The 115,343-nt window shown below is 71.7% G+C and carries 96 protein-coding genes (1 of these 96 only partly in view); 61 read left to right on the top strand and 35 right to left on the bottom strand.

What is annotated here, in order from left to right; all coding sequences use genetic code 11:
- A protein-coding gene (gene katG / locus HNR40_RS18520; RefSeq protein WP_184962782.1) for a catalase/peroxidase HPI crosses the window boundary here: on the top strand, positions 1-1,926 show its 3' portion. 294 nt of this gene lie to the left of the window's left edge; only the last 1,926 of its 2,220 coding nucleotides appear in the window; the start codon falls outside the window, past its left edge; the stop codon is at positions 1,924-1,926.
- Positions 1,927-1,994: 68 nt separating this feature from the next.
- Here the strand turns inward: katG and HNR40_RS18515 are convergent, their stop codons facing one another.
- Entirely contained in the window at positions 1,995-2,744 is a 750-nt protein-coding gene (locus HNR40_RS18515) for an SDR family NAD(P)-dependent oxidoreductase (RefSeq protein WP_184962780.1), read from the bottom strand.
- 70 nt (positions 2,745-2,814) lie between these two features.
- Here HNR40_RS18515 and HNR40_RS18510 point away from each other — a divergent pair, with 70 nt between their 5' ends.
- Both HNR40_RS18510 and HNR40_RS18505 read left to right on the top strand, forming a co-directional pair.
- Complete coding sequence (locus HNR40_RS18510; RefSeq protein WP_312896409.1) at positions 2,815-3,975, top strand: PQQ-dependent sugar dehydrogenase; 1,161 nt, start codon at positions 2,815-2,817, stop codon at positions 3,973-3,975.
- Positions 3,972-4,430 (top strand): flavodoxin family protein, encoded by a 459-nt coding sequence (locus HNR40_RS18505; protein ID WP_184962778.1) that lies wholly within the window; start codon positions 3,972-3,974, stop codon positions 4,428-4,430. Before HNR40_RS18510 ends, HNR40_RS18505 begins: the two co-directional genes overlap by 4 nt.
- Before the next feature lie 49 nt (positions 4,431-4,479).
- Here the strand turns inward: HNR40_RS18505 and HNR40_RS18500 are convergent, their stop codons facing one another.
- Together HNR40_RS18500 and HNR40_RS18495 are read right to left on the bottom strand one after the other, a co-directional pair.
- The gene (locus tag HNR40_RS18500) at positions 4,480-5,688 is read right to left on the bottom strand and encodes a lipopolysaccharide biosynthesis protein (RefSeq protein ID WP_184962776.1); all 1,209 of its coding nucleotides are present in this window, start codon (positions 5,686-5,688) and stop codon (positions 4,480-4,482) included.
- A 93-nt stretch (positions 5,689-5,781) separates the two neighbouring features.
- Entirely contained in the window at positions 5,782-6,048 is a 267-nt protein-coding gene (locus HNR40_RS18495; protein WP_184962774.1) for a carboxymuconolactone decarboxylase family protein, read from the bottom strand.
- 103 nt (positions 6,049-6,151) lie between these two features.
- Here HNR40_RS18495 and HNR40_RS18490 point away from each other — a divergent pair, with 103 nt between their 5' ends.
- From HNR40_RS18490 to glnII, 14 genes are all read left to right on the top strand, one after another.
- The gene (locus tag HNR40_RS18490; RefSeq protein WP_184962773.1) at positions 6,152-6,559 is read left to right on the top strand and encodes a hypothetical protein; all 408 of its coding nucleotides are present in this window, start codon (positions 6,152-6,154) and stop codon (positions 6,557-6,559) included.
- Between the two features lie 128 nt (positions 6,560-6,687).
- Entirely contained in the window at positions 6,688-7,365 is a 678-nt protein-coding gene (locus HNR40_RS18485; protein ID WP_184962771.1) for a hypothetical protein, read from the top strand.
- 10 nt (positions 7,366-7,375) lie between these two features.
- A complete protein-coding gene (locus HNR40_RS18480; RefSeq protein WP_312896408.1) occupies positions 7,376-10,315 on the top strand; it encodes an AAA family ATPase in 2,940 nt (979 codons plus the stop codon).
- Between the two features lie 69 nt (positions 10,316-10,384).
- A complete protein-coding gene (locus HNR40_RS18475; RefSeq protein ID WP_184962769.1) occupies positions 10,385-11,863 on the top strand; it encodes an MFS transporter in 1,479 nt (492 codons plus the stop codon).
- Between the two features lie 31 nt (positions 11,864-11,894).
- Positions 11,895-12,335 (top strand): hypothetical protein, encoded by a 441-nt coding sequence (locus HNR40_RS18470; protein WP_184962767.1) that lies wholly within the window; start codon positions 11,895-11,897, stop codon positions 12,333-12,335.
- 79 nt (positions 12,336-12,414) lie between these two features.
- Complete coding sequence (locus HNR40_RS18465) at positions 12,415-13,764, top strand: cytochrome P450 (protein ID WP_184962765.1); 1,350 nt, start codon at positions 12,415-12,417, stop codon at positions 13,762-13,764.
- A 35-nt stretch (positions 13,765-13,799) separates the two neighbouring features.
- A complete protein-coding gene (locus tag HNR40_RS18460; RefSeq protein ID WP_184962763.1) occupies positions 13,800-14,135 on the top strand; it encodes a hypothetical protein in 336 nt (111 codons plus the stop codon).
- Positions 14,129-15,313 carry an adenosylhomocysteinase gene (locus HNR40_RS18455; protein WP_184962761.1) on the top strand — a complete coding sequence of 395 codons (1,185 nt, stop codon included), beginning with the start codon at positions 14,129-14,131 and terminating at the stop codon, positions 15,311-15,313. The genes HNR40_RS18460 and HNR40_RS18455 overlap by 7 nt, the downstream gene beginning before the upstream one ends.
- Positions 15,310-16,944, top strand: a complete 1,635-nt coding sequence (locus HNR40_RS18450) for an ABC transporter ATP-binding protein (RefSeq protein WP_184962758.1) — start codon at positions 15,310-15,312, stop codon at positions 16,942-16,944. Before HNR40_RS18455 ends, HNR40_RS18450 begins: the two co-directional genes overlap by 4 nt.
- Complete coding sequence (locus HNR40_RS18445) at positions 16,941-17,519, top strand: ECF transporter S component (protein ID WP_184962756.1); 579 nt, start codon at positions 16,941-16,943, stop codon at positions 17,517-17,519. The genes HNR40_RS18450 and HNR40_RS18445 overlap by 4 nt, the downstream gene beginning before the upstream one ends.
- Positions 17,520-17,523: 4 nt before the next feature.
- Positions 17,524-18,345, top strand: a complete 822-nt coding sequence (locus HNR40_RS18440; protein ID WP_184962754.1) for an energy-coupling factor transporter transmembrane component T family protein — start codon at positions 17,524-17,526, stop codon at positions 18,343-18,345.
- Positions 18,333-19,568 (top strand): amidohydrolase family protein, encoded by a 1,236-nt coding sequence (locus HNR40_RS18435; RefSeq protein WP_184962752.1) that lies wholly within the window; start codon positions 18,333-18,335, stop codon positions 19,566-19,568. The genes HNR40_RS18440 and HNR40_RS18435 overlap by 13 nt, the downstream gene beginning before the upstream one ends.
- A gap of 33 nt (positions 19,569-19,601) precedes the next feature.
- On the top strand, positions 19,602-21,542 hold the full coding sequence (locus HNR40_RS18430) for a sensor histidine kinase (RefSeq protein WP_184962750.1): 1,941 nt from the start codon (positions 19,602-19,604) through the stop codon (positions 21,540-21,542).
- Between the two features lie 22 nt (positions 21,543-21,564).
- The gene (glnII, locus tag HNR40_RS18425) at positions 21,565-22,584 is read left to right on the top strand and encodes a glutamine synthetase (RefSeq protein ID WP_184962748.1); all 1,020 of its coding nucleotides are present in this window, start codon (positions 21,565-21,567) and stop codon (positions 22,582-22,584) included.
- Between the two features lie 59 nt (positions 22,585-22,643).
- Here the strand turns inward: glnII and HNR40_RS18420 are convergent, their stop codons facing one another.
- The 6 genes from HNR40_RS18420 to HNR40_RS18395 form a co-directional block, all read right to left on the bottom strand.
- Positions 22,644-23,921, bottom strand: coding sequence for a CehA/McbA family metallohydrolase (locus HNR40_RS18420; protein ID WP_184962745.1), 1,278 nt, complete (start codon positions 23,919-23,921; stop codon positions 22,644-22,646).
- A gap of 108 nt (positions 23,922-24,029) precedes the next feature.
- Positions 24,030-27,545, bottom strand: coding sequence for a tetratricopeptide repeat protein (locus HNR40_RS56365; RefSeq protein WP_184962743.1), 3,516 nt, complete (start codon positions 27,543-27,545; stop codon positions 24,030-24,032).
- Positions 27,542-28,927, bottom strand: a complete 1,386-nt coding sequence (locus tag HNR40_RS18410) for a hypothetical protein (protein WP_184962740.1) — start codon at positions 28,925-28,927, stop codon at positions 27,542-27,544. The genes HNR40_RS56365 and HNR40_RS18410 overlap by 4 nt, the downstream gene beginning before the upstream one ends.
- 1 nt (position 28,928) lies before the next feature.
- Positions 28,929-29,942 carry a hypothetical protein gene (locus HNR40_RS18405; RefSeq protein WP_184962738.1) on the bottom strand — a complete coding sequence of 338 codons (1,014 nt, stop codon included), beginning with the start codon at positions 29,940-29,942 and terminating at the stop codon, positions 28,929-28,931.
- On the bottom strand, positions 29,939-31,054 hold the full coding sequence (locus HNR40_RS18400) for a hypothetical protein (RefSeq protein ID WP_184962736.1): 1,116 nt from the start codon (positions 31,052-31,054) through the stop codon (positions 29,939-29,941). Before HNR40_RS18400 ends, HNR40_RS18405 begins: the two co-directional genes overlap by 4 nt.
- 48 nt (positions 31,055-31,102) lie before the next feature.
- Positions 31,103-32,641: an aldehyde dehydrogenase family protein gene (locus HNR40_RS18395; RefSeq protein ID WP_184962734.1), complete on the bottom strand. Its 1,539-nt coding sequence runs from the start codon at positions 32,639-32,641 to the stop codon at positions 31,103-31,105.
- A 207-nt stretch (positions 32,642-32,848) separates the two neighbouring features.
- On the opposite strand from HNR40_RS18395, the gene HNR40_RS18390 reads away from it, so the two are divergent.
- Positions 32,849-34,327, top strand: coding sequence for a class I adenylate-forming enzyme family protein (locus HNR40_RS18390; protein WP_221340509.1), 1,479 nt, complete (start codon positions 32,849-32,851; stop codon positions 34,325-34,327).
- Here the strand turns inward: HNR40_RS18390 and HNR40_RS18385 are convergent.
- Together HNR40_RS18385 and HNR40_RS18380 are read right to left on the bottom strand one after the other, a co-directional pair.
- Positions 34,296-35,228 (bottom strand): hypothetical protein, encoded by a 933-nt coding sequence (locus HNR40_RS18385; protein ID WP_184962731.1) that lies wholly within the window; start codon positions 35,226-35,228, stop codon positions 34,296-34,298. The genes HNR40_RS18390 and HNR40_RS18385 overlap by 32 nt on opposite strands.
- On the bottom strand, positions 35,194-36,471 hold the full coding sequence (locus HNR40_RS18380; RefSeq protein ID WP_221340508.1) for a cytochrome P450: 1,278 nt from the start codon (positions 36,469-36,471) through the stop codon (positions 35,194-35,196). The genes HNR40_RS18385 and HNR40_RS18380 overlap by 35 nt, the downstream gene beginning before the upstream one ends.
- A gap of 57 nt (positions 36,472-36,528) precedes the next feature.
- On the opposite strand from HNR40_RS18380, the gene HNR40_RS18375 reads away from it, so the two are divergent.
- Entirely contained in the window at positions 36,529-37,605 is a 1,077-nt protein-coding gene (locus tag HNR40_RS18375; protein WP_221340507.1) for an alpha-hydroxy acid oxidase, read from the top strand.
- Complete coding sequence (locus HNR40_RS18370; protein ID WP_184962729.1) at positions 37,602-38,270, top strand: sulfotransferase family protein; 669 nt, start codon at positions 37,602-37,604, stop codon at positions 38,268-38,270. The genes HNR40_RS18375 and HNR40_RS18370 overlap by 4 nt, the downstream gene beginning before the upstream one ends.
- 8 nt (positions 38,271-38,278) lie before the next feature.
- Here HNR40_RS18370 and HNR40_RS18365 read toward each other — a convergent pair whose 3' ends face one another.
- The 9 genes from HNR40_RS18365 to HNR40_RS18325 all read right to left on the bottom strand — a co-directional run bounded on the left by HNR40_RS18365 (position 38,279) and on the right by HNR40_RS18325 (position 45,455).
- A complete protein-coding gene (locus HNR40_RS18365; RefSeq protein WP_221340506.1) occupies positions 38,279-39,043 on the bottom strand; it encodes an SAM-dependent methyltransferase in 765 nt (254 codons plus the stop codon).
- A complete protein-coding gene (locus tag HNR40_RS18360) occupies positions 39,040-39,201 on the bottom strand; it encodes a hypothetical protein (RefSeq protein WP_184962727.1) in 162 nt (53 codons plus the stop codon). The genes HNR40_RS18365 and HNR40_RS18360 overlap by 4 nt, the downstream gene beginning before the upstream one ends.
- Before the next feature lie 89 nt (positions 39,202-39,290).
- A complete protein-coding gene (locus HNR40_RS18355; protein ID WP_184963037.1) occupies positions 39,291-39,779 on the bottom strand; it encodes an RNA polymerase sigma factor in 489 nt (162 codons plus the stop codon).
- Between the two features lie 86 nt (positions 39,780-39,865).
- Entirely contained in the window at positions 39,866-40,411 is a 546-nt protein-coding gene (locus HNR40_RS18350) for a cupin domain-containing protein (protein WP_312896407.1), read from the bottom strand.
- A gap of 10 nt (positions 40,412-40,421) precedes the next feature.
- The gene (locus tag HNR40_RS18345; protein WP_184962725.1) at positions 40,422-40,883 is read right to left on the bottom strand and encodes a leucine-rich repeat domain-containing protein; all 462 of its coding nucleotides are present in this window, start codon (positions 40,881-40,883) and stop codon (positions 40,422-40,424) included.
- A complete protein-coding gene (locus HNR40_RS18340; protein WP_184962723.1) occupies positions 40,849-42,459 on the bottom strand; it encodes an NACHT N-terminal Helical domain 1-containing protein in 1,611 nt (536 codons plus the stop codon). Before HNR40_RS18340 ends, HNR40_RS18345 begins: the two co-directional genes overlap by 35 nt.
- 22 nt (positions 42,460-42,481) lie before the next feature.
- Positions 42,482-43,288 carry a carbohydrate ABC transporter permease gene (locus tag HNR40_RS18335; protein WP_184962721.1) on the bottom strand — a complete coding sequence of 269 codons (807 nt, stop codon included), beginning with the start codon at positions 43,286-43,288 and terminating at the stop codon, positions 42,482-42,484.
- Positions 43,285-44,163: a carbohydrate ABC transporter permease gene (locus tag HNR40_RS18330; RefSeq protein ID WP_221340504.1), complete on the bottom strand. Its 879-nt coding sequence runs from the start codon at positions 44,161-44,163 to the stop codon at positions 43,285-43,287. The genes HNR40_RS18335 and HNR40_RS18330 overlap by 4 nt, the downstream gene beginning before the upstream one ends.
- Complete coding sequence (locus HNR40_RS18325; protein ID WP_184962719.1) at positions 44,160-45,455, bottom strand: ABC transporter substrate-binding protein; 1,296 nt, start codon at positions 45,453-45,455, stop codon at positions 44,160-44,162. The genes HNR40_RS18330 and HNR40_RS18325 overlap by 4 nt, the downstream gene beginning before the upstream one ends.
- Before the next feature lie 123 nt (positions 45,456-45,578).
- On the opposite strand from HNR40_RS18325, the gene HNR40_RS18320 reads away from it, so the two are divergent.
- Genes HNR40_RS18320 through HNR40_RS18300 form a run of 5 tightly spaced genes read left to right on the top strand, consistent with a single transcriptional unit; the run spans position 45,579 to position 52,371 of the window.
- Complete coding sequence (locus tag HNR40_RS18320; protein ID WP_184962717.1) at positions 45,579-46,565, top strand: SWIM zinc finger family protein; 987 nt, start codon at positions 45,579-45,581, stop codon at positions 46,563-46,565.
- A gap of 20 nt (positions 46,566-46,585) precedes the next feature.
- Entirely contained in the window at positions 46,586-47,995 is a 1,410-nt protein-coding gene (locus HNR40_RS18315) for a DUF5691 domain-containing protein (RefSeq protein ID WP_184962715.1), read from the top strand.
- Positions 47,992-49,056, top strand: a complete 1,065-nt coding sequence (locus tag HNR40_RS18310; RefSeq protein ID WP_184962713.1) for an ATP-binding protein — start codon at positions 47,992-47,994, stop codon at positions 49,054-49,056. The genes HNR40_RS18315 and HNR40_RS18310 overlap by 4 nt, the downstream gene beginning before the upstream one ends.
- Complete coding sequence (locus tag HNR40_RS18305) at positions 49,053-51,269, top strand: DUF5682 family protein (RefSeq protein WP_184962711.1); 2,217 nt, start codon at positions 49,053-49,055, stop codon at positions 51,267-51,269. Before HNR40_RS18310 ends, HNR40_RS18305 begins: the two co-directional genes overlap by 4 nt.
- Positions 51,262-52,371, top strand: coding sequence for a vWA domain-containing protein (locus tag HNR40_RS18300; RefSeq protein WP_184962709.1), 1,110 nt, complete (start codon positions 51,262-51,264; stop codon positions 52,369-52,371). Before HNR40_RS18305 ends, HNR40_RS18300 begins: the two co-directional genes overlap by 8 nt.
- On the opposite strand, the gene HNR40_RS18295 is transcribed toward HNR40_RS18300, so the two are convergent.
- Positions 52,353-53,822: an MFS transporter gene (locus HNR40_RS18295; protein ID WP_184962707.1), complete on the bottom strand. Its 1,470-nt coding sequence runs from the start codon at positions 53,820-53,822 to the stop codon at positions 52,353-52,355. The genes HNR40_RS18300 and HNR40_RS18295 overlap by 19 nt on opposite strands.
- Positions 53,823-53,907: 85 nt before the next feature.
- Here HNR40_RS18295 and HNR40_RS18290 point away from each other — a divergent pair, with 85 nt between their 5' ends.
- From HNR40_RS18290 to HNR40_RS18280, 3 genes are all read left to right on the top strand, one after another.
- Complete coding sequence (locus tag HNR40_RS18290) at positions 53,908-54,864, top strand: Lrp/AsnC family transcriptional regulator (protein ID WP_221340503.1); 957 nt, start codon at positions 53,908-53,910, stop codon at positions 54,862-54,864.
- 62 nt (positions 54,865-54,926) lie between these two features.
- Positions 54,927-56,306 carry an MFS transporter gene (locus tag HNR40_RS18285; RefSeq protein ID WP_221340502.1) on the top strand — a complete coding sequence of 460 codons (1,380 nt, stop codon included), beginning with the start codon at positions 54,927-54,929 and terminating at the stop codon, positions 56,304-56,306.
- An 11-nt stretch (positions 56,307-56,317) separates the two neighbouring features.
- Entirely contained in the window at positions 56,318-57,322 is a 1,005-nt protein-coding gene (locus HNR40_RS18280) for an enolase C-terminal domain-like protein (protein ID WP_184962703.1), read from the top strand.
- 299 nt (positions 57,323-57,621) lie between these two features.
- Here HNR40_RS18280 and HNR40_RS18275 read toward each other — a convergent pair whose 3' ends face one another.
- The gene (locus HNR40_RS18275; RefSeq protein WP_184962701.1) at positions 57,622-58,587 is read right to left on the bottom strand and encodes a ketopantoate reductase family protein; all 966 of its coding nucleotides are present in this window, start codon (positions 58,585-58,587) and stop codon (positions 57,622-57,624) included.
- A 93-nt stretch (positions 58,588-58,680) separates the two neighbouring features.
- Here HNR40_RS18275 and HNR40_RS18270 point away from each other — a divergent pair, with 93 nt between their 5' ends.
- From HNR40_RS18270 to HNR40_RS18260, 3 genes are all read left to right on the top strand, one after another.
- Positions 58,681-59,247 carry a TetR/AcrR family transcriptional regulator gene (locus HNR40_RS18270; RefSeq protein WP_184962699.1) on the top strand — a complete coding sequence of 189 codons (567 nt, stop codon included), beginning with the start codon at positions 58,681-58,683 and terminating at the stop codon, positions 59,245-59,247.
- A 260-nt stretch (positions 59,248-59,507) separates the two neighbouring features.
- Positions 59,508-60,002, top strand: a complete 495-nt coding sequence (locus HNR40_RS18265; protein WP_184962697.1) for a hypothetical protein — start codon at positions 59,508-59,510, stop codon at positions 60,000-60,002.
- Between the two features lie 115 nt (positions 60,003-60,117).
- Complete coding sequence (locus tag HNR40_RS18260; protein WP_184962695.1) at positions 60,118-60,414, top strand: hypothetical protein; 297 nt, start codon at positions 60,118-60,120, stop codon at positions 60,412-60,414.
- A gap of 9 nt (positions 60,415-60,423) precedes the next feature.
- On the opposite strand, the gene HNR40_RS18255 is transcribed toward HNR40_RS18260, so the two are convergent.
- A complete protein-coding gene (locus tag HNR40_RS18255) occupies positions 60,424-62,346 on the bottom strand; it encodes a serine/threonine-protein kinase (RefSeq protein ID WP_184962693.1) in 1,923 nt (640 codons plus the stop codon).
- A gap of 62 nt (positions 62,347-62,408) precedes the next feature.
- On the bottom strand, positions 62,409-62,813 hold the full coding sequence (locus HNR40_RS18250) for a hypothetical protein (protein ID WP_184962691.1): 405 nt from the start codon (positions 62,811-62,813) through the stop codon (positions 62,409-62,411).
- A gap of 147 nt (positions 62,814-62,960) precedes the next feature.
- Between HNR40_RS18250 and HNR40_RS18245 the strand changes: the two genes are divergently transcribed.
- Genes HNR40_RS18245 through HNR40_RS57230 form a run of 3 tightly spaced genes read left to right on the top strand, consistent with a single transcriptional unit; the run spans position 62,961 to position 65,851 of the window.
- On the top strand, positions 62,961-63,473 hold the full coding sequence (locus HNR40_RS18245; protein WP_184962689.1) for a hypothetical protein: 513 nt from the start codon (positions 62,961-62,963) through the stop codon (positions 63,471-63,473).
- Entirely contained in the window at positions 63,470-63,925 is a 456-nt protein-coding gene (locus tag HNR40_RS18240; protein ID WP_184962688.1) for a GNAT family N-acetyltransferase, read from the top strand. Before HNR40_RS18245 ends, HNR40_RS18240 begins: the two co-directional genes overlap by 4 nt.
- A 30-nt stretch (positions 63,926-63,955) precedes the next feature.
- Positions 63,956-65,851, top strand: coding sequence for a methyltransferase domain-containing protein (locus HNR40_RS57230; protein ID WP_221340501.1), 1,896 nt, complete (start codon positions 63,956-63,958; stop codon positions 65,849-65,851).
- Between the two features lie 143 nt (positions 65,852-65,994).
- Here the strand turns inward: HNR40_RS57230 and HNR40_RS18230 are convergent, their stop codons facing one another.
- Positions 65,995-67,407, bottom strand: coding sequence for an LCP family protein (locus HNR40_RS18230; RefSeq protein WP_184962686.1), 1,413 nt, complete (start codon positions 67,405-67,407; stop codon positions 65,995-65,997).
- Between the two features lie 142 nt (positions 67,408-67,549).
- On the opposite strand from HNR40_RS18230, the gene HNR40_RS18225 reads away from it, so the two are divergent.
- Together HNR40_RS18225 and HNR40_RS18220 are read left to right on the top strand one after the other, a co-directional pair.
- Complete coding sequence (locus HNR40_RS18225) at positions 67,550-68,407, top strand: crotonase/enoyl-CoA hydratase family protein (protein ID WP_184962684.1); 858 nt, start codon at positions 67,550-67,552, stop codon at positions 68,405-68,407.
- A complete protein-coding gene (locus HNR40_RS18220; protein WP_246509172.1) occupies positions 68,400-69,308 on the top strand; it encodes an alpha/beta hydrolase in 909 nt (302 codons plus the stop codon). Before HNR40_RS18225 ends, HNR40_RS18220 begins: the two co-directional genes overlap by 8 nt.
- Positions 69,309-69,312: 4 nt before the next feature.
- On the opposite strand, the gene HNR40_RS18215 is transcribed toward HNR40_RS18220, so the two are convergent.
- Positions 69,313-70,698 (bottom strand): alpha/beta hydrolase family protein, encoded by a 1,386-nt coding sequence (locus HNR40_RS18215; protein WP_312896406.1) that lies wholly within the window; start codon positions 70,696-70,698, stop codon positions 69,313-69,315.
- Positions 70,699-70,913: 215 nt separating this feature from the next.
- Between HNR40_RS18215 and HNR40_RS18210 the strand changes: the two genes are divergently transcribed.
- Together HNR40_RS18210 and HNR40_RS18205 are read left to right on the top strand one after the other, a co-directional pair.
- Positions 70,914-72,023, top strand: coding sequence for an exonuclease SbcCD subunit D (locus tag HNR40_RS18210; protein WP_184962678.1), 1,110 nt, complete (start codon positions 70,914-70,916; stop codon positions 72,021-72,023).
- Positions 72,024-76,367 (top strand): AAA family ATPase, encoded by a 4,344-nt coding sequence (locus HNR40_RS18205; RefSeq protein ID WP_184962676.1) that lies wholly within the window; start codon positions 72,024-72,026, stop codon positions 76,365-76,367. It begins immediately after the preceding gene.
- Here the strand turns inward: HNR40_RS18205 and HNR40_RS56360 are convergent.
- The gene (locus HNR40_RS56360) at positions 76,357-76,479 is read right to left on the bottom strand and encodes a hypothetical protein (protein WP_281395374.1); all 123 of its coding nucleotides are present in this window, start codon (positions 76,477-76,479) and stop codon (positions 76,357-76,359) included. The genes HNR40_RS18205 and HNR40_RS56360 overlap by 11 nt on opposite strands.
- Positions 76,480-76,513: 34 nt before the next feature.
- Here HNR40_RS56360 and HNR40_RS18200 point away from each other — a divergent pair, with 34 nt between their 5' ends.
- The 3 genes from HNR40_RS18200 (at position 76,514) to HNR40_RS18190 (ending at position 80,218) form a co-directional block, all read left to right on the top strand.
- A complete protein-coding gene (locus HNR40_RS18200) occupies positions 76,514-77,785 on the top strand; it encodes an MFS transporter (protein ID WP_312896405.1) in 1,272 nt (423 codons plus the stop codon).
- A 163-nt stretch (positions 77,786-77,948) separates the two neighbouring features.
- The gene (gene surE, locus HNR40_RS18195; RefSeq protein WP_184962672.1) at positions 77,949-78,806 is read left to right on the top strand and encodes a 5'/3'-nucleotidase SurE; all 858 of its coding nucleotides are present in this window, start codon (positions 77,949-77,951) and stop codon (positions 78,804-78,806) included.
- 89 nt (positions 78,807-78,895) lie between these two features.
- Complete coding sequence (locus HNR40_RS18190) at positions 78,896-80,218, top strand: NAD(P)/FAD-dependent oxidoreductase (RefSeq protein ID WP_184962670.1); 1,323 nt, start codon at positions 78,896-78,898, stop codon at positions 80,216-80,218.
- Between the two features lie 3 nt (positions 80,219-80,221).
- Here HNR40_RS18190 and HNR40_RS18185 read toward each other — a convergent pair whose 3' ends face one another.
- Positions 80,222-81,442, bottom strand: coding sequence for a LeuA family protein (locus HNR40_RS18185; protein ID WP_184962668.1), 1,221 nt, complete (start codon positions 81,440-81,442; stop codon positions 80,222-80,224).
- A gap of 71 nt (positions 81,443-81,513) precedes the next feature.
- On the opposite strand from HNR40_RS18185, the gene HNR40_RS18180 reads away from it, so the two are divergent.
- On the top strand, positions 81,514-82,920 hold the full coding sequence (locus HNR40_RS18180) for a citrate synthase (RefSeq protein WP_184962666.1): 1,407 nt from the start codon (positions 81,514-81,516) through the stop codon (positions 82,918-82,920).
- Between the two features lie 368 nt (positions 82,921-83,288).
- Here the strand turns inward: HNR40_RS18180 and HNR40_RS18175 are convergent, their stop codons facing one another.
- From HNR40_RS18175 to HNR40_RS18145, 7 genes are all read right to left on the bottom strand, one after another.
- Positions 83,289-84,584 carry a threonine/serine exporter family protein gene (locus HNR40_RS18175; RefSeq protein ID WP_184962664.1) on the bottom strand — a complete coding sequence of 432 codons (1,296 nt, stop codon included), beginning with the start codon at positions 84,582-84,584 and terminating at the stop codon, positions 83,289-83,291.
- Between the two features lie 66 nt (positions 84,585-84,650).
- Positions 84,651-87,692 (bottom strand): coiled-coil domain-containing protein, encoded by a 3,042-nt coding sequence (locus HNR40_RS18170; protein ID WP_184963028.1) that lies wholly within the window; start codon positions 87,690-87,692, stop codon positions 84,651-84,653.
- Between the two features lie 274 nt (positions 87,693-87,966).
- A complete protein-coding gene (locus tag HNR40_RS54670) occupies positions 87,967-89,229 on the bottom strand; it encodes a hypothetical protein (RefSeq protein WP_246509171.1) in 1,263 nt (420 codons plus the stop codon).
- A 332-nt stretch (positions 89,230-89,561) separates the two neighbouring features.
- Complete coding sequence (locus tag HNR40_RS18160) at positions 89,562-90,761, bottom strand: hypothetical protein (RefSeq protein WP_184962662.1); 1,200 nt, start codon at positions 90,759-90,761, stop codon at positions 89,562-89,564.
- A gap of 125 nt (positions 90,762-90,886) precedes the next feature.
- The gene (locus HNR40_RS18155) at positions 90,887-92,071 is read right to left on the bottom strand and encodes a PucR family transcriptional regulator (protein WP_184962660.1); all 1,185 of its coding nucleotides are present in this window, start codon (positions 92,069-92,071) and stop codon (positions 90,887-90,889) included.
- Positions 92,072-92,175: 104 nt separating this feature from the next.
- Complete coding sequence (locus HNR40_RS18150) at positions 92,176-92,934, bottom strand: hypothetical protein (protein WP_184962657.1); 759 nt, start codon at positions 92,932-92,934, stop codon at positions 92,176-92,178.
- A 26-nt stretch (positions 92,935-92,960) separates the two neighbouring features.
- The gene (locus HNR40_RS18145) at positions 92,961-93,716 is read right to left on the bottom strand and encodes a hypothetical protein (RefSeq protein ID WP_184962655.1); all 756 of its coding nucleotides are present in this window, start codon (positions 93,714-93,716) and stop codon (positions 92,961-92,963) included.
- Positions 93,717-93,975: 259 nt separating this feature from the next.
- Here HNR40_RS18145 and HNR40_RS18140 point away from each other — a divergent pair, with 259 nt between their 5' ends.
- From HNR40_RS18140 to HNR40_RS18050, 19 genes are all read left to right on the top strand, one after another.
- A complete protein-coding gene (locus HNR40_RS18140; protein ID WP_184962654.1) occupies positions 93,976-95,370 on the top strand; it encodes a hypothetical protein in 1,395 nt (464 codons plus the stop codon).
- 260 nt (positions 95,371-95,630) lie between these two features.
- Positions 95,631-96,596, top strand: coding sequence for an ABC transporter ATP-binding protein (locus tag HNR40_RS18135; RefSeq protein WP_184962652.1), 966 nt, complete (start codon positions 95,631-95,633; stop codon positions 96,594-96,596).
- A 3-nt stretch (positions 96,597-96,599) separates the two neighbouring features.
- Positions 96,600-97,370, top strand: coding sequence for an MlaE family ABC transporter permease (locus tag HNR40_RS18130; protein ID WP_184962650.1), 771 nt, complete (start codon positions 96,600-96,602; stop codon positions 97,368-97,370).
- Complete coding sequence (locus HNR40_RS18125) at positions 97,370-98,179, top strand: MlaE family ABC transporter permease (RefSeq protein ID WP_184962648.1); 810 nt, start codon at positions 97,370-97,372, stop codon at positions 98,177-98,179. The genes HNR40_RS18130 and HNR40_RS18125 overlap by 1 nt, the downstream gene beginning before the upstream one ends.
- 11 nt (positions 98,180-98,190) lie before the next feature.
- Positions 98,191-99,543 carry an MCE family protein gene (locus tag HNR40_RS18120; protein WP_246509170.1) on the top strand — a complete coding sequence of 451 codons (1,353 nt, stop codon included), beginning with the start codon at positions 98,191-98,193 and terminating at the stop codon, positions 99,541-99,543.
- Entirely contained in the window at positions 99,540-100,565 is a 1,026-nt protein-coding gene (locus tag HNR40_RS18115) for an MCE family protein (RefSeq protein ID WP_184962645.1), read from the top strand. Before HNR40_RS18120 ends, HNR40_RS18115 begins: the two co-directional genes overlap by 4 nt.
- Positions 100,562-101,650 (top strand): MCE family protein, encoded by a 1,089-nt coding sequence (locus tag HNR40_RS18110; RefSeq protein ID WP_312896403.1) that lies wholly within the window; start codon positions 100,562-100,564, stop codon positions 101,648-101,650. Before HNR40_RS18115 ends, HNR40_RS18110 begins: the two co-directional genes overlap by 4 nt.
- Entirely contained in the window at positions 101,647-102,819 is a 1,173-nt protein-coding gene (locus tag HNR40_RS18105; RefSeq protein WP_184962641.1) for an MCE family protein, read from the top strand. Before HNR40_RS18110 ends, HNR40_RS18105 begins: the two co-directional genes overlap by 4 nt.
- Positions 102,819-104,120, top strand: a complete 1,302-nt coding sequence (locus HNR40_RS18100; RefSeq protein WP_246509169.1) for an MCE family protein — start codon at positions 102,819-102,821, stop codon at positions 104,118-104,120. Before HNR40_RS18105 ends, HNR40_RS18100 begins: the two co-directional genes overlap by 1 nt.
- Positions 104,121-105,359, top strand: a complete 1,239-nt coding sequence (locus HNR40_RS18095; RefSeq protein ID WP_184962638.1) for an MlaD family protein — start codon at positions 104,121-104,123, stop codon at positions 105,357-105,359.
- 140 nt (positions 105,360-105,499) lie between these two features.
- Positions 105,500-106,006, top strand: coding sequence for a hypothetical protein (locus HNR40_RS18090; protein WP_184962636.1), 507 nt, complete (start codon positions 105,500-105,502; stop codon positions 106,004-106,006).
- 13 nt (positions 106,007-106,019) lie between these two features.
- The gene (locus HNR40_RS18085; protein ID WP_312896402.1) at positions 106,020-106,613 is read left to right on the top strand and encodes a hypothetical protein; all 594 of its coding nucleotides are present in this window, start codon (positions 106,020-106,022) and stop codon (positions 106,611-106,613) included.
- Complete coding sequence (locus tag HNR40_RS18080) at positions 106,610-107,197, top strand: hypothetical protein (RefSeq protein WP_221340498.1); 588 nt, start codon at positions 106,610-106,612, stop codon at positions 107,195-107,197. Before HNR40_RS18085 ends, HNR40_RS18080 begins: the two co-directional genes overlap by 4 nt.
- 23 nt (positions 107,198-107,220) lie before the next feature.
- The gene (locus HNR40_RS18075; protein ID WP_184962635.1) at positions 107,221-107,694 is read left to right on the top strand and encodes a hypothetical protein; all 474 of its coding nucleotides are present in this window, start codon (positions 107,221-107,223) and stop codon (positions 107,692-107,694) included.
- Positions 107,691-108,212, top strand: coding sequence for a hypothetical protein (locus HNR40_RS18070; protein ID WP_184962633.1), 522 nt, complete (start codon positions 107,691-107,693; stop codon positions 108,210-108,212). Before HNR40_RS18075 ends, HNR40_RS18070 begins: the two co-directional genes overlap by 4 nt.
- A 95-nt stretch (positions 108,213-108,307) precedes the next feature.
- Complete coding sequence (locus tag HNR40_RS18065; RefSeq protein ID WP_184962631.1) at positions 108,308-110,467, top strand: fibronectin type III domain-containing protein; 2,160 nt, start codon at positions 108,308-108,310, stop codon at positions 110,465-110,467.
- A 16-nt stretch (positions 110,468-110,483) separates the two neighbouring features.
- A complete protein-coding gene (locus tag HNR40_RS18060; RefSeq protein WP_221340497.1) occupies positions 110,484-111,479 on the top strand; it encodes an AAA family ATPase in 996 nt (331 codons plus the stop codon).
- Between the two features lies 1 nt (position 111,480).
- Entirely contained in the window at positions 111,481-112,560 is a 1,080-nt protein-coding gene (locus HNR40_RS18055) for a DUF58 domain-containing protein (protein WP_184962629.1), read from the top strand.
- Between the two features lie 428 nt (positions 112,561-112,988).
- A complete protein-coding gene (locus HNR40_RS18050) occupies positions 112,989-115,028 on the top strand; it encodes a transglutaminase TgpA family protein (protein ID WP_184962627.1) in 2,040 nt (679 codons plus the stop codon).
- Positions 115,029-115,343 lie beyond the last annotated feature (315 nt).

Genomic DNA, 115,343 nt, shown 5'->3' with positions numbered 1-115,343 from the left:
TACGGCCCGTTCATGATCCGGATGGCCTGGCACAGCGCGGGCACGTACCGGATCAGTGACGGCCGCGGCGGCGCGGGGGCCGGCCAGCAGCGCTTCGCCCCCCTCAACAGCTGGCCGGACAACGGCAACCTCGACAAGGCCCGCCGTCTGCTGTGGCCGGTCAAGAAGAAGTACGGCAAGAGCCTGTCGTGGGCCGACCTCATGATCCTCACCGGCAACGTCGCGCTGGAGTCGATGGGCTTCAAGACCTTCGGGTTCGCCGGCGGCCGCGAGGACGTGTGGGAGCCCGACGAGGACGTCTACTGGGGCCCGGAGTCCACCTGGCTCGACGACCAGCGCTACACCGGCGACCGCGAGCTGGAGAACCCGCTCGCCGCCGTCCAGATGGGCCTCATCTACGTCAACCCGGAGGGCCCGAACGGCAACCCGGACCCGCTGGCCGCCGCGCGCGACATCCGCGAGACGTTCCGCCGCATGGCGATGAACGACGAGGAGACCGCGGCCCTGATCGTGGGCGGTCACACCTTCGGCAAGACCCACGGCGCGGGCCCGGCCGACCACGTCGGCGACGACCCCGAGGCCGCCCCGATCGAGGCGCAGGGCCTGGGCTGGCACAACACGTTCGGCACCGGCAAGGGCGGCGACACGATCACCAGCGGCCTTGAGGGCATCTGGACGAACACCCCGATCACCTGGGACAACAGCTTCCTGGAGATCCTCTACGGCTACGAGTGGGAGCAGTTCAAGAGCCCGGCGGGCGCGCACCAGTGGCGTCCCAAGGACGGCGCCGGCGCGGACACCGTGCCCGACGCCCACGACCCGTCGAAGCGCCACGCCCCGACGATGCTGACGACCGACCTGTCGCTGCGCGTCGACCCGATCTACGAGCAGATCACCCGGCGCTGGCTGGCGAACCCCGACGAGCTCGCGGACGCCTTCGCCCGCGCCTGGTACAAGCTGACCCACCGCGACATGGGCCCGATCGTGCGCTACCTCGGCGCCGAGGTGCCGGCCGAGACGCTGCTCTGGCAGGACCCGCTGCCCGCGCGGACGCACGACCTGCTCGACGCCGCCGACGCCGCCGCGCTCAAGGCCCAGGTCCTCGCCTCGGGTCTGCCGGTGTCGCAGCTCGTGTCCACCGCGTGGGCTTCGGCCGCGTCCTTCCGCGGCAGCGACAAGCGCGGCGGCGCCAACGGCGCGCGGGTACGCCTGCAGCCGCAGAGCGGCTGGGAGGTCAACGACCCCGACCAGCTCGCGACCGTGCTGCGCACGCTGGAGGGCATCCAGCAGGCGTTCAACGCGGGCGGCAAGCACGTCTCGCTGGCCGACCTGATCGTGCTCGCCGGCAACGCGGGCGTCGAGAAGGCCGCCAGTGACGCCGGGTTCGACGTCGAGGTCCCCTTCGCGCCGGGCCGCGTGGACGCAGCCCAGGAGCAGACGGACGTCGAGTCGTTCGCCGCGCTTGAGCCGACCGCCGACGGCTTCCGCAACTACCTCGGCAAGGGCAACCGCCTGCCCGCCGAGTACCTGCTGCTCGACCGGGCGAACCTGCTCACGCTGAGCGCCCCCGAGCTGACAGTCCTCGTCGGCGGCCTGCGCGTCCTGGGCGCGAACCACCAGCAGTCGTCGCTGGGCGTCCTCACCACGGCGCCGGGGACGCTGACCAACGACTTCTTCGTCAACCTGCTCGACCTGGGCACGACGTGGAAGGCGACCTCCGGGGACGCCAACACCTTCGAGGGCCGTGACGCCTCGGGCCAGGTCAAGTGGACCGGCACCCGGGCCGACCTGGTGTTCGGCTCGAACTCCGAGCTGCGCGCGCTCGCCGAGGTCTACGCGAGCGACGACGCGAAGGAGAAGTTCGTGAACGACTTCGTCGCGGCGTGGAACAAGGTCATGAACCTGGACCGGTTCGACCTGCGCTGATCACCCTCGCGCGACTGGAAGCCCCCGCCCTCCCGCACTGCAGGAGGACGGGGGCTTTCGCGTGTCACTCAGCGGCCGACTCTGGTGGAGATCTGGGCTGCCAGGTTGCGGGGGACGAGCCTGCCCACCGCGACGATCGCCTTGTAGCGCAGGTCCGGGATGCTGATCACGCGGCCCAGGGCCAGGTCACGCATGGCTTCATTGACCACGTTGTCGGCCTTCAGCCAGAGGAAGCCGGGGAAGCCGGAGGTGTCCATGCCGGCGCGTTCGTGGAACTCGGTGCGGACGAGTCCGGGGCACAGCGCCATGATCTTCACCCGCGGGTGGCCCACCTCGGTGGCGGCGGCCGTGCTGAAGTTGACCACCCAGGCCTTCGACGCGCTGTAGGTGCCGCGGGTGAAGAAGGCGGCCACCGATGCGACGTTGATGACGGCGCCGCGGCCCCGGGACTTCATGCCGGGCAGTGCGGCCAGCGTCAGCCGCAGGACGGCCTCGCAGTGCACCTTCAGCATGCGCTGCTCGTCCGCGACCGGGGTCTGCAGGAAGCCGCCGGGGTGGGCGAAGCCGGCGTTGTTCACCAGGAGGTCCACGCCGTCGCGGACGCGGGATTCGACCGCGGTGAGACCGTCCTCCGTGGACAGGTCGGCGGGCAGGGTCTCGACGGCGCCGCCGTACCGGAGCTTGAGCTGCTCGGCGCTCTCGGCCAGGCGCTGTTCGTCGCGGGCGACGAGGACCAGCGTGAAACCGTCGGCGGCCAGGCGGCGGGCGAAGGCGGCGCCGATGCCGGCGGTCGCGCCCGTGATCAGTGCGGTAGGCATGTTCGCAGATTAGCCCGCCGGGCGCGCCGGGCCGCCGTTGCGTGCGCGGGTGGCGTGAGAGGATCGGGGCGTGCGATCGGCTCTTCTCACGCCGCCGGCCGTCGTGGTGGTGCTCGCCGCGACGGTGCTGGCCTGCGCACCCTCCCCTCCCGTGGCCGGTACGCCCACCGCTCAGACCAGCGCGCCATCGGTCACGACGCCTGCCCCCGAGACGCCGGCCAAGCCGGGCAAGCTGGTGTTCAGCGAGGTGGCCACGATGGACAAGCCCGTGGCCTTCGCCGTACGCAAGGACGACGACCGCGTCTACGTCGCCGAGCAGGGCGGCAAGCTCCGCACGCTGGACGGCGCGACCGTGATCGACCTGTCCGCCGAGGTCAGCACCGGCAACGAGCAGGGGCTGCTCGGGGTGGCCTTCCATCCGGGCGGCCGCTGGCTCTACCTGAACTGGACCGACCGGGACGGCCACACCCACGTGACCGAGTGGGCCTTCGACGGGAGCAAGGCCACGGGGCGCCGGGACGTTCTGCGGCAGGACCAGCCGTTCCCCAACCACAACGGCGGGCAGCTGGCGTTCGGCCCTGACGGGTATCTGTACATCGCGCTGGGCGACGGGGGCAGCGGCGGCGATCCGCAGGGAAACGGGCAGGATCTCGGCACCTGGCTGGGCAAGATCCTGCGCATCGACCCGCGCGGCACGCCGTACAAGGTGCCGGAGGACAACCCCTTCACCGGGAAGGAAGGCGCCAAGCCGGAGATCTGGGCCTATGGGCTGAGGAATCCCTGGCGGTTCACCTTCGACAAGGAGAGCGGCGACCTCTGGATCGGGGACGTCGGCCAGAACGCCTGGGAGGAGGTCGACTTCCAGCCGGCCGGTTCCGAGGGCGGCGAGAACTACGGGTGGAACCTGCGCGAAGGCGACCAGCCGTTCAACGGCGGCAAGGGGAAGGACCTCACCGATCCGGTGATCACCTATCCGCTGGGCGAGGGCGGCAACTGCTCGGTCATCGCCGGGTTCGTCTACCGGGGCGAGAAGATCCCGTGGTTGCGGGGGCGGTTCCTGTACGGGGACTTCTGCGCGGGATGGGTGAAGGCGGCGCAGGCCGACGAGCTGGAGGACGTCCTGGACGTGGGCAAGGTGGAGCAGCTGTCGTCGTTCGGGCAGGCGGCCGACGGGGAGCTGTACGCGCTCAGCCTCCAGGGACCCGTCTACAAGATCGAGGCGGCGTCGTGAGCCGCCTGCTGATCGTGCACCACACGGTTTCACCGGCCACGCACGAGCTGTTCGAGCAGGTGCTCAAGGGGGCGACCACGGACGAGGTCGAGGGGGTCGAGGTGGTGACGGAACCGGCCCTGGGCGCCACGGCGGCCGACCTGCTGGCCGCCGACGGGCTGCTCATGGGGACGAGTGCCAACATCGGCTACATGTCGGGCGCGCTCAAGCACTTCCTGGACACCGTCTACTACCCGTGCCTGGCCGAGACGCGGCGGTTGCCGTACGGGCTGTGGGTGCACGGCGACAACGACACCACCGGGGCGGTGCGCGCGGTGGAGTCGATCGCGGGCGGGCTGGGCTGGGAGCGCGCGGCCGCGCCCGTCACCGTCACCGGCCGTCCCGCCAAGACCGACCTGGAAGCCTGCTGGGAGCTCGGCGCCACCCTGGCCGCCGTCATCAGCCCAGCCGCGTGAAACCGGCCTCCTCGCGGAGGCAGTGCAGCACAGAGCCTGACGTAGGGCTTCAGTCCGGTGATCTGACGAACCAGGTGATCATCAGGGCCGCCGTCACCGCGTGCGTGATGCTGGAGGCCACGCCCGCGCCCGTCGCGCCCCAGGCGGGGATCAAGGCGGTGTCCAGGCCGAGGTTGAGCGCCAGGGCCGACAGCGTGATCATGGTCATCGGGCGGGGTCTGGCCAGCCGGGCCAGGTGCTGCTCGACGGGTTTGATGAGCGCCGCCATCACGGCCGCGGGCGCGAGGGCGAAGAGCGGGGCCACGCTCGCGGCGTACGGCGGGCCGTACACGAAGGGCAGCGCGCACGCGGCCCCGGCGGCGATCAGCGCGACGCACCCCAGCGAGATCACCAGGTTGAGCGCGAGCATGTGGGTGGTGACGGCGCGTGAGCCGGAGTCGGTGCCGCCCGCCTGGCCCGGCAGGCACACGTGGGCCACCGCCTCGGTCGGGATCTTCACCAGCATCAGGACCCCGGCGGCGACGGTGTAGAAGCCCGCCTCGCGGGGCGAGTGCAGGAATCCGAGCAGCAGCGTGTCGGCCGCGGGCAGCAGGTGGAAGGCGACGAGGCCGAGGTGGTAGCGGCCGGACAGGGCGAGCTGGCGGACGGCCAGGGCCCTGGCGGGGCGCAACGCGCGCGCCCCGAGCGCGCCGGTGAAGCGCAGCACGGCGGGTACGCTGGCCGCCGCCCAGCACGCGACCACGGCGGTGAGCGTGAGCAGGTCGAACGCGGCCAGCGCCAGGATCGGGAGATACTGCGCGAACCCCGAGGCCAGCTGCGCCTGGTTGACCAGCCGGGTGCGCCCGCGCAAAAGCAGCACACCGCGCAGGTTGAGCCAGCAGACGGTGAACGGCACCGACGCCAGCGCGATCGCCAGCGCGGGTGTGGCGGAGCGCGGATCGCAGGCGGCGGCCGCGGCGAAGGCGAGCAGGGCGGTGATCGTGCCCATGCCGAAGCCGATGACGACCGCGTTGCCCGCCAGCCGCGCCCGCAGCACCCGGTGTGGCCAGAAGGCGATCTGTGAGGTGTTCAGCGACCAGTGCCCGATGAGGACGGCGGTCGTGGCGATGCTGACGATCGCCGCGTAGAGGCCGCGGCCCTCCGGGTGGAGGGCTCGGGCCAGGGCGGCGCCGGCGACGATGCCGAGCGCCGTCTTCACGCCTTCGGCGGCCATCATCGGAAAGGCCGCACGGATGGTCGTTCTCAGCGCCCGGCCCATGGGGCAGATCCTATGGACCACTCCCGTCGCGGATTATGTGGCGTGGTTTTCCGTGAAGTCGGGAGATCGTCTGCATTTGCCAAGGAGGGGAATTCAGCCGGAAATCTGGTCGATGAGATCCTCCACCTGGGCGTTGAGCCGGGCGCCGCGTGCCCAGCCGGCGTAGTGGGTGAGGAAGGCCACGACCTCCCGCAACTCCTCCACGCTCAGCTCTCTGGCCCGCACCGCCGCGTCCAGCTGGATCAGCAGTTCATCGTCCAGACCGCCCTGGCCGACGAGCAGGCCGAGCAGCAGGAGCCGGCGTTCTCGGAAAGAGAGCGCGTCTCGTGACCACAGATCGGCGAATGTCATCTCTGCCATGCAAACCGCGCTCCCTATCCGGGTGATCCTCATATCTTTCGCTACTTCGGGAGATGGACCAATGGGGGTTGCGGGAACGTTGCGGCGGAGTGACCGTGAAGGCATGCGTGCCTTAGGTTTACTCGCCGCCGCGTTGCTCTTCGTCACGGCCTGCGGGGCCGAGCAGGGGGAGGCGCCGGGCGCGGCGCTGCCCCGCAACGACGGCGGGAACGCCAGCCAGCGGGGCGTGCACGTGCGCAACGCCTACCTGCTGAAAGGCGGTTCGCTGCACGCGGTGCTGATCAACTCGGGCACACGGGCGGACCGGCTGGTCCAGCTCACGATCAGCTCCGGGCAGCTCGCCCTGCCGGCCCCGATCGAGCTGCCGCCCGCCGAGCCGGTCGGCGGGGACCGGGCGATCGCCACCGCCACCGGGCTGGAGGCGCGGGTGGGCTCGTGGGTTCCGGCGACCTTCCAGTTCCAGGAGGCGGGCACGGTCACCGTGCAGGTTCCGGTCAAGGAGTACCCCTAGACTTCCGTAACAAGTAAAGCCAAGGGACGGCCAAGATTTGGTCAAGATTTGTCACCGGTCATGACGCTCATTCCGCATGAAAAAGGGCACAACAACACCGTTGGTCCGTTAAGCGGAGGTAAGCCCCGGTGATATCGGTACGGACCTGGGCCGCGGTCATGATCGTGGTCCTGCTGGCATCGGCCTGCGGCCGGCCGGCCTTCCATTACGTACGCGACAAGGGCGGCACGACCTACTTCAAGGTCCCCTCCTCCTTCGCCCAGCTCGACGCCTACCCGATCGAGCTGTATCTGAGCAGGCTCCACCCCGACTCCGAGGCCGCCCGGCTGCGCAAGGAGCGGGTGTGGTCCACCGCCTTCGACCGGGCGGGCGAGCCGACACTCCAGCACCTGCTCGGCTCCGGCGACCCGTTCGTGTACTCCACCGTCCACCGGCTCACCACGCGCGAGCGCGACCGAGTCTCGCTCGACGGGCTGCGCGACTTCGTCTTCCCGGTGACGGAGCCCGCCAGGACCGCCTACCTCACCGACCGGCTCGGCAGCGGGCAGATGCCCCTCTATCTCAGGTTCGAGCCGCTGCTCGACCGGGTCCTGACCCTGGACGGCGGCGCCCGGGGCGTACGGCTCCGCTTCAACTACCAGATCGGCCCCGGCGTCCAGACCTTCGACCAGACCGCGATCCTCGACGAGAAGGGCGCCACGGTCTCGGTGCTGATCGTCAGCTGCCGGTCGCTCTGCTTCAGCGAACGCGGCGGCGAGATCGACCAGATCGCGCAGTCCTTCAAGCTGCTCCGGCTGCCCGGATGAGGGAGCTCCAGTGACCACAACCATCGCCCGCGGGGGCGGAGTCAGGACGAAGATGCGGCTCTGGGATCGTGGCAGGTTCCTGATCGGGCTGCTGGCCGCCTTCCTCGTCCTGACCTGGAAGGCGATGGCGGACTTCGAAGGCATCATCTCCTTCGGGGAGGCCGTGCAGTACGTCGGGGCGGCCCATCCGTGGATCTTCTGGCTGATGGCCGCCGAGACGGTACGGCAGGCGCACTTCCTGGCCGGCGAGCGTTCCTCCGGCTATCACCGGTTCTGGAGCCAGAAGGTCTTCGGCGGCCTCGAACGCTGGTCGCACCGCCGCTTCGGCGACTGGACCCGCTTCCGGATCGCCGGAGCCGTCAAGATCGCCTTCTGGGTGTCGCTGGCCGCGCTGGTGCTCGGGGCGGTGCTGGAGGTCAGCCCGTTCGCCGCCCTGTTCAGGGCCCCGGCGCTGGTCGTGCGGGAGCTGCCGTTTTTCCTGTTCCTCGTGGTCATCATCCTGCTCGGCGGGCTGGTGTGGTTCCTGTCGCGCGGCGGCGTGGAGACGTACTTGCCCGGCGGCATCAAGACCCGCTTCACCGACGTGTGGGGGCAGGACCACGTGGTCGAGCGGGTCAGGGAGAACATCGTCTTCCTGGACAGGCCCGACGTCATCGAGGCACGCAGCGGCCACGTGCCCGGCGGGCTGCTGCTCTGGGGGCCGCCGGGCACCGGCAAGACGCTGATCGCCGAGGCGGTGGCCGGTGAGAGCGGCAAGCCGTACGTGCTCGTGGACTCCGGCGCCTTCACCGGCGTCCTCAAGGTGAAGGCGCTCTTCAGGAAGCTGCGCAAGCTCGCCCTGCGTCACGGCGGGGTGATCGTCTTGTTCGACGAGGCGGACCGCCTCGGCAAACGCGCCCGGCAGGGCCCGCCGGGCCAGCAGGGCTTCAGCGGCTGCCACGGCCTGAACTACCTGTCGGAGGAGACCCGCTCCGTCCTCTCCGTCAAGGCGCACGGCCCCGAGCCGGTCCCAGGCATGACGAACTCCGGCACGCTTCAGGCGCTGCTCACCGAGCTGTCCGGCCTGAACAAGCCGCGCGGCCTCTTCAACCGGCCGGTACGCCGCGTGCTGGGCATGCGCCCCAAGCCGCCACCCAAGTACCGCATCCTCCTCATGATGGCCACCAACCGCCCCGACGCGCTCGACGAGGCGCTGTTACGGCCCGGCCGCATCGACCGCGTCCACAAGGTCGGCTACCCGTCCAAGGCCGGGCGGGTACGCACCTACCAGGGCTACTTCGACAAGGTCGCGCACGAGCTCACCCCGCGACAGCTCGACAAGTTGGCCACGATCACGCCCCACGCCACCGGCGCCACGATCAAGGACCTGGTCAACGAGTCGCTGATCACCGCCATCCGGGCCGGCCGCGGGATCATCACCTGGTCCGACGTGCTGCGGGCCAAGAGACTCAAGCAGCTCGGGCCGCCGGAGGACGTCGAGTACGTCGAGCGCGAACGGCACGCCGTCGCCGTCCACGAGGCCAGCCACGCCGTGGTGGCCTACTACACGCGCTCCCACCTGGAGATCGACATCGCCACGATCGAGAAGGGCGCCGACTACCTCGGCATGGTCGCCTCGATCAAGCCGGAGGACCGGTTCACCCGGTGGAAGTCGGAGTACGAGGCGGACATCATGGTCTCGCTCGCCTCGCTGGCCGGGGAGCGGATGTTTTTCGCCGAGGACAACTCCTCGGGCGTCTCCGGCGACCTGCACTCGGCCACGTTCCTGACCGCGCTCATGGAGTCCTCCTGGGGGATGGGCTCCGGGGTCGCCTCGCTGCCCGCGCTGCGGGAGCTGGAGATCATCGGCGGTACGGCGGCGCGGCGGCCCGACCTGCTGGGGGAGCGGATCGAGTCCAACCTCGGGCGGCTGCTGGAGAAGACCGGGCGGCTGCTGCGGGAGCACCGGCGGGAGGTGCTGAGCGTCGCGCACGCGCTGGAGAGGCACCGCACGCTCAACGGGGACGACGTGGTGGCGATCATCGAACGGCGGGCCGGGCCGTTGGTCGACGGGACCGTTTATGCCTCCGACGAGCTCCACGCCGAGCTGGAGGACTACCACCTGGAGGCGGCCAGGGCGCATCAGGAGCACAGCCGGGTGGAGCGGGAACTGCCGGGCGTGGTGGCCGACGAGGCCGTGGATCACAGGCCCGTCCCCGGCCCGGCCATCCCTCTCCAGAGCCCGGCCGTCCCTCTCCAGAACCCGGCCGTCCCTCTCCAGAACCCGCCCATCCCCCTTCAGAACGCGGCCGTCCCTCCTCAGAGCCCGCCCGCTTCCCTCCAGAACCCGGCCATACCCGCCCAGACTCGGCCGGGGCCGCGCGGGGGCGTGCCGTCTTGGGGCAGGCCTGGGTCTGGCGGGCCTGCCGTACCGGCCGCTGGGGGTGCGACGCGGCCGGAGTTCGTGGCCTGGGCCCCCGCACAACAAGCCCCCGCACAACAAGCGCCCGCACAACAGGCCCGCCCGCAACAGGTCCAGCCACAACAAGTCCGGGCGCAATCTCCGCAACAGGTCCGCGCGCAGCACCCGCGCCCGCAGCAGCCCGTCGTGTCTTTCAACGGGGCCGAGCGGCCGGGTCTGGGGCGGGCGGTGCTGATCGCGGTCGGAAGCCTGGCCGGGCTGGTCCTGGTGGCGGTGATGGGCGGCCTGGTGGTCACCCGGTCGGGACCCACCACCGAGCTGGCCTCGCCGGGACTGCTGGTGATCCTGTTCGTGGTCGTGGTGGCGCTGATCGTGGGCGCCTGCCTGGCGGTCGTGGCCGTCAGGGGACTGCGCGCCGCCCGCGCCAGGGCGGAGCACGAGCGCGACCAGGCCCATGCCCGCGCCCAGCTGCTGGCAGCCGCCATGGACCCCGACACGGCGATGCGCCTGCTCGGCTACGACGGCGGGCGGGCTGCCGGAGAAGGATGACCCCAATCACGTAACGCGGTCACTTCGTTGCTTAGGGTGATACGGACCTGAGCAAGGAGTGATCGTCGTATGGGTCCTGGAATCGTCCGCAGCCTGGTGCCCGCGCGTATGGACCGCCTGCCCTGGTCGCCGTTCCACACCCGGCTGGTGATCGCGCTCGGCGTCGCGTGGGTGCTGGACGGGCTGGAGATCACGATCGTCAGCAACGTCGGCGCGTTCCTGCAACGCACCGACACGCTGGGGCTGACCTCGGCGGAGGTGGGTCTGTCGGCGACCGTTTACCTCATCGGCCAGGTGGTCGGCGCGCTGTTCTTCGGCTGGCTGTCCGACCGGATGGGCAGGCGGAGGCTGTTCATCCTCACGCTGGCCGTCTACCTGATCGCCAGCGGCCTGACCGCCTTCTCCTGGGACCTCGGCAGCTTCCTCGTGCTGCGCTTCGTCGCCGGCACCGGCATCGGCGGCGAGTACGCGGCGGTCAACTCGGCGATCGACGAGATGATCCCCTCCAAGTACCGGGGCCACGTGGACCTGGCCATCAACGGCACCTACTGGCTCGGCGCGCTGCTGGCCACCTCGGCGACCTTCTTCCTGCTCAACCCGGCGGGCCCGCTCGACCCCGACTGGGCGTGGCGGCTCGGCTTCCTCATCGGCCCGGTGCTGGGCATCTTCATCTGGGGCCTGCGCAGGCACCTGCCGGAGAGCCCGCGCTGGCTGATGACCCACGGCCGCGAGGACGAGGCGGAGCGGGTGGTCACCGCGATCGAGAAGGAGGTGGAGAGGGAGGACAATCTCGTCCTGGAGTCGGTGCCGGACAGCAGCGCCATCGAGGTGGTGCCGCAGAAGCAGCTGCCGCTGGTCCAGGTGGCCAGGACGTTGTTCCGCACCTATCCGGGGCGCTCGTTCCTGAGCGCCACGCTGATGATCTGCCAGTCGTTCCTCTACAACGCGATCTTCTTCACGTACGCGCTGGTGCTCACCCATTTCTACGACGTCGAGGCCGGCGAGGTGCCCAAGTACATGTTCGCCTTCGCCCTCGGCAACCTGCTCGGCCCGCTCGTGCTCGGCCGGTTGTTCGACACCGTGGGGCGCCGGCAGATGATCTCCGGCACCTACATCGTCTCGGGGTCGCTGCTGGCCTTCACCGGGTGGTTGTTCGAGCGCGGCGTGCTGACCGCGACCACCCAGACGATCATGTGGTCGATCATCTTCTTCATCGCCTCGGCCGCGGCCAGTTCGGCGTACCTGACCGTCAGTGAGATCTTCCCGATCGAGATGCGGGCCCAGGCGATCTCGCTGTTCTTCGCGATGGGCCAGGTCGTGGGCTCCTTCGGGCCGACCGTCTTCGGCGCGCTCATCGGCGACCAGGCCCACCCGGAGCCGACGCGGCTGTTCTACGGCTACCTCTTCGCCGCCGGGATGATGATCTTCGCGGGCCTGGTGGAGCTGCGCTTCGGGGTGAAGGCCGAACGCGCCACGCTGGAGAGCATCGCCGAGCCGCTGAGCTCGATCGAGGCCAAGGCGCGGCGACTCAGGAGCGAGGAGCAGTGAACCGGTCGCGGTAATGGGCCGTCGTCAGGATATGAACCGCCTTCTCGCGCTCAAGGGCGCGTGCGTGCTTCTCGCCGCCCTCCCGCTCGCCGCCTGCCAGAGCGACCGGATGTGCACGCTCATCGGTACGCCCGTGGGCATCCAGGTGGACGTGGCTCCGCCGATCTCCGACCGGGTGGCGGCGGCCGAGATGGAGGTGTGCCAGGCGGGAACGTGCAAGCCGGCGAGGCTGGAGCTCTTCCGGGCCGACCAGGGCGGCGGCCGGTACGGCTTCGGCAACGTGGAAGGGCTGCGCAAGGAGCCGGCCGAGGTCTCGCTGAAGCTGACCGACACCGCTGGCAAACCACTGGTCGAGCAGGACATCCAGGTCACGCCACGCGGGCGCTTCCCCAACGGGCCCGACTGCGGCGAGGGCGGCCCGAACGCGAAGGTGCAGGTGGACGGCGGGGGCCTGCTGCACGAAGTGCCCTGATGCCTTGACCGGACCGCCCGGCGCCCCCTTAATTGGATTCACTGCCTATTGGATCAAATGCCTAATAGTGGGGTGTGAGATGCCGGAGGTCGTGCGGATCAGCCTGCGGAACCGGTTGCGGGCGCTTTACACCTTCCAGGATGTGCTCGATCGCTTCGACATGATCGCCGACAGGTCGGCGGGAGCCGTACAGGTGCGGACGAGCAGGCGCGGCGGCTACGTCGTCGTGTGGGCGCCCGAGCACGTCGAGCGGGTCTTCGTCACCCACCAGCACCTCTACGCCAAGTCCGCGCAGTACCGGCTGCTCGCCGTCGTCACCGGCGACGGCCTGCTGACCAGCGAGGGCGAGCGGTGGAGCGCCCAGCGCCGGCTCATCCAGCCGATGTTCGCCAAACGCCACCTGGGCCGCTTCGCCGAGCACATGACCGAGGCGATCGCGGACTTCGCCAAGGAATGGGAGCAACTGCCGGACGGCGCCCGGGTGGACGCCGCCACCGCCATGAACCGGCTCACGCTCGACGTGGTCGGCCGGGCGCTGTTCGGCTCCGGCCTGTCGGAGCAGGCCGCGCGGCTGGGGCCCGTCCTCACCTCCGGCCTGCGGGTGGGGGTGCGCGCGACCCGCCTGCAGTTGCTCTTCCGCACGCCGCCGTGGCTGGTGGACGCCGCCCACACCGTCGTACGGCGGGCGCCCAAGTGGATCCCCGGCATCCGGGGCCTGCACGAGGTCCTGACCACCACCGACGAGGTCGTGGAGTCGGTCGTCGCGGCGCACCCCGGCGGCACCGACGACCTGCTCGGCCTGCTGCTCGCGGCGCCCATGGACCGCAGGCAGGTCCGCGACGAGGTGATGACCTTCCTGCTGGCCGGGCACGAGACCACCGCCAACGGCCTGGCCTGGTTCTGGCACCTGCTCGCCCTGCACCCCGAGGCGCGCGCCCGCGTCGAGAACGAGGTGGCGGAGGTGCTCGACGGCCGGGTGCCGACCGCCGAGGACGCCGACCGGCTCGTCTACACCGCCGCCGCCTTCCAGGAGGCCTTACGCCTCTATCCGCCGGCCTGGTCGATCGTGCGTACGGCGGTGGCCGACGACCGCCTCGGCGACGTGCCGGTGCCCGCGGGCACGAACGTGGTCATCCCGGTCTACCTGGCGCACCGGGACCCGGGCGCCTGGCCGGATCCGGACAGGTTCGACCCGGAACGTTTCCTGCCCGGAGCGGCGCCGCGCCGCTTCAGCTACCTGCCGTTCGGCGCCGGGCGGCGGATCTGCGTGGGCGCCGGGTTCGCGGTGATGGAGGCAACGCTGATCATCGCCATGCTGGTGCAGCGCTTCCGGCTGGAGATGGAGGAGGGCGCGGAGGTGCGGGCGGAGGCGACGGTCACACTCCGGCCACGCGATGGGATTCCGATGAGACTGTACAAAGTGGTCTAATTCAATCGGATCCCGCGAAGATCGGAAGGACGCCCTTGACCCGGCTCCTCAGCGCGCAGGGGCTCATCCAGGCCGTCCTGCGCCGCACGAACCTGCTCATGGCCGGCAAACGCGTGGCGATCGTCGGCGACGCGCCGCCGGGCCTGGCCGCGCGGCTGCGCGCGATGGGCGCCCACCCCGGCAGCCCCGTGGAGGAGGCCGACCTCGTCTTCGGCGACGGTGTGCAGCCCCTCGCGGTGAAGCCGGGCGCCGTGATCGTGGGCAGCGTGCGCTGCGGCGTCCTCGGCGTGACAGAGGCCAGGCAGGACGTGCTCCGCGTCAACCTGGGCGGCGGCGACGCCGACGTGTACGTCGTGAGCGTCCCGTGCTGACCGAGATCGCCGACCCCGGGCTCTGGCCCGGCGGAGCCGACCGGATCGCCTGGGCACGGCGCTTCATGCCGGTGCTCGGCGCGCTGTCGGAAGAGCTCGACCTGGACGGCTGGCGGGTCGGCCTGGTGCTCGTCCTGGAGCCCAAGACCGCCAACCTGGCCCTCGCGCTGCGCGACGCCGGGGCCGAGGTGATCGTGCACTGCCCCGGCAGGGAGACCTCCGACGACGTGGCCGCCGCCCTGGCGCACGCGGGCGTATCGGTGCTGGCCAGGTCGGGCACGACGCGCGCCGAGGACGACGACCTGGCCCGCCGGCTGCTCGACGCCGGGCTGGACGCGCTGGTCGACGACGGCTCCCGGGTGATCAGGCTGGCCCATGCCGAGGACCGGCTCGGCCCGCTCAGGGGCGCCGCAGAGGAGACGACGAGCGGGCTGCGTCCGCTGCGCGTCATGGCCGCTGACGGCACCTTGCGGGTGCCGGTCCTCGCGGTCAACGACGCCCGCTGCAAGGTCCTGTTCGACAACGTGCACGGCACCGGGCAGTCGTGCGTCATGGCCGCGCTGGACCTCAGCGGACTGGAGCTCGACGGGCTGACCTGCGTGGTCGCCGGATACGGGCACGTGGGCCAGGGCGTGGCCCGCTACGCCGCGGCCCTGGGCGCGCAGGTCGTGGTCAGCGAGGTGGACCCGTTCGCCGCGCTGCGCGCCCACCACGACGGCCTGCGCGTGCTCCCGCTGATCGACGCCTGCCCGGAGGCGGACCTGCTGTTCAGCGCCACCGGCGTCGCCGGCACGATCACGGCCGGGCATCTGGCCGCGCTGAAGCCGGGCGCGTTCGTGGCGGTGGCCGGGGGAGTGGAGGACGAGGTGGAACGGACGCCGGGCGGCCGCCCGGTCCGCCCCGGCGTCACCGACCACGGCGGCTGGTACCTGCTGGCCGAGGGCGAGTGCGTCAACTGCGCCGCCGCCGAGGGCAACCCGATCGAGATCATGGACCTGTCCCTGTCGCTGCAGGCGCTGGCCGTCGGTCACCTGCTCGGGCGGCGGCTGCCGCCGGGCGTGCACCTCCTGCCCGACGAACTGGACGAGCGGGTGGCCAGGCTGAAACTGGACGCGCTGGGCGTACGGCTTGACCGGGCGACCGATCGGCAGCGCGCGTTCCTGGACCGTGGACTGTGATCGTCGACGTCCGCGACGCCACCGTCCGGTACCGCTCGACCGGCCAGCAGGTGCTGCACGGCGTGGACCTGGCCGTGGAGCGCGGCGACTTCGTGCTGGTCGCCGGGCCGTCAGGGTGCGGCAAGAGCACGCTGCTGCGGCTGCTCAACGGGCTGGTGCCGCACGCCTACCGCGCCGAGGTCACCGGGCGGGTGGAGATCGGCGGCCGGCCCGCCCTGGAGCAGTCGATCCGGCAGCTTTCCACCGTGGTCGGCACGCTGCTGCAGGACCCCGCCAAGCAGATCGTCGGCACCACGGTCGCCACCGAACTGGCCTTCGGCCCGGAGAACCTCGGCCTGCCCCGCGCCGAGATCCGCGCCAGGATCGACGAGGTGGCCGGCCGCGTCGGCATCGCCCACCTGCTGGCCCGGCCCACCCACGAGCTGAGCGGCGGCGAGCTGCAGATGGTGGCGTTCGCGGGCGTGCTGGTGATGCGCCCGGACGTCGTGGTCGTGGACGAGCCCCTGGCCAATCTGGACCCGGACGCGGGCCGCCGCCTGCTGGGCGCGTTACGCCGCTTCGTCGACGACGGCGGCGCGGCCGTGGTGGTGGAGCACCGGGTGGAGGAACTGCTGGAGTTCAGCCCGGCCAAGGCCCTCTACATGGAAGAGGGCCGCACCCGCTACTCGGGCGACATTTCCGGATTCCTGGGTCAGGCACCGGTGGCGCACGTCAAGCTCCCCTTCGAGACCCTCGTCGCCCGCGCCGCCGAACTGCCCAGCCTCCCCGAGCCGTCGCGCCCGGCCCGCACCGGCCCCTCCCGCCTCGCCTACAAGAACGTCTCGCTCGGGTACGGCTCCCGCACCGTCCTGCACGACACCGACCTCGACCTGAAGGCCGACGAGCGGGTCGCCGTCCTCGGCCGCAACGGCGCCGGCAAGTCGACCCTGCTGCGCGCGGCCGTACGCCTGCTCGAACCCACCAGCGGCGAGATCCTCGTGGACGGCGAGCCCATAGGCGAACGCGACACGCTCAGCCTCGCCACGACCTTCGGCTACGTCTTCCAGAACCCCGGCCAGGCGCTCTTCTCCGCCACCGTCGAGGAGGAGCTGGCCTTCGGCCCCCGCAACCTCGGGCAGAGCCCCGAGCAGATCGCCGAGGTCTCCCGCGAGGCGCTGGCCACCATGCTGCTCGACCGCGAGCCCGGCATCATGTCCCGCCCGCCGCACACGCTCTCGCACGGCCAGCAGCGCCGCCTGACCGTGGCGCTCGCGCTGGCCATGCGCCCCAGGACGCTCGTGCTCGACGAGCCGACCGCCGGGCAGGACCTGCGCACCACGACCACGTTCATGGACCGCGTGCTCGCCGGCATCCAGAGCGTCTACTTCATCACCCACGACGTGGACCTCGCGATCACCCGCGCCGACCGCATCGTCATCGTGGACGGCGGCCGGGTCGTCGCCGACGCCTCACCGGCCGAACTGGCCCACGACGAGCGGTTGTGGACCGGCAGCGGCCTGCGCGAGACCAGCCTGGTCCGCGCCATCCGCGACCTGCTACCCGGGAAAGGAGCGATGGCGAAAGGAGCGATGAAAGGAGCGATACCGCACCCGTTCGAGCTGGCCAGATCTGGAAGGACTCACCTGCCATGACATCCCCCGACGCCTTACCCGTCCGCACCTCGCTGTGGGAGATCAACTCCCGCGTGGTCGTCTTCGCCGCCGTCGGCGCCGCCCTGTACGCCGTGCTCGGCCTGATCAGCTTCACCATTCCGGGCACCCAGAACGTCGACATCCGCCCCGCCTTCGCGCTCGTGCCGTTCATCGGCATGCGGTTCGGCCCGATCGCCGGATTCTTCACCGGCCTGGTCGGCAACATGGTCATCGACCAGATCAAGGGTTACGGCGCGCTGTTCTACTGGAACTGGAGCCTGGCCAACGCGCTGACCGGACTGCTGGCCGGCATCCTGTTCGCGCTGATCGTGGCGCGCGTCGGCGCGTCCAAGGAGATGCTGCGCCTGGTCCTGGTGGGCGCCATCGCGTGGGTCTCGATGCTCATCGGGTTCGCCACGACCTTCACCGACATGTGGCTGCAGGACCTCACGTTCGGCGGCTGGGCCTCCTTCGCCTTCGGCCCGCTGCTGCTCAGCAACACGCTGGTCGCCCTCATTCTGGTGCCCGCGCTCGACGCGATCTGGGAACCGATCTCCAAGCGCATGGGCAGGTAACCGCGTGGACGTCACGCCACGGTATCTGGGAGGCGAGTCCTTCCTGGGCCGGCGGGACCCGCGCGTGCTCCTGCTGGTCCCGGTCTGCTTCCTCGTGGCGGTGGCGCGCGTGAGCGACCTGCGCCTCATGCTGGTCTGTGCCCTCGTGGCCCTGGCCTACTACAGTGCGGCGGGCATCCCGTGGCACGCGGTCAGGGCCAACTGGGCCCTCGTCCTGACGCTGATGACGCTGACCGTGCTCGTCAACAGCGTCTTCACCAATGCCCTGCAGATCGAGGCGACCAAGCTGGCGCCGCCGTTGTTCGACATGCCGATCACCGGGAATCCGGTCAGCCTGGCGACGCTGTCGTACTCGATGACGCTTCTGATCAGGTTCGTGGCGATGGCCATGGTGGGCTTTCCGGTGGCGTTCTGCATCGCGCCGGGCGATCTCGGGGTCAGCTTCGCCCGGCTGCGGGTCTCGCAGCGGCTGGCGTTCGGGGTGGACCTGACGTTCCGGTTCCTGCCGTCCACGGCGGCGACCATGCAGCAGATCATCGACGCTCAGCGGGTACGCGGCTACACCCACCCGCGCACGAATAATCCGATAAAGCGGCTAATATCCCTCAAACCGGTCGTGATCCCCCTGACCGTGAACTCGCTCATCGACGCGGAGGACACCTCGAACGCCATGGACCTGCGCGGCTTCGGCGCCAAGCACCGCACGTGGATGCGCGAGCTGGCCTTCGACCGCGCCGACTACCTGCTCCTCGGCTCGTTCGCCGCCTTCGCGCTGGCGCTGCTGGCGTACAAGATCCTCGGCACGGACGTCGTATGGGTCCCGTAGTCCACGGCGCGCCGCTCGTCCTCACCATGGACGGCCCGCCCATCCAGGACGGCACCGTCACCGTCGAGCACGGCCGCGTCGTCGAGGTCGGGCGGGGCAAGGCCGAGGTGCGCTGGCCCGGCGTCCTGGTCGCCGGGCTGGTCAACGCCCACACCCACCTGCAGTACACCTGCATGGCCGCGATCGGGCAGCGCGTCTACGACTCCTTCGAGCACTGGTCCGAGGTCTTCAACCAGGCCTACTTCAAGGGCGGCGAAGGCAGCTGGGACCCCGCGCTCAGGACCGGCGCCTGGGACTGGGCCGCCGCCGCGACCGACGGCGCCTGGCAGTGCCTGCGCTCGGGAACCACCGCCGCCGCCGACATCGTGACCGATCCGGAGGCGTTCGTGGACACGCCGCTGGGCGGCCTGGCGTACCTGGAGATCATCGGCGACACCGACGCCAGCTGGCACCAGGACGGGCGCGAACGCTTCCTCAAGACGCTCGGCGAGCGCCGCGCGGGCATCTCGCCGCACTCGCCCTACACGCTCGACACCGGCGTGCTCGCCGACGCCGCCGTGCTCGCCCGCGAGCGCGGCGCCCGCATCCACATCCACCTGGCCGAGTCCGCGCACGAACGCGAGTACACGATGGCCGGCACCGGGCCGCTGGCCGAGCTGGTGCGCCAGTGGTCGGCGCCGTTCGCGCTGCTGGAGGGCGGCTCGGGCCTGGCGCCCGCCGCCTACCTCGACAGCCTCGGCGTGCTCGGCCCCGACTGCCACCTCGCCCACGGCGTCCACCTCGGGCCCGACGACCGCGCGCTGCTGCGCGAGCGCGGCACCGCGGTCGCGCTGTGCCCCCGCTCCAACCGCACCCTCGGGCTCGACGGCCCCGACGTGGCCGCGCTGCTGCGCGAGGGCAACCCTGTCGCCGTCGGCACCGACTCGCTGTCGTCCTCGCCGTCACTCGACCTGCTCGCCGACGTCGCCGCACTCAAGCAGCTCGCCGTACGGCAGGGCTACCACCACCCCGACCTCGACCGGCGGCTCATCGAGGCCGCGACCCTCGGCGGTGCCCACGCGCTCGGCATGCGCGACGAGATCGGCGTCCTGCGGCCGGGCTCCCGCGCCGACTTCGCCGTCTTCGACGTTGACCCCCGCGACCCCTATGCCGGCCTGGTGGAGAACGGTTCTGGTCGGTGCGTGGCCACGGTTGTGGGCGGCACGAAACTTTGGGCCCTGTAGGGGCGTCCGAGCAGGTGCTAGCGTCCCGGGACGATGGCATCGCAGAGCCTGCGCTTCAAGCTGTACTCCCTCCTCAGCCTGCCGATCGTGGCGCTCGTCGCACTGTGGACCTTCGTCGCCGGTCACGTGGTCGGAGACTTCTTCGAGCTGCGCCGGGCGACCACCGCGTTCGAGAAGATCAGCGCCCCCGCGGCGGCGCTGGTCACCGAGCTGCAGCATGAGCGCAAGTCGGCGGCGATGTTCCTGTCCTCGCCGCCGCCCGACGGCAGCCTGCTCGTCTCCGCGCGCAAGCGCACGAACACTGCGGCGGCCGCGTTCCGCACGCTGTCAGCCTCCGAGGAGGCGCAGACCATCACCACGCCCGAGCTGCGCAACGCCATCGACGCCGTGCTGCGCAAGATCGGCGGCCTGGACGCGGTGCGCAGGGAGGTCGACGACCGCACCACCAACCGCCTGTCGGTCGTGCAGGCCTACGGCGAGGCCACCGACGAGGTCTACCGCCTCTACGACCAGGCCGTCACCGTCCCGGACATCAAGCTCTACCAGCAGGCCGCCGGGCTCCAGCGCATCGCCCACGCCCGCGACCTCATGTCCCGCGAGGACGCGCTGATCTCCGGGGCGACGCTGGCCGGGCGGATCACCCGGGAGGAGTACGAGGCGGTCGAGGAGCTCACACCCAACAGGAGACTGCTGCTCGAAGATGGCGTGGCCGCGCTGGAAGCCGAGCTGCGCGCGCCGTACGACCTGTTGCTGGCCTCCCCCGACCACCAGCGGATCTCCGAGATCGAACGCGAGATCATCGAGACCGCGCGGCTGCCGCGCGTGCGCAACTCCTGGCAGGCCGCCGCCGACAGCTTCGGCGCCACCCTCGACCGGCTGCTGGTCAGCCGCTCGGAGCTGCTGAACGCGCGCGCCGAGGCCGCCGCCGGCGAGATCGTCGTGCGGATCGTCGTGGTCGGCTTCCTCGGCCTGGTCAGCATCATCGCGGCCGTCATGTGGTCGGCCCGCCTGGGCCGCCGCCTGGCCACCGAGCTCGACACCCTGCGCGACGCCGCCGCGGAACTGGCCGACGAACGGCTCCCGCGCGTGGTGGAGAAGCTGCGCGGCGGCGAGGACGTGAACGTCGACGTCGAGGCCCCGCCCATCCCCACCGACGGCGCCACCCAGGAGATCCGCGACGTTGCCCACGCCTTCGCCGGAGTACGCCGCACCGCGGTCGAGGCGGCCGTCGGCCAGGCCGCGCTGCGCAAGGGCCTGGGCCGCGTCTTCCGCAACATGGCCCGGCGCAACCAGGCGCTGGTGCACCGCCAGCTCGTCCAGCTCGACGTGATCAGGCGGCAGATCACCGAGCCGGAGACGCTGCAGGACCTGTTCACGCTCGACCGGCTCACCACCCGCATGCGCCGCCAGTCCGAGGGCCTGCTCATCCTGTCGGGCGGCTCGCCGGGACCCGTCAACGGCGACCCGGTCCCGCTGGCCGACGTGGTGCGCGACGCCATCTCCGAGGTCGAGGCCTACACCAGGGTGAACGCCCCGCCCATCCCCGACGCCTTCCTCGACGGCGCCGCGGCCACCGACATCACGCACCTGCTGACCGAACTGGTCGCCAACGCCACCGCCTTCTCCCCGCCCACCACCACCGTCCAGGTGTACGGGCAGGTCGTCGGCCGGGGCTTCGCCATCGAGGTGGAGGACCGCGGGCTCGGCCTGCCCGACACCATCCGCGAGGAGGTCAACTCCCGGCTGGCCGACCCGCCGGAGTTCGACCTGGCCGACAGCGAACGGCTCGGCCTGCTCGTGGTCGGGCTCCTCGCCCGCCGCCACGGCATCAAGGTCACCCTCAGCAAGTCGGCTTACGGAGGTATCACCGCGATCGTCCTGCTTCCGCAGTCCCTCATCGTCTCCGGATTAACACGGCGTTCACATTCGGGCAAAAACCGGGAAACGGCAGCCTGGCAGCCTCGGCGTGGCTGAGTAAAACCCCGAAAGGACCTCCGTGAGCTACAAGGCTGAGTACATCTGGATCGACGGCACCGAGCCCACGGCTCTGCTCCGCGCGAAGACCAAGATCCTTGCCGACGGCGCCGAGCCGCCGGTGTGGGGTTTCGACGGCTCCAGCACCAACCAGGCCGAGGGCCACGCTTCCGACCGGGTGCTCCGCCCCGTGTTCACCTGCCCGGACCCGATCCGCGGGGGCGACAACGTGCTGGTCCTGTGTGAGGTCGAGGAGATCGACGGGGAGGCCCACAGGAGCAACACCCGCGCCCTGCTGCGTCCGATCGCCGAGCAGTTCGCCGCGCAGGAGTCGTGGTTCGGCATCGAGCAGGAATACACCTTCTTCAAGGGCTCGCGTCCGCTCGGCTTCCCCGAGGGCGGCTTCCCCGCCCCTCAGGGCCACTACTACTGCGGCGTGGGCGCCGAGGCCGTCTTCGGCCGCGAGATCGTCGAGCTCCATCTCGACCGCTGCCTCATCGCCGGCCTGAAGATCTCCGGCATCAACGCCGAGGTCATGCCCGGCCAGTGGGAGTTCCAGGTAGGCCCGGCCAGCCCGCTTGAGGCCGCCGACCACCTGTGGGTCGCCCGCTACCTGCTCTACCGCACCGCCGAGGAGTTCGGCGTGGAGGCCACCCTCGACGCCAAGCCCGCCCGCGGCGACTGGAACGGCGCCGGCGCGCACACCAACTTCTCCACCAAGGCCATGCGCGAGGGCTACGACGCCATCATCACCGCCTGCGAGGCGCTCGGCGAGGGCGACAAGCCGCTCGAGCACGTCCGCCAGTACGGCGCCGACATCGAGTCCCGCCTGACCGGCGCCCACGAGACCGCCCCGTGGAACAAGTACTCCTACGGCGTCTCCGACCGCGGCGCGTCGGTGCGCATCCCGTGGCAGGTCGAGGTGGACCGCAAGGGCTACATCGAGGACCGCCGCCCCAACGCCAACGTCGACCCGTACGTGGTGACCCGTCTGCTGGTCAACACCTGCTGCGCCGCCCTGGAGAAGGCCGGCCAGGTCTGACGGCACGCTCTCCGGAGGAACGCGGGCACCCCCGATTGGGACCCGCGTTCCCCCTTTTCTCACGCCAGGCGTGACTGGTAGACCCGGCGGGCCTCCGTCACCAGCCCGTCCCTGTCCTTGACGAGCCCCTCCAGCAGGTCCAGCCAGCGCAGGCAGAACGTCACGTCCTCTTCTCTCGCCACCCGGCGGCGCTCCACGTCCAGGTAGACCGGGCTCGAATGCGCCCGCACCAGGCCGCCGCCCTCCGCCACCGCCACCACGTACGTCGGCCAGTCCACGCGTAACTCGGCCGCCACCTCGTTCGGCGGGCCCGAGGCCAGTTCGCCGTCGGCGGTCAGCAGCCGCACCCGCTGCACGCCGGGGCCGATCACCCGCGCCGTCGCCCGCACCCGGGTGCCCGCCTGCAGGTCGATCGTGGCGCCCGGACGCTCGCCCTCCACCGACAGCTCCAGGAAAGGGCCCGTGGTGGCGAAGGTACGGCTGTGCCGTACCGCGTGGGCGTAGGACTCGGCGGTGAGCGGGCCGTCCACGTGCGCGTACGTGCGCTCGCCGCCGATCGGGCCGAGGCGTCCCGCGGTTCCGGCGACCGCGGCCACCCGGTTGCCGGCCCCGATCAGCCGCCGGTACGCCCGGTCGGAGCCGATCGCCGAGGAGAAGCTGTCGACCAGGCCCAGCGCCGCGTCCACGACGGACATGCGGGCGTCGTAGATCGGGTAGCCGCCGTCGAACAACTGCTCCGGCGTCTCGACCGGGCCGCGGAAGGCGTTGGCGTACCCGATCAGCGCGCCCCGCTCGCGCAGCTTGTCCACCGAGCCCGACGGGACGCTCGGCGCGTCCTGCGCCAGCCCCACCCGGGCCACGTGGGTGGCGTCCGACCAGGGCAGGTTCCGGCCGGCCCAGAGGTCCTCGGTGTCGCCGTCGCCCGCGAGCAGGTTGACCACGTGAAGATCCTCGCCGTGTTGTGAGTCGGCCACCCACTGGGGCGGGCGGTTGAGCCGCACGTGCAGGTCGCCGCCGTACCAGCCGCGGGCGGCGGCGTCGTAGATGCGCGGCGGGGCCAGCTCCACCAGCGTCTCGCCCGCGCCGGGGGTGAGCGTGGTCTCGGCGTGGCCGTACTCCATCCCGCGCGCCGCCCTGACGGTGAGCCGGCTCGACGGCACCTCCAGCACGACGTCGTCGCCGTGGAAGTACGGCAGGCCGTCGATGTCCCTGGCCGGTGAGGTGCCGTGCGGATACCAGCCGCGGCCGTCGGCCGTCCAGACGCTCCACCGGCATGGGAAGCCGGCGCGCAGGCGGAGGGTCTGCTGGGCCTCGAGTAGTGTCAGATCGTCACGCATCGGCTTCTCCCCGTAATCGAAGGCGCCGTTATCGTGCCACGACCCTGACTCGCCGGAAAGCCCGCCGGTTTCCGGCGGAGTGGCTTTCTTACTCCGAGGTAGAAGGATCTAGAGTCGAGGTGGAGGTTCGTATTTGGGCAGATCCGCGCGTTTCCCATGAAGGTGGGCAATCAGCGCACGCTGCGTTTCGGGGTCGCCGCGCCGGTCCGACTCCAGGTCCCGGATCGCCACCTCGATCAGCCCGCGGGTACGCGGCGGCGCCTCCTGGAACGCCTGCTCCAGCGCATGGTCGTACGCCGTCCTGGCCGCCTCGTCGTCGCCCTCGGCCCAGGCCAGCAACCCCAGGTCGAACAGCAGAAACCCGGGCCGGTCCGGCTTGACCGCCTGATACTGCTGGTAATAGTCCAGCGACTCCTGGTAGCGGCCCAGCCGGTAGAGGCACCACCCCCTGGTCGACAGGTGGTCGGGGTCGTACGGGCTGAGCGCGTCCAGCACCGCCTCATAGCACGCGGCGGCCCGCTCCCGGTCGCCCATCGAGAAGAACGTGTCGCCCTGTCCCGCCAGCGCCCCGGTGGAACCCGCGTCCAGCGCCAGCGCCCGGTCATAGGCCGCCAGCGCCGCCTCCAGGTCGGGCGTCTCCCGGTAGCGGTAGGCCCAGGCCAGCATCTCCTCGCAGTAGGCGGTCACCTGCCTGCCTGGCGCGGTCGCCTCCAGGCCCGCCTCGATCGCCAGGTCCCACGCCGCCACGTACGACAGCGTGATCGACAGCTCCGCCCAGATCCAGGCGGCGTCGGGCTCCAGCTCCACCGCCCGGGTCAGGTTCCTGATGGCCGCCAGCGGGTCCCTGGCGGTGCGCTGGATGGAGCCCAGCACGTAGAGCCGCTCGGCGTTGCCCGGCGCCAGCTCCACCGCCCGGCCAGCGGCCTCCAGCGCGGCCTCAAAGCGACCCATGGCCGCCTCCAGCCAGGCCTGCGCCGAGTGGATCTCCGGATCCTCCGGCCAGACCCTGACCGCCTGGTTGAGCACCTCCCTGGCCTCGTCCAGGCGGCCGTCGTACTGCAGCGCCTCGGAGTAGTGCACGACGACCTGGGGATCGGCGTCCCTGTTGACCACGGTGCCGGTCATGGCGTGCCCGCGCAGCAGGCGTACCGCCTCCTCGCCCCTGCCCAGGCGCTGCAGGGTGTTGCGGAGCATGACCAGGGCCAGCAGATCGACCGGCTCGGCCGGGTGACGCAGCTCCGCCGCCTCGCGAAGGTCGGCTTCGGCCTCCGCGTAGTGGCCCTGGGCGTACTTGGCCGCGCCGCGTACCGACAGCAGCCACCTGCTGTCGTCGGACTGGGGGATGGCCCGGGTGGCGTGGGCGATGGCGTCGTCCAAGTCGCCGGTCATGCGGTAGACCTCGGCCAGCGTGCCGCGCGCCCAGGACAGCTCCGGGTCGATCTCGATCGCGCGTTCCAGGTCAGTCCTGGCCTCGGACAGCCGCTGGAGTGTGTAGTAGAGCTGGCCGCGCGAGCCGATCGCGAAGGCGGACGGCTGCAGCCGTACGGCCTGCTCGGCCAGTTCCAGGCCCTCCTCGGGGCGGCGCGTCATGCGCAGCACCTCGGCCAGGTCGAGCAGCGGGTCCGAGGCGGTGGGCCACAGCTCGATCGCCCTGCGCAGGTGCGGCTCGGCCTCCTCGAAGCGGCCCAGCGCCAGCAGCGCGTTGCCGAGCCTGGCCCGCGCGAACGCGTAGTCCTCGTTGAGCTCGACGGCCCTGGACAGCTCGCGCTCGGCCTCCTCGCGCCGGCCGGCCAGGCCCAGCTCGACGCCGAGGTGGGCGTGGAGGTCGGCGTAGCCGGGCGCGAGCTCGATGCCCGCGCGGAAGGCGGCCACCGCCGCCTCGCGCTCCTCCAGCTTGCTGTAGGCCAGGCCCAGCAGGCGGTGGTCCTCGGCGTCGCGCGGCGGCATGCGGGTGATGTGCCTGGCCACGTCGCGGGCGTCCTTCGCCTGCTCCTGCACGCTGAGGATCTCGCTGTAGGCCCAGCGCAGCGGGATGTCGTCGGGGGTGCGCTCGATGGCCTGCTCGACCGCCTCCCTGAGGTCGGTGACGTCGGCGACGGGCAGCTCCGGCAGCCAGAACTCGGTCAGCTTCGTCAGCGCCCGCGGATCGAGCGGGTCGATCTCCAGCGCCCGGCGGAAGGCGGCGTCGGCCTCCGGGATACGTTTCAGCCCGTGCAGGATCTTGCCGCGGGCGGCGTGCGCGGCGGCGTCCTCCGGGTCCAGCTCCAGCGACCGGTCCAGCAGCCGCAGCGCCTCGGCCGGGTCGTCGGCCTCGACGACCTGGGCCTGCGCGCGCAGCGTCCACGCGTTCTCGAAGCCCAGGCCCGCCGCCCGGTCGAGGTCGTCCTTGGCGCCCGGCAGGTCCATCAGCCGCCTGCGCAGATCCCCGCGTACGGCCAGCATCCAGCCGTCGTCCGGATCCAGCGCCAGGGCCTGGTCGAGCAGCGGCGCGGCCTCCTCCAGCATGCCCAGATCGAGGCGGGCGACGGCCAGGTGGCGCAGCACGACCGGCTCGTCGGGCACGAGCACGGCCGCCTTGCCGAGGGTCCGCTCGGCGTCCGCCACCTGGCCCACTCCGAACAGCGCGATGCCCTCCACGATCAGCGCCCTGGGGTCGTCGGGCAGGTCGGCCCTGATCTCGCGGACCAGCTCCAGCGCCCGGTCCATGTCGCCGGTGCCGAGCAGGATCTGGGCGGCGGCGAAGCGGACGACGTGGTCGGCCTCGGCGTCCAGCGCGGCGTCCACGTGCTCGCGCGCCTGGGGACGGCGGCGCGCCCTGGCGCAGGCGTCGGCGGCGTCCAGGTGGAGCGCCGCGCCCGGCCGGCGGCGGGCGGCCTCGGTGGCGGCGTCGGCCGCGCTCTCGTCGTCGCCGACGCTCTGGAAGGCGATGGACAGCCACTCCAGGATGTCCGGATCGTCGCGGTCGGCCTGCAGCAGCGCCTCGATCGCCTCCTCGTGGCGGTCGGCCGCCAGCAGCGCGCCGCCGAGGTCGCGCCAGGCCGCCGAGGTGAGCTTGCCCAGCCGCTCGGCCAGGCCGAGCCGGAGCCTGGACAGCCTGACGTCGCCCTCCCAGCGGGCGCAGGCGCGGTCGGCGAGGTCCAGCGCGGCGTACGGGTCGCCCGCCTCGGCCAGCAGCACCTGCGTGTAGGCGGTGTAGGGGCTCTCGGCGTCACCCGCCCCGGCAACGATTCGCGCCGCCTCCTCGCGGCGGCCGGTGTGCAGCATCGCCAGCGCGTAGAGCGGCGGCGAGAACGACGGCGGCGAGACCTTCAGCGCCCTGGCGAACAGGTCGCCGGAGGCCGCGTGGTCGCCGGACTCGCGCTTGAGCATGCCCCGGGCGATCAGCACCAGCCCGAGCAGGCCGTTCAGCTCCGCGTGCCAGTTCGCGGAACGGGCCTTGAGCGCGGCGTGCAACGTTTCCTCCAGGGCGGTGGCACGCTCGGCCAGGCCGTCGGAGTGTTCCAGCCACAGGCCGGCCAGCAGCCAGCCCACCTGCTGCGACAGGTCGCCGGTGTCGGGGACCAGGTCGGCGCGCCGGCGGTTACGCCAGAGCTCGGCCATCGCCACGTGGTGTGACGTCATCATGTTCCCCTGGGGGTTCGGGTGGTGAGGGGGCGGCCGCCGCTCCTGGCATCAGGGGAGCGGCCCGTGCCGTCATGCCTGAGATGGTGCATGAGCCGGCCGGCGATCACGTTGGTGCGGAGGGGGTCTCGATGCCTGGCCACCCAGCCCGCGTTGAGGAGGATCACGACCCGGTCGACGGGGGTCAGGGGCGGCAGGGTGTCCCCGAGGAGGAGGTGGTCAGCACATGTTTGCACGTCTGCCCAGTTCTTTGCGGAAAAGCCGCGCAAGCGGTCTCTGTGCAGCGCGGTGTGGAGCCGGCGGCAGAAGTCCGGATCGAGGACGGGCTCCGGGGGGACGCCGAGCTGCCGCAGCAGGTCCGTCCAGAAGTCCTCGAGTTGGTCCACCTCCTCGGCGAAGGCGTCCTGGCCGTCGGCGGGGCCGGCCAGCCGCAGCATGGTCAGGATCATCCGCGCCCTGAGCGTGTCCGGCGGCAGGGCCGAGGCCGAGGGCGCGCTCGGGTGCAGGCGGAAGGTGAACATGGCGCGGGCGTAGGCGGGGCCCAGCATGAACGCGGCCAGCGCGTCCTCGGCCAGCCGGGCAGCGTACGGCGTCGGCGGCCGGGCGAGCAGCTCGTTGAGCATCCTGGCCTTGTCGGCGGCGTGCTTGACGACGCTGGCCCCCGCCTCCCTGGCCGCCAGCGGGACGCCCCAGATGTTCCAGTCGGGGAAGCCGAGCTTGATGACCGCGCGCATGCTGAAGGCCGGTGTCCGCGAGGGCAGCGACAGCGCCTGGTGCGGGCCGAGCATCCGGGTGAGCAGGTGGTCGGTCACCATGCACACGCTGTCCTCCACCGCGCTGTCGCGCATGGCCAGGCCCGCGACGAACTCGACGTAGTTGTCGTAGACCGGCTCCGCCTCCGTCTTGACGAACTCGGCGTACCCGCGCCACAACTCGGGCAGGTCCGCGCCGTCGGAGTCGAGCCGGTCGCGCAGCTTCTCCGCCTCGAAGCGCAGGTTTCCGGTGGCGGCCCGCAGGTCCTCCTCCAGCACGGTCTGCTTCTCCAGCTCCACCATCCGGTCGCTGAGCGGCTCGATCGTCTCGCGGATCCTGGCGACGCGGTCCTCGACCGCCTGGATGTGGCCGTCCAGGTTGGTGATGCTGGCCGTCAGCGGGCGGTTGCCGAGGTCGCCGAGCCGGCCCTTGCCCGGCCTGGCCAGCTCCTGTCCGATCGGGGCGGCGATGCTGGCGAGCTCGCTGACGGCGTTCTCGGCCTCCTGCAGCGCGTCCATCACCTCGCGCATGTGCTCGCGCTTGCGGATCGCGTCGGTCACCGCGCCGCTGATCCGGTCCAGGTCGGCCAGCAGGCAGTCCAGCCTGATCATCAGGATGAGCTTGCCGTCCACGTCAGCCGCCCCGGGCGAGCATGGCCAGGGCGCGCCCGCCGGTCTCCCCGGTGACCCTGCCGTCGAGGCGCAGCCGCCAGACGGCGTTGAGCACGTGGGCCGGGGTGATGCCGGGGCGACGGCGTTCCTCGCCGGTCAGCGCGCGTTCGGCTGCGCCGACCATGCCGCCGGGTTCGTAGCGGGCGCGGGGCAGGTGCCGTTCCAGCAGGTCGAAGACGGTCGCGGCGGGGATGTGGGCCGGGCTCTCCTGCGCGGCGTTCTCTTTCTCGCCGGTGAGCGCCGTCCAGGCCGGTGCGATCATGGTCTCGACGGCGCGGGCGTACGTCCTGCCGTGCTTGTCGGAAATGGCCATGAGCATGTCGGTCATCGTGTGCACGCGGATCCGCCACGACGGGTGGGACGGGCCGGTCACGTCCACCTCGTCCGGGTCGATGCGCAGGCGCACGCACGACAGCGGGTAGGCGGGGCCGAGGGCGTAGGTGGCGTAGCAGTCGGCGATCAGCTCTTCGCGGTGCCAGTTGTCGGCTCGTTCCAGCAGGGGCCGCTCGTCCTTGTCCCGGACGTGGCTCACCTCGCGGATGAGGTAGTGGCCGAGCTCGTGCGCGAGGACCGGGAGGTGCCAGGCGTCGGGGGAGGGCGGCAGCCGGAGCATGTCGGAGGTTCTGGTGTACGACTCCGAACGTGCGGACGCGGCGATCGCCACATGGGCGGGGACGCCCGCGCGCTCGCACAGGAAGCCCACCAGCGCCTCGGCGGCGCCCCCGTCGGCGCCGAGCGCGTGCCGGCGCAGCAGGACGGCCTGCGCGTAGTCGAGCGCCTCGACCCGCAGCCGCCCGGTCTTCTCCCGCAGGTGGCGCAGGTGGGCCCAGTCGTGTACCTCCCGCAGTTCGAGTATCAGGTCGTCGGCGTGGTGCCTGATGGAGTGGGCGGTGGCGGTGCCGGGCTCGGACCGGAGGGCCAGGTTCGCGGCCTGGTCGAGGGCGGCGATCTCGGCGCCGACGTGGTCGTCGATCATGCGGTGGCGTCCTCGACCACGGTCCGCACCCCGCGTACGGCCACCGGCAGGGACCACGCGTCGGCGTAGTCGGCCGCCAGCACGAGCACCGCGCCCAGCAGGAGCGCGGCCACCGCGCCCGCGGCCAGCGGCGTGGCCAGCCACGCGACCACGGCGGTGCTGACCGTGATCGCGATCGCCAGCACGTCCATGTGCTTGCCGAAGCGGTCGCCGAGCTCGGCCAGTTCGGTGCGGGCGCCGTCGAGCCTGGCACGGTCCAGGGCGTCGCGGGCGAGCCGTTCGTCCAAGGCGGATCTGACGCCTTCGGTGCCCAGCAGCGCCGACATCAGGAGCGGGCCGGCCGCCTTGTCCTTGTCCAGGCCGTCGGCCAGTTGGGAGACGGCTGTGTTGACCCGGTCGAGGGCTTCCATGGGGATGAGGCGGTGCAGGGCGGTGAGGGCCTTGTGCAGGGCGCGGGCGGCGAGCTTGGTGAGGGTGCCGGTGAGCGCGCCGACGCCGAGCTTGTCGAGGATCTCCTGGGCGGTCGTGGTGATCGTGCTCACGCCGGGGATCTTGGCCAGGGCGGCGCCCGCGACGCCGGCCGAGCGTTCGTGGATGCGGTCCAGGCAGGAGGCGGCCTCCTGGCGGAGGGTGGCGATCGCGGTGGGCAGATCGGGGGAGGCGCTCGCGGCGGCCTCGAAGCCGAAGCGGTCAGGGGGTTTCAGCGCCGTGGCCAGCCGCCCGAGAGAGTCCCCGGCCACCCGCAACCGCCCAGACTCAGAACCCGCCCCACCGCCACCCCCGCCGTCACGGGTCGCGCCTTCGCCTGCGTCGGTCTCGCCGACGTCGGCTGCGGCGGAGATGAGGGCTTGGGACAGGGCCAGGTCGTGTACGGCCTCGGCGAGCAGGTCGTCCGGGTCCGGGTCCGGTGTGTGGGAGCCGGGGCGGGATCGCTCGAAGCCGTACGAGCCGGTCTCGCCCAGGGCGGCGCGGGCCTGTTCGGCCAGGCGGTCGCGGGCGTAGCCGGCCCGCCGTTCGTTGCCCGCGGTCAGCGCGGCATGGAGCTCACCGACCGTGTCCTGCAGGGATCGTGCCGACCGCGCGAGGCCGTCGAGGTGCTGTCGTGAGCCCACTGTGCATCCCTCCGGAGCAACATTGTGAGGCTCCGGAGGGAATGTTGCCTAGGGGAGTCGGAAGTCCAGGTCAGGAGTGATATCTGCCACGTCCATCTGGGCCTTTTGCAGACGTCCGGAATGATCCCAGTTCATGGCCTGCCAGCGGGTGAACTGGTCAAGCACCCACATACCGGACTGCCGGCTGCCGTTGCCGGACTTGCCGTTGCCACCGAACGGCAGGTGCGCCTCGGCGCCGCTGGTGGAGTTGTTGACGCTGACCATGCCGGCCGAGACGCCCTCGCGGAAGCGGAAGGCGTTCTTCGCGTCGGTGGTGTAGATGGAGCTCGACAGGCCGTAACCGGGCAGGTTGGCCAGCTCGATGGCCTCGTCCATGGTCTGGAACGTGGTCACGCCGACGATCGGGCCGAACGTCTCCTCCAGGAACAGCCGGTCGTCCGGGCGTACGCCGTCGACCACGACCGGGTGGTAGTAGAGCCCGTCCTCGCCGGTGAACTCGTGGTGCGGGCTCTCCTTGCTGATCTTGCCGGTGCTGCCGGTCACGACCTCGTGGTGCGGCTGGATCCAGGTCAGGAACTCCTCGTAGCGGACCGCGAACTTCTCATCCAGCAGCGGCCCGGCCAGCACGTCGCCCATCGGTTCACCGATCTTGGCGTTGGAGACGGCGCGGGCGAAGCGCTCGACGAACTCGTCGTGGACGCTCTCGTGCACGATGACGGTGCCGAGGCTGGTGCAGCGCTGGCCGGCCGTACCGAAGCCGCCGAACAGCGCGCCCTCCACGGCCAGGGCGAGGTCGGCGTCCGGCATGACCACCATCGGGTTCTTGCCGCCGAGCTCCAGGCAGGCCGACTGCAGGTGGCGGCCGGTCAGCTCGCCGATCTTCCTGCCCACCTCGGATGAGCCGGTGAAGCCGACCTTCTGCACGCTGCCCTCGGACAGGGCGAGGTCCAGGCCCTCGAAGGTCTCCTTGCCGTCGGCGAAGACGATGTTGAGCACGCCTTCGGGCAGGCCGGAGGCGGCGAACAGCTTGTACATCGCGTGCGCGGAGGCGGCGGCGTACTCGGCGGGCTTCCACACCACCGCGTTGCCGCACAGCAGCGCCGGAACCAGATACCACGAGGGCACCGCGACGGGGAAGTTCCCGGCGGTGATCACCGCCGCCACGCCGACCGGGTTGCGGAAGGTGAACAGGTTCTTGTCCGGCATCTCCGACGGCACCGTCTGGCCATAGAGCCTGCGGCCCTCGCCCAGGAAGAAGTCGCACGTGTCGACGATCTCCCGCACCTCGCCCAGCGACTCCTTGTACGGCTTGCCGATCTCCTCGGTCACCAGCCGCGCCAGCGCCTCCGCGTTGGCCTCAACCAGCCGCCCGATCGAGGCGATCACCCGCCCGCGCACCGGCGCCGGCACCTTGGCCCACTCGCGCTGCGCCTCCTTGGCGGTACGGCAGGCGGCCGCGAAGGCGCCGGCGTCCGCGAGGCCCACACTGGCCACGACCTCACCGGTGCGCGCCGGGTTGGCCGAGATGTAGGTGCTGGTGGCAGGGACGTCCTTGCCACCGACAATGGAGACAATCTGACGGGTCACCGGAGACCTCCTCGTAGTTCCTCCGCAAAGACAATCATCCTGCCGCACATTTTCCCAAGCCCTGGCGAACGTCCGTCGATGTCCTGGTTCGTATTACTGCGACGGCGAATCTCTGGAGCTGTCCAGATGCGTATAACCGGATGACCGTCTTTCCGGAATAACGGCTGGGGTGCCGTTCCTCGAAGGGGTGTGTGCGGGAAGACGGCCGTGCGCGCGCGTCCCCGGGTGCTGTGGCGGTCCACCGGGGCGCGCGCCCTCACACCTGGAGTGACGATGCTCTTCCCCGGCCCGGTTCTGGAGGCGCTGGAGCGCGCGCCGGCGCGGCCCGCGATCGAGCACGGTGACCGGGTGGTCACCCGAGGGGAGCTGCTCGGGCTGGTCGCGCGGTGCGCGGACGGGCTGCGCGCGAGGGTGCTGCGGCCCGGCTCCTGCGTCCTCGTCGTCGCCGCCTCGACCCCCGAGGTCTACGCCGCGCAGCTGGCCTTGCACGCGCTGGGCTGCCTGGTGGGGATGGCCCGCCCCGGCTGGGGTCCGGGGCGGCTGGCCGAGGCGCGGGCGGCGGGCTTCGACGCCGTGCTCACCGACGCCGAGGTGGCCGAACTGACCGCCGGATCCGCCGGCGTGGTCGAGCTTGGCGCGCGGCCCGATGATCTTGCCCGGCTCACGTTCACCAGTGGCAGCACCGGGAGGCCCAAGGCGCCCGTCCAGACCTACCGCGCCTACAGCCTCGCCTACCGGCCCGACGCCTGGCCGCCGCCGCTGAAGGCACTGATGGCGAACTTCGAGCGCTGCCTGGTCCACGCCAGCCTCGCCGGCCCGGTCATGATGACGTACCTGGGCAGGACGCTGGTCGCCGGAGGTGTCGCGATCATCCCCGAACTGCCGCTGGCCGAGGCGATCTCCGCCCACCGGGCCACCGCCACGATGATGGCGCCGCCGGTCCTGGGCGGGCTCCTGGATGAGGGCGCCGAGCTGCGCGGCCTGCGGGCGCTGGTGCTCGGGGGCGCGCCGGCCGCGCCGTCGCTGCTGGAGCGGGCCGCCGACCGGCTCGGGCCGGTGATCTGGCAGGGGTACGGCCAGGCCGAGGCGGGCGTGATCGCCATGTTGACGCCGGATGACGTGGCGGCGGGCCGTACCGGGGCGGTGGGGCGGCCTTTGCCCGCCGTACAGGTGAGCCTGCGTGACGGCGACGGGCGGCCGGTGCCGCACGGCGCGGACGGCGAGGTGTGGGTGCGCAGCCCGCACATGATGGCCGGATACTGGCGCGCGCCCGAGTTGACCGGTGAGGTGCTGCGCGACGGCTGGCTGCGCACCCGCGACCTCGGCTTCCTGGACCGCGACGGGCTGCTCCACCTGACCGGCAGGACCCGCGACGTGATCATCGTCGGCGCCGAGGTCTGCCACGCGGGCGCGATCGAGCGGGTGCTGGCGGCGCATCCGGACGTGGAGCAGGCGTTCGTGGTCGGCGCGCCGGACCGGGAGACCGGCGAGGCGGTGCACGCCTTCGTGGTGCCGGCCGCGGGGCGGGCGCCCGACGTCGGTGTGCTGGCCGCGCTCGTGCCCGAGGCGTTGAGCGCGGCCAGCGCGCCGAAGAGCATCACCGTCATCCGGGAGGTCCCGCTGAACGCGGCGGGCAAGCCGGACAAGCTGGCGCTCAGACCCACGGGGCCGTCGGCCACCAGATGATCTCGAAGCGGCCGAGCAGCCTGCCCACCCAGTAGAGGGCGGTGAAGGAGCCCGCGACGATGAACGCGGTGCCGGTGATGACGGCCGGCCGTCCCGGCCTGGCGTTCAGCCAGCGCTGGGCCCGGCCGCCGAGCGCGAGGGCGAGCAGCAGCACGAGCACCGCCATGACGACGATGTTGCCGAGCGACTGCAGCATGAACGCCAGCGCGCCGTAGAGCGGGTTGTGGCTGGCGGCGGCGTCCCGGAAGAGCTGGCGGAACAGCCCGAACGGCCGGCCGATGAGGAAGGCGCCGATGATCGCGCCCATGACCAGCATGCGCGCGTTCGGGAAGCGCCGCTCCAGCCGGGCGAGCGGATCCTTGACCAGGCCGAGCGCGGCCAGTCCCAGGAAGACCAGGATCAGCCCGATCAGCCCGAAGGTGACCATCGACTGGATGTTGCGCGCGAGCAGCCCGCCGGCCGGCGGCGAGTTGGCGAACTGCGGCATGGCGGTGCCGGCCAGGCCCACCACGAAGCCGTAGACGCCGGACACCGCCAGCACGCCCACGGCCAGCCAGCCGAGCGGCTTGAGCGTGCGCGCCATCCGCGCGCCCGCGGAGCTGCCTGCGCCCACCAGCGGCGCGACCGCGCCCATGGCGGCGATGTTGCAGGCGGTGAACGTGCCGGCCAGCCCGGTCACGAACGCGAACACGACGCCGGACAGGATCCCGGCGATCGGGGTCTCCGAGGCGTCGTGGCCGAGGAGGGTGTCGGCGACGCTCGCGCCGATGGTCTGGTCGACGAACTCCGCCGACCACACGACGGTCAGCAGGAAGCCGGCCAGCACGCTGAGCAGGACGACCAGCCACCGGCGGGCCGCAGGGCGCTCAGCCGGCGTGGTCTCGGTGGCGCGCAGGGTCATGGGAGGTGTTCCTCTCCTGTTCGAAGTGGCGCTCGCACAGGCGCAGGCGCCTGGCGTGCCAGACCATGTACGTGCCGAGGACGAGCTGGAGCGGGCTGCGCCACACCTCCTCCCATCGATCGCGCAGCCGGAGATAGGCGAGGACGAGCCGGCGGTGCCGTACCCGGTGGCCGCGCGGGGTCATCAGGCAGGGACCGCGGTTGGGCAGCGGGCGGGTGTGCCGGGCGGTCGTGGCCAGGTCGTGCTCGCGCAGGACCTCCCTGACGACGGCCCCGATGCTGATCGGCGCCAGGTGCCAGGCCGGGCAGGGCCGGTTGGCCGCCACCCCGAACGGGATGTGACCGCCCGAGCGGTGGAACTCCGGATAGCTGAAGCACAGCACCGAACCGGCCGGGATCGGCTCGGCCCCCTCCAGGCAGATCTCCGCCGAGGTGATCCGGTGCGCGACGCCGAACAGCGGGAAGTCGTGCAACGTCCACTCGATGACCGCCTCCAGCGGACCGTCGGCGCCGTGGGCGGCGATCTCCATGAGCACGTGCGCGGTGGCCTCGGCGCTCTGCACGACGGCCGTGTTGAAGAAGGTGCCCTGGAGGTAGAAGGCGCGTTCGTGCTCGTCGAGGGTCTCGGGCAGTGGGTGCGGCACCCGGCCGAGAGTGTCGCGGAGGTGGCGGGTCAGGCGCAGGCGCCGGTCCATGTGGCGCAGGCCGCAGCACTTCAGCGAGGTGACCACGTCTTCGGAGTGGTCCACGATGAGGTCTCTGACGCCTGGCGGGCAGGGGATGCCGAACACCACCCGGTGATAGAACTCCGCCCAGACCGGCATCATCAGGTCGCGCAGCCGTACCAGGCCGTGCTGCCGGGGGAGGGCGGCGCGCAGGCTGGCAGTGGCGAGCTCGTCGGCGGTACGGCTCGGCATCGTCAGGATGCGGCGGGTGCAGCGGGCGACGTCGTTGTAGCGGGGTCCGGGTTCGAGGTGTTCCTGGTGGACCTCGGCGCCGGGCGAGAGCCAGTACCAGAACAGGTCGGACAGCGCCGCGCCGCGGCTGCGGCCGTCGGCGGCGGGGTGCGCGTAAAGCTCCATGAAGCGGGAGAGGTCCACGAGGTCGCCGGGCACCGGGATGCCGTCCGCGCCGTTGACGCGCGCGAACAGCCACGTGCGCAGCTTGGTGACGGCGCCGGGCAGCCAGTACGGCAGGCTCAGCAGGACGGCGAGTGCCCCGAGGGTGGCGACCACAACAATCACACCTGGTTCTACGAATGCCGATATGTCCCGAGATTCACCGGAATCTTTTGGGCTGTCGTGATCCGTACAACTCACATGGAGGTCTTCAACCTGCGCGACTTCGAGGACGTGGCCCGGGAGAAGCTCGACCCGGTGTACTACGACTACTTCGCCAGCGGGGCGCAGGACGAGGTGACGCTCGCGGCCAACGAGGCGGCGTTCCGGCGGCTGGCATTGGTGCCGAGGATCCTGCGCGGCCACGGCCCGCCCCGGCTGGCGGGAAGCGTGCTGGGGTGCGAGAGCTCGATGCCGGTCCTGCTCGCGCCGACCGCCTTCCACCGGCTGGCCTGGCCCAGTGAGGGCGAGGCGGCCACGGCCCGCGCGGCGCGCGAGGCCGGCGTCATCATGATCGCCGCGATGCTGTCCACGATCACCATCGAGGAGATCGCGGCGGCCGGGGGCACGCTGTGGTTCCAGTTGTACATCCAGCCCGACCTGGGTTTCACCGAGTCGCTGGTACGGCGGGCCGAGGCGGCCGGCTGCCGCGCCCTGGTCGTGACCGTGGACTCACCGGCGCTGGGCAGGAACGAACGCGGCGACCGCAACGACTTCCACGACCTGCCGCCGGGCATCTTCTGCGCCAACATGCGCGGCTCCGGCCGGAGTGATGGCCGGAACGATGGGCATGTGCGACAAGTCAGCCTTTCTCCCGAAATTTCGTGGAGGCATGTGGAGTGGCTGCGCGGCGTGACGCGGCTCCCCATCCTGCTCAAAGGCGTCCTGCACCCCGCCGACGCCGCCCAGGCCGTGTCCTGCGGCGTGGACGGTCTGATCGTCTCCAACCACGGCGGACGGCAGCTCGACACCACCCCCGCCACGATCGACCGGCTGCCCGTGATCGCCGACGCGGTCGGCGGCCAGGTCCCCCTCCTGCTGGACGGCGGCGTCCGGCGCGGCACCGACGTGGTGAAGGCCCTCGCCCTGGGCGCCTCGGCCGTCGCCCTCGGCCGCCCGGTGCTGTGGGGACTGGCCGGTGGCGGAGCCGACGGGGTCGCCCAGGTGCTGTCCCTGCTGCGCAGGGAACTGGAGAACGCGCTGACGTTGTGCGGGGCCGACTCGCCCGGCGCGCTGACCAAGGACCAGGTGGTGGGATGAAGGTCATCGGTGTCGGCGTCGGCAGGACCGGCACGCTGTCGCTGAAGGCGGCGCTCGAACGCCTCGGCCTCGGCCCCTGCTTCCACGGCCGCCACGTCCTGGACCACCCCGACCGCCTGCCCCTGTGGCGCGCGGCCGCCGCCGGTCAGCCGGTGTCCTGGGAAGCGGTGTTCGCCGGATACGCCTCCAGCGTGGACTGGCCCGGCGCCGCCTTCTGGCCCGAGATCCTCACCGCCTTCCCCGCCGCCAAGGTGATCCTGACCGAACGCGACCCCGAGTCCTGGTACGCCAGCGTGTCCAGGACCATCTACCGCATGTTCGGCGACGGCGAGCCCGACGCCCGGGTGGCCGAGGCCAGGCGGACCGTGCCGGGCCTGGACGTGTTCACCGCGTTCCACCGGGCCATGATCTGGGACGGCTTCTTCTCCGGCCGCTTCACCGACCGCGCGCACGCCGTAGCCGTCTACCGGGAGCACAACGCGGCGGTACGCCGGGTGGTGCCGGCCGAGCGGCTCCTGGTGATCGAGCCGGGGTCGGGATGGGGCCCGCTGTGCGACTTCCTCGGCGTGCCGGAGCCGGGCGAGCCGTACCCGCACCTCAATGATCCCGAACGGTTCTGGGCGCGGGTCGAGGCCCGGATGGCGGAGTCCCGTCCCGCTTCCTAGACCGAGCTTCAGGTACGGCGGGCGCTCACCAGCGCGAACGACAGGAACTCGCCCTGGTCCGCCTCCAGCATCGCGATCGTCCGCTCGGCGGCGTCGCGGCCCTCGGGGCGGTGCTCCAGGCAGGCGCGGGTCCACAGGAGCCAGTCGTTCCAGCCGCCGGGCTGCAGGCGCGCCGACGTCACCGTGACCAGCTCGGTGATCTCCCACTGGAAGCGCCACCACTCGGCGGTGTGCCAGGCGAGCGCCTCCCAGCCCACCAGGGCCTTGATGTGCGGCGGGATGGCGCCGAGATCGCGGATCTCGGCGGTCATGCCGGGGGTGGCGATCCCGAGCTGCCCGCCCGGCTTGAGGAAGCTCGTGATGTAGGCGAGGTAGCTGTCGGCGGTGCCGAAGTACTCGTAGGAGTCGATGCTGACGATCGCGTCAAAGGACTCCTTCTCGAACGGCAGCGCGTGCGCCTCGGCGTTCACCGCCAGCACCCGGTCGGCGACCCCCGCCTCCCTGAACACCTCCTTCGCCGTGTCCGCCGCCACCCAGAGGTCGGCCGCCACCACCTCGACCCCGAACTCCCCGGCCAGGAACACCGACGTCGCCCCCATGCCGGAGCCCAGGTCCAGCACGCGCATGCCCGGCTTCAGGTCGAGGTCGCGGGACAGGTCCTCCAGGAGCCACAGGGGGTGCGGGCCCATGTCCAGGCCGACCACCCAGGCGGGGTCGTAGTGGGAGGAGCGGGGGTAGACGTCGGGGCGGTGGAGGTTCTTCAGTGCGGTCACAGGGCGGCATCCCACCACGTCACCACCCCGACCAGCAATCCGATATCCCTGTCGCGGTCCTCGGGCCGCCCGCGCAGGGTGTCGGGCGGGCGGCGCGTTGGGGTGCGGACCTCGTGGAAGGGACCGGGCGCCAGGGGGTCGAAACCCAGGTGTGCCATTGGACCTCGTGGGAGGGGCCGGGTGCCGGAATGTCGGAGCCCAGGGTGTGCCATCGGCCCTCGGGGGCGGGTGCGGGGCGTAAAGCGAGTTAGGGGGTGGTGGTCAGGGCGGTGCGGATGCGGGCCAGGCCGCGGCGGATGCGGGTCTTGGCGGTGCCCAGGGGGATGCCTTCACGGTCGGCGATCTCCTGGGCGGTCAGGCCGTACAGGATCGACAGGACCAGAGGGCGGCTCTGGGTGGCGGGGAGGGCGAGGAGTTCTTCCTGGATGCGTTCGACTCGGGCGCCGGGGTCGGGTCGGGGCGCCGGGATGGGTAATCGCCACGGATCCACGGGCAGGTCGCGGCGCAGGCGGACGGCGTCGACCGCCAGGTTGCGGGTGATGGTGAGGAGCCAGGTCGCGACCCGGCCGCGGCCGGGGTCGTACGCGGCGGCGTGCCGCCACGCCCGGACGAAGGCGTCCTGGGCCACCTCTTCCGCAAGGCACGGGTCGGCGACCACGCTCAGCGCCAAGCCGTACACTCTGGGTTGAAAGCGCCGCACGAACACGGCCGCCGCATCGGTGTCACCCGATGCCATTCCCGCCATGAGCGTCTCATCGGAGAGTGTCCACACATCCCACGACGATTCCCGCTGAGGGATGGTTCAAAGTTGAATGGCTGTTTTTATGCCTGGAAATCTGCGAATTCAAAGCCGGGCGACACGACGCAGCTGACCAGAACTTCCTGACCGGCCGCGGGGCGGGCCGACTGCCACAGGCCGCCGGGCACGATCGCCTGCGGGACCTGCCCGTTCTCCACGTCCGGGCCCAGGAGCACGTGCTGGTCGCCGATGGTCAGGTCGAGCGGGCCGCCCCGGTGCCACAGCCACACCTCGTCCGAGCGGACCACGTGCGGGACCGACTCCTCGCCGGGCATCAGCAGGAAGTAGATGCCGGTGGCGCTGGCCCGCTCGCCGTCGTAGCCGTCGGGGGTGAAGCGGGCGGCGGTCTTCCAGGTCTGGCGGTACCAGCCGCCCTCGGGGTGGGGGAGCAGGTCGAGCGCCGCGGCGACCGGCGGGCGGGGCACGTACGCGATGGCCTTGCCGTGCACGTCGCGGCGCAGGAACCGGTCACCGTCCAGGACCAGTTGGCCCTCCATCGTGCTGGTCAGGGCTTCGGCCTCGTCGGCGACCTGGGTGGTCGGTCCGTCTGGGTAAATGGTGAGATCCACGGGATTGATGTTAGTCAGGATTGACGACGAGGCCGGGGACGGCGGCCAACGGGGTGAGGTCCAGGCCCTCGGACGGTGAGATGGCGAAGCGCTTGAGCGTGGGCAGCCGGGTGATGATCGACACATCGGTGAGATCGGTGTCGTAGAGACGCAGTTCCTGGAGAGGTGGGCCGGCCGACACCAGGGCGTCGAGACACTCGGGCAATCCCCGGAGGTTGTCCAGGGTGAGCGAGATCAGTTCGCTCGCGTGGGCGAAGACCGAAGGAGACAGGCGCTGGCCGTCTCCGTCGAGGGAGACCATCCTCAGCTCCGTCTGCCGTGACAGCCCTTCCATCCAGGCGTCGCCGTCCGGCAGGTTCAGGCCAAGGTGGTGCAGGCGAGGCCGGTGGTCGAGGAAGGCGTGATCGGCCTCGAAGACGACGTTCCATACCCAGAGCTCACGTAGGTTCTCCAGGCCGTAGAGGGGCGTCATGTCCAGCGGGCGAGGCCGGTCGGCGTAGAGCCACAGGAGCCTCAGGCGGGGAAGGAGGCCGGCGGGGCCGAGATCTCCCGCGAACTGCAGGAGGTCGAGGCTCTCGAGTTGTGGCGTGTCCTTCAGGAACGCGAGGGATCAGCCCGGTCATCCGGACCGTCAGCGCCGCCTGCAGCGGGGTGAACGCCGACAGGTCGTCGGGGACGCGGCGCAGGATCTCCTCACCCGCCGCCGCCAGGATCCTGGCCTCGTCCTCGGTACGCGGCGGGATCACCTCGGCCAGGCACGACTCCACCCGTTCCCGCAGCTCCAGCGGGATCTCCCTGATCGTCTCCAGGCAGGACGCCACCAGCAGCCGCAGCCGCCGGGTGTGCCGGCCGCCGTCGTCGGCCCGGTCCAGGAGGCCGCGCAGCAGGTCGCGGCGCAGGCGGCCGGTGGCGTGGCCCGCGGTCATGACGACGACCTCCCGCCACTGGTCCAGGTGGGCGCGTTCGACGGCCGCCTCGCCGTCGTCGTCCTCGACGAGCTGGCCGGCCGCCAGGTACTCCTGGACGGTCTTGTGGGCGAAGTCGATCCTGCCCGGCACCGGGCAGGTACTCCAGCACGTCAGCCGCCCGGTACGGCATGCGCAGCAGGCCGCGGCCGGATGCGAGCACGCGCTCGGCCCAGCCGCGCGGCATCCGGCCCGCGACCTCCTGGGCGACGTCGTCGAGCAGGTCGGCGGGGGCGGGCAGGCGGCCGTCTGCGTGGCTGGCGCGGACTCGATGCGGCGGCTGCCGGGCTCGCTCTCGTCGCGGCCGGTCAGCGAGGCGGGCGCGAGGCGCTCCGGCGGGCGGCGCTCGTGGCCGGCGCTGACGGTGAGCGAGATGTAGGCGACGCTGAGGGAGGTGCGCGGGCGGTAGGTCTCCATGGGCACGCCGAACAGCTCGACCTCGTCGAGGGTGCGGCTGAGGAAGGCCAGGTAGTGCTGCTCGAAGGCGTGGTCGTCCTGGGAGCCCTCGGGGGCATCGAGCGTGCGGACGGGCAGGCGGGCCAGGACACGTTCCATGCCCTCGGCCAGGCCGCTGAGGCGGGCGAGGCTCTCGGTCGCGGCGCGCGGCAGGTAGGGAGGAAGCTGCTGCATCATGCCGACCAGGCAGGCCACGCACTCGGCCAGCAGCACGCCGTAGAGCGCGTCCTCGGTGGTGCCGAGGCGGGGCGGCGCGACGGTGTCGAGCACGCGCCTGGCCAGCCGCGCGGGGTCGGCGTCCGCGTTGAACAGCGCCTCGTCCGACAGGTCCGCCGTGCGCAGCGACTCGACGACCTCCAGGAGTACGGCGGAGCGGGCGTCCTCGTCCAGCCCTCGGTACTCCTGCTCGACCAGGTCGCGCAGCCGGGCCTCGACGGCCATGGCCATGCCTTCGAGCTGGTTGCCGAACTTCCTGGGGGCCAGGCGGTCACGGAAGCCGCTCTGGATCATGTCCTTGAGCTGTGCGTCGCGGTCCCGGCTCGCGGCGCGGGCGGCGAGCCATTCGCGCATCGCGCGTTCCGCGATGGCCTTGCCCGCCGCCACGACCGCCGTCTCCACACCTGGCATAAATGCGATCATGCGGGAAATCTCACCCCTTCACGGCGCCCCCCAGCAGACCGGCCACGAACTGCCGCTGGAACACCAGGAAGACCAGCATCAGCGGCAGCGTGGCGAGGAACGCGCCGAGCATGAGCCCCGCGTAGTCCACGTGGGAGAGCCCGATCAGGTGGTTCAGCGCCACCGGCACGGTGTAGCGCTCCTCGGAGTTGAGCATGAGGAGCGGCCAGATGAACGAGTTCCACTGCGACATGAAGGTGAAGATGACCAGGGCGCCGAGCTGCGGCCGGACCACCGGCAGCACGATCCGGTAGAAGATCCGCATGTCACCGGCCCCGTCCAGGCGCCCGCTCTCCAGCAGCTCGTCAGGGAAGTCGAGGAACGCCTGGCGCATGAGGAAGATCCCGAAGGAGTTGGCCAGGAACGGGATGATGATCGCCTGATAGGTGTCGACCCAGCCGATGCTGGCCATCATCTGGAACAACGGCACCAGCAGCACCTGGAACGGCACCATCATCGTGGCCAGGACGACGCCCAGGAGCAGGCCCCGGCCGTGGAATCGGTACTTGGCCAGGCCGTACCCGCACATCGCCGACACCAGCGAGCTGAGCGCGGTGTAGACCAGCGCGGTCCAGACGCTCGTGGCCATGACCCGGGCGAAGTGCACGGACTCCTCAAGCTTGACGATGTTGTTCAGCAGGTCGCCGCCGGGCAGGAACGGTGGCGGGGAGGCGAACAGCTCGCTGCCGTCGTGGGTGGCCGCCACGATCATCCAGTAGAACGGCACCACGCTCACCAGGGCGCCCAGAACGGCCAGCACCCACACGAGCCGCCTCATGCGCGCTCCTTCCCGGACGTACGCGAGCCGAAGTAGCGGAACTGCACCCAGGACAGCGCCCCGATCAGTGCCACGACGGCCCAGGCGATCGCCGCCGCGTAACCGAAGTCGAGCTGCTTGAAGCCGACCTGGTAGAGGTAGAGGATCGGCGTCAGCGTGGCGTCGCCGGGCCCGCCGCCGGTCAGCACCAGCGGCTCGTCGAACAACTGCAGCGTCCCGATCGTCGAGGTGATCGAGCAGAACACCACGACCGGCCGCAGCTGTGGCAGGATCACCCGCCGGAACGTGGTCAGCGACCCGGCGCCGTCGATGGCCGCCGCCTCGTACTGCTCGCGCCCGATCCCCTGCAGCCCGGCCAGCAGGATGACCGCGTTGTACCCCACCCAGCGCCAGGTCAGCGACGCGATCAGCGCCACCCGGGCCCAGAACGGGTCGTTCAGCCAGTCCACCTGCAGCCCGAGCACCTGGTTGACCGCCCCGCCCTCGGTGCGCAGCAGCACGCGGAACACCACCGCGTACGCCACCAGCGTCGTCACCGCGGGCAGGAAGTACGCCACCCGGAGCGTCGCGCGGAACTTCAGCCACGACTGGTTGAGCACGTAGGCCAGCACGGTCGCCAGACCGATCATCACCGGCACCTGGACCACGAGGATCAGCCCGGCGTTGGACAGCGACCGCAGGAACGACGGGTCGCGCACCAGCCGCGCGTAGTTCCCGAACCCGCCTTCCAGGCTCTGCAGCAGCGACGCGGCCAGCGGGTAGGCGAAGAAGAGCGCCAGCAGCGCCGCCGCCGGTCCCGCGAAGACCCATGCGACGGTACGGCGCCGCCGGCCGTACCGCCGGATCTTCGGAACGTCGACCGCGACGGAACTCACGGGGCGATCTCGCGCTGGGTGGCGGCGGCGAGCTGCTCGGCCGCGCCGTCGAGCACCGCCTTGGGGTCCTCGCCGTTGAGCAGGCAGGCCGAGACGGCCTTCTTCAGCAGTTCCTCCGCCTGCTTGTCGTCACCGGTCAGCTCCACCGGCGGGATCTCCTTCACCTCGTCGGCGAACAGGCGGTTGACCTTCTCGCCGCCGAAGTACGGCTGCGGCTCGTCGAACAGCGGGTCGGTCAGCGCGGGCAGGTAGGCGGGGAAGAGCGCCTCGGTCCGCATCATCGAGACCTGCCGCTCCTTGCCCGCGAGCAGCCAGTCGAGGAAGGCCCAGGCGGTCTGCTGGTTCTTGGTCTGCGCGGTGATCGACAGCGCCGACCCGCCATTGGCCGAGGTACGGCTGCCGCCGGCCTCGAAGGCGGGCAGCGGGACGACCCCGAACTTGCCCGACAGCTCCGGCATCTCGGCCGTCAGCGTGCCGCTCCACCAGGCGGCGGTCGGCTGGGTGGCGGCCTTGCCCTGCTTGGTGGCGGTGACGCGGCCGTCCCAGCCCTTCTCGTTCTGCAGGAGGTCCTTGTCCTTGAGCGTCTTGAGCAGGGTGAGCGCGCGGACCGCGTCGGGGGAGTTGACCGCGACCTTGCCGTCGACGAAGTAGCCCTGGCCGAGCTGCTGCAGGAGCGTGGTGAAGGTGGCGACGCTCGCCAGGTCGGAGACGAACAGGCGCTTGCCGGTGGCCTGCTTGATCTTCTCGCCGGCCTTGACCGCGTCGTCCCAGGTGGTGAGGGACTTGGGGTCGACCTTGGCCTTCTCGAAGTAGTCGCGGCGGTAGTACAGGCCGACGGGGGCCGAGTCCCAGGGCAGGGCGTACAGGCCCTTGGCGGTGGACGCGGCCTGCCACTTGGCCGGGTCGAAGTCGGCCTTGTACTTGCCTGCCACCGGTGTGAGGTCGACCAGGCCGTCGGGGAAGTTCTCGGCGTAGCCGGGGATGGCGGTGTCTTCGAGCGTGATGATGTCGGGCAGGCCGGCGCCCGACTTGAGGCCGACGGTGATCTTGTCGTAGGCGTTGTCGTAGCCGATGTCGGTCACCTTGACCTTGACACCGGGGTTGGCCTTCTCGAACTCGGGGGCCAGCCGTTGGAGCGCCTTGGCGGCGACATCCCACGACCAGATCTCGATGTTTCCTGACACCTTGGCGTTTGCGGACTGGGTGATCTTCGGCGCTTCCTTGGCCGGGACGCCGCCGGTGGCGCAGGAAGCGGTGAGAACGAGTGATAGCCCGGCGATGGCTCTCTTCACGGGGTTGCTCCCGGTGGTATGTCACGTGATGTATTCTGAGTTTTGAATACAGTAGACGTGTGGTCCCGGTCACGCCAGTCCCTTTGCCAGGAAATGTCGGTCTCGACCGCTACCCTGCATCGAGTGATCTCCGAAACCCCAGCTCAGACCGCGCGGCACGCGAGAGTGGCCGCCGGGCTGGCCGAGCTGGAGCGGTGGCTCGGTGACCAGGTACGGCTCGGCCTGGGCCAGGCGGGGGATCGCGACTGGGATGATCTGGTCAAGCGGCTGGTCGACGCCCAGGCCCCCGGAGCGGCCGGGCTGGTGGCCCGGCTGGAGCGGGTGCGGGCCGCGGCGGGCTGGCCGGGTGCGCTGCTGTCAGAATACGCCCTGCTCAACCTGCTGGCCGTGGCCTACCGGCGGCGTGCCGAGCTGCCCCCTTCCCTGGCGCGTACCGTGCTGACCCGGGTGGGGTTCACGACCTCGCGGGCGGAGGTGCTCGCCGAGCCGCATGTGGTTGACCGGTGGCTGGTGCTCGGGGTCCGGGACGAGCCGCTCGACCACGTGACCGCCCGGCGCGTGTGGCTGCGCGGCCAGGCCACCGGCCGTCCGGCCCTCATCCTGACCTTCACCCCCGCGGCTCATCCCATGGACGAGACCCCGCCACCCGGCGCCACCCTGGAGGCGGCCCTGGCCTTCTACCCCGCCGCCGCCCCGCTACGGGCCCTGGTCGTCGACCTGGACGGGGAGGAGCCGCCGGGGTTTGTCCTCCCGCCCGGCGCGGTGGAACCCGGTCCGCACGGGGCCTTTCCCGCGCCGGATGGTCTTCGCGGGGGCTCTTCCGCGGCTGGCCTGGGGTCCTGGGCGGTTTCGGTGGAGGAGGCGCTGGAGGAGGTGGCCGGGGCGGTGGCGGCCGATCCTTGGACGGACGCGTGGCCGTTGCTGCTGGACGGGGTGGTGCCGGGGCGGGCCGACCTCGGGGGATTGCCGTTGTGCCCGGTCTGTCATGACCCGTGGCGGTTGATCGCGGTCTCCGGTGGCGGGCCGGTGACGGTGGCGGTCGAGTGGACGCCGCTCGGGCTGCGTCCGCTGACGGTGTGGGACGACGACGCCAGGCCGGTGCCCCTGTGAGCGGGCCCGGGTGGGAGGAGATGGTTTCCACCGCTCTGGTGGGGACGGCGCGTCGGCTGTACCGGGGAGAGCTGCTGGGGGATGCGGCGGTCGAGGTCGTGCGGCGGCGGGCTGGGCAGGTGGCCTTGGACGTGCGGGACCGTGAGCGGGCGGATCCTGAGGAGCGGGCGGCGGTGTCGTGGGAGGCGGCGGAGCGGCTGGGGCGGATTCTGGGCGGCGAGCACGGCAGGGTGCTGGGCGAGTGGCTGGCGGTGGCGGCCGGGAGCGGGCGCAGAGTACCACCGCACGTCCTGCCCGACCTGCTCGAACGCGGCAGGCGCGACCGGTCGATCAGGGCGTGGCTCGGGGTCCTGGCCGGGCGGCGCGGGCGGTGGCTGGCCGGGCTGAACCCGGCCTGGGCCTTCCTGCTCGACGAGCCCACCGGCGAGAGCTGGGAGTACGGCTCGCCCGCCGACCGCCGCGCCCACCTGCGCGCCGTCAGGGCGGCCGACCCGGCGGCGGCACGGGAACTGCTCGAAGGCACGTGGGAACGGGAGACGCCGGAAGATCGGGCGGAGTTCGCCGAGGCGCTGGGCGTGGGCCTGAGCATGGCCGACGAGCCGTTCCTGGAACGCGCGCTGGACGACCGGCGCCGCGAGGTACGCCAGTCGGCGGCCAACCTGCTGGCCGGGCTGCCGGACTCCCGGCTGGCCGGGCGGATGGCGCGGCGGGCGGCGGCGTGCCTGACGGTGTCCGGCGGGCGCGTCGAGGTGCGGCCGCCGCTTGAGTGCGACGCGGCGATGGAGCGTGACGGCGTGCGGGCCAAGCCGCCGAGGGGGATCGGCGAGCGGGCCTGGTGGCTGCAGCAGGTGGTGGCGCGGGCGCCGCTGCGGATGTGGGCCGAGCCCCGGGTGATGCTCGGGCTGCGGATCTCCGACTGGGACGCCGAGGTCAAGGCGGGATGGGTGCGGGCGGCGGTGTTGCAGCGGGAGGCGGGGTGGGCGCGGGCGATGTTCGCGCACGATCCGATCGCGGATCTGCTGGGCGTGCTGCCGCCGGAGGAACAGCAGGAACTAGCCGCCGAGTTCGTGAAAAATCAGGACATGGATAGCCAGCTCATCATGGTCCTCGGCGGCGTCGAACCGCCGTGGGGGGCCGGGCTGGCGGCAGCCGTACTCAACAAGATCGCCACGATCGCCGCCAGCCAGCCCTGGAACCTCGGCGAGCTCGCCCGGCTCGCCGGTGAACGCGTGGATCCTGAGCTGCATGCGCTGGCCGGGCAGAGCGGCGCGGCCGAGGTGGCGGAGGTGCTGCGGTTCCGGGCGGAGATGGTGAAGGAGCTTGGGCGAAAGGAGCTTGGGCGAGAAGAGCTTGGGCGTAAGGAGCTTGGGCGTAAGGAGCTTGGGCGAGAAGAGCTTGGGCGAAAAGAATTGGGAAGGGAGAACGCATGACGGTCCTGCGGGCCCATGCGGAGGACGAGTACGCCGAGGAACTGGCGCTGCTGGCCAAGGAGGACGACCGGCCCAGGCCGCCCGGCTGGGCGCTGTCGCCCTGGGCCGTGACCACGTACGTGCTGGGCGACGGGAGCCGGATCACCCCCAAGTACGTGGGCGCCCGCCGTATCGTCGAGGTCGCCGTCGCCACGCTGGCCACCGACCGGGCGCTGCTGCTGCTCGGCGTCCCCGGCACGGCCAAGACCTGGCTGTCGGAGCATCTCGCGGCGGCGATCAGCGGCGACTCCACGCTGCTGGTCCAGGGCACCGCCGGCACCCCGGAGGAGGCCGTCCGCTACGGCTGGAACTACGCCCGCCTGCTGGCCGACGGTCCCTCGCGCGAGGCGCTCACGCCCAGCCCGGTCATGCGCGCGATGGCCGAGGGCCGCATCGCCAGGGTCGAGGAGCTCACCCGGATGCCCTCCGACGTCCAGGACGCGCTGATCACCGCGCTGTCGGAGAAGACGCTTCCGATCCCCGAGCTCAACACGGAGGTCCAGGCCCAGCGCGGCTTCAACCTCATCGCCACCGCCAACGACCGCGACCGCGGCGTGAACGAGCTGTCCAGCGCGCTGCGCCGGCGCTTCAACACCGTCGTGCTGCCGGTCCCCGCCACGGCCGAGGAGGAGATGGAGATCGTCACCCGCCGGGTCGCCCAGCTCGGCCGCTCCCTGCAGCTTCCCGAGACCACGACCGGCCTGGAGGAGATCCGCCGCGTGGTCACCGTCTTCCGCGAACTGCGCGACGGCGTCACCGAGGACGGCCGCACCAAGCTCAAGTCGCCCAGCGGCACCCTGTCCACGGCCGAGGCCATCTCGGTGCTGACCAGCGGCATCGCGCTGGCTGCCCATTTCGGCGACGGCGTGCTGCGGGCCGCCGACGTGGCCGCCGGGCTCGTGGGCGCCGTCGTGCGCGAACCGGCCGCCGACCGGGTGGTGTGGCGGGAGTACCTGGAGACGGTGGTCCGCGAACGCCCGGACTGGCATGACTTCTACCGGGCCTGCCGCGAGGTCTCATGATCGAGGTGTTCGGCGTCCGGCATCACGGGCCCGGGTCGGCGCAGGCCGTACGGGAGGGTCTGGCGCGGCTGCGGCCCGACGCGATCCTCATCGAGGGGCCGCCCGAGGCCGACGCGCTCGTCCGTTTCGCCGCCGGGTGTGAGCCGCCCGTCGCGCTGCTGGCGCACGTTCCGGGCGATCCGTCGCGGTCGGCTTTCTGGCCGTTCGCGGTGTTCTCGCCGGAATGGCAGGCCATCCTGTACGGCACGCGCCACGGCGTCCCGATCCGCTTCTGCGACCTGCCCGCCGCCCACCTGCTCGCTCCGCAGGGCGGTGGCGAACGCGGCGTACGCGACCCGATCGGCGAGCTGGCCGCTGCCGCCGGGCACGACGACCCGGAACGCTGGTGGGAGGACGCGGTCGAGCACCGGCCCGGCGCCGCGTCGCAGTTCGAGGTGATCGGCGAGGCCATGGCGGCGCTCCGGGAGGGGTACACGCCGGACGCCTTCGAGGCCCGGCGTGAGGCGTACATGCGGCGTGTCCTGCGCGCGACCGTCAAGGCAGGACATGAGCGGATAGCGGTGGTCTGCGGCGCGTGGCACGTGCCCGCGCTGGCCGGGTCGCCGCCCCCGGTGAAGGCCGACGACGCGCTGCTGCGCGGCCTGCCCAAGGTGAAGGCGGCGCTGGCGTGGGTGCCGTGGACGTACGAGCGGCTCGCGATCCGCTCCGGCTACGGCGCGGGAGTCGGCTCGCCCGGCTGGTACCACCACCTGTTCACGGTGGCCGACCGGCCGGTCGAGCGATGGCTGGGCGCGGCCGGAGCGGTGCTGCGCGAGGAGGGACTGGCCGTCTCGTCCGCGCACGTCATCGAGGCGGTACGGCTGGCCGGAAGCCTGGCCGCCCTCCGCGGCCGCCCGCTGCCGGGGCTGAGCGAGGTCACCGAGGCGGCCAGGGCCGTGTTGTGCGAGGGCGACGAGCTGCGGGTCGCGCTGATCCAGCGCCGCATGGTCGTCGGCGACCGGCTGGGCCACGTGGGCGACGACGCGCCGCTCGTACCCCTGCAGCGCGACCTGCGCGAGCAGCAACGCCACCTCCGCCTCCACCCCGCCACCCGCGAGGAGCAGGCCGCCCGGGAGGAGCAGGTCGTCATGGCCGTGCGCGAGGAGCGGGCCGGCACGGTCGTGCGTGAGCTGGAGCTGGATCTGCGCAGGACGCTGGACCTGGGCAGGAGTCATCTGCTGCACCGGCTGCGGCTGCTCGGCGTGCCCTGGGGGGTGCCGGGGGAGGCGCGGGGCAGGGGGACGTTCAGGGAGAGCTGGCGGCTGGAGTGGCGGCCGGAGTTCGACCTGGCGCTGATCGAGTCGGCGGCGCTCGGCACCACGGTGGAGACCGCGGCCACCCGCCGCGTGCTCGACCTGGCGCCGACCGGCCAGAGCCTGGGCGAGCTCGCCGCGACGGTCGAGAAGTGCCTGCTGGCCGAGCTGCCCGGCGCGCTGCCCGGTGTGCTCGCAGCCCTGTCGGAGCGGGCCGCGCTGGACGCCGACATCACGCACCTGATGACCGCGCTGCCGGCGATCGTCCGCGCCCACCGCTACGGCGACGTCCGGGGGACCCCGGCCGAAGGGCTGGCGGCGGTCGCCCGGTCGATGCTGGACCGGATCAGGGCCGGGCTCCCCGCCGCGCTGCCCGGACTGTCCGGGCGGGCAGCGGGCGCGATGCTGGCCCAGGTGGACGGCGTGCACGCCGCGGTCGACCTGCTCGGCGATCCGGCCGCCCGCGAGCGCTGGCTGGCCACACTCCTGGCGATCTGCGACACCTCCGGCGCGCACGGCCTGGTCGAGGGGCGGCTGACGCGGATCCTGCTGGACGCGGGCGCGCTGGCCGACGCGGAACGGCGGCTGGCCAGGGCCACCTCGCGCGGCGGCGGGCCCGCCAGGGCGGCGGCGTGGATCGAGGGGTTCCTGGCCGGGGGCGGGCTGCTGCTGGTGCACGACGCGCGGCTGCTGGACCTGGTCGACGCATGGATGAGCGGGCTGTCCGGCGAACAGTTCACCGAGGTGCTGCCGTTGCTGCGGCGGACGTTCGGCGGCTTCGCCGTACCGGAGCGCAGGGCGATCGGGGAACGGGTGCGGTCGGGCGCGGGCGGCGCGCGGCCCGAGCGGGAGATCGACGAACGGCGGGCGGCGGCGGCCGGGCGGACCGTGCTGACGATACTCGGGAGGGCCCATGGATGAGCGGCTGCGCAGGTGGCGGCTGGTGCTCGGCGGCGGCGACGCGGACGGCACCGGCCTCGGCCTGCACGGCGACGACGCCCGGATGGACGCGGCGCTCGGGTCGTTGTACGAGAGCGGGGAGCGGGGCGGGCTCGGGACCTCCGCGCCCAGGGTGGCCCGCTGGCTGGGTGACGTGCGCAGGTACTTCCCGCCCGGTGTCGTGCAGGTCATGCAGCAGGACGCGATCGACCGGCTCGACCTGACCCGGCTGCTGGTCGAGCCCGAGATGCTGGAGGCGGTCGAGCCCGACGTGCACCTGGCCGCCACGCTGCTGTCGCTGGCCAAGGTGATGCCGGACGAGGCGCGCGAGTCGGCGCGGGCGCTGGTCAGGGCGGTGGTCGACGATCTGGAGAAGCGGCTCACTGCCAGGACGCGGACCGCCGTGGCGGGGGCGCTGGACCGGGTGGCGCGGACGCGGCGGCCCCGCCGTACCTCCGATGTGGACTGGAACCGGACGATCCTCGCCAACCTCGGCCACTACCTGCCCGACCGCAGGACCGTCGTGCCCGAGCGGCTGGTCGGGCACGCCCGCAAGCGACGCTCGCTCCGGCGCGACGTCGTGCTGTGCGTGGACCAGAGCGGCTCGATGGCGGAGTCGGTGGTGTACGCGGGGGTGTTCGGCGCGGTGCTGGCCTCGATCCCGGCGCTGCGGACCCGCATGGTGGTGTTCGACACCGCCGTGGCCGACCTCAGCGACCTGCTGCACGACCCGGTCGAGCTGCTGTTCGGCACCCAGCTGGGCGGCGGCACCGACATCAACCGGGCGCTGGCCTACTGCGAGGGGCTGCTCGAACGCCCGGCCGAGTCGGTCCTGGTGCTGCTCAGCGACCTGTTCGAGGGCGGGATCAGGGACGAGATGCTGCGCAGGGTCGCCGCGATGACCAGGGCGGGGGTGCGGGTGATCGTGCTGCTGGCGCTGTCGGACGAGGGCACGCCGCTGTTCGACAGGGACCACGCCGCCGCGCTGGCCGCGCTGGGCGTGCCCGCGTTCGCGTGCACGCCCGACGCCTTCCCCGAGCTGATGGCGGCCGCGGTCGAGGGCCGTCAGACGGCCGCCCCGTAGACGGGCCGCCGGTCACGGGTACGGCCCCGCAGCACCAGGACCAGCACCCCGGCGACCAGCCCGGCCACCCCCGCCACCAGGTAGGCCGCGTTCAGCCCGCCCGCGAACGCCGCCCTGGCCAGCGCCCCGGGCAGCAGCCCGGCCTGCCCGGAGGCGAGCAGGTCGGTGGCCCCCGCCGGGTCGGCCAGCCGCCCGGTCATCCGGCCCTCGGCCCCCGCACGGAACACCGACCCGAGCACCGCCACGCCGAACGCCTGCCCGAGCTGCCGGAACGTGTTGAGCGCTCCCGCCGCCATCCCGCCGCGCTCCGGCGCCACCGCGCCCATCGCCGCCGATGACATGGCCGGGCTGCAGATGCCGACGCCCAGCCCGGTGAGCGACAGGCCGGGCAGCAGCGCCGCCCAGCCGGAACCCGCGTCCAGGACCGCCTGGGCCAGCGCCCCGGCGCCGATCAGCAGCATGCCGCCGCCCACGAGCACCCTCGGGTCGGCCCGGTGCAGGTACGGCCCGGCGACCAGGGCGGCGACGAAGGCGATGCCGGACAGCGGCAGCAGCACGAGCCCGGCTCCGGCCGCGCCGAGGCCCAGCAGCGACTGCAGCCACAGGGAGGTGTAGGCGAGGTAGCCGAAGGCGGACACGCTGAGCGCCATGGCCGCGATCATGATGCCGACGAAGCGCGGCGATCGGAACAGCTTCAGGTCCAGCATGGCGTTCCCGCCCCTGGCCTGGAGGACGACGAACACGGTCAGCGCCACCAGGCCCGCCGCTGCCCAGGCCAGGGCGGCGGCGTCGGCCCAGCCGTACTCACCGGCCCTGATGAGGGCGTAGGTGAGCGCGCCGGCGCCGAGCGTGAACGTGGTGGTGCCCGAGACGTCCACGCGGCGGGACCGCGGATCGCGCGACTCGGTGAGCACCGCGAGCGTGAGCGCGATCGCCGCGATCGCCAGCGGCACGTTGGCCAGGAAGACCGCCCGCCAGCTGCCGTGCTCGGTGACGACGCCGCCGAGCAGCACCCCGGCTCCGGCCGCGGCGCCGTTGACCGCGCCCCAGACGCCGAACGCGACGCCCCGGTCGCGGCCCTGGTAGGTGGAGTTGAGCAGGGCCATCGTGGTGGCGAACATGATCGCCGCCCCCACGCCCTGGGCCACCGAGGCCGCCACCAGCAGCCCGATCGACGGCGCCAGCCCGCAGGCCAGGCAGGCCAGGCCGAACAGCGCCAGCCCCGCCACGTACATCCTTCTCCGGCCCACCAGGTCGGCGAGCGAGCCGGCGCCCAGCAGGAGGGCCGCGAGCGCCAGCGCGTACCCGTCGAGGACCCATTGCAGCGAGGAGAACGTCGCGCCGAGATCGCCGGCCATGTCCGGCAGCGCGACCGCGACCGCGCCCGCCTGCATCAACAGCATGAACGCACCCATGCAGACCGCCACCAGCGGCCACCACTTGCTTGTCATGCCACCGACCATGACCCCTGCTCGGTGCTTTATCGTGCTAGGCAGCGAGAAACCGCGATTTTTCGACATTGAATGGAACATGGGCGTGGAATCCGACATCATCGACCGGCGGCTGATCCACGCGCTGCAGATCGACGGGCGCGCGCCGTTCAGCAGGATCGCCGAGGTGCTGGGAGTCTCCGACCAGACCGTCGCCCGGCGCTACCGCAGGCTGACCTCGCGCGGGCGGCTGCGGGTCGTCGGCCAGACCGTGCCCAGGCTGGTCGGGGAGGTCCGCTGGTACGTGCGCGTCCGCTGCCGCCCCGACTTCGCCCTGGCCGTCGCCGAGGCGCTGGCCCGCCGGTCCGACACCTCGTTCATCATGGTCACCTCAGGCGGCACCGAGATCAACTTCGTCGTCCAGTCCCGCTCCGATCGCGACCGCGACGCCCTGCTGCTGCAGAAGCTGCCGCGCACGCCGCGCGTCGACTCGGTCAGCGCGCACTGCCTGCTCCACGTCTATTACGGCGGCGCCGACGAGCACCCGCGCTTCCTGACGGCCCTGACCGAGCAGGAGGCGGCCGCCCTGCGCCGCCCCGCGCCCGCCGGAACCCCCGTCGAGCTCTCCCCGCAGGACTACCTCCTGCTCGACGAGCTCACCAGGGACGGCCGCGCCACCCTGGCGCAACTCGCCGCCGCGACCGGATGGTCGGAGACGAGCGCCGGCCGCCGCCTCGACGCCCTGCTCACCGGCGGCGCCCTCTACCTCGACCTGGACGTCGACTCGTACCTGCTGGGCCGCGGCACCCAGGCCCGCCTGTGGATGTCCGTCCCGCCCGCCGAGCAGGACGCCGTCGGCGACGCGCTGGCCGCGCACGAGGAGGTCGCGTTCGTCTCGGCCACGACCGGCCCGAGCAACCTGGTCGCCGCGGTGGCCTGCCGGGACGTGTTCGGCCTGCACGAGTACATCACCGGGCCGCTGGGACGGCTGCGCGCGATCCAGCAGCTGGAGACCGCCCCGGTCATCAGGAGCGTCAAGGGCGCCGCCATGATCATGCCCTAGGTCGGATTGCCTAGGTCCCGGGCCCGATGTGCCTGACCTGGGATGATCGTAAGTTGCCAGGCATGACAACTGTTGCTGAAGCCCCACCCGCCCCAGTCAGCGTGATCTCGCGGAAGTACCGCTCGCTGAGCTTCGGACTGGTCGCGCTCGTCACCCTCGTCGCCTTCGAGGCGATGGCCGTGGCCACCGCGATGCCCGTGGTCGCCCGCGACCTCGGCGGCATGGACCTGTACAACCTGGCCTTCAGCGCGACCCTCGCCGCCAGCGTCATCGCCACCGTCCTCGGGGGCCGATGGTCGGACGTGCGCGGCCCCCTCCAGCCCATGGGCACCGGCGTCGTCACGTTCGTCGCCGGTCTGCTGCTGGCCGGATTCGCCCCCACGATGGAGGTCTTCATCGCCGGGCGCTTCGTCCAGGGGCTGGGCGCCGGACTGATCCAGGTGTCGCTGTACGTGGTGGTCGCCCGGGTCTACCCGGGTTCCATGCATCCCAAGGTCTTCGCCCTGTTCTCCGCCGCCTGGGTGGTGCCCTCGATGGTGGGCCCGGCCATCGCCGGACTCGTCGTCGAGCAGGTCGACTGGCGCTGGGTCTTCCTCGGCGTCGCCGTGATCGTCGTGCCCGCCGCCCTGCTCCTGTGGCGCGGCACCGCGGGCTCCGACGTCCGCTCCGGCGCCGCCGAACCCGCCCCCGGCCTCGGCCGCAAGCTCGTCTGGGCCGCGCTGACCGCCGTCGCCGCCGCCCTCATCCAGTACGGCAGCGCCCTCGGCCTGGCCGGTCTCCCCCTTCTCCTGGCCGGAGTCGTCGTCCTGGCCGTCGCCCTGCCCAGACTCCTGCTCAAGGGCTCCCTGCGCGCCGCCCCCGGCCTGCCGACCGCCCCGGTCCTGCGCGGCCTGGCCTTCGGCTCGCTCACCGCCTCCCAGGTGCTCATCCCGCTCATGCTCATGAACGAGCGCGGCCTGTCCCCGATCGGCGCCGGAATCGTGCTGACCGTCGGCGCGCTCGGCTGGTCCACCGGCTCCTGGTTCAAGGGCCGCGGCACCATCAGCAACATGCTCGCCCTGCGCGGCGGCGCCCTCATGATCGCTCTTGGCATCGCGCTGATCAGCCTCGTGCTCGTGGACGCCGTCCCGCTCGCCGTCGCCTACGTCGCCATGGCCATCTCCGGCCTCGGCATCGGCGCCCTCCACCCGACCGTCTCCGTGCTGGTGCTGGAGATGTCCAAGCAGGGCGAGGAAGGCCACAACTCCGCGGCCGTCGGCGTCGGCGAATCCGTCTTCACCGTCGTCGCGGTCGCCGTCACCGGCGCCCTGTTCACCGCCACCCACGAGACCTACATCGCCGGTTTCGCCTTCACCTTCGGCCTCGCCATCCTCGGCGCCATCCTGGCCCCCCGTTTTGCCCAGTCCGCGAAGACGGGCACACTGGAGGGGACCGCGTCATAAAAGGGGGGTACATGCCGCGAGTGCGGGAGCTTGAGGTCTTCAGGCTTGTCCTGCCGTTCGGCGGACGCCAGGAGACCCTGCTCGTCAAGCTCACCGACCACGGTGGCATGACCGGCTGGGGCGAGGCGATCGCCCCTGAGGCCAAGACCTGGACCAATCTGGAGGAGACCCTCGGGGCTCGCCTCATCGGCGTCGACTGGGAGCATCCCGACAGCGCGCCCAGCGGAGACCCGGCCGTGGACATGGCCTGCTGGGACCTCTGGACCAGGATGCGGGGCGTGCCGCTGGCGCACGCGCTGGGCGGCAGCCGTACCTCGTTGGTGGCGACCGTACGGCTGACGCCGGACCCGTCCCTGGAGAGCCTGGTCTCCCGAGTCAACCAGCAGGTGTGCGCCGGGTACGGCCACGTGACGCTGGACATCAGGCCAGGCTGGGATGTGGAGCCGGTGCGGGCGGTGCGGGCGGCGTACCCGGCGCTGACGCTCGCGGTGGACGGGGCCGGGTGCTACACCACGCCCGAACAGCTCATCGCCCTCGACTCCTACGGCCTGGAAGTGATCGAACGCCCCTTCGCCGTGTCGGACCCGTATCTTCACGCGACGTTGCAGGACCAGGTGTCCGCGGCGGTGGCCGTAGAGGCGAGCACGACCGCCGAACTGGACGACTACCTGACGCTGCGAGCAGGACGGGTGCTACTGCTACGGCCGGCGGCCTTCCCGAACCTGAGCGAGACCCGCAGAGCCCACGACCGGGCGGCGGCAGCAGGCTGGGACATCCAGTGCACCGGAGGCCAGGGCGCGGGCTTGGCCAGAGCGGCGACAGTAGCCGTGGCAAGCCTGCCAGGATGCACACTGGCATGCGACGTGACCCAGCCCCCACGCAACAACCAGATCGTGGACCCGATCGTGGGCGCGAACGCGGGCGTGATCGCCGTCCCCTTCACCCAGCCCGGCCTGGGCCACACCATCGACGAACCCCGCGTACACCGCCTGGCCAAAGACCGATTCCACGCCTGAAGGGCAAGGCGTTCCGCTTCGCCAGTCGAGCTGAAGCTCGACCCCTGAAGGCCCTCGCTGCGCTCGGCCGTCTTGCCGGTCGCCCCACCCCTTGCCCAGAGCGGTGGTCACCCCACCCGACAGGCGGGGTGGGCGGCCGGTTGGGTTGCCTCGGCCGCCTGGGCCGCTCTTGGGCCACATGCGCCGATGGCCGGACAAAAGACCCGGGCCCGCTCGACCGGTGCGACCGGGTTTGGCATCTGGGATGCCGCAGACCAAGGAGCCGCGATGAACCACCCGGACCGACAACATCGGTGAATTCAGGCTCGCCCTGTCCCCTCGCGGGCGAAGTGCGGTTCCGCCGCTTCCAGTCGCGGTACCGAGATGCCCAGCCGTCGTGCTTCGGCCAGGGTGTCGCGGCAGACCTCGCGCGGTTCCTCGGCGTCGGGGTCGTTGTGCGCGGTTAGGCTCACGCGCGCGGGCGCGACGTGAGCGGTCAGCCAGGCGAGCACGGGTGCCGTCAGCCAGGTGGGCGCCCGGAACGGCAGCAGACCGCCGCGGTGTCGTCGCAGGTCGAGGCCGCGCGCTTGGAGGAGGGGCAGCAGTTCGCGGCCGGCCAGCAGCGCCTCGCGCAGGTCGCCCGTTGCCCCGGCCAGGCGGGACAGGGATCCCAACCGCAGGCCCTGCGAGAACATGCCGGCATCCGACGCGAAATGGACCCACAGCCAGCCGCGGAAGTCAGGCCGTTCCTTGATCCGGAGCCCGGCCTCGCGAAACGCCTGGCGCACGGCCCGTTCCCGGTCGGTCGGGGGCCGGCCGAGGGTGCCGAAGATGACCGACGGCAGCAGTGTCGCGTGGAGTACGCCGTCCGCGCCGAAGCCGCCACCGGCCTGGGGAAAGCCCCAGGCGATCTGGTCGGCGGGGAGTGCGCCGATGGCGTCGAGCGGCTCGGTCCAGAGGTTGCCGAAGATCAGCACCGTGGCCTGGCCGACCCGCGGGGCCAGGAAGGCCGTCGCCTCCGCGAGGCGGTGGTGCGGCACGCTGAGCACGATCAGGTCGAAGTCGTGGTCCGGCTCCAGCGCCTCGCGGTAGCGCACCGGCCACTTCTCGGCGACGCGCTGCCCCCACATCCGGCGCCGCGTATCGAACAGGTCGAGGTCCACCGTGTCCCCGTACGTCGCCGCGCGGCCCGGCCGGACGTAGAACTCGACGTCGTGTCCCGCCTGTTGCAGGGTCCAGCCGTAGATGGTGGCGATCACGCCTCGGCCGAACATGAGGATCTTCACGCTGCACCTCGTGGGGTACGATCGATCTGGAGGCAATCTCCACTTTCCAAGAAAATATGGAGGTCATCTCCATTTGTCAACGCGAGGGAGCGCATGACCGCCGACAAGCCGCTGCGGGCCGACGCCCAGCGCAACCGCGATGTCCTGATCGCCAAGGCACGAGAGGTCTTCGACGCCGGCGACTTCTTCGACCTGCGCTTCGACGACTTCGCCCAGCTGGCCGGCGTGGGCACCGGCACGCTGTACCGCCACTTCCCCACCCGGGAGGCGCTGGCCGAGGCGGTCTACCGAGGGGAAGTCGCCGCGCTGTGCGACCGAGCCCGCCGGCTGCAGGACACGTTGCCCGCGGCGCAGGCTTTGGCGACCTTCCTGCGCGGCATGGTCGACCACATAGACGCCCACGAGGGCCTGGCCCGGACGCTGGCCACGCTCATGGCCGGTGGCTCGGGCACCATGGCCGAGGGCAGCCGGGCGCTGGAGCGGGCTGTCACCGACCTGCTGGCCGCCGCCGTGCGGGACGGCGCCGTTCGCGACGACGTGAACGCCGGGGCCGTGATGATGGCGCTGCACGGCATCGGCGCGGCCCACGACCGCCCCGACTGGCGGGCCGAAGCCGACGATGTCATCACCCTCCTGCTGGACGGGCTGCGCCGCCGCTAAGACGCCGCCCGCCATAAGAAGGTGCGGCTCGAGGTCGCATGCCGCGAAATCCGCCTAAGTCGCCGAAGGTGGGACTGGCTTAGCCCTGTGGTGCCGACAGCTTTGTGTCTGCGACACCCCTCCTGTTGACATAGCCGCCACATCTCCGCCGTTGACCACGATGGTCGCGGGACCCAGTGATGCGGATGATGGGAATACTCCATGAGGCAAGGACATGCGGAAGGCGGTGCATAGGCCGGTTTGATAGCTAAGGTGACGCTGTGCGGGTCCAACGGGCGGCAACGGCCACAGCCACAATCGCAGCGGTACTGCTCGGCGCAAGCGATTGCCACCAGACCACCTCCCAGCCACCGCCCGACGTCGTCGACGAGATGCGGGCTGTGGGAAAGGTCGTCGCGTCGACCACGACCGAGTGGTTCTGGGAGAGCTACACGGACATCGACCAGGTCGTCGTGGTGGACGTCGGACCCTTGAACCCCGACGACGCCGTCGCCACCGCGATCCGCACCCTTCGGCAGCGCGGCTGGCTGCCGATCGAGGACGTGCCGAACACCCCGTTGCTCTTGGAGAGCCGCAGCTGGGCGGAAACCCGTATCTGGGTGGAGCCGCTGGTCTCCTACGAGGTTCCCCATTCCGAGGGCTTCAACGACCAGCTTGACGCCTCGAACGCGCGGCTGTTTGGAAGGCTCCACGCTCAGGGCGGGGCAGGTGCGTTCGTGGTGCTGACCGCGAAGTCGTCCTGGCTCAGTGGCTAGGCGATGTTCGGAGAGCTTCACGCTCGGCGAGGCACGGGTGCGTTCGTCGTGCTGACCGCGGGGCCGCCGGGCTGAGTGGCTCGCGTCGCGGCGAGTGGACGGCGACAATGGAGGAGTGATCACCATTACGTGGATTCTGCTCGCCCTCGCCGCGCTGAACGCCGCGCTGGGCGTCCACAGCGTGATCATCGACCGGGCCCCGTCCTGGGCCTTCTGGCTGAACAAGCGGCGCCACAGCCGTCTCGGCGGCTGGGCCAGTCTGCTGATGGCCGCGTTCGTGGCCCTGTTGGTGATCGTCCAGAACGCCGAGCTGTCTCACGAGGTCACGATCTCGTTGCTCGCGGTGAAGTTCATGGCCCTGATGGGCGCGATCGCTCTGTGGCTCGTCGAAGCGGGCCGTCAGCGCGCGTAGCCGTTCACGTCACCTGGGCGGGTACGGCGGGCCGAGGCTCCATACCCGTACCATGCCGTCGTCCCCCGCCGACACCGCCACCCGCCGGTCGTCCAGTTCCCCGACCGTCACCGCCTCGATCAGCCCCCGATGGCCGAGGAACGGCCCGCCGATCGGTGCCCCGGGGGCCAGGTCCCACACCCGTACGGTCTCGTCCCGGTACCCGCCGGACAGCACCACCGCGCGGCCGTCGTCCAGTTCGCCCGCCGCCAGCCCCAGGGCCCAGCTCCGGTGACCGGTGAACGGCTTGCCGACCGCCGCCCCGGTCGTCAGTTCCCAGACGCGTACCGAGCCGTCGCCGCCGCCCGAGATCGCCACCTGCCGGTCGCCGAGCCGTCCCACCGTCATCGACTCGACGGGCCCGCTGTGGGCGCCCGCGCGTTCGGCGACCCGGGCGCCGGTGGCCAGGTCGGAGATGAGGATCCTGCCGTCGTAGCCGCCGGAGGCCACGACGGGGCGGCCGCCGGACTGTCCCACCGCGAGGGCCAGCACCCAGGTCGGATGGCCTTCGATGGGTTCGCCGATGGGGGCGCCGCCGGTCAGGTCCCAGCGGCGTACCGTGTGATCCTGACCTCCTGAGACGGCCACGGGGCGGCCGTCCAGGCGGCCGACGGCCACCGACTCCACGGAGCCCCGGTGGCCTGATAACGGTTCGTGGATCGGTGTGCCGGTCGCCAGGTCCCAGACGCGTACCGTGCCGTCGAGGCCGCCGGAGACCGCGGCGGGGATGCCGCGCACCACGGTCGTCGCCACCGACCAGATCGGTCCGCGATGGCCTTTCAGCAGCGCGCCCACGGGAGCGCCGGTGGCCAGGTCCGTCACGGCGATGGCGCCGCCGTAGCCGCCGCTGACGATGACCGGGCGGCCGTGCACCTGGCTCATCGCGAGCGACAGGACCCACTTCTGGCGGCCCTTGGCCGGGTGGCGGACCAGGCTGCCGAACGGCAGGCCGGGGGTGGCGGAGAACAGGCCGTAGGCCGCGGGTACTGCCGCGATCAATACTCCCGCCGCCAGCACGCGCATCACGCGGCGGCGGGCCACGGGCGCGCGCGGGGTCGTCAGCGGGCGCTCGTGGGTCAGGGCGGTCAGGAGGTCGGCGGCCGTGGGCCGGGCGGCGGGGTCCTTGGCCAGGCAGGAGGTGAGCAGCGGGCTCAGGTGGCCGGGCACGCCGGTCAGGTCGGGCTCATGGGTCATGATCGCGTTGAGGATCGCGCCGGGGGTCGAGCCGGGGAAGGCCCGGTGCCCGGAGGCGGCGTACACGATGGTCGCGGCCCACGCGAACACGTCCGAGGCCACACCGGCGGCGCCGCCGTCGAGCAACTCGGGGGACATGTAGGCGGGCGTGCCCACCAGGCCGGAGGCGGTGGTGGAGTGTTCGAGGGCGCGGGCGATGCCGAAGTCGATGACCACCGGCCCCTCCTGGCCCATGATCACGTTGCCCGGCTTGAAGTCCCGGTGCACGACGCCGGCCCGGTGGATCGCCTGCAGCGCCATCAGCGTGGTGATCGCCAGCCGGTCCAGGCCGCCGCCGGCGCGCGGCCCGTCCCGGGCCACGAGCTGTTCCAGGGAAGGGCCCTGGACGTACTCACTGACCAGGTACGGTCGCCCGCCCGCGATACCCGCGTCCAGCACCCGCGCGGTGCAGAAGGCGGCCACGCGGCCGGCGATCTCGGTCTCGCGCAGGAAACGCGCCTGGGCCTGGTCGTCCTCGGCCATGCGGGCGTGCAGCGTCTTGACGGCCACCGGGCGCCCCTGCGGGGTCCGGCTCAGGTAGACCACCCCCTGGCCGTCGCTGCCCAGCACGCCGGTCAGCGGATAGTCGGCGATCCGGTCCGGATCGCCTTCGGCCAGCGGGCGCGGTTCGGACGTGAAGTTTCCCTCTCCCGGCCCCACAGGCGAACGGTACAAGCCGCCGGGAGAGAGTGGAAGGTCGCTCTGGTCCGGAGCGCATCCGGTCAGGCGGCGTCGAGCGCTTCGGTGATCTTGCGGGCCATCTCGGTCATCGTGGGGCTGGGCTCGCCCTGCTGGCTCCGGGCGGCGGCATCGATGGCGACGATGACGGTACGGCGGAAGTTGTCGGCCTCGGCCGGGGCCTGCCGCTTGAGCAGGGCCATGGCCGTGGTCAGGGCGGGAAGCACCTGGTCGGCGAGCTGGGCGACGGTCTTGCCGTACTTCACGCCCCTGGGGGCCTTGGTGATCACGTGGCCGACCGGGCCGGTCGCCGAGGTCAGGGCGAGGGAGCCGTGGGTGGCAACCTTGTGGGCCGAGCCCGCGACTCCGGCGGCGGACATCAGGGAGACGGCGCCCCAGGCGGCGAGGCGGAGGGTCAGCTGGTCCTGGTCGGTGAGGGTGATGGACATGGTGTGCTCCTTCGGATCCGGTGCCGGGTCTCGCGGTCGCTGACCCGTTCATGTGCTCAACCTTCGCCGACCGCCCTGATCCCGGGCCGTCGCCGCCCTGATACGGCGGCTGACACGACTGTCGGGGGCGGAGGGCATGATGTGCTCATGAGTGAGACGTTGACCTTGCCCGGCGCGGTGGACGCCGCCGCTCTGCTGTCCCTGTCCGATGGCCACCACGCCCGCGCCGTCCGCGCGCTGGGCGTCGGTGAGTCGGGCGGTCACCTGGTGAAGGTGTACGCGCTGGAGAAGCCCGGCCGCAGCGCCATCGACATGAAGACCGGCCTGGACATCGCCGGCAGACACCTGGCGCTGGGCGGCGTGCGCGGTTCCCTGGGGCTGTCGGTGCTGATCCTGCACGCCGGAGGCGACGGCGACTACGTCATCATCCATACCTGGATCGAGGGCCACATGTCAGACCTCGCGATCTTCGTCGGCCCCGCTGACGACCCCGCCGGGCTGCGGCCGGGACGGGCGGGGCTGGCGCCGTGCGTGTGGGAGGCCGCGATCCTGGCGCACGAGCGGGAGGCGTTCGTGCGCCACGTGCTCGACGGAGACGGGCCGATCGGGCGGCGGGTGTCCGCGTGGAGCGCCGACGTGATCTCCGGGGAGGTCCGTTGAATCCTCGTGTACGGTCGGCCGTACCCGCCGACCTGCCCCGCGTCGCCGAGCTGGCCACCGAGCACACCGCTTACGAGAAGGCCCCGCCGCCCCCGCCCGACCTGGCCGAGCGGCTGTCGGTGCTGCTGTTCGGCGCCGCCGTCCCCCGGCTGCGCTGCCTGGTGGCCGAGACGCCGTCCGGCGAGGTGGTCGGCTACGCCACCTGCGCGGCCGAGGTGTCCACGTGGGGCGGCTCGGAGTTTCTGCACATGGACTGCCTGTTCCTCAACGAGGCCAGCCGGGGCCACGGCCTCGGGCAGCTGATGATGGCGGCGGTGGTGGAGCAGGCGCGAGAGCTGGGACTGCCCTATGTGCAGTGGCAGACGCCGATCTGGAACGAGGGCGCCATCCGCTTCTACGATCGCCTGGGGGCACGCTCGCTGGAAAAACGCCGCTACACCCTGGACGTCTGAGCCGTGTCCAACTGGCGATTACTCAAGATCGTGCTCCGGACGCAACCCTCCGCGCTGATCCCTTACTGGCTGTTCAGTATTCCCTGGCTGTTGTGGACGGTCGTCGCCTTGGGTGCGGGCGGGTGCTGGTTCTTCCTGTGGCTCGGCGGTGTCGAGGTCTGGCCGTGGACGTTGCTCTTCGCGGTGACCATGGGACTCTGCGCGTGCATCGCCGGCGTCAGGAGTTACTCCTGGAAGAACCCAAGGCTGTCGCTGCGGAAGCAGCCGCGGCTGGCGGCCGTGGTGAAGGACGCGGCCCGGACGGCCGGGTTCCGCCGCATGCCCCAGATCCGGATCAGCGCCTTCGTGTGGACCGGCGTCGCCAGGAACTGGCACGGCAAGCCCCGGTTGCGGATCGGGCTGCCGCTGCTTCTGCAGTTGCCCGAGAACGAACTGCGCGCCCTGCTGATCACCGAGCTGACCCGGCTCAAGAACGGCACGTTCCGCACGCACCTGCTCGTGGATCTGTACGCGGACGAACTTCTGAAGCCGACCCCATGGCAGGCGGAGATCGTCGCGGCCGTGCGGGAGATCCGCCGGGCCGACTGGCTGGCCGGGGCCGAGCTGGCCGGGCAGGAGCCGGTCGCCACGTTTCTGCGGCGGTTCCTCGTCAGCGTCTGGGCCTTCGACTGGCTGATGGCCCGCGCCCCGGGGACGCCCGCCGACGCCTACGAGGCTTTCGTCTGGAAGCTGCGGCACGACCGGCTGGCCGAGCGGATCGCGCCCAACGTCTGGGACTGGATGCGCGCGCATCCCGCCGCCGCCGAGGACAAGGCCATGGACGACCTGGGCTGGAGCGACGGACCCGTCCCTGAACCGGCCGGCGATCCCGTGGTGGCCGAGGTGCCGCAGCGGTTCGTCACCCGCCTCCTGAGGGGAGTCGATCTCGAGACCGGCGGCGGCTTCCGCCTCGCCGACGTCACCCGCGAGCAGTGGATCGACTACTGGGACGAGTTGCGCTCGAACGTGATCGTGGCGACCGCCGAGGTCATCGGCCGGGAGGCCCGTGACGACGACGTGATCGCGCTGGTCCGCGAGGGCCGGGCGGCGGAGATCCAGTGGTGGCACACCAGGTGGCCGTGCCCCCATCCCAACCGCGACGTCTGCGCCCTGCTCCCGATCCTTCAGGTGAAAGCCTGGAAGCTGGGATACGTCGCGAAGCATCCCTACCGGCAGCGGGAGCTGGTCGGGCCGGACGGCCATCTGATAGACGTCGTGGAACTCGCACGCGACGGAGGACACATGCGCGACCCCGACGAGGACGCCCGGCGGCTGGCGGCCGAATCCCTGGCCGGAGGCGACGCCACCGGCTGGTTCGAGAAGCTCTACGCCGAGGCCGCATCCGGCGAGGCCATCGTGCCCTGGGACTCGGGCACCCCGCACCCACTGCTCGTCGAGTGGTCGCAGGGGTCTTCCGGGGACGGGCGGCGGGCCATGGTGGTCGGGTGCGGGCTGGGAGACGACGCCGAGTACCTGGCCGGGCTCGGCTACGCCACCACCGCCTTCGACGTCTCCGAGTCGGCCGTCAAGGGCGCCAGGACCCGCTTCCCCGACTCGGCCGTCGACTACTCCGCGGCCGACCTGCTGGACCTGCCGGGGGAGTGGCGCGGGGCGTTCGACCTGGTCGTGGAGATCATGACGGTGCAGGCGCTGCCCGAGGACCTGCACCCCGCGGCCATCGCCGCCGTGCGGGAGCTGGTGGCGCCGGGCGGCACGCTGCTCGTCATCGCCTCGGCCAGGGACGAGGGCGGGCCCGTGTACGCGCCGCCCTGGCCGCTGACCCCGTCCGAGGTCGCGGCCTTCGGCGAGGGCGGGTTCACCGCCGACATCGAGGAGATCGGCGACGGGGAACGCCGCCGCTGGCGCGCCGCCTTCCACCGCCCCTGAACAGCGCCGTCTGAGCAGCGCCGTCTGAGCAGCGCCGACTGAACAGCGCCGCCTCAGCGGCGCCGCCTTCCGCCTCCACTGCGCCAGGGGTTCCGGTACGGCTAGCCGTACAACGTGCGGCAGGGCCGTACCGGAAAAAGCGGTCAGAGGACGCCGCAGCCGTCGCCGAGGCTCTTCGTGGGGTCGAGTGAGGCGGTCTTGCGCGGTTTCGGCGTGCTGGTGCCGGACGGCGTGGCGGTCGCGGACGCGGCGGCGGCCGGGCGGCGCTCGGCCGACTCGCGGATGGCCTTGGTGGAGATCTGGCGGATCTTGTCCCAGTCGGGATACCCGGTGCTGATCAGCGGCGGGACGAACTGGATGCTGGACACCTTCGCGTTCTTGACCTTCAGGGCCAGCGGCACCAGGTGGGAGAGCATGTTGCGGGGGATGTCGGTCCTGATGAGTTCCTTGGTGGCCAGCGCGATCTTGTTGAACCTGGTCAGCACCGTCGCCGGGTCGGCCTGGTCGAGCAGGGCGGCGATGACGCAGCGCTGGCGGCGCATCCGGGTGTAGTCATCGGAGAAGGTGCGCGAGCGGGCGTACCACATGGCGTCGCCGCCGTTGAGCTTGCGCGTGCCGGCCTTGACCAGGCCCTCGTTGTACTTGCCGAAGACGATGTCCTTCTCCACGCTGATCGTCACGCCGCCGATGGCGTCGATCAGCTTGGCGAAGCCCCACATGTTGACCAGGGCGTACCAGTCGACCTTGACCCCGAGGGTGTGGCCGATCGTCTCCATCAGGACCTTGGCGCCCTGGTGGGTGCGGCCGCCGAAGATCTCCGGGTGCGCGTCGGCGTACTCCCAGACGCTGTTGAGCAGGTCGCTGCGGCCGCCGCCGGGGTCGGGCGGGAGGCGGAAGCCGTTCGGGAAACGCTCGGCCATCGGGGTGCCGGGACGGAAGCGCACGTTCTCCAGGTTGCGCGGCAGGCTCATCAGCACGGTGTTGCCGGAGGCGACGTCGATGCTGGCGAGGTTCATGCTGTCGGTGCGCACGCCGGTCCTGTGGGTGTCGGCGTCGCCGCCGAGCAGCAGGATGTTGACGCGGTCGCGGCCCGCCCACGGGTCGACCGGGCGGCCCTGCTGCTGCGGCCGGTCGGCCAGGGGCGTGTCGGGGGCGAAGATGTTGCCGATCGTGCTGTGGATGGTCCAGACGGTCTGGGCGGCGTAGGCGAAGGGCGTGATGACCGCCACCGCTAGCAGCCCGGCGAGCGTTCCGGTGATGATCTGCGCGTTCGGCGGCAGCCGCCCGGGGCTGAGCACGATGAACGTGTGCACGACCAGCGCGAACCAGGCCAGCCCGAGCACGAGCGAGCCGATCGCGATCGTCCGCAGCCAGTTGACGGCCGTTCCGAACAGGTCGCCGTCGGCGGTCAGGGCGACGAAGAGCAGGGCGAGGAGCCCGGCCGCGTAACAGCCGAGCAATGCCAGGCCGGTCTTACGCCAGCCGGCCCGCAGATGGCCCGCTCCTGGCACGAACGCCGACAACAAGGTCCATCCCAGGACCGCGCCGGTGCTCACCGGTACCTTGCTCCGTGACACACCCATCCCCGCTTCCCCGCGCAGTCCACCGTAGGCCGCTTTGGGGCGGCAGCATACGGATGGAATGCGAAATATGACGTTAGTGGAGAGTGAACATCAGTAACCGAATAAGATTCGGTCCATGGCATTCTCCGAGATCGACTACACCGTGACGGACGGTGTCGCCACCGTCACATTGAAGCGTCCCGAACGGCTGAACGCCTTCACCTTTACGATGCGCGGTGAGTTGATCGACGCTTTCGACAGGAGCGACGCCGACGATGAGGTCCGCGCGGTCGTCGTGACCGGCGCCGGCCGGGCGTTCTGCGCCGGCGCCGACCTGTCCGGCGGAGGCGAGACCTTCGGCCATGGCAAAGGCGAGCTGATCGACGGCTACCCGCGCGACGGCGGCGGCACGGTCGCGTTGCGCATCGCCGCGAGCCTCAAACCGGTCATCGCCGCCGTCAACGGTCCCGCCGTCGGCGTGGGCGCCACGATGACCCTCCCCATGGACGTGCGGCTGGCCGCCGACACCGCCCGCTTCGGCTTCGTCTTCGCCCGCCGGGGCATCGTCACCGAGGCCGCGTCGAGCTGGTTCCTGCCGAGGATCGTCGGCATCGCCCAGGCCATGGAATGGTCGGCCACCGGCCGGATCTTCGACGCCGCCGAGGCGCTCGGCGGACGGCTCGTCTCCCGCCTCTACCCGGCCGGCGACCTCCTGCCGGCCGCGCACGCCCTGGCCCGCGAGATCGCCGACAACACCTCGGCCGTCTCCGTCGCCGCCATCCGCAGGCTCATGTGGTCCGGCCTGTCAGCCGACAGCCCGTGGCAGGCGCACGCCGCCGACTCCCGCCTCATGGCCGAGCTGGGCGGCGCCCCCGACGCGGTCGAAGGCGTCACCGCGTTCCTGGAGAAGCGCCCCGCCGCCTTCCCCATGCGGGTGAGCACAGACCTGCCCGAGGGTCTGCCGGATTGGCCTTATCGTGATGAACATGTATGAGAGCACTGTCCTCCCGCTCCCGCCCGACTCCGAGGGCGAGGTCATCGCGACCCTTCTGACCAGGAGGGCGGACGCCCCCACCGGCCGGGCCGTTCTCTACATCCACGGCTTCACCGACTACTTCTTCCAGGACCACCTCGCCGACCACTACCTGGCCCAGGGCGTCGACTTCTACGCCCTCGACCTGCGCAAGTACGGCCGGTCCCTGCTCCCGCACCAGACCCGCGGCCTGATCAGGAGCGTCACCGACTACTTCCCGGAGATCGACGAGTCGGTCCGCATCATCCGGCGCGACCACGACTCGCTCACGATCAACGCCCACTCCACCGGCGGCCTGGTCGCCGCCCTCTGGGCCGACCGGGTACGCGGCCGCGGCCTCGCCCAGGGCCTGGTGCTCAACAGCCCGTTCCTCGACCTCAACGTGCCGGCCCCGGTCCGCCTGGCCGCCGACCTGCTCAAGACCCCGCTGTCCTACTCCAACCGGGCGCTGCCCCTCGGCGTCAGCACCGCCTACGGACAGAGCCTGCACCGCTCGTCCGGCGGCGAATGGGACTACGACCTGGAGCTCAAGCCGCTCGGCGGCTTCTCCGTGCACGCCTCCTGGCTGGCCGCCATCCGCCGCGCCCAGCGCCGCCTGCACAAGGGACTCGACGTCGACGTCCCGGTGCTGGTCCTGGCCGCGAGCAACGGATTGCGCGTACGCGACTTCGTACCCGAGGCCCGCTCCGCCGACATCGTCCTGAACCCGCGGCAGATCGCCCGCTGGGCCACCGCGATCGGCCCGCACGTCACCTGCGTGCGCATCCCCGACGGCATGCACGACCTGGTGCTGTCCGCCGAGCCCGCCCGCAAGCAGGTCTTCGCCGAGATCGACCGCTGGAGCGCCACCTACATCAACTGAACCCTTACCAGGGGAAGGAGAACAGGCCGTAGTAGGCGGCCGCCACGAGCAGCAGCCCGGTGCCGCCGGCCACCCCGGCGATCGCCACGTGCTGCCAGCGGCTCGGCTGCCAGCCCTCGCGCAGCCCCGACACCACCGCGGCCACCGCGGTGACCTCCTGGATCAGCATCAGCACGGCCAGCGCCCGCACCAGCAGCCACCCGGCCAGCACCGCGGGCCAGGCCCCCGCCTGGTTGATGGAGAACATCACCAGCAGGCCGATGAACCCGACCACCGAGACCAGCAGCGCCAGGCCCGTCCAGGCCATGCGGTGCAGGCGGCGCCGGATCGGGGGCCACAGCCTGGCGTTCGTCTCGGCCGTGGCGCGTTTGTGGCCGCGCAGCCGTACCACCATGGAGGCGACAGGACCGGCCACGTAACCGACGGCGGCCAGGCAGATCGTCAGCCCCAGCATCGTCCCGCCCGCGTACCACGGCGCCGCGGGCACGTCGGCGGCCTCGAAGCGCTGCACCGGCGTCGCGCCCGCCATGTGCACCTGCGGGCGGGCCGTGTGCGGCAGGCCCTTGAGCCAGTTGGCCAGCGTCTCCAGGTATCCCTTGGTGAACGGCCCGCCCGACATCCGCAGCGCGTGGTCGCCCTTGTCCATGAAGCGGATCGTGTATTGATCGTTGCCCGACTCGGTCAGCGCCTTCGTCAGCGCCTTCGTGGACTCCACGAACGGGATCGACGGGTCCGTCGTGCCGTAGAGCGCCAGGACCGGCTGCTTGATCTGCCGCAGCGCCGGCATCGCGTCGTAGCGCAGGAAGTTGAAGCCGACCCCGCCCATCGCCCTGGTCAGCAGGTCGCGCGCGCCCACGGGCGCGCGAAGCCGTAGCAACTGCTCGTTCAGCGCCCACGCGACCTGCCGCAGCGGCGAGACGTTCGGCGATGACACGAGTACGGCGAAGCCCACGTCAAGGCTCTTGGCCGCGGCGATCGGCACCACCCAGCCGCCCTCGCTCACGCCCCAGAGCCCCACCCGCGACTTGTCGACGCCCGGCTGGTCGCGCAGCCACCGCACCCATCGCAGCGCGTCGTCGGCGAGCAGGCCGAAGTCGCGCTCGCGGAAGGTGTAGCCGATCGTCCGCTTGTCGAACGCGATCGTCGCCACGCCCGCCCTGGCCAGGAACTCCGCCTGCGGGGTGAACTCCTCCCGCGAGCCGTTGCCCGAGCCCGACACGAACACCATCCCCGGATGAGGGCCGGGGGTGAGCGGAAAACGGACCGTTCCTGAGAGCGTCTGGCGCTCGGCGGAGATCGTCACCTCGGTCGTGCGTACCGGCCCGGCCGCCACCACGGGCCTGACCTCCTCGGGCGGCTGCGGCGCGAGAGAACGGAACGCCTGATCCACCTGCAGAGGAGGCGGGTCGAACGCCGGTGGCAATGCGTATCCGACGGTCGCCAAAGCCACCAGCACCAAACCCGCGGCAACACTCAAGGTGCCACGGCCTGTGCGCATCGGCCTCCCCATGTGCGCTGGTTTGCCCACTGATCTTCCACCCTACTCCCGGCTCATGTGGCGCAGGGGACCGCATTTGTCGGTGAGACCTGTTAGCTTCCTGCGACATGCGGATCCTGCACACCTCCGACTGGCATCTCGGCCGCGCCTTTCACCGCGAGAGCCTGCTGGAGGGCCAGGCGGCCTTCATCGATCACCTGGTCGAGACCATAATGGCGGAGCGGGTCGACGTGGTGGCAGTCGCGGGTGACGTCTACGACCGGGCGCTGCCCCCGGTGGACGCTGTTGCCCTGTTCGACGAGGCGCTGAGCAGGATCGTCGCCGCCGGTGCCCGGATTGTGATGATCAGCGGCAACCACGACTCGGCGCGTCGCCTTGGCGTCGGAGCCTCGTTGCTGGATCGTGCCGGTGTGCACCTGCGCACCGACCCCGAACTCGCCTGGGAGCCCGTCGTCATCGACGACGTGGCCTTCTACGGCATCCCCTATCTGGAGCCCGAGCTGGTGCGCGGCCCCTGGGAGCTGGCCGAGCGCAGCCACACCGCCGCGCTGGCCCACGCGATGGAGCGCATCCGCGCCTCCGCGGCCCGGCACGAGCGCTCCGTGGCCCTGGCCCACGTGTTCGTGACCGGGGGAGAGGCCAGCGACAGCGAGCGCGACATCAGCGTCGGCGGGGTGGCGCACGTGCCGCTGTCGGCCTTCGCCGGCCTCGACTACGTCGCACTCGGCCACCTGCACGGCCGCCAGCGCATGTCCGAGACCGTGCGCTATTCGGGCTCGCCGCTGGCCTACTCCTTCTCCGAGGTCAACCAGGTCAAGGGCAGCTGGCTGATGACGCTGGGCGAGGAGCCGGAGTTCGTGCCCGCGCCCGTCCCGCGCCCGATCGGCCGGCTCAGAGGCGAGCTCGAAGACCTGCTGACCTCGCCCCGCCACGCCGCCTACGAGGACCACTGGCTCCAGATCGTGCTGACCGACGCGGTCCGCCCCAAGTCCGCGATGGACCGGCTGCGCGCCCGCTTCCCGCACACGCTCGCCCTCTCCTTCGACCCCGTCGGAGCCGCGGAGGCCACCCCCGTGGCCCCCATCAACGGCCGCGCGGAAGCCGAGGTGGCGCTCGACTTCGTCCGTGAGGTACGCGGCGAGCCCGCGTCCGGCGACGAGGAAGACCTGCTCAGACTGGCCATCGAGGCATCGAGGATCAAGGAGGCGATGGCCTAGATGCGGCCGCACCTGCTGACGCTCACCGCGTTCGGATCGTTCCCGGGCACCGAGACGGTCTCCTTCGACGCGCTGACCGAAGCCGGTCTCTTCCTCGTCCACGGCCCCACCGGCGCGGGCAAGACCACCGTCCTCGACGCGTTGTGCTTCGCGCTGTTCGGCAAGGTCGCCAACGCCCAGCGCGACAGCGCCAGAAGCCTGCGCTGCGACCACGCGCCGCCGGACGTCGGCCCGTCGGTGACGCTGGAGGCGACGCTCAGGGGCCGCCTGCTGCGCATCGAACGCTCGCCCGCCTGGCAGCGGCCCAAGCGGCGCGGCACGGGGTTCACCGAGGAGAAGGCCAAGGTCATCGTCCAGGAGCGCACGGGTTCGTCCTGGACCGGGCTGACCACCCGGGCCGACGAAGCCGGGGACCTGATCGGCGGGCTGCTCGGCATGAACGCCGACCAGTTCTGCCAGGTGGCCATGCTGCCCCAGGGCGACTTCGCGCGCTTCCTGCGCTCCGATGGCGACGACCGGCGGCGGCTGCTGGAACGCTTGTTCACCGTCAAGGTCTACACGCAGGCGGAGTCGTGGCTGGCCGAGCGGCGCAAGCAGGCGTGGCGCGACCAGCAGGAGCTCCGCCAGCAGGTCGACTTCGCCATCCAGCGGATCGAGGAGGCGGCGGGCGACGACCTGACCCCGCTCCTGTTCCCGGTGGGTGCGCCGGTCGAGGTGCCGGGCGGCGAACAGGACGCGCTGTTCGACCTGGCCGAGCCGTCTGGGGAGCAGACCGCGCCCGCCGAACCACCCACGGTCACCGGGCTGTTTACGGCTGCCGGGTCGCCCACGGTCGTCGGGTCGCCCACGGCCGCCGGGCAGGCCGAGGCTGTCGAGCCGCCTACGGCTGAGGACGATCCGCTCGGATGGGCCGGAGGGCTGCTGGCGGCGGCGCGGGCCGTGGTGGCCGGGGCCGCCGATCGGCAGGCCGGTGCTGAGTCCGCGCTGCGCCGGGCCAGGAGCGCCTACGAGGTGGCCACCGCGCTGGCCGAGCGGCAGCGGCGGCACGCGGCGGCCGTTTCGCTCCGCCGTACCCTTGACGAGCGCGCGGAAGAGCGCGCCGACCTGCAGGCGCTGCTCGACGACGCGACCCGGGCCGATCGTGTGCTCCCGCTGGTGACGGCGGCCCGCCAGCGCGCGGAGGCCGCCGCCAAGACCCGCACGCTCGCCGCCGACGCCATCGCCCGCGCCCGCCCCCTCCTCCCCACCGACGACGCCCCTACGTCGGACGCCCGCACGTCGGACGCCCGCACGTCGGACGCCCGCACGTCGGACGCCCGCACGTCGGACGGCCGCGTGGCTGAGGCGCGGGTGGTCGAGGGGCGGACTGTTGAGGCGCGGCTGCCCGGCCGACAGGGGCAGCAGGGGCGGCGGGGGGCCGGGGTTGACGATCCTGAGCTGCCCGGTCGGCTGGCGGCGCTGGAGCGGGAGCGGCATGACGAGTCGGCGCGCCTGTCGGAGTTGCTGACCGAGGAGGCGAGGTTGTCGGTGATCCGCCGCGACCTGGCCCGGGTCGAGGACGAGCTCACCGCCCTGGTCACCGACGACGAGAGCACCACCGCCCGCCTCGCCGGACTGCCCGCCCTGATCGAACAGGCCGAAGGGCTGCTGGCCCAGTCCCGGGTGGACGCCGCGCGGGTGCCCGCCGCCGAGGCCGTGCGGGCCGCCGTGTCCGACATTCTCGACACCGACCGTGAGCTGGTACGGCTGGCCGCCCAGCTCGACACCCTGACCCGCCGCCAGAACGACCTGTCGGCAGCCGCCGCCGACCTGCCCGGGAAGCTGGCCGAGGCGAAGGCCGCGCTGGCCCGCGTACGCACGGAGGCCGCCACCGTCCCGGCCGCCGTCGCGGCGAGGGACGCGGCGCGGGCCGTACTGGAAGCCGCCCGCCGCCGCGACGCCCTGACCGGCGAACTCCACACCGCCACCGCAGCCCTGAAGCACCTGGTGGACGAGGCCCAGCGCCTACGCGAACGCTGGCTCGACCTCCGCCAGGCCCGCCTGGACGGGATGGCCGCCGAACTGGCCCGCGACCTGTCCTCCGGCGCGCCATGCGCGGTGTGCGGCTCCCTGCACCACCCCGACCCCGCCTCCCCGGCACCCACGGCTCCCTCCCCGGACGACGAACACGCCGCCGAGTCCGCCCACGAAGCTGCCCTGAGCCGCCGAGAGGCCGCCGAGCTGGCCATCGCCACCCTCGAAACCCGCCTGACCACCGCCACAGAAGCCGCCCACCCGGCACACCCCCACCCCTGGGCTCCCTCCCACCCCTCCGACGAGCACCACCTCGACTCGCAGTCGTCCGACGAGCAAGGTCTCGTCCGTGAGCTGTCAGACGGGCGAGTCTCCGGCGTTGACGGATCGCCGGTTGCCGGAGGTGCTTCCACATGTGCCAGCGCGTCCGTCGACGGGATGTCCGGTGACGTCCCCGTCGTGCGGGCGGTTGTGGCGGCTGGGGGCGGCTCGGCAGGTGACGTCGGGCAGGGGCGTGGGTTGAGTGTGGAGGACGCTCAGCGGGCGGTGCGGGAGGCCGGGCAGGAGGTGGACCGGCTGCGGGCGGTCGCCGAACGTGAGCCTGGGCTGGCCGCCGAGGTCGAGCGGATCGAGGGGCAGCAGCAGCGCGCGGCGGAGCAGGCCCGTGAGGTCGGCGAGGCCATCGCCGCCCAGCGCACCCATCACACCCAACTGGCCGCCGAACGTGCCCGCCTCATCAACCGCCTCCCCGCCATCACCACCCCTGGCACGGACACCGCACCCGACAACCCCGCCTCAGGACACACCGCTCACACGGACGCCGCCTCGGAAAGTCCCGTTTCCAGGGGCATCGCCTGTGAAGGCGTTCCGCCTGACCGCGATGTCGCCTCTGGGAGCGTCCCTCGTGAGAGCGCCGCTTTGGAGGCCGCTGGTTCCGGGGGCTCCGCTTCCGCAGGCGCTGCCTCGGCGGAGGCTGCCTCTGGTGGCGCTGCCACGGAGGGGGCTGCCTCGGCGGGGGCTGTCTCCGGGGGTGATGGGCCGGTGGCCTCGGGTGGGGAGGTTGTGGTTGGGGTGCAGATGTTGCGGGAGGCTGTGGCCGAGGTGGACCGGTTGCGGCGATCGGCTGGGCGGGAGGGGGTGCTGGCTGGGCAGGTGGAGCGGCTTCACCAGGAGCGGGGTGAGTTGGAAGAGCGGTTGCGGCGGGTGACTGCTCGGGTGGCGGCCTGCCGTACCAGGCAGGAAGAGCTGAGCGGCGACGCGGGACGGCTGGCGGCGCGGCTGGACGGTGCGCGCGGCGACGATCCCACGCTGGCGGCGCGGTTGTCACGGCTGGGGGACGAGGCCGAGCTGCTGCGTGAGGCGCTTGAGGCGACGGCGCGCGCGGTGCGGGCGGCGCAGGAACGGGATGCGGCGCGGGGGGAGGCTGAGCGGGCGGCGATCGAGGCGGAGTTCGCGGATGTGGACGAGGCGCTCGCGGCGGCCCGGCCCGATGAGGAGCGTGAGCGTAAGGCGGGGCTGCTGCGGGAGCTGGACGCCCAGTACGCGGCGGTGACGAGCACGCTGGCCGATCCCGCGCTGGTCGCGGCGGCCGGTGAGACGGCGCCTGATCTGGCGGAGCTGGAGGCGGGGCGGGAGCGGGCCGAGGAGGAGTACGCGGCGCTCGTGTCCTCGCGGGATCAGGCTCAGGCCAGGGCTCGGCGGCTGGATGAGCTGTGCGGGGAGTTGCGCGGGTGCCTTGAGAGGTGGGAACCGGCTGCGGCGGCGCATCGGCTGGCGGAGCGGATGGCGTCGCTGGCCTCGGGGACCTCCGGGGACAACCAGTGGAACATGAGCTTGTCGTCGTTCGTGCTGGGGGAGCGGCTGCGGCAGGTTGTGGCGGCGGCCAACGATCGGCTGGACCACATGTCGGGCGGGCGTTATCAACTTCAGCACGACCTGCGGAAGACGGCCGGTGCGCGGGGGCGGTCGGGCGGCGGGCTGGGGCTGCGGGTGGCCGACGGCTGGACCGGTGTCGACCGGGATCCGGCCACGCTGTCGGGGGGCGAGAGCTTCATCACCTCGCTGGCGCTGGCGCTCGGGCTGGCCGACGTGGTGACCGCGGAGGCGGGCGGCGCCGAGATCGGAACGCTGTTCGTGGACGAGGGGTTCGGCACGCTGGACGAGGACACGCTGGACGGCGTTCTGGACATTCTGGACGGGCTGCGTGACGGCGGCCGGGCGGTCGGGATCGTCAGTCACGTCGCCGAGCTGCGCACCCGGATTCCGGCGCAGCTCAGGGTGACGAAGACGCGTACCGGCTCGACGCTGTCGGTGGCCGGCGTCAGCGGGTGAACCACCAGACGGCGACGACGACGGCGCCGATCACGAGGGCGACGGCGTACTGGATGAGAGCCCGGCCGAGGCGGCGGCGGACGTAGCCGGGGCGGTGGCGGTCTGCGGTCATCGCCCCAGTGTGTCAAGGAATCGGGGGAGATGTTGTGACGGATGCGCCCAGCAGAACCAGGATCGCCGTCGCCAGCCTCGTCGGCACGGCGATCGAGTTCTATGACTTCTACATTTACGGCACCGCCGCCGCCCTGGTGCTGAACGCCGCCTTCTTCCCCGAGCTGGACAAGACGGCGGGCAACCTGGCGGCGTTCTCGACGTTCGCGGTGGCGTTCCTGTCGCGGCCGCTGGGCTCGGCGGTGTTCGGGCACTGGGGCGACCGGATCGGGCGCAAGTCGATGCTGGTCGTCTCGCTGCTGCTCATGGGGTTGTCCACGGTGGCGATCGGGCTGCTGCCCGGGTACGCGGCGATCGGGGTGGCGGCGCCGGTGCTGCTGGTGCTGCTCAGGTTCACGCAGGGCATCGGGCTGGGCGGGGAGTGGGGCGGGGCCGCGCTGCTGGCCACCGAGCACGCGCCGCCCGGCAGGCGCGGGCTGTATGCGATGTTCCCGCAGCTCGGGCCGGCGGTCGGGTTCATCGCCGCCAACGGGCTCTTCCTCATCCTGGGCGCGACGCTCACGGACGCGGAGTTCGAGAGCTGGGGGTGGCGGCTGCCGTTCGTGGCGAGCCTGCTGCTGGTGCTCGTCGGGCTGTATGTACGGGTCAGGATCGCCGAGACGCCGGTCTTCCGGCAGGCCATGGACCAGCGCAGGATCGCCCGCGTGCCGTTCGCCGGACTCATCCGCCACCAGTGGCGGCGGGTGCTGCTCGGCGCCGGGGCGATGACCGTGACGTACACGCTGTTCTACACCGCCACGACCTTCTGTCTCGCGTACGGCACCGCCACCCTCGGCATCCCCAAGACCACGATGCTCGCCCTGACCATGATCGGCGTGGTGGTCATGGGCGCCGGCATCGCCGTGTCCGCCCTGGTCTCCGACCGTCTGGGCCGCCGCCGTGTCCTCATGGCCGGTGTGGTGGCCGCGATCGGGTGGGGGCTGGTGATGTTCCCGCTGATGGAGACCAGGTCGGTGCTGCTGATCGGTGTGTCGCTGGCCGGGGCGCTCGGGCTCATGGGGCTCATCTTCGGGCCGATGGGGGCGTACCTGCCGGAGTTGTTCCATGCCGAGTACCGCTACAGCGGGGCCTCGGTCGCCTACAGCCTCGGTGGGGTGCTGGGCGGGGCCGTACCTCCGCTGGTCGCGACCGCGCTGCGGGGCGGCGGGTTCGGCACGATGGCGGTCGGCGGCTACGTCAGCGCGATGGCCGTGCTGAGCCTCCTGTGCCTGGCCGCGCTGCCGGAAACCGCCGGCGACCCGATGTGAACCCGCCAGTCAGGAATCCGCGCGCACAATCGCGGTGACCCCTGCCCGTTTAGGGGTGTGCCCGTCCTGGTTCCGCATAGCAGGCTCGCAGTTCAGAAGGCCCGATCCGGAGCACTCACTCAGCATGTGAATCCCCGGTGAACGACCATGAACGGAGACCCCCATGTTCAGGCGCATCCTCCTCGTACCGGCCCTGTTAGCCGTCCTGGCCACTCCCGCGCAGGCGCAGACCTCCTCGTTGCGCATCCTGCTCACGAACGACGACGGCTACCAGGCTCCGTTCACGCTTCAGCTCCGCCAGGCCCTCGTGGCAGCGGGCCACGAGGTCACGATCGTCGCCCCGGCCGGTGACTCCAGCGGCGTCGGCACCTCGATCAACATCAGGTTCGGCACCACGGTGGAGGCGGCCGAGATGTCGCCCGGCGTGTGGGCGATCGCCGGCAGCCCGGCCGACGCCGTCTCCTTCGGCATCCGGACGGTCTTCGCCGGCGACCCGCCCGACCTGGTCGTCTCCGGTCCCAACCAGGGTGAGAACGTCGCGGCCGCCGTCAACCACTCCGGCACCGTCGGCGCCGCGATCACCGCTGTGGAGGTGGGCATCCCCTCCGTCGCCCTGAGCACCGCCCGTGCGGGCTCGGCCTTCCCCAGCGCGGCCGGTTCGGTCGCGTTCGGCGTCAAGCTCGTCAACCGCCTGGCCGCCACCGCCCGCAACGGCCGCCTGCTGCCCGCGCACACCGCGCTGAACGTCAACTACCCGGCCGTCCCGACGGGCGAGGTCAAGATGGCCCGCCTGGGCAGGATGCTGCCCATCACGGTCGACTACCTCCCGGCGACGGACGCGTGCCCGCGTTGCTACCGGCTCGCGCCGCTGACCGCCACCGCCCCGGACCCGGTCCCGGACGCAGACCGTACGCTCCTGTCGAGCGGCGCCGTCACCGTCACGCCACTGACCTCTTCCTGGGAGGCCGGTCCCGTGGTCACCTCGCGCCTTTCCGACCGGCTCGACGGCCTCACGCCGTAACTGGGAAAGATCTTGAGATTAAGTGTCACAACGGCGAGGGCTGTCCCGTCTATGGGGGTGAAGAACCACTCAAGAAGGACGTGGAAGCCATGAGGAAGCAGATCCTGATCGTCGGCGGCGGATACGTCGGCTTGTACACCGCTCTTGGGCTGCGCAAGCTGGTGCGGAGCGGCGACGCGGAGGTGACGATCGTCGACCCGCGCGGCTACATGACCTACCAGCCGTTCCTGGCCGAGGCGGCCGGTGGCCAGATCGAGCCGAGGCACGTGGTGGCGCCGCTCAACCGGGTGCTGCCCCGCATGAGGGTGCTGACCGGCAAGATCACCAACGTCGACCACAACGAGCGTGTCGCGACCTTCCAGCCCGTCCAGGGCCGCCCCTATGAGATCGCCTACGACATCGTGGTCATGGCCACGGGTTCGATCACCAGAGGGCTGCCGATCAAGGGCCTGGCCGAGCACGCCGTCGGCTTCAAGACGGTCGGCGAGGCCGTGCACCTGCGCAACCACGTGCTCGCCCAGCTTGCCGCCGCCGCCTCGACCGACGACGGCGACGTGCGCCGCAGGGCGCTGACGTTCGTGGTGGTCGGCGGCGGGTTCGCGGGCGTGGAGGCGCTGGCCGAGATGCAGGGGCTGGCCGACGACGCGCTGCGCTACCACCCGCAGATCCGGCGCGATGAGCTCAGCTGGACGCTGGTCGAGGCCACTGGCCGCATCCTGCCCGAGATCCACGAGGACCTCGGCGTCTGGACGGCGAAGGCACTGCGGGAACGCGGCGTCGACGTGCGCCTCGACACGCGGCTCACCTCGGCGGAAAACGGCGTCGCCACGATGAGCGACGGCACCGCCCTGGACGCCGGCACGATCGTCTGGGCCGCCGGCGGCCGCCCGAACCCCCTCGCCGCCAACAGCGGCCTGCCCGTCGACCGGACCGGCCGGATCCTCGCCACGGAGTACCTCGCCGTGGAGGGCCTGGCCGACGCGTTCGCGGCCGGCGACGGCGCGGCCGTGCCCGACCTCACCAAGCCGGGCGCCTTCACCGCCCCCAACGCCCAGCACGCGGTACGGCAGGCCAAGCTCCTCGGCCGCAACATCGTCGCCTACGTCAGGGGCCGCAAGCTGAAGGCCTACAAGCACGCTTACCTGGGCTCGGTCGCCGGACTCGGCCACCACCAGGGCGTCGCCCAGGTCTACCGGCTCAGGCTCACCGGGTTCCTCGGCTGGGTGGCGCACCGGGCGTACCACCTGGCGTGGGTGCCGACCTTCAACCACAAGGCGAAGGTGCTGACCGACTGGACGCTCGCGATGTTCTTCCGCCGCGAAGCCGTTCAGCTGGGCGGTCTTGAGCACCCGGAGAAGGACTTCCACGAGGCCCTGGCCGTCACCCAGGCGCGGGTGGACCGGGCGGCGTGAGCGTTAGCCGGTGTAGCCGGGGAACAACAGGGACAGTTCACGCGGGTAGGTCGCGATCAGGCGCAGTTCGTCGTCGGTGAGCGGCCTGCCCGTCATCGCGTTGCAGAGCTGCACCACCTGGAACGCCAGATCCTCGTCAGCCACCTCGACCCCGAGCCCCTCCATGACGTGCCGGAACCCGGCCTTGCCGCCGTACTCGCCGGTCAGCACGACCCGCCCGTCCCGCGCGTGCCAGTCCGCGGGGAAGGGCCCGAGCGACGCCTCGTCGTAGAGTTCGTAGTTCCCGTGATCCTTGAGCGCGCCGTCCGCGTGGATGCCGCTCTCGTGCGCGAACGCGTTGCGCCCCACCCCCACCTGGTTGTACGGCAGCGCCTGCCCGAAGGCATAGGCCGCCCACAACCCGAACCTCCTGGCCCACGACAGATCGAGGTCGTCACCGATCTCCGCCTTCTCCAGTCCGAACCCGTGCCGGAACGCCAGGATCGTGGAGAGCAGGTCCGCGTTGCCCGAACGTTCGCCGATGCCGTTCACGCACGTGTTGATCCACGCGTCCTGCCCCGCCTCCAGATCCCCGAGCGCGCCGGAGACGGAGTTGGCCACGGCCATCCCGAGATCGTTGTGGCAGTGGGTCTCGACCGGCATGCCGGTGGCACCGGCCAGACGGGCGAACCGCTCGCGGATCCGGCCGGGGGTGTCGCCGCCGATCGTGTCGCAGTACCTCACCCGGTCCGCCCCGGCCTCCTTGGCCGCCAGCGCGAACTCCAGCAGGAACCCGTCGTCGGTGCGCGAGCCGTCCTCGGCGTTGACCCCGACGGTCTCGGCCCCGGCGTCCTTGGCCGCGCGCACGGCCGCCGTCATCTCGCGGATGATCGCCGCCCGGTCGAGGCGGCCCTTGAACTTGTTCTGGATCATGTAGTCCGAGGTGGAGATGGACAGGTTGTAGTGCGTCAGCCCGAGCGGCGCCGCCTTCTCCACGTCCTGCGCCACCCCCCGGCACCAGCCCGACAACCGCAGCCCCCCGAACGCCCCGGCCCGCGCCAGGGCCACCTGCGCCCGCACATAGGGCACCTCGTGGAACAGAAAGGGAAACCCGATCTCCGACTGCGCCACCCCGAGCTTGCCCAGGTAGAAGTTGACCATGGTCTTGCCGAACTTCGACAGGCCCGTGCGCGCGGTCTGCACGCCGTCCCGGTTGGTGACGTCGAGGAAATGAATCGTTGGCATGCCCTCAACGTTGACACGCTTGCTCAACATGGATCAATATTGATTTTCATCAACATTTAGGGGGCTGGGCCATGGACTGGATAGACGCCGCCACCGCGGCCGACCGCCTCGGCGTCAAGCCCGCGACCCTCTACGCGTATGTGAGCCGGGGTGTCCTGAAGCGGCGTCATGACGGCAGGCGCAGCATGTTCGACGCCGCCGAGATCGAACAACTGGCTCGCCGGGGTCGTCCCCGTGGCCAGCCGCCGGAGCTGGTGATCGAGTCCGCCATCACCGCCCTGGGCCTGGACCGCCCGTACTACCGAGGCCACGACGCGCTGACCCTGGCCCGCACACACACCTTCGAGTCGGTAGCCGAACTCCTATGGACCGACCAGGGCGCCTCACGGGGCGGTCGTCCTGATCGCCCGGATCAGGACGCGACGCGCCCTGAGGACCCGGACGGCAGGGCGCTTTCGCGGCGCGAGGAGTCGCTCCTGGGCGGTGCGGCACCTCCGCGGCGTGAGGAGGAGCGGGGTGGCAGGGCGCTTTCGCGAGGTGTGGAGGTGGAGCCGGTCGGGCGGGTCGTTGTGCGGGGTGAAGCGGCGGCGGAGTCGGGCGGGTGGGTAGGGGAGGCGGGGGCGTTGCGGGCGGCCATGGCTGCTCAGCGGGGCTTGCCGGTGGAGCTTCTGCCGTTGGACCGGTTGCAGGTGATCGTCACCGTGCTCGGCGCCTCGGACAGCCTGCGGCACCAGCTCGACCCCGTCTCCGTGGCGGCCACCGGACGACGCCTCATCTCCGGCCTGGTGGACGCGCTGCCCCTGGTGGGGGCGGAGAACGCGACGGGGACGGTCGCCGAGCGGTTGTGGCCGCGGCTGACCGCCCAAGAACCCACCCCTGCCCTCGTGGACGCCCTGCGCGCCGCCATGGTCCTGCTCGCCGACCATGAACTGGCCGCCTCCACCCTGGCCGCCCGGGTCGCCGCGTCCGCGAAGGCCGACCCGTACGCGGTGGTCCTCACCGGGCTGGGCGTTCTGGGCGGCCCGCTCCACGGCGGCGCCTCGTACGGGGCCGAGCGCATGCTGGCCGAGATCACCGACCCCGGCCTGGCGCCGCGCGTGATCGGCGAGCGAATACGGCGCGGCGAGCGCATCCCCGGCTTCGGGCACAGCGTGTACAAGAACGGCGACGCCAGAGGCGCGGCCCTCCTGGACCTGGTCGAATCCGCCGCCACTGGCCACGACCGGGTGGCCGCGGCCCGGGCCGTCCTGTCCGAGACCCGCCGCCGACGGCTCCCGGAACACAACATCGACATGTCCCTGGCCACGTTGGCGGCGGTGGCGGGCATGGTCCCGGGGGCGGGGGAGGCGGTGTTCGCGATCGCTAGGACGGCGGGGTGGCTGGCCCACGCGATGGAGGAGTACAGCAAGGGCACCCTCCTCCGCCTCCGAGCCTCGTACACCGGCCCACCCCCAATCCCCCCAACCCACCCCACCTAACAACCCCGGCCAACCACCCGGGTCGACACGAGAGCACCGGTCAACCAGACCGGCACACCGACCCGCCCCACGGCACATCGGGGTGTTTAGCCCAAAAGGCGCGCACCAGGTATCCGGCCAGGAGGGCGTTGTAGCAGGTGTCCGGCCAAGGGGGGTTGTGCCGGGTGTCTGGCCAAGGGGGCGTCGTGGCGGTGAGTGGGTTGTCCGACGTGAGAAGCGCCCGACGATCGGCGCCCGCCGACAGCGGCGGGAGGCGTGGGGGCGGCTTGCCGTAACGGATGGCGGTGGTCGCGAGCGCGGTGAGAGCTGGTCCGCACGGAGAGCAGAACGTGCGGACCTCACAGAATGAGATGAGAGCGATGAAAGCCTCAATATCCCCGGGTGCGGCGGGAGGCGGGGCGGATGCGGCGGGCCAGGTCGCGGCCGCGGAAGGCGCGGAGGATCTCGGCGCCCATGATGACGCCCGCGCCGATCCCCAGCGCGATCGACAGCGCCTCGATCAGGTGCAGCGTCCCCCGCGACAATTCGCCCAGGCTCATCTCCAGCATCCCCTTGTACAGCACCGACCCCGGCAGCAACGGCCCGATGGCCGGGATCACGAACACCATCGACGGCACCTTCACCCGCCGCGCGAACGCCGTCCCGAGCAGCCCGATCACCGCCGCAGCCACCGTGGTGGCCACCACCGCGGGCAGCCCCTGCCACGTCAGAACCACGAACGTCGCCCAGATCAGCAGCCCGCCCAACGCCCCCTGCGCCAGGTACCTCGGCGGCACGAGCAGTGCGACCGCGAACGTCAGGCTCACCCCGAACGCCCCCAGCAGCTGCGGCGTTTCCAGCGACAGCGGCGCCACCGGGACGTTGTCCACGCTGATCGGCACCCCGAGCTGCAGCGCGAACGCGAGCACCGAGCTGATGCCCGAGATCACCGCCGCCACGATGAACACGACCTCGGTGAGCCGGGCGGTCGCCGTGACGTACTCGCCGGCGATGCCGTCCTGCACGCACGCCACCAGCGGGCGCCCCGGCAGCAGCGCGATCACCGCGCCGACGACGACCGCCGACGACTGCACCGGCACCTCGCCCCAGATCAGCAGCACCGCGATGAGCGCGCCGAAGCTGGCCGCGACCGCGAGCTGGAAGAACTCCGCCACCCCGCGCCGCCCCAGCCACGCGCCGGTCCGGTCGCCGAGGATCGTGGCCGCGAACGCCGCCGCCGCGACGATCGGCCCGCCGCCGATCAGCACCGCCGCCGACGCCGAGATGAGCGCGAGCGAGCAGACCACCGCCCACTCCGGGTACACCTTGACCCGCCGGGTGATCTCCCGCAGCCGTCCCTCCGTCTCGGCCAGCGACAACCCCTCCGACGTGATCTCGCCGACCAGCCCGTGGACGGCGATGAGCCGGTCGTAGTCGGGCTGGCGGCGGCGTACCCTGCGCTCGGCCGTGGCGGCGGCGCGGCCGTCCTCGGGCACGTGCGACAACGTGATCGCCGACAGGTTGACGTCGGCCTCCACGTTGCGCAGGCCGTAGGACTCGAGGATCCTGCGCATGGCGCCGCCGACGTTCTCGGTCGCCTCGCCGCTGCCCAGCAGCAGCTCGCCGACGCGGAGCGCCAGGGCCATGGCCCGATGCCCGTCGGCATCGGAGGCGGTGTACGTCATCGGACTCGGACGCTAGCCGCCCGCCACGCCACCGCCCCGCCGCCACACCGTGGGGCCGCCGGATCTTTATGAGGCGGGCCGCTCCACGTAGGAGGCCAGCGCGCGCACACGTTCCGCGTGCTGGTCGTGCCCGATGATCACCGGCGGTTCGTTGTACGGCATGGCGTCCGACGACCGCCGCAGCTTGATGTACTGGCCACACGCGTCGATCGCATAAGGCTCCATGTCATCCTGAAGCGCGCCGATCACCGTGATCCCATACGTCTCGCCGATCCGCCGGAACAGCGCCACCGCCTCGCGCCGGTGCTCCTTGCCCAGGTTACGGCCGAGCTCGTCGAGCACCAGGCACAGGTGCCCGCCCCCGGATGAGGCGATCGCCGCCGCGCACACCAGCTTGACGGCCTTCTCGTCCATGAGCGCGGTGTTGGCCCGCCGGTTGTACGGGACGAACCCCTGCCCGTCGCCCCGCCGCCACTTCGGCGTGACCCGCCACTGCCAGCGCTGCTCCGGGTCGGCGGGCGGCGGCGGCACCGGGAACTCCAGCGTCGCCCCGTAACCGCCGTAGCCGGTGTCGAGCTTGTCGAACTCCTCCGCCACCCGCGTCAGCCGCGCCTTGATCGCCGCCGTCAGCGCCGCCCGGTGCACGGCCGTCGACTGCGCCGCCTCCTCCGCGCCCTTGTCGGCCGCGGCCAGGTCACGCTGGCGGGAGTCGACCTGCGCCTCGATCTGGCGGCGCTGGTGCTTTTCGTACTCCTCCTGCCCGCGCAGGTAGGAGGCCAGCGCGCCGCAGACCGCCGCGAACGTCGCCTGCTCGCGCGCCGTGCTGCCCGCCCGCTCGGCCAGCAGGAAGGCCAGCTCCTCCGGGACCTCGGCGTCCTCCTCCGGGAACGTGTCGCGCTGCGCCTGGTCGAAGTGGCGTTCGGCCATCCGCCACCACTCGTCGGCGCCGCGCGGACGCTCCTCCTCCGGCAGCGCCTCGATCCAGTCGCGGGCGCCGTCACTGGTGCCGCCCCAGTCGGCGGCCAGCGCGTCGAGCTTCAGCGACTCGCGGTCGGCGGCCACCCGCCGGTCCTGCTCCTTCGCCTGGTTGCGCTCGCCTTCGTGCCGCTGCCTGCGCCCTTCCATCCGCTCGATCTCCATGTCGCGGGTGCGCGCGCGGAAGTCGAGCGATCCGGCCAGCCGCTCGGTCTCGGCCACCTTCGGGGTGATCTCCTCGACCGCCGCCGTGAGCTCGGCCAGCTTGGCCCGCCGTTCGGCCAGCCGCGCCTCGATCTCGGCCAGCCGCACCGCCGCCTTGGCGCCTTCGAGCCGCCGCTGCGCCTGCGCCACCGCACCCTCGGCATCGTGTACGGCCTGCGTCGCCGACTCCTGCGTGTCCTTGGCCCGATTGAGCCGGTGCTCGGCGGCCTTGATCCGCGCCTCGCGCCCGGTGGCGACCCCGTCGAAGGCCCCGACCACGCTCACCCCGGCCGAGGAGACCAGCACCGACCCGGGCAATTCGGCCAGCGCGGCCGCCGCGGCCTCCAGCCGATCGGCGTCCACGATCACCGCGTGCTCGTTCGGCCACCCGCGCAACCCGGCCGGCACCAGCCCATCCGACCCCGAGCCGGGGGCGTGGTCACGCGCCTGTTCGGCGACGTCCAGGGCGTCGAGCAGGCCGGTGGCGTCGAGACCGGCCGCCGACAGGGCGTTGAGCTGGGCCGCGGCCGGGCCGCCCTCGGCGTCGTCCAGCGCCGCCTGGGCGGAGGCCACCTCGCGGTCGGCGACGCCCAGGCCCTTCAGCGCCTCGTTCAGCCGCAGCCTGGCCTCGCCCACCTCCCGCTCGGCGGCCGGAACGTCCCGGCCGTCGGCGAAGCGCCGGGTCTCCTCCAGCGCCGGGATCTGCCCGCGCAGCTCGTCGGCCGAGTTGGCGGCCACCGCCCGGTCGGCGTCGAGCTTGGCCGCCCTGGCCTGCAGCGCGGCCAGCTCCTTGCGCGCCTCGCCGACCTTCCTGTCGAGCGTGTCGTCCTTGAGCGTGGCGATCTCCGCCTTGACCATGGCGATCGCCCCGGCTGCCTTCTCCGCCGCCTCCTGGTGCCTGGCCGACTCCGCCGCCAGCAGTTCGTCCTTGGCCGCGGCGTCGGCCAGCTTCCTGGCCTGGCGGCCCCGCCAGCAGCGCAGCGCCTCGGCCAGCCGTACCCTGGCCTGGTCCCTGCGGTCGAACGTCGTCAGCAACGCCTTCGACTCGGCCTCGAACTCGGCCAGCCGTTCGCCCGCCTGGGCCGCGCGCACCCGCTTGGCGTGCTCGTCGCGCCGCGCCTCGCGCTCCTGCTCCAGCTCGGTGTCCAGGCCGGTGAGGGCGGCGATCGCCTCGAAGACGCGCTCGGGGGTGATCTCGTTGAGCGGCTGCGACAGCAGGTTCGTGGCCACCTTGCTCCGCACCGACGTCGACAGGAACGACACGCAGCGCACCCGGTCGCCGTAGAGGACCTTGGTGAGGTCGCGGGCCACCACGTCGCGGCGTCCGGCCGACTTCGGCAGCGAGTTCCACATGTCGTCGGCCCTGGCCACCCGCTCCGCCTCGGACGCGGCCGCCGCCAGGTGCACCCCTTCCCGCCAGCGGATCTCCAGGTGCGGCGCCTCCTGGTTGACCCGCAGCCACACGGTCACCGCACCTCCGGTCGGAACCTGGAACAGTTCCCCGGTCTCCACCTCCGCCGAGATCAGCTCGCCGGACCCGTCCTCCTCATCGGCGACAGGCGTGACAGGGTCGAGCGCGCCCAGATCGGCATCGGCGCCAGGCGGACCGAAGACACCCACGATGTAGCCATGGTCGGCGCTGGCCCACTGCTTGCCACCGGCTCCACTGGCCAGCTCGGCATTGAACAGCAGCTCCGACACCGCCTTGGCCCCCGAAGCGAACCGCCACTGCTCATCACCCAGCAACGCCGTGATCGAGGCGATGAACGATGACTTGCCCGCCCCGTTGGAGTCCTTCGGCCCGGCCCCCGCCACCACGATCAACGTCCCCGGCACGGTCGGCACGGGGTGCGTCGAAAGCCGCGAGATGTTGACCGCCTGCACAGCGATCAGGACCCGGTCCCCGACGACGTTCTCCACCTGCGACACCCTCAACCCCCGAGATTCATCCAACAAGCCCAAAACCCACCCACACCCCAACCCGCCTGGCGGTGTCCACCCGGGTGGCAACGCGCGTCAGCGTGGTGGTGTCCGCCCGTGTGGTGCCGCCCGCTCGCCTGGCGGTGTCTGCCCGGGTGGCAACGCGCGTCAGCGTGGTGGTGTCCGCCTGTGGGGCGGCGCCCGCTCGCGTTGCGGCTTCTGCCCGGGTGGCGAGGTCCGCTTGTGTGGCGATGCGCTGTCGCCGTCATGACGCGGATGCCCGTCACGATGCGGACCTTCTCGCTCGTACGGCTCCCGCCAGGGGCGTGTGTGGTCCGGCCGCCAGGATCAGCTCTTCCTGCAGCCGCCGCCTGGCCGCCGGGGTGAGCCGGTGGAACTGGGGTCCTGGGACGTACCCGCCCGCCTCCTCACCGGCCTTCACCTGCCCCAGCAGCCCGGCGTGCCGCAGCGCGCGCAGCGCCGACTCCAGCTCGCCGATCGGGAGCTGGGTGTGGCGGCGTAGTTCGTCCACCGGTGTGGGGAACGGCGACAGCCACGTGTCCTCCGGCAGCGCCCCCTCCGCACGCGGGATCGCCACCGAGTGCACCAGCACCAGCGTCAGCACCGCCCGCTCGCTCTCGCCCAGCCCGCCCTCGCCCCGCGCCGCCTCGGCCGCCGTCGCGTCGTCGTAGCCGGAGGTCCAGCGTTCGTGCTGCTGGATGAGGGTACGGCCGCGCCGTCCCAGCATCTCGCCCAGCGTGTGCCGCATGGCCGGGTCGCGCAACGCGGCGAACCTCGCCTCCTGGACCGGCTCAGCCGCGTGCTCCAGCACCATGTAGGCGCCGACCAGCTCGGCCCTCCGCCGTTCGTCATAGCTGGACAGCAGGTCGTCGAACTCGGCCTCCCCGCCCTCGACCAGCCCGCCCGGTTCGGCGGCGGGTGTCCCGGTCACCAGGTCCTCGTCGGCGACCACGGTCAGCTCGTCGCGCTCCGGCTCGGGCAGCCTGCGGACGAGCTCCTTGAGCTGGGCGAACGACTCGACCGGCCAGAGGGCGCAGCGGGGTCCCAGACGTACCACGCCGTCGGACAGGACGATCCACGAGGAGTCGTGCAGGCGGCGCAGCGCGCCGACGGCCCAGTTGCGCATCAGGTCGTCGGAACGCCCGATCAGCGCCCGGTAGGTGTCGAGCACCTGCTCGGCCGGGACCGCGACCCCCGGCCACGGGTCGGCGGCCAGGTCGGTCCAGCAGCACTTCAGGCAGGCCGCCAGCACGCGGCGCGCCTCACCGGCCCGCTCGACCGGCATCGGCGCCACCTGATGCTCCTCCAGCAGGGACGGCGTCACCCCGTCCGGCCAGACGGGCACCGCGAGCCCGGTGGTGTCGTTGTGCGTCAGCCGCACCATGCCCACCGGCGCCGGAGCCCCGGCCCCGAGCCGCAGCGGCCCCCCCGAACGTGCCCACACATGCGCCACCGCCGCAGGCACCTCCCTGCCGAGCCTTGTCACCGCCTGAGGCGCGGCGCTCGTGCGCTCTGCCTCTGCCATCGCCGGCGGCACCGTGCCGGCCTGCCTTGCCACCATCGGCTGCGAGGCGCTCGCGCTCCCTTCCACCGCCGGAGGCACGGCGCTCGCGCTCCCTTCCACCGGAGGCGAGGTGCTCGCGCTCCCTTCCACCGGGGGCGAGGTGCTCGCGCTCCCTTCGACCGCCGGAGATGCGGTGCTGGCGTTCCCTGCCCCCGCCGGAGGCGCGGCGTCCGCGTCCCCTTCCGCCATCGGCGGCGCGGCGTCCGCTATCGGCGGCGTGGCGTCCGTGTGCCCTGGAACTGCTGTGGGCGTGGCGTCCGGGCGGGCTGCTTCGGGGGTGGGGTCTGTGGGTGTCATGAGGTGCGCTCCAGGAAGCCGTGCGAGAGCCAGGCGGGTTCGCGATCCGGGTCGACCGAGAGCTCGTCGGACCAGGTCAGCCGGTAGGGCAGCTCGGGGCGCAGGTCGATGCTGGTGAGGTCGGCCAGCAGGCGGCGTACCGAGGACCAGTCGGCGCCGACCGCGTCGGACAGGCGGATGCGGGCGGCGCCGGCCAGGAGGGACTCGGCGACCTCCGTCAGCCGTTGGACGACGGCGTCGGCCGGGCCGTCGAGGGAGTCGGCGGGGCCGGGGTCGGGCAGGTCGGAGCGTGGGGGAGTGGGCTGGGCGGGCACCGGGCGCGGGGCCTCGTCGACGGCGCGGGCGATCGCGGCCGGATCGTGCCACGGGGCGGGCGCGTCGAACACGAACCCGTCGAGCACGGCGGCCAGGCGTTCGCGCGAGGCGGTCTGGGAGAACGTGCGCCACGTCTCGGTGGGCAGCAGCGTCAGGTTGCGGGTGGTGCCGGCGGAGTCGGCCAGGCGCCCGGCGGCGCGGCGGCTGGCGTCGCTGTAGGAGTAGATGGCGGCGCGCAGGTCGGTGCAGGTGCGGTCGAGATCGGGCCAGCGGGTCAGGATGGTGCCGTGCAGGCTCTGCGCGCGGCGGGCGATCTCCTCGGTGCCCCAGAGCTTGGGCGCCTGCTCGCGCAGCTCCTCGATGGTGCCGGTGGTGAGGGTGATCAGCTCCAGGGCCCACAGGCGGAAGGCGCGCGCGAGGTTGGCGGCGCTCTGCCTGGCCTCCTCCATGGTGGTGCGGGGGTCGGCGACGTTGAGGTCTTCGAGGGCGAGCAGGCGGTGCATCTCGGACTGGCCGCCGTCGTCCATCATGCGGCGGATGAACATCAGCCCGACCACGCTGGTGAACGAGGCCCGGTAGCGCAGCTGATGGGGTTTGGGGAAGACCTCGCGGACGGCGCCCAGCCCCTTGAGCACCCGCAGCCGGTTGTCGAACTGGTCGGCCGGATAGGCGCGGCACACGTGGCGCATCTGCTCGTGCGTCAGCCACTCCTCGCCCGCCTCGGCGAACGCGCCGAACAGCGTCTCGGCGATGTCGACCAGGGCGGGGTCGTCGACCACGGCCCCGCTGTCGCGGGCCAGCGCGGCGAACATCCGGCGGTAGGTCGACAGCACCGCCTCCTCGGAGAGCGCGGCGTCGAGGGTCAGGGGCTGCTCAGGCACGCGAACTAAGGTACGGCTTCGCACCGACACTCTGGCACCGGACGCGGCGCGCCGTACCGAAGACACCAAAGGCACCACCCGCGAGACACCAAAGGCACCACGAGCGGGAGACCAAAACAGCCCCGTCAGATGCCGAACGAGCCTTTCGCGGCGCGCGCCCGCAGGACCAGGTCGATGGCGAAGCGCCGGTCCGGCTCGGTCAGGGCGTCGCCGAGGGCGCTCTCCAGCTGCCGCATCCGGTAGCGCACCGTCTGCGGATGGACCTTGAGCTGCTCGCCGATGTCGGCCGCGGTGCCGCGGGTGGCCAGCCATACCCCGAGCGTCTCCAGCAGCCGCTCGCGCCGCCCGGTCGTGAACGAGCCGAGCGCGGCGAACTCGCGGCGCGCGATCTGCTCGGTGAGCTCGTGGTCGGCCAGCAGCCACAGCGTGACGAGGTGGTCCTCGCAGCGCAGCAGCGGCGCGCCCGCGATGATCCCCTCGTCGGCCAGGGAGAAGACGCGCCGCGCCCACCTCATGGCCGAGGGCGCGGCGGACAGTGGCACGGTGACGGAGATGACGGCGGACATGCCGCTCAGCAGGGATTCCAGCCGCCGCAGCCGCTCGCCGGCGATCTCACCCGGATACAGCAGGCAGGGCTCGGCGCTGGCCCAGTCGGCCAGGACGCCGGGTTCGAGCGGGCCGCCGGGGTCGGCGGCGCCGGCCCGTAGCGCGACCAGCGTGACCTGCTCGGCGGGCGTCCAGGCGGCGCGCGCGGCCCGCTCGGGTACGGCCCCGCCGCCGTCGAGTATGTGGCGCAGCAGCCTGGCCCGGCGCTCACGCAGGTCCTTGCTGGCCCTGGCCAGCTCTTCCTGGTGGCCGCGTACGGACTGTTCGGCGAGGTCGCCGATGAAGGCGATGATCGAGTCGCCCATCGTGGCCACGAGTGAGGGGTCGATGCCGTGCCGGTTGCCGACCTCGACGCTGCGCCGCCAGACCAGGCGCAGGCCGAGCCGGTAGGCGGCCTGGAGGCTGTCGAGGCTGCGGCCCTCGCGGGCTTCGAAGCGGCCGAGCTGGCGGCAGACGGCGTCGCGGGCCTCGAAGGAGGCGCTGGGGTCGGCGACCCGCCGGATGAACGAGGTCAGGATGCAGTCGACGCCGCGTCTCAGCAGCTGGCCGTGCTTGCCGGTGGTGCGGTGGGCGAACTCGGGTATGGATTCGCCGATCGCCAGGAGGACCTCGTCCACGATGCTGGGCACCTCTGGCCACATGATCTCGGCGAAGTGCGGCGGGATGGGGCCGGGTAAGTCACCCTGTTCAACGGTTTGCGTCAACAGTCACACCTCCCTCGCACGCCTTGTGACATGTGACACAACGAACATAGGGAAGAGCCCGGCCTCCGACAAGAGACCAGGCACTTCCTTGATCATCGAACCTTTCAGGGCACGATGTCGGTGTACTTCTTGAAGGATCCGTACTGCTGGAAGATCGCGGTGTTGCGACCGGCGGCGGCAGGGGTTCCAGCCTGGGAGTTCACCACCGCGTTCAGCAGGCCCAGGCCCAGCCCGCAGCTCTCCGCGCCGGGCACCGCGAAGGCGTTGTCCACGATCGTGGCCTTCTGGATCGGCGGGTTCGTGGACACCAGCACCGGCTTCACGCCGGAGATGGGCGTGTTGGGCGGCGGCGGGTTGGTCGTGCCGAGGATGAGGTTCAGCCGGAGGGGGTTCCTGTCGGAGCCGAGCCGGCAGTTGTGGCCGAGGACCGGGTTGATGATGCGGACCTTCAGCGCCATCTTCCATATCGGGCCGGGCACGACGTCGAACGAGCCCGCGTACTGGGGTTCGGCGTAGACGGCGGTCAGGATGGGGTCCCCGAAGATGCCCTTCCTGACCGTCATGCGCTCGGCGCGCAGCCGGCCGAAGACGGTGACCTGCTTACGGGTGTCGGGGTCGAGGCCCGTGGCATAGGTGATCTTCATCTGCTTGTTGATCACCTGGTCGAACTTGCCGAGCACGAACTTCCCGCCGTTGACGATGATCACGTTGCACGTCCAGAACCGAGGATCGGCACGATCGGGCAGGTCGGGGCAGTCGGCGAAGTCGAAAGCGGGGATGTCCTCCGCCTGGGCGGGGCTGGCCATCGCGGCGGGTGTCGCCAGCATGAGCAGTGCGGCCAGGGCGGCTTTGGCTCGCTTCACTGGATTCCCTTTTCAGGTGGATGCGGTCACGGGGCCTTGGTCGCGTACAGCTTCTGGTTGTAGGTGCCGGAGTTGGGCACGGACTCGCCCTTGACCACCACGTTGGCGAAGGCCGCCGCGGCCTCGGGGCAGTACACGTCGTTGGTCTCGGTCGGCATCAGGTAGAACTGCTGCCCCTGCGCGCTGCCCTGGGCCTGGGCCAGCGTCGGGTCGGGGCGGTTGGGGTTGTCCGGGTTGTAGAGGTCGATCTCCAGGGTGGGCGTGTCGGCGGTGAGGCCGTAGTAGCAGGTCTGCGGCTCGGTGGTGACGGCCGGCATCTCGATCACGGCCTTGATCTTCACGCCGGGCTGGTTGCCGGGCAGCTTGAGGAAGGTGTCGCGGTTGTTGGCGTGATCGTCGTCGTAGTAGATGGTGCCGGAGCCGTTGGTGTTCACGGTGGTGATGGTGGTGGTGCCGCCCTGGTTGTTCGGGCAGGCGCCGCCGGAGCCGTTGTTGTCGATCTGGACGTAGTTGACGTAGCCGCCGGTGCCGTTGGAGTTGACGCCGCCGCGCAGCTGGGCGTACTGGCACGTGGTGTCCACGAGGCCGATGAAGGGGGCGTTGCCGGAGAAGTACACCTCGCCGAAGCTCAGGGCCTGGATCTTCCCTGAGTACGCGGCCGCGGTGGCCGTGCCGGCGCGGATGACGGGGGTGGACTCGGCGGCCACCGCGGTGCCGGGCAGCAGTATCAGCGCGACGGCCGCGGCGGCTAATGGCGCGGACACCCGTGCGACGGATTTCATCGTGTGCCTCCATGAAAGGTGAGTGGTGACGAACGTCACAGAAACAGAAGAGAGTTCTGGCGTCAACAATTCGAATCGCTGAAATATGTATTGCTCAGCCAGTGACAAACAATGCGCGCTGAATTAGTCACCGGCTGCCAAGCGGCGCCTGCTCATCCGTTGACAAAGCCGCCCGGCGCGTTTGTCAGCCGATGACAAAGGCTTGAAAAGCGAATGCCTTGTGCCCTACCGTGCCGCGGACAACGCTGAAGGGACTGCCATGCGCTCAGCCGCGCCGTGGATCGCCGCCGGAATCCTCGCGACCATGTTCGGGTCCGGGGGAAGCGCCGCCACCGGGACGCAGGGCCCCGTCTCGGACACCGTGTACGGGTGCAAGATCGGCGCCTCGACGACGAACCATCGCATCAGGATCCGCCTGACGGTCACGATGAAGAGCCCCGAGGCCGTGGGCGTGGACGTGCGCCCCGGACGCCTCAGCATGAAGATCGTCATGCCCCGCTCGATCCTCGCCGACCTCTCCGACCAGCCGGTCGACTCGCTGAGCGCCACCATCACCCCCAAGGTCGGAGCCGCCTTCAAGGCCGACGAGGGCGAGAGCCCGGAGCCGCGCGTGCTCGCCTGGCGGCAGGTGCGCAGCCCGGCCAAGAGCCCGGTCGCCGCCTCCGGCGAGGTACGGCTGACCGCCGCCACCTGGACCGCCGGCCAGCGCGGCGACGCGTTCAGGACGGCGGTGCCCGGGACCGCGACGTTCACCGCCTCGACGCTGACCATGGTGCTGACCCCGCCCGTCGGCGGCGCCAAGACCGCGACCTGCACGCCGGAGACCGAGACCGTGCAGGCCAAGGTGGTCTTCCGCGGCCCGAAGACGGGCGAGGACTGCCCGCCGAACCCGGCCGCCACCGCGCTCAACCCCGACTTCGAGGTCCCCGAGGTGCCGCCGACCGCGGTGCCGGGACCCATCCCGCCCGCCATGGGCTGCGCCAAGCTCAAGGGCTTCTCCAACATCAAGAAGCTCGACGCGGGCGTCTCGGTCGAGTCGCTGTCGGCGGTGAAGAGCCTCAGCGGCTTCCGCTGGGTCGTGCCGAGGGATCCGCCGCCGGGCACGGTGCCGTGGCAGCGTCAGGACTACGTCGGCGAGAACCAGCCGGTCCGCGCCACCGGCACCTTCCTCACCTTCGGCTTCGTGCCGACCACCACGACGGTCGAGCTCACCCAGGTGGGCGCGGCCAACGTGCACCTCATCGACTCCTCCACCTCCGACGGCTCCGACGACCTGGCGGTGGCGGTCAACGCGCGCGTCACGATGCGCGTGCTCAAGGCCAGCGTGAACGGCCAGCCCATCGACGTCGGCCCGAAGTGCAGGACGGCCAGGCCGATCGACCTCAAACTCCGCGGCGGCGAGATGTACGACCCGCCCTACCAGGACAATCTCCTGGTCGGCGGCGTGCTGCGCGGGCTGGTGGAGATCCCGCCGTTCGCCGGCTGCGGCGTCGGCGAGGACATCAGCCGCCTGCTGACCGCCTCGGTCTCCGGCAAGGCCAACGAGATCCAGGTCAACCAGGGCGCCCTGTGCGGAACGGCCGGCGCCCCTTCCGCCCAGTGCCCGCCCGAGGTAACCATCAACGGTAAGAAGGCGGGCTCGCGGAAGGGCTGAACCCCCATGCACCTCCATGGCCACTGGGTCGAGATCGAACGGATCGGCCTGGTGGTGACGCAGGCGTGCGCGCGGTGCGGCAAAACGCGGATCAGGCTCGCCAGGAAAACCCGCACCTGATGACAAAAGGCGAATCCAAAACAATCAGGCGTTGATAGACGACCCGACCGATGCGGAATCGTGTCTTTAGTCACTTGCCTCCCAATCGTCGCGATGAGTAGCTTGCCCGCACGCAATGCCGCGACCTGTCAGGCGAGGTAATGGGAATCGAAGTGGTGGTCCAGGGACTGTCCAAGTCCTTCGGCGCGCAGACCATTTGGGAAGACGTCTCGCTGATTCTCCCGGCCGGGGAAATCAGCGTGATGCTCGGTCCTTCTGGCACCGGCAAAACGGTGTTTCTCAAATCCCTGATCGGCCTGATCAAGCCGGAAAGGGGGAAGGTCGTGGTCAACGGCGTCGACATGATCAACTCCCCGGACCGCCAGGTCTACGAGACCCGCAAGCTCTTCGGCCTGATGTTCCAGGACGGCGCCCTGTTCGGCTCCATGAACCTCTACGACAACATCGCCTTCCCACTGCGCGAGCACACCAGGAAGAGCGAGGCGCAGATCCGCGCGATCGTGCTGGACAGCATGGAGATGGTCGGCCTGGCGGGCGACGGGAAGAAGCTGCCCGGCGAGATCTCCGGCGGCATGCGCAAGCGCGCCGGCCTGGCCAGGGCCCTGGTGATGGAGCCCGAGATCATCCTGTGCGACGAGCCCGACTCCGGCCTCGACCCGGTCCGCACCGCGTTCCTGTCGCAGGTGCTCATCGACCTGAACGCCCAGTTCGACACCACGATGCTGATCGTCACCCACAACATCGACATCGCCTCGACCGTGCCGGACAACCTGGGCATGCTCTACCGCCGCGAACTGGTCACCTTCGGCCCCCGCGAGGTCCTGCTGACCAGCGACGACGAGGTCGTCCGGCAGTTTCTCAAAGGGGACATCCGCGGGCCCATCGGCATGTCGGAGGAGAAGGACGCCGCCCTGCGGGCGATGGAGAGCGTTGTGCCGTACAGCAGCAGGAAGACGATCCCCGAGCAGCTCGCACCCACGCCGGGGCTGCCCCCGCGCCAGGCCGTCTGGCGGCGCATGGACCGGGTCATGCGCATGCTGCCCGAACTCGCCCCCGCCGCCAGGGACGCGATCGTCTCGCGGCACCTGCCCGGTGTGAAGGAGTAGACGATGGCCTCGATCACCGGCGGCTTACGCCAGACGGGCCGGATGTTCGCCCTGGGCGGGTCCGTGCTGGGGCTGATGTTCCGGCGGCCGTTCCAGTTCGCGGAGTTCATCCAGCAGTTCTGGTTCATCACCAGCGTCACGATCCTGCCCGCCGCGCTGGTGTCGATCCCGATCGGCGCGGTCATCTCCCTGCAGGTCGGCTCGCTGGCCCAGCAGATCGGCGCCCAGTCGTTCACCGGCGCGGCCAGCGTGCTCGGCATGCTCCAGCAGATCAGCCCGATGATCGTGGCGCTGCTGGTGTCCGGGGCGGCCGGCTCGGCCATCTGCGCCGACCTCGGCGCCCGCACGATCCGCGACGAGATGGCCGCCATGGAGGTCATGAGCGTCAACCCGATCCAGCGGCTGGTGGTGCCCAGGGTGCTGGCGGCCATGGGCGTCGCGGTGCTGCTCAACGGCCTCGTCTCGGTCGTCGGCGTCGCGGGCGGCTACTACTTCAACGTCGTCATGCAGGGCGGCACGCCCGGCGCCTACCTGGCCAGCTTCTCCGCCCTGGCCCAGCTGCCCGACCTGTACATCAGCGAGTTCAAGGCGCTGCTCTTCGGCTTCATCGCCGGCGTCGTGGCCGCCTACCGGGGGCTCAACCCGGCCGGCGGGCCCAAAGGCGTCGGCGACGCGGTCAACCAGTCCGTCGTCATCACCTTCCTGCTGCTGTTCTTCGTGAACCTCGTGCTCACGGCGATCTACCTGCAGGTCGTCCCCTCGAAGGTGGGCTGATGCACACCCGAGTCCTCACCTGGCTCGACGACCTCGGCGACCAGCTCGGCGTCTACATCAGGGCGCTGCTCTGGATCCCGTCCGCGCTCACCCGTTACTTCAGGGAGATCCTGCGCCTGCTGGCCGAGGTCGCCTTCGGCAGCGGCGGCCTGGCCGTCATCGGCGGCACCATCGGGGTGATGGTCGCCATGACCCTGTTCACCGGCGTCGTCGTCGGTCTGCAGGGGTACGCCGCCCTCGACCAGATCGGCACCGCCTCCTTCACCGGCTTCGTCTCCGCCTACTTCAACACCCGCGAGATCGCGCCCATCGTCTCCGGCCTGGCCCTGTCGGCCACGATCGGCGCCGGCTTCACCGCGCAGCTCGGCGCCATGCGCATCAACGAGGAGGTCGACGCCCTGGAGGGCATGGGCATCCCGAGCCTGCCGTACCTGGTCTCCACCCGGATCGTGGCCGGGACCGCCGCGATCATCCCCCTGTACGGCATCGGCCTGATCAGCTCCTACCTGTCCTCGCGCATGGTCACCATCTGGGTCAACCAGCAGTCGGAAGGCACCTACGACCACTACTTCGGCGTCTTCCTGTCGCCGACGGACGTCCTGCTCTCCTTCCTCAAGGTGCTGATCTTCAGCGTCATGGTGATCCTGGCCCATTGCTATTACGGCTACCGCGCCGCCGGCGGGCCCGCCGGGGTGGGCGTGGCGGTCGGCCGGGCCGTACGGGCCTCGATCGTGCTGATCAGCGTCACCGACTTCTTCCTCAGCCTGGCCATCTGGGGCGCCACCACGACCGTGAAGATCACCGGATGAGGAGCGCGGCGATGAGACGACGGCTGGCAGGGGTGGCGTTCCTCATGGTCCCCGTGCTGCTGGTGTGGCTGTCGGTGGCCGTCTACACCAAGCAGTTCGCCGAGGTCGCCCTCGTCACGCTGCGCACCGGCGCGGTCGGCCACCAGATGCACCCGCTGGCCGACGTCAAGGTGCGCGGGGTCGTGGTCGGCGAGGTCAGGACCATCGCCGCGGACGGCGACGGCGCCCGGCTGACGCTGGCCATCGAACCGGAGCACCTGCGGCTCATCCCCGCCGACGTGCGCGCCCAGATGCTGCCCACGACCGTCTTCGGCGCCCGGTACGTCGCGCTGATCCCGCCCGCGAAGTCGTCGGGACGCCGCCTGGCCGACGGCGGGGTGATCGCCGAGGACCGCACGGCCAACGCCATCGAGCTGCAGGTGGTGCTGAACAACCTGCTGCGGCTGCTGACCGCGGTCAAGCCGGCCAAGCTGTCGGCGACGCTCAACGCGATGGCCCAGGCCCTGGAAGGCAAGGGCGAGCAGCTCGGCCGGACGCTGGTCCAGCTCGACCGCTACCTCACCAGGCTCAACCCGCACCTGCCCGAGCTGAACGCCAACGTCCGCGAGCTGATCGAGTTCAGCCACCTCTACAGCGAGGCCGCGCCCGACATCCTGCGGGCGCTGGCCGACTTCACCACCACCAGCAAGACCATCGCCGACCAGCGCGAGAACCTCAGCGAGCTCTATGCCAGCGTGACCGCCACCTCCCAGGACCTCACCACGTTCCTGCGCGAGAACTCGGCCAACCTCATCCGGCTGGCCGCCCACAGCCGCCCGACGCTGGAACTGCTGGCGCGCTACTCGCCGGAGTTCCCGTGCACGCTGGAGATGCTCGCCGACTTCGTCCCGCTCATGGACAAGGTGCTCGGCAAGGGCACCAAGGAACCCGGCCTGCACGTGAAGGTGATCGCGGTACAGAGCAAGGGCCGCTACCTGCCGGGCAAGGACCGCCCGGTCTACAACGCGACCGGCGGCCCCCGCTGCTACACCATCCCCTACACCGGCGACGGCGCCCGCCCCACGAGCTCGCCGTCCGCGACCGCCTCCCCGTCCGTGAGCGCGTCCTCCACAGCGTCACCATCACCGACCGGCACCGCGTCACCCACTGCCACCGCGTCGCCTACAACCACGGTCTCCGCGCAGCCCACCAGCCCCGCAGAAGCCTTCGGCGGCTCCTACGGCCCGCCCAACTCCGGTGCCGAGAGCCGCCTCGTCAACGAACTTCTCGCCCTGGAGTACGGCGGCGACCCGAGCGCCCTGCCCGACTGGAGCAGCGTGCTGGCCGGACCGCTCTACCGGGGCGTCGAGGTGAGGATCCGATGAGGGAAGTCACCGCGCCGCTGATCAAGTCGATCGCCTTCGTGGTCGTCACGGTCCTGGCCACGCTCGCCCTGGCCATCAGCGTGGCCAACAGCGACCTGGGCGAGCGGACCACGTACCTGGCGCGCTTCACCGACGTGGCCGGGCTCAACACCGGCGACAGCATCCGCATCGCGGGCGTACGCGTCGGCCAGGTGGAGTCGATCACGATCGTGGACCGGCGGGTGGCCGAGGTCGAGTTCTCCGTCGAGCGCGACCGCCGGCTGCCCGCCTCCGTCACCGCGACGATCAAGTACCTCAACCTCGTCGGCCAGCGCTACATCGACATGGCCCAGGGCGAGGGTACGGCGGGCGGCACGCTGGCCGCCGGCGCCACGATCCCGCTGGAGCGCACGACCCCGGCCATCAACCTGACCGAGCTGTTCCGCGGCTTCCAGCCGCTCATGCGGGCACTGTCGCCCGACGACGTCAACAAGCTCGCCGGCGAGCTCATCCAGGTGCTCCAGGGTGAGGGCGCGACGGTCGAGGGCCTGCTGCGCACGATCGGCGAGCTGACCAACTCCCTGGCCGCCAAGGACGACCTCATCGGCGAAGTCATCAAGAACCTCGACACCGTCGTGGCCACCGTCAACGCCCGCGACAGGGAGCTGACCACGCTCGTGGTCACCCTGCGCAGGCTCATGAGCGGCCTGGCCGCCGACCGCAAGCCCATCGGGCAGGCGATCGGCGCGCTCGGCGACCTGACCACGAGCACCGCGGGACTGCTGGCCGAGAGCCGCGAGCCGCTGCGCCGCGACATCGACCAGCTCGGCAGGCTGTCCGGCAACCTGAACGCCGACGCGCCCCTCGTGGAGCGGTTCCTGCAGCGGCTGCCGGACAAGGCCGAGGTCATCACCCGCGCCGCCTCCTACGGCTCCTGGTTCAACCTCTACCTGTGCGAGGCCCTGATCAGCGGGGTCACCTACACCGACGGGCGACCGGCGCCCACGGGCATCCCGAACACCCAAGGCAGGTGCAAGCAGTGAAGCGGCTGCGCGAGCGCAACCCCATCCTGGTCGGCCTGGCCGGTCTGCTGCTCATCGGCGGCATCGGCACCGCCGCCTACCGGGCCGACGCGCTGCCGATCATCGGCGGCGGCACCGACTACACCGCCTACTTCACCGAGGCCGCCGGCCTCACCCGGGGTGACGAGGTACGCGTGGCCGGGGTCAAGGTCGGCAAGGTCAACGACGTCGCCCTCGACCGGGGCAAGGTGAGGGTGGAGTTCCGGGTCAAGGACGCCTGGGTCGGCAACCGCACCACCGCCGCCATCATGATCAGGACGTTGCTGGGCGCCAAGTACCTCGCCCTCGACCCGCTCGGCCCCGAGGCGCAGAACCCCGCGCAGGCCATCCCCGTCACCCGCACGCTGGCCCCCTACGACGTGACCGCCGCCTTCGACGACCTCGGCCGCACCGTCGCCCGGCTGGACACCGACCGGATCGCCGAGAGCCTGGACACGATCTCGGCCACGTTCTCCGGCACGCCGCCGCACGTCAAACAGGCCGTCACCGGACTGTCCGCGCTGTCGAAGACGATCTCCTCCAGGGACGCGGAACTCGCCCGGCTGCTGGCCGGGACCAAGAAGCTCAGCGGCACGCTGGCCGCCCAGAACGACAACTTCGCCGAGCTCCTCAGGAGCGGCAACCTGCTGCTGGACGAGCTACGCAAGCGCAGGGCCGCCATCCACGCGCTGCTCACCGGCACCAGGGAGCTGTCGGCCCAGCTCGTCGGGCTGGTCAGGGACAACAGGAAACAGCTCGCGCCGACCCTGCGGGCGCTGGAGCGGGTGAGCGACGTGCTGCTGCGCAACCAGCGGGATCTGGACCGGGCGCTGGCGCTGGCGGGGCCGTACACGCGACTGGTCGGCAACACGATCGGCAACGGGCGATGGCTGGACGGCTATCTGTGCGGGGTTGTCCCGAAGCACTACCTGCCGGATGGCGTGCCCGACAAGGGCTGTCTTCCCCCCAAACCAGGCGGACCCCAAAAGCCCACCCCGACCCCGACCAGCAGTCCGTCAAGCACCCCGAGCAGTAGCCCCACCGCCACAGCTGGAGACGATCGATGACCGGCCACCGCAGACGCTCGCTCGCCCTGGTGAGCGCGCTGGTCGTCGTGCTCACCGGCGCCGCCGCGCCGCAACAGGCCCCCGACGACCAGATCACCGCCTACTTCCACTCGGCCGTCGCCGTCTATCCCGGCTCCGACGTGCGGGTGCTCGGCGTCAAGGTCGGCGAGATCGTGTCGGTGACGCCCGAGGGCACACAGGTCAAGGCCGTGCTGTCGCTGGACGACGGCGTCGACGTGCCCGCCGCCGCCACGGCCGTCGTGGTCGCCCCCGCCCTGGTGGCCGAGCGCTACATCCAGCTCAGCCCCGCGTACACCAGCGGGCCGAAGCTCGAGCCGGGCGCAGTCCTGCCCGCCGACCGCACGGCGGTGCCGATGGAGCTGGACAAGCTGTACGAAACGCTCAGCGACTTCTCCAAGGCCCTCGGCCCGACCGGCGCCAACAAGGAGGGCTCGCTCTCCCGCGTGCTCGACGTCGGCGCCGCCAACCTCAAGGGCAACGGCCGCGACATCAACACCATGGTCGCCGAGTTCGGCAAGGCCTCCAAGACGCTCGCCGACTCCAGCGGCGACCTGTTCGCGACCGTGCGGCACCTCGCCGACTTCTCGCGCATGCTGCGCGACAACGACGATCAGGTACAGCTGGCCGAACAACAGCTGGCCGACGTGACCGGATTCCTGGCCGCGGACCGCGACGAGATCGGCGGCGCCCTGCACGAGCTGGCCGGGGCGCTGGGCGAGGTGAAGACGTTCGTCGCGGAGAACCGCACACTCCTGGCCACGAACGTGGACAAGCTCGCCGACCTCACCCAGACCCTGGTGAACCAGCGGCGCTCGCTGGCCGAGGCGCTCGACAACCTGCCGCTGGCGGCGACGAACGTGGTCAACGCCTACGACCCGGAGACCCGGACGGTCATGGGGCGGGGGGATCTGCTGGAGCTGATGTTCGGACCGGCGGCCAGGGCGCTCGACCCCAAGCAGATCGTGGACCCGGAGCCCACGCCGACGGCCACACCAGAGGCTTCCAAGTCGCCGAGCCCGACGCCGTCGCCGTCCAAGTCGCCCAGTCCCACGGCACCCGCTCCAACAGCCAGCCCGAGCGGCACCGCCAAGACGAAGGAGCCGACGCCGACACCCGGCGACGAGCTTCCCGGTGAGGAGGAACGCTGATGGCCATCCACCAGGAAGCCGAGTCGGGCACGCGGGGCCGTACCGGAAAAGCGGGAAGGGCGGGCCGTACCGGGAAAGGGCGGGTCGTCGGGGTTGTGGTGGTGGCCGGGATGCTCGCCGGGTGCGGGATCGGCGGGATCAGGGACGTGCCGCTGCCCGGCGGCGCCGAGCTGGGCGAGCGGCCCTACACGGTGACGGCGGAGTTCGAGACCGTGCTGGACCTGGTGCCGCAGGCGGCGGTGCGGGTCAACGACGTGGCCGTCGGCCGGGTCACCGAGATCAGCCTGCCGAAGGACAGCTGGACGGCCCGCGTCACCATGCTGGTCAACGGCGCGGTGAAGCTGCCCGCCGACGCCGAGGCGAGGCTGGAGCAGACCAGCCTGCTCGGCGAGAAGTACGTGCAGCTGGCCGCGCCGGACCGGGGCGGCACGGGCGGGACGCTGGCGGCCGGCGCGCACATCCCGCTCCGGCGCACCACCAGGAACGCCGAGGTCGAGGAGGTGTTCGGGGCGCTGTCGCTGCTGCTCAACGGCGGCGGCCTGGCCCAGATCAGGACCATCTCCCGCGAGCTGAACAAGGCGCTCGGCGGCAACGAGGCCGAGATCCGCGACCTGCTCAAGAAGCTCTCCACGCTGACCGGCAACCTCAACCGCCACAAACAGGAGATCATCGACGCCCTCGACGGCCTCAACCGGCTCGCCAAGACGCTCGACTCGCGCAAGAAGGACGTCAACACCGTCCTGGACGACCTGAGCCCCGGCCTGAAGGTGCTGGAGGAGCAGCGGGGCGCGCTGGTCACCATGCTGTCACAGCTCGAGAAGCTCTCCGACGTGGCCGTGGACGTCGTGGACCGCAGCAAGGACGACGTCGTCGCCGACCTGCGCGCGCTGGAGCCGATCCTGCGCAACCTGACCGCCGCCGGCCGCGACCTGCCGAAGGCGCTGGAGGTGGCGCTCACCTACCCGTTCACCGACGAGATCACGAACGCGGTCAAGGGCGACTACCTCAACGCCTACCTGTCGATGGCCGCCGGACCCGACGTCGAGCCGATCGTCCCGACCATCTCGATCAACGCCGACCCGAAGGACGACTGGCCGGAACTGCCGTTCGACATGGTCAAGCAGAAGGCGGGCAAGCAGCCCACGGCGACGCCGTCCCCGACGAAGTCCAAGACCCCCACGCCCACGCCGTCGCCGTCGAAGTCGAAGACGCCCACCCCCACGCCGGAACCCGAGCCGGAGCCCACCTCGACGCCGACCCCGGAGCCCACACCGACCATCACTCCCGGACAGGAGGACTAGATGCTGACGCGCGCCACCCGCATCCGGGTCGCGATCTTCCTGGCCATCGCGGTCGTCGTGATCGGCTTCATCGGCATCGAGTACGCCAAGCTCGGCAGGCTGTTCGGCCGCCCCGGCCACTACGTGGTCAAGCTGGAGCTGGCCGAGACCGGCGGCCTGTTCCCCGACGCCAACGTCACCTACCGAGGCGTCAGTGTCGGCCGCGTCGGCGAGATGACGCTCACCGAGCGCGGCCTGGTCGCCGACCTGCGCATCGACGACGCCGCCCCGCCCATCCCGGACCGCCTGCAGGCCGTCGTCGCCAACCTGTCGGCGGTCGGCGAGCAGTACGTCGACCTGCGCCCCTCCACAGCCGACGGCCCGTTCTTGCAGGCGGGCTCGGTCATCGAGAAGGGCGCCACCCCCGCGCCGGTCACCGAGATCCTCGGCAACGTCAACGCGCTGGCCGCCTCGGTGCCGCTGGACTCTCTGCGCACCTTCGTCGACGAGCTGGGCAAGGCGTTCCAGGGCCAGGGCCCCAACCTGCGGGCCCTGCTCGACTACCAGAGCAGCTTCGTCTCCGCCGCCGACGAGAACCTCGTCCCCACCACGCGCCTGCTCACCGACGGCACCTTCGTCCTGCGCACCCAGAACGAGGAGGGCCAGGCCCTGCGTGACTTCGGCCGCAACGCCCGCCTGCTCGCCAAACAGCTCAAGGACTCCGACGCCGACCTGCGCACGCTCATCACCGAAGCCCCCGGCGCCACCCGCGAGCTGTCCCAGCTCGTGCGCGAGCTCGACCCCGGCTTCAGCGTCCTGGTCGCCAACCTCCTCACGACGTCCGACCTCACGCTCACCCGCCAGCGGGGCATGGAGGAGCTTCTGGTACGGCTCCCGCAGCTCGTCGCCGCCGGAACCACCGCCGCCAGGTCGGGCACGTTCACCTTCGGCCTGACCAACACCTTCTTCAACCCGCTGCCCTGCGTCAGCGGCTATGGCAAGACGCCCTACCGCAACGGCCTCGACACCAGCCGGGGAACGTCGCTGAACACCGGCGCCCGCTGCCTGTCACCCCCGTCCACCGGGGTCGGCGTGCGCGGCTCGGCCAACGCGCCCAAGGGCGGGGTGCCGGAGGCGGCCAAGCCGGGCTCGTTCAGCCTCGACGAACTGCCCGGCTACCACGACACCCTGCCCGACCCGCCCGCCGACGGGCCCGAGAACGACATGGAGGAGCTCCTGTGGCCCGACCCCGACCGCTGACCCCGCCCACGTCCGACCGAGACCCGCCACCTGACGGAGACGCGCTGCCTGACGGAGACCCGCAGCCTGACCGAGGCTCACCGCCGGACCGAGACGCGCCGCCTGATGGAGACCCACTGCCTGACCGAGGCTCGCCGCCCGTGAGGCGGTGGGCCGGGCCGGTCGCCGTCGTGCTGGTGGTTCTGGCCGCGGCGTTCTGCGGGTGGTCCGGGTGGGTTTCCTGGCAGGCGGCCGGCGACCCGGGCGCGGCCTTGGCGACCGAGCGTGACCGGGCGCTGGAGGCGGGGCGGCGGCAGCTCGCCGTGCTCAACACCATGGACGCCGCCGCCGTGGACGCCGGTCTGGCCCGCTGGCAGGAGGCCACCACCGGGGCGCTGCGCGACGAGCTGGCCGCCGGGCAGGCGAGCACCCGCCTGGCCGTCGAACGTTCCGGCGCCACCTCCCGCGCCACCGTGATCGAGGCCGCCGTCACCGCACTCGACGCCGAAGCCGGTGACGCGCAGATCATCGCCGCCGTCGAGATCGAGCTCACCGGGCGGGGCGGGCGGGCGTCGGTGGAGCGCAAACGGTTCCAGGCCGGGCTGGCCAGGACGGACGGCGGCTGGAAGCTCAAGTCGTTCACCGCGATTCCCGCCGTGGGCGGGTGACGAGGAGGTCCGCGTGGAAACGGAGTCGACCCTGGTCGCCGAGCCTGAGGCCGCCGGACGGCGGGGACGGCACGCCGTACCGGAGAAAAGACGGCGTCCGCGGATGGGCAGGCCCGCCGCGCTCGTGGCGGTCGCGGTCGCGCTGCTCGGGACCGGCGTGGCGGTACGGGCCGCCGCGCCCGCCCCGGACGTCGCCGTGGGGAACCGGGCGCTGCTCGACCGGGCGGGCACCACGCGTGTGGCCGGTGACGTCAGCAACGCGCTGGCCAGGATCTTCACCTACTCACCGGCCGAGATCGAGGCGACCGAGCTGGCCGCGCGGGACTCGCTGGAAGGGCGGGCGGCGGCGGAGTACACGCGGCTGATCGCCCAGATCCGGCGGGACGTGGTGACGCAGCAGGCCACGCTGACCACCCGGGTGGTACGCGCCGGGGTGGTCGCCCTGACCGGGGACACCGCGCGGCTGCTGGTCTTCCTGGACCAGACGGCCACCCGCTCCGGCAAGTCCGCGGGACCGGCCGTGGCCGCCCAGCTCACCGTGAACGCGCGCCTGCGGGACGACCGCTGGCGCATCACCGAGATCACCTCCGGCAAGGCGAAGCGATGACGAGCATCCAGGAAGTCACCGAGGACACCACGGACCTGGAGTCCGGCCACCCGGAGCAGACCGCGACCAGGGAGAGGGCGGCGGGGGTGCCGCGGGTGGCCGTGGCGCTGTGCGCGCTCGCGGCCGTCGGTGCCGCCTGGTTCGGGTGGGCGTGGATCGGCGCCGTGGGCGATGACGGGCTGCGCTACTCCCGGCTGCGGGACGAGGTGGTGCGGAGCGGTTCGCAGGCCGTACAGAATCTGAACACGCTCAGCCACCGCACCGTCGAGCGCGACCTCGCGCTGTGGGAGGACTCCACGGCGGCGCAGCTGCACCAGCAGATCGTTCAGGGGCGTGCGGCGTTCACCGCCGAGATCACCAAGGCGGGCACCGCCACCAGCGCGAAGGTCCTGGAGGCGGCACTCACCGAGCTCGACGAGGCAGCGGGGACCGCGCGGATCATCGCCGCGGTCCAGATCACCGTGGTGCCGCCCCAGGGTGAGCCGGTGGTCAAGAAAACCCGCCTCGTGGGCGAGCTGACCCGCACCTCCGGCGGCTGGAAGCTCGCTGCCCTCACCCAGGCTCCGGACGGAACCACCTCATGACCAGCGACGACAAGGAGCCCCCCATGATCCGCGAACCCGAGCCGCAGCCCCAGCCCGGCGACAGCCTGGTGTACACGCCGCCGGTCGAGCCCGTGCTCGTGCCCGCGCAGCCGGGCCCGGTGGAGCCGCCGTTCCCGCCGCTGCCGCCCGTGGAGAAGGTCCCGTTCGCGGCGCGGGCCAAGCCGGTGCTGTCCGCTGCGGCGTCGGTCTGGCGGCGGGTGTCCGCGCTGCTCATCTGGGCGGTGAAGGTGACCGCCCGGCTGATCGCGGTGGTGCTGCTCCTGCACGCCGCGTTCTCGATCTTCAAGGCGAACGCGGCCAACACCTGGTACCAGGTCGTCGACTCGCTGGCCGGGACGCTGTCGCTGGGCCTGACGAGCCTGTTCGACCTGGCCGACGTCCGGTGGGAGGCGCTGGTCAACCACGGGCTGGCCGCCGCCGTCTGGCTGGTCGCCGGCTCGGTGGCGGCGGGCCTGCTGCGGCGGCTCACGCCATGAACATGATCTCGGCCGCCGCCCGCCGGCTGCCCGCGCTGCTGGCCCTGACCACCGTGCTCCTCGGCGGGGTGGCCGGGCTGGCCGCGACGAAAGCGCACGACCTCCGCAACACGACCACGACCCGGAACACGGCCATGACTGATCAAAACCGGACCAGCCAGGTCAAGAGCCAGATCATCGATGCGGTGAACACCGTCTTCTCCTACGACCACGCCGACGTCGCCAAGACCGAGCAGGCGGCCCGCGACCTGCTGACCGGCAAGGCCGTGGAGCAGTACCAGGGCATCTTCGGCCTGGTGCGCGAGCAGGCGCTGCGCGACAAGCTGGTGCTGACGACCACGGTCACCGACAGCGGCGTGACGCTGCTGGAAGGCGACCGGGCGCGGCTGCTCATCTTCGCCGATCAGCACAGCACGGCGGCGGAGCCCGGCAAGGCCTCCTACGCTCCGGCGATGTTCGCGGTGGGCGCGGTGCTCGACGGTGACCGATGGAAAATCGAGAACATCGACACGTTCTGAGCAAGGCATGCGCCCTGGTACGGCTGCACGCTATCGTGATGCCCGGTAAGACGGGGGCAAACGCTTAGTAATCGTACATACGGGGTGAGTGACGCATGCGCGTCCGCATTCTCCGGGGCGACCGTGCCACCGCTGTGATCGCCGCAGTGGTGGCCGGTTGCCTCGTCGTCGTGGCGGCGGTGTTCGGCGTGGGGGTGTCCAGCGCCAATCCGAAGCTGGCCGACGTGGGCGCCTGGCTCTGGACCAAGGTCCGCGGGAAGATCGTCCACGTCAACGGCCTGTCCGGGGAGGTCGACGGGTACCTCGACGACAAGGCGGGGCGGCCGCTGCGCATCGTGCAGGACGGTCAGACGGTCCTGCTCGTCGACGACCGCACCGGCGTCGTCAGCCGGATCGAGCCGAGCCAGCTCAGCGTGGCGCAGAGCCGCGACTTCGGCGCCGCCGGGATGCAGCTCGTGGTCACCGGCAAGGCCGCCTACGCGGTCAACCCCAAGGGAACGGTGCAGCGCATCGACCCGGCCACGCTCAACTCTCTCGGCGCCCCGCTCGAACTGCAGGGACCGCTGGGGGCCGCGCGCATCGACGGCGGCGGCAAGCTGTGGGTCCCGGTGCCCGCCAAGGGCGAGGTCGTCCCGGTCGCGTCCGGCGTCGCCGAGCAGGCGGTCAAGGCGGGCGAACCCGGCGAGGAACTCGCCGTCACGATCGCCGGCGGCCTGCCGGTGATCGTGAACACCCGCGCCTCCACGGCCGTGGTGATCGGCTCCGACGGCGGCGCCGGGGAGATCCTGCTGCCCAAGGGCGTCGCCCAGTCCGCCAAGGGCGGCGCGCTGACCCCGCCGACGACCGAGGGTTCGCTGGTGCCGATCCTGGCGCCCGGCCCCGACGGGCTGCTCGTGGTGATCGACACCGCGTCCAACGCCGTCCAGACCACCAAGCTCGAGTCCGACGAACCGGCCGCGCTCGGCGTGCCGCAGGTGCTCGGCTCCAAGGTGTACGTCCCGGACAGCGCCAGCGGCGGCCTCATCGTCTGGGACAGCGCCGCGGGCGGCCGGCCGACCACGATCCAGGTGGCCGAGCAGCCCGGCCCGATCGAGATGTTCGTCAAGGACGGCCTGCTCTGGGCCAACGACGAGAACGGCGACAAGGCCGTCGTCGTCGACCCCGAGGGCCGCAAGCACCCCGTCGACAAGGACGACAGCGACGTCCCCGGACCGACCAACACGCCCAAGCCCAAGCAGACGCCGAAGCCCGAGCCCACCGCGTCCGGCCGCCAGCCCGACCCGACCAGGACCTCCGACCCGGAGCCCACGGAGACCGAGGAGCCGGAGCCGACGCACAAGCCCTCGAAGAAGCCCACCGAGGAGCCCGAGGAGACGCCCACCCCGACCCGGACGCCGACGCCGACCCGCACGCCCACCCCGACGCCCACGCCCAGCCCGCCCACCAAGCCGGGCTCGGTCAGCGCCAAGTCGGGGCCGGGGAAGATCGACATCACGTTCAGCCCGTCGACCGGCGGCAAACCCGACCGCTACACCGTCCAGGTCAACGGCGGCGACGGACGCGTGTCGCCGCAGTCGGTGGACGCGAACGGGCCGTTCCAGTTCGAGTTCAGCGGCGGCGACTGCAGCAAGGAGTACACCTTCACGGTCGTCGCCCACTGGAAGGGCGGCGAGGTGCCGTCAGCGCCGAGCGCCGGGGTCAAGCCGTGCGTGGCGCCCGGCGCGCCGTCGAACTTCGCCGCCAAGGCCAAGAACCGCGGCGCCGACCTGAGCTGGAGCGCCCCGTCGAACGCCGGCGAAGGCACCACCTACGAGCTGTCCGGCGCCAAGTCGGACAGCTCCATCAGCGGCACCTCGTTCAACGTGGACGGGCTGGAGAACAACAAGAAGTACGAGTTCAAGCTGAAGGCCAAGAACGCGGCGGGGGAGAGCCAGGAGGTGGCCAGCGCCACCGCCGACCTGGCCTATCCGCGTCAGGCCTACAAGAACGCAAACAACAACCAGACCAACACGCTCGTACGGCCGGGGCCGTCCAAGAGCGGTGAGGCCGGCACGATCCCGAAGGGCCAGTACATCAGCCTGACCGTGATCTGCCAGGTCAAGGGGGCCTCGGTCACGGAGTCCGAGACCAACGAGACCAGCGACGTCTGGAACCGGATCGAGTGGAACGGCGGTGTGGCCTACCTCAGCGTGACGCTGATGGACTCACCGCGTGGTGCCTTCCCGGCGGCGCCGTTGTTCGAATGCACGGACTGAGAAGGGGGACTCAGCTGTGAGCCACTACAACCTGGAAGAGACCGCGCAGCCGTACCAGCAGCAACAGCTCGCCGGGCAGTTCGCCCAGCGCTTCCAGCTGCTCGCGGGCAACATCGAGCACGTCATCAGGGGCAAGCGCGACGCGGTCGAACTGGCGCTGATCTGCCTGTTCGCCGAGGGGCACCTGCTCATCGAGGACGTGCCCGGCACCGGCAAGACCACGCTGGCCCGCTCGATCGCGGCCAGCGTGGACGCCGAGTGGCGGCGCATCCAGTTCACGCCCGACCTGCTGCCCAGCGACATCACCGGCGTGTCGATCTTCAACCAGGCCTACCAGAAGTTCGAGTTCCACAAGGGGCCGGTCTTCGCCAACATCGTGCTCGCCGACGAGATCAACCGGGCCTCGCCCAAGACGCAGTCGGCGCTGCTGGAGGTCATGGAGGAGCGGCGGGTCACCGTCGACTCCGAGCCGCACCAGGTGCCGCGGCCCTTCCTCGTGGTCGCCACCCAGAACCCCGTCGACATGGACGGCACCTACCCGCTGCCCGAGGCGCAGCTCGACCGCTTCCTCATGCAGATCTCCGTCGGCTACCCCGACCACGCCTCCGAGGTCGAGGTGCTCAAGGGCGGGCCGTCCGGGCCCCAGGTCGAACGGCTGCCGGTCGTCGCCCGCGCCGCCGACGTGGCCGGGATGATCGACTTCGCGACCCGCATCCACGTGGCCGATCCGGTCTACGACTACATCGTGGCGCTGTGCGGCGCCACCCGGAACCATCCGGCGATCCGGCTGGGCGCCAGCCCGCGAGGCAGTCTCGCGCTGCTGCGCGCCGCCCGGGTCAAGGCCGCCGCCGCCGGGCGGCACTTCGTGGTGCCCGAGGATGTGAAGGCGCTGGCCGTACCGGTGCTGGCGCATCGTCTGATCCGCACGCCCGACGCGGAGCTGCGCGAGCTGACGGCGGGACAGGTGCTCGGCGAGATCCTCACCGGGATGCCGGTGCCGCAGGCGGTCTGAGATGCTGACACCGCTCGGGTGGGGGACGCTGGGCGGGTCCCTGGTGCTCTATGCGGCCGGATTCCTGCTCGGCTACACCGAGCCCGTCGTGCTGGCCACCGGCGGGCTGCTCGCGCTCGGCGTCGCGCTCGCCTGGACCGCGCCCAAACCCCGGCTGGAGGTCAGCCGCGAGGTGACGCCGCTGAAGGTGCCGCGCGGTGAAGCCGCCGTGGCCGTGCTCAACGTCCGCAACCTCGGCCGCTGGGCGCTGTCCGGCCTGCGCGCCCACGACCGCATCGGCGCCGCAGAACACACCGTCGACCTGCCGCGCCTGCCCCGGCAGGGCGCACGCATGGTCTCCTACGCGCTGCCGACCTCCGTGCGCGGCGAGATCCCCGTCGGTCCGCTGCGGCTCGTCCGCGCCGACCCGCTCGGGCTCACCCGCAGAGTCCGCGAGTACGGCGCCGCCGCCACCCTCCTGGTCCGCCCGCGCACCGTGGCACTGCCCGTGCCCCCGTCCGGACGCGCCCACCACCTGGAGGGCCCGACCAGCGACAACGCCCCCAGCGGCACCGCCACCTTCCACACCCTGCGCGAGTACGTCGTCGGCGACGACCTGCGCCACGTCCACTGGAAGTCCAGCGCCCGCACCGGGACGCTGATGGTCCGCCAGCTCATCGACGCCAGCCTGCCCACCACCACCGTGGTCCTGGACACCCGCGACCTCACCGAACCCGCCGTCGACGCCGCCGCCTCAGCCGCCGTGGCCGCCGCCCGCGCGGGCTTCCCCGTACGGGTGCTGACCGGCGACGGCCCGCTCGCCGAGACCAAGTCCGACGCCGAGATGCTGCTGGACCGGCTCGCCCTGGTCGCCCCCGGAACCTCCGGCGTCACAGAGGCCGTCCGGCTGGCGCGGGGCGGGGGCTCGCTGGTGGTCATCACCGCCGACCCGGCCGAGGTGGGGCGATGTGCCGGGGTACGGCGCCGCTTCGACCGCGTGATCTGCGTATACCTGGGCCCCGGCCGCCCGGCCACACCCGGCGTCACCCTGGTCCCGATGTCCGACCTCACCACCCTTTCCCTGTCCTGGACCCCCCGATGACCTCCCCCCACCCCACGGGTATGCCCGACTCAGGCCAACACCCGGATCTGTCCCCATACCCGGGTTCGCCCAGCTCTGGGGGGTATGCGGGCTCGCCCGGCCCTGGCCAGCCCGCGGCCCCGCCCGGCCTGGGCCGGCACCCGGTCTCGCCTGGCCTTGGTCGGCCTTCGGGCCCGCCTGGGCATGGCCACCACCCGGCTCCGCACGGCCCTGGCCAGGAGCCGGGGCTGTCCGGCGTTCCGGAAGGCGGCTCGTGGGACGGTTCGCCGGAGGTCGGCGGGCGGCGGGGGCGGCAGCGGGCTGATGCCGTGGTGGGGGAGCGTGGTGGCGCCGGGGAACGATATGGCGCCGGGGAGCGCGGTGTGGCGGCTGGCGGCCGGACGAGCCGGGCGGGTCGGCCGAAGCGGGCGGTTGGGTGGCGGCTGGTTGTGGCGCTGCTGATGGTCGCCGGGCTGGCCGGGGTGGCGGGCTGGGGGTTTCATCGGGTTTTTCCGGCCCAGCCACTGCTGTTGGCCCTGAGCCCTGCTGCCCTGGTGCCGCCGCTGGTGGCGTTGCTCGTCAGGAACCGGCCGCTCTGGCTGGCATTGGCGCTCAACGTCGTGCTCTGGTTCGCGGCCACCGTCCCGCTCTACAAGGGCGTCGCGCCCGGGATGGTCAGGGACCTGGCCAACTCCTGGCAGGCCCTGCTCACCACCCTCCTGCCCGCCCAGCCGGAGCCGCGCCTGCTCATCCTGGTTCACGCGGCCGTCTGGCTGGCCGCGATGATCGGGGCCGAGACGGCGGTGCGGAGCGCGACCCGGGTCGCCGCCGCGCTGCCCGCGATGGCGGCGTTCGGGCTGGCCCTGCTGCTCGGCGTGGACGGCGAGGGCTCGAACCTGCCCGTGGCCGCCGCGCTGGTCGTGCTCACGGCCGCGCTGGCGATGGTGCGCGACGACCGTCCCGCGCTTTGGCTGCTGGCGGGGCTGCCCGCGGCGGCACTGCTGGCGGGCGCGGCTCTGGTGCTGGGGCAGCTGCTGCCTGTCGCGGCGGAGCCGTACAACCCTCGGCAGAACGCGGAGCTCCCGCCCCCGGTCCGCGTCGACAGCGTCAGCCCGCTCGACCGTGTGTCCGCGTGGCTGCAGTTTCCTGACCGCCTGTTGTTCACCGTCAAGGCCGACAGACCGGCCAACTGGCGGCTGGCCGTACTGGATCGATATGACGGCGTGCGCTGGACGTCGGGCGCGCGCTTCCAGCCGACCGGCGGGCGGGTGCCGGCCGGTGAGTGGACGGGCGCGGTCGACACGGTACGGCAGAGCGTCACCATCGACGGCCTGCCCGGCGGCTGGTTGCCCGCGGCCGAGCGGCCCGCCGAGGTCACCGGCGTTCCCGGCCTGGGCGTGGACCCGAGCAGCGGCGCGTTGCTGGTCCGGGCCAAGCCCGACAAGGGGTTCACGTATCAGGTGAGCTCGCGGGTGCCGAGGCCGTCGAAGGAGGATCTGGTCGGGGCGGTGCCGGTGCACGATCCGGTGCTGACGGCCTTTCCGGCCGGGCCGCAGGAGGCGGAGTTCAGGAAGCTGGCGCAGCAGGCGACGAAGGGGGCGGACGCGCCGATCAAGCAGGCGTACCGGCTGCAGAAGTACCTGCGGACCAACGCCAGCAACGACCCGACCGCCCCGCCCGGCCACTCGCTGAAGGGGCTGGAGTTCTTCCTGGAGACCACGCATCGGGGGACGTCGGAGCAGTTCGCCTCGACGTTCGCGCTGATGGGGCGGACTCTGGGGCTGCCGACGCGGGTCGTGGTGGGCTTCCGGCCGGGGCAGCAGTCGAATGGCGTCTATCGGGTCATGTCCGGAGATGTCGCGGCTTGGGCGGAGGTCAAGTTCGAAGGGCTGGGGTGGCTGCCCTTCTATCCGACGCCCGGCAAGAGCGGCTCCAAGGACGACCACGACGTGGTGTCGTCGGCGATCGAGGAGAGCGAGCGGCTGGAGGGCGAGTTCACCGAGGGCGGGGTGAACAAGCCCAAGCCGTCGGCCAAGTCCTCCACGGGCGGCTCGCGCAGGACCGGCGAGGGGCCGCCGCTGTGGGTGATCATCCCGGCGGCCGGGATGGGTGTGCTCGCCGTCTACGCGGTGGTGGCGATGGCGCTGCCGTGGTGGCGGCGGCGTCGCAGGCGTGCGGTGACCGGGGCTGAGGGGCGGGTGCTCGGCGCCTGGGTCCAGTCGTGCGACGACCTCGGGCTCAAGGACGACAAGGCGCTGACGGCCGAGGAGGTGGTCGCCCGTCATCCCGAGGCCATCTCCCACCATCTCCGGCCTCTCGCCGACATTTCCAACTTCGTCCGCTACGCTCCCACCGACGGCACTGACAGCGCCGCCATCGCCGACCAGGCCGCCGACGAGGCCTGGCGCCGCAGCGACGCGGTCCGCGCCGAGGTACGCCGCAGCACCCCCCTCAAACACCGCCTCCGCCGCCGCCTCCTCTTCCGCTGACCCCCAACCTGTCCGGACGGGGCTGTTCCCAGCCTCCGGTGCTCGGTAGTGCGCCTTCCTGGATTTGCCTCCTTCCCGGGGTGTCTCCAGAGGGGGTTGCCGCCGAGGTCCCCTCGCGGCAGCGCGACTCCCGGGTTGTCCCCTTCCGGGCTCGGCCCTTCCGGGCTCGGCCTCTCCGGGCTCGGCCTCTCCGGGCTCGGCCTCTCCGGGCTCGGCCTCTCCGGGCTTGGTCCCTCCGGGCTTGGTCCCTCCGGGCTTGGTCCCTCCGGGCTTGGTCCCTCCGGGCTTGGTCCCTCCGGGCTTGGTCCCTCCGGG

This window comes from Nonomuraea endophytica, assembly GCF_014203235.1.
Taxonomy (GTDB): domain Bacteria; phylum Actinomycetota; class Actinomycetes; order Streptosporangiales; family Streptosporangiaceae; genus Nonomuraea; species Nonomuraea endophytica.
Note: the sequence above shows the minus strand (reverse complement) of the source record. Positions and strands in the feature narration are given on the sequence as shown.

Coding starts and splice junctions, on each gene's coding strand:
- HNR40_RS18080 (WP_221340498.1), top strand. CDS start 106,610: ATGACGAGCATCCAGGAAGTCACCGAGGACACCACGGACCTGGAGTCC.
- HNR40_RS18190 (WP_184962670.1), top strand. CDS start 78,896: ATGAGGAAGCAGATCCTGATCGTCGGCGGCGGATACGTCGGCTTGTAC.
- HNR40_RS18205 (WP_184962676.1), top strand. CDS start 72,024: ATGCGGCCGCACCTGCTGACGCTCACCGCGTTCGGATCGTTCCCGGGC.
- HNR40_RS56360 (WP_281395374.1), bottom strand. CDS start 76,479: ATGACCGCAGACCGCCACCGCCCCGGCTACGTCCGCCGCCGCCTCGGC.
- HNR40_RS18125 (WP_184962648.1), top strand. CDS start 97,370: ATGCACACCCGAGTCCTCACCTGGCTCGACGACCTCGGCGACCAGCTC.
- HNR40_RS18095 (WP_184962638.1), top strand. CDS start 104,121: ATGCTGACGCGCGCCACCCGCATCCGGGTCGCGATCTTCCTGGCCATC.
- HNR40_RS18315 (WP_184962715.1), top strand. CDS start 46,586: ATGGTTTCCACCGCTCTGGTGGGGACGGCGCGTCGGCTGTACCGGGGA.
- HNR40_RS18065 (WP_184962631.1), top strand. CDS start 108,308: ATGCGCGTCCGCATTCTCCGGGGCGACCGTGCCACCGCTGTGATCGCC.
- HNR40_RS18135 (WP_184962652.1), top strand. CDS start 95,631: ATGGGAATCGAAGTGGTGGTCCAGGGACTGTCCAAGTCCTTCGGCGCG.
- HNR40_RS18245 (WP_184962689.1), top strand. CDS start 62,961: ATGAGTGAGACGTTGACCTTGCCCGGCGCGGTGGACGCCGCCGCTCTG.
- HNR40_RS18280 (WP_184962703.1), top strand. CDS start 56,318: ATGCCGCGAGTGCGGGAGCTTGAGGTCTTCAGGCTTGTCCTGCCGTTC.
- HNR40_RS56365 (WP_184962743.1), bottom strand. CDS start 27,545: ATGATGACGTCACACCACGTGGCGATGGCCGAGCTCTGGCGTAACCGC.
- HNR40_RS18360 (WP_184962727.1), bottom strand. CDS start 39,201: ATGGCACACCTGGGTTTCGACCCCCTGGCGCCCGGTCCCTTCCACGAG.
- HNR40_RS18120 (WP_246509170.1), top strand. CDS start 98,191: ATGAGACGACGGCTGGCAGGGGTGGCGTTCCTCATGGTCCCCGTGCTG.
- HNR40_RS18470 (WP_184962767.1), top strand. CDS start 11,895: ATGAACCGCCTTCTCGCGCTCAAGGGCGCGTGCGTGCTTCTCGCCGCC.
- HNR40_RS18180 (WP_184962666.1), top strand. CDS start 81,514: ATGGACTGGATAGACGCCGCCACCGCGGCCGACCGCCTCGGCGTCAAG.
- HNR40_RS18175 (WP_184962664.1), bottom strand. CDS start 84,584: ATGACGTACACCGCCTCCGATGCCGACGGGCATCGGGCCATGGCCCTG.
- HNR40_RS18105 (WP_184962641.1), top strand. CDS start 101,647: ATGACCGGCCACCGCAGACGCTCGCTCGCCCTGGTGAGCGCGCTGGTC.
- HNR40_RS18220 (WP_246509172.1), top strand. CDS start 68,400: ATGTATGAGAGCACTGTCCTCCCGCTCCCGCCCGACTCCGAGGGCGAG.
- HNR40_RS18070 (WP_184962633.1), top strand. CDS start 107,691: ATGAACATGATCTCGGCCGCCGCCCGCCGGCTGCCCGCGCTGCTGGCC.
- HNR40_RS18250 (WP_184962691.1), bottom strand. CDS start 62,813: ATGTCCATCACCCTCACCGACCAGGACCAGCTGACCCTCCGCCTCGCC.
- HNR40_RS18405 (WP_184962738.1), bottom strand. CDS start 29,942: ATGATCGACGACCACGTCGGCGCCGAGATCGCCGCCCTCGACCAGGCC.
- HNR40_RS18130 (WP_184962650.1), top strand. CDS start 96,600: ATGGCCTCGATCACCGGCGGCTTACGCCAGACGGGCCGGATGTTCGCC.
- HNR40_RS18475 (WP_184962769.1), top strand. CDS start 10,385: ATGGGTCCTGGAATCGTCCGCAGCCTGGTGCCCGCGCGTATGGACCGC.
- HNR40_RS54670 (WP_246509171.1), bottom strand. CDS start 89,229: ATGGCAGAGGCAGAGCGCACGAGCGCCGCGCCTCAGGCGGTGACAAGG.
- HNR40_RS18335 (WP_184962721.1), bottom strand. CDS start 43,288: ATGAGGCGGCTCGTGTGGGTGCTGGCCGTTCTGGGCGCCCTGGTGAGC.
- HNR40_RS18115 (WP_184962645.1), top strand. CDS start 99,540: ATGAGGGAAGTCACCGCGCCGCTGATCAAGTCGATCGCCTTCGTGGTC.
- HNR40_RS18310 (WP_184962713.1), top strand. CDS start 47,992: ATGACGGTCCTGCGGGCCCATGCGGAGGACGAGTACGCCGAGGAACTG.
- HNR40_RS18300 (WP_184962709.1), top strand. CDS start 51,262: ATGGATGAGCGGCTGCGCAGGTGGCGGCTGGTGCTCGGCGGCGGCGAC.
- HNR40_RS18140 (WP_184962654.1), top strand. CDS start 93,976: ATGCGCTCAGCCGCGCCGTGGATCGCCGCCGGAATCCTCGCGACCATG.
- HNR40_RS18490 (WP_184962773.1), top strand. CDS start 6,152: ATGCGTGCCTTAGGTTTACTCGCCGCCGCGTTGCTCTTCGTCACGGCC.
- HNR40_RS18185 (WP_184962668.1), bottom strand. CDS start 81,442: ATGCCAACGATTCATTTCCTCGACGTCACCAACCGGGACGGCGTGCAG.
- HNR40_RS18430 (WP_184962750.1), top strand. CDS start 19,602: ATGGCATCGCAGAGCCTGCGCTTCAAGCTGTACTCCCTCCTCAGCCTG.
- HNR40_RS18370 (WP_184962729.1), top strand. CDS start 37,602: ATGAAGGTCATCGGTGTCGGCGTCGGCAGGACCGGCACGCTGTCGCTG.
- HNR40_RS18385 (WP_184962731.1), bottom strand. CDS start 35,228: ATGACCCTGCGCGCCACCGAGACCACGCCGGCTGAGCGCCCTGCGGCC.
- HNR40_RS18270 (WP_184962699.1), top strand. CDS start 58,681: ATGACCGCCGACAAGCCGCTGCGGGCCGACGCCCAGCGCAACCGCGAT.
- surE (WP_184962672.1), top strand. CDS start 77,949: ATGTTCAGGCGCATCCTCCTCGTACCGGCCCTGTTAGCCGTCCTGGCC.
- HNR40_RS18225 (WP_184962684.1), top strand. CDS start 67,550: ATGGCATTCTCCGAGATCGACTACACCGTGACGGACGGTGTCGCCACC.
- HNR40_RS18515 (WP_184962780.1), bottom strand. CDS start 2,744: ATGCCTACCGCACTGATCACGGGCGCGACCGCCGGCATCGGCGCCGCC.
- HNR40_RS18500 (WP_184962776.1), bottom strand. CDS start 5,688: ATGGGCCGGGCGCTGAGAACGACCATCCGTGCGGCCTTTCCGATGATG.
- HNR40_RS18420 (WP_184962745.1), bottom strand. CDS start 23,921: ATGCGTGACGATCTGACACTACTCGAGGCCCAGCAGACCCTCCGCCTG.
- HNR40_RS18055 (WP_184962629.1), top strand. CDS start 111,481: ATGCTGACACCGCTCGGGTGGGGGACGCTGGGCGGGTCCCTGGTGCTC.
- HNR40_RS18145 (WP_184962655.1), bottom strand. CDS start 93,716: ATGAAATCCGTCGCACGGGTGTCCGCGCCATTAGCCGCCGCGGCCGTC.
- HNR40_RS18435 (WP_184962752.1), top strand. CDS start 18,333: ATGGGTCCCGTAGTCCACGGCGCGCCGCTCGTCCTCACCATGGACGGC.
- HNR40_RS18210 (WP_184962678.1), top strand. CDS start 70,914: ATGCGGATCCTGCACACCTCCGACTGGCATCTCGGCCGCGCCTTTCAC.
- HNR40_RS18495 (WP_184962774.1), bottom strand. CDS start 6,048: ATGGCAGAGATGACATTCGCCGATCTGTGGTCACGAGACGCGCTCTCT.
- HNR40_RS18445 (WP_184962756.1), top strand. CDS start 16,941: ATGACATCCCCCGACGCCTTACCCGTCCGCACCTCGCTGTGGGAGATC.
- HNR40_RS18355 (WP_184963037.1), bottom strand. CDS start 39,779: ATGGCATCGGGTGACACCGATGCGGCGGCCGTGTTCGTGCGGCGCTTT.
- HNR40_RS18100 (WP_246509169.1), top strand. CDS start 102,819: ATGGCCATCCACCAGGAAGCCGAGTCGGGCACGCGGGGCCGTACCGGA.
- HNR40_RS18340 (WP_184962723.1), bottom strand. CDS start 42,459: ATGCCAGGTGTGGAGACGGCGGTCGTGGCGGCGGGCAAGGCCATCGCG.
- HNR40_RS18345 (WP_184962725.1), bottom strand. CDS start 40,883: ATGACGCCCCTCTACGGCCTGGAGAACCTACGTGAGCTCTGGGTATGG.
- HNR40_RS18285 (WP_221340502.1), top strand. CDS start 54,927: ATGACAACTGTTGCTGAAGCCCCACCCGCCCCAGTCAGCGTGATCTCG.
- HNR40_RS18075 (WP_184962635.1), top strand. CDS start 107,221: ATGATCCGCGAACCCGAGCCGCAGCCCCAGCCCGGCGACAGCCTGGTG.
- HNR40_RS18295 (WP_184962707.1), bottom strand. CDS start 53,822: ATGACAAGCAAGTGGTGGCCGCTGGTGGCGGTCTGCATGGGTGCGTTC.
- HNR40_RS18305 (WP_184962711.1), top strand. CDS start 49,053: ATGATCGAGGTGTTCGGCGTCCGGCATCACGGGCCCGGGTCGGCGCAG.
- HNR40_RS18465 (WP_184962765.1), top strand. CDS start 12,415: ATGCCGGAGGTCGTGCGGATCAGCCTGCGGAACCGGTTGCGGGCGCTT.